Origin of the sequence: Pseudomonas sp. 8209 (assembly GCF_028682105.1) — a bacterium.
Taxonomy (GTDB): Bacteria; Pseudomonadota; Gammaproteobacteria; order Pseudomonadales; family Pseudomonadaceae; genus Aquipseudomonas; species Aquipseudomonas palmensis.
The window spans coordinates 1-88,954 of the sequence record NZ_JANIAH010000015.1 but is presented as its reverse complement, the minus strand read 5'-3'; the positions used below and the strand labels follow the sequence as shown (position 1 = coordinate 88,954).

The following is an 88,954-nucleotide window of genomic DNA, read 5'->3' as shown; positions in this document are numbered from 1 at the left end:
ACTCGTCTGTAGGCCTTTATCCCAAAGGCCTAGGGAAATGTATGCACAGGGTTATCCACATTTGAGTGCGCAAGAAGTTGCGCAGTTGGTAAAAACGGCAGGGTAGGTTTTCAGCGCTTGAAAAGCGAAAAAACACGCCCCCAACAGCCCCCTTTCGACGCCAGCGCCTCCTGCAGTTGCCGCGCACTGATCGTGCGCTGGGCAGGGTCGAACGCCAGCGCAATTTTCAGCGCAGGCCAGCAGTGCGCGGGCAGGTTCGACGGGCGCGTCAGCGTGCGATCGAGCTGCTCGGCGCGGGCCTGAGTTGAAGGCAGGCGCCGATAGGGATGCTTGCCGCTGGCCAGCTCGTAGATCAGGCAGGCCACCGCATACATATCCGCCGCCGCACCCAGCGTGCCGTGCTCCAGCAGTTCCGGTGCAGCGTAGCCGGGCGTCCAGGCGTTGAAGCGCTCGCGGCTGAGGTGGGCCAGCCCCGAAAGCACACCGGCGTCGGCCTGGCCAAGACCAAAATCGAACAGGCGCACGCCGTCTTCGCCGAGCATCACGTTGCTCGGCTTGAGGTCACCGTGAAACACGCCCCGGGCATGGCAGCAGGCCAGGGCTTCCAGCAGAGGCAACACGATCGCGTTCAACGCCTGCCCGTGCAGGCCCAGCGGTTGCTCGCACAGCAGTTTGTCCAGTGCAGGCCCACGCAGCAGCTCCAGGGTGATGAAGGCGCGCTGGCTCGGCGGGTCGATCTCGAAGCTGTACAGGTTGACCACCTGCGGGTGCGCCACGTGCCGGGTCAGGGCAAACTCGCTGAACAGCAGCGCGTTGGCATCCGGCGAGGCGGCCAGCGCCTCGCTCATGAGCTTGATCGCCACGCAGGGCTGCGGGTCACCGAACTGCTCGCGCAGCAGATCGCGGGCGCGATAGACCATGCCCATGCCGCCGGCACCGAGCAGGCGTTCGAGCCTATAGCGCCCGGCCAGCACCTGCGGCAGCGGCACCAGCGGCGGTGTCGGCGCCGGCTTTTTCTTGCCTGTGCGGCGCCCCTTGCGCTTGGCCGCAGCGGGCGCCGGGGCGGCCAACTGGCCGTTGACGAAGGCGAAATAGGTGAGGTTGGCGTCGCGGGATTCGGTGGCCAGCAAGGCACCGAGGTCGGGCTGGTGTCTGCTCATTGGCGAATCACCACTGCGGTCAGGTTGTCCCCCGCCGCGCCGCGCAATGCCCCTTCGAACAGACGCTCCAGCGCGACCTGCGCCGACGCCAGGCTCAACGCCTTGCCCAGTGCATCGCTGCTCAGTTCCTGATACAGGCCGTCGCTGCACAGCAGGAACGCATCGCCCGGGTATACCTGCAGCTCCAGCACCTCCAGGGTCAGCTGCTCGCTGGCGCCAAGGGCGCGGGTCAGGGCGCGAGCGCCCGGTTGCGCCCGCGCCTGCTCCGCGCTCATCTGGCGCTGGTCGATCAACTGCTGCTGCAACGAATGGTCGCGTGACAGCTGGTAAAGACGCTGCTGGCGCCACAGGTAGCAGCGGCTGTCACCGGCCCAGATGCACGCGGCACGCTCGCCCTCGAGCAGCAGCGCCACCACCGTGCTGCCCATGATGCTGTCGTGATGTGCATCCGTGACGGTCAGTTCCTGGCCAAGGCGCCGGTTGATCCAATGCAGGCACCCGCGCACCCCTTCCAGGCGCTCGTCAAAACTGCCATGGGCCGGCAACTCGGCCAGGCTGGCGACGATCAGCTGGCTGGCCAGGTCGCCACTGCGGTAGCCGCCCATGCCATCGGCCACCGCCCACAGCCCCTGCGCCGGGCACTCCAGAAACGCGTCCTCGTTGCGCATGCGCACCTTGCCAGCATCCGTGCGCGCCGCGCTGCGCCAGCGTGCTCCAACCTGCATCTAGAGCGACCCCGGCAGACGAAAGCCGCGTAACACGCCAACGTCGAAAGGGTTGGGCGCACGCTGGCTGCTGAGCAGGTAGTTGGCCCGCAGCCCGCCCACTTCGGCCTTGAGCACCAGCACGTCGCGGCCCTTGAGGTACTCGGTCTGCATCAGGTCGAACAGGCGGAACAGCGACCACGGCCCGGTGTTCTTCTCGATGCCGATCGGGCGCTCGACCATGCGTTCGAGCACCAGGCTTGCGCGACCGTCCTGGGCATCGGTCGGCCAGTTGAAGGTCATGGGCACCACCGGGCCGTGGCGATAGTCCAGCTGCCGATCGCCAAAGCGGAACTCGGCGCGGCTCACCGCCGAGTCCAGGGTGTAGGGCTCGAGCCTGAACTGCACCTGCGGCTGCGCCGGGTTCTCGGCGAAGAAGCTCTGGCGAATCGTCTGGGTCCTGGCCATCTGGTCCAGGTAGACCCGCGAGATCGGCAGGCTCTGGCCGTCGATGCTGCGCAGGCGGTAGCTGCCCGGGTCGCCGCTGATGAACGGGCGCAGGTAGGTGTCGAAGAAGCGCTCGGCGATGCCCTGAGCCTTGAAGAACTCACGAAAGTCGTTGATCGCCACGTCACTGGTGCTGTGGGCATCGAACGGGTAGCGCTGCTGGATCGACTCACCGTAGAAGCCGTACAGCTCGCTCTGGTAGCGCTCGTTGACGTACTGGTAGGCATCGTTGAGTACCAGCCGCCAGCTGTCTTCGGCCAGCAGGTTGAACCAGCCATTGAGCGGTCGCGGCAGACGCCCGGAGGCGTTGCGCAGGGCGCTGAGCGCATCGCGCTGGCCCCCCATGCGGGTCTTGGCAAGCTCGAAGGCCATCTGCTCCGGCTGGCTGGCGCGCGCGAGGCCGGCCATCTGCAGTTGCAGGTCGTTGAGCGCCTGCAGCGCCGGGGTGAGGTCGGCGGAGGGGCCATTGTTTTCGTCCAGCAGCCGATGCAGGGCTTCGAAACGCCGCTGCAGGGACTTCTTCGCGGTGTCGGGCAGCGGCTTGGCCGTCACGGCGGGCTTGCTCGCCAGGGCGCCCTGGACCTTGCCGGCCACGGCGACCGCCGTGTTGGCCTTCTTGCCCAGCTTGACCCCCTTGGCCGGGTCGCTGGCCGGTGCCTCGGCGGGCTCATCGGTGCTGCCCGGCACGGGCTCGAAACGGGTGTTGTCGCGCACCTGCACCAGCAGTTGAAGTACCGGCGAGTTGGCCGAGGTGAGCCCGGCGAGCTGATCGGCGCCCTCGCCGGCATCGCCGAACGGTTGCAGGCCGACCTGGCCGACAGCCTCGCTCCAGTGGTTGGCGTAGTCGCGAAAGTACAGCTGTTCCAATCCTACCAGCAGGCGGCGCATGTCCATGTCGCTGATGCCGCTGCCCTCACCCAGGACCCAGTTGTCACGCAGCAGCTCGCTGACCAGGGTCGAGCCCTGTACCGAGAAATACTGCTCGTAGCCCTGCTGGGTGTAAAACCCCGGAATCACGTAGTCGGTGCCGAAAAACAGCCCGCCCTGGGGGCCCAGGTGCTGGCTGAGACGGTAGTCGGGCAGGCTGCTGGCCTGCTCGCGCAGTACCCGGTACACCACGTTAACCAGCGATTCGCTGCGCAGCACCTTGCGTGCCTGGGCCACCAGTTGCGGGTCCAGCGGGTAGCTGAATGGCAGTTGCAGCAGGCGTTCGAAATGCCCGTTGAGCCCGTTTTGCACCGCCGTGTTGCCCGCGTAGCGGCGCGACCAGTCAGCGGCTACCCACTCCTGCAGCCAGGCGGCTTCGCGGCGGTCGGGCATGCTCAGCATCAGGTAGGCACGCAGGCTGTTGAGCAGGCGCTCACGGTCGCGCAGGTTGCCACGTATCTGCCCTTCGAGCTGTTTGGCCACCCGTGGCAGCAGTTGGGTGTGCAGGTCCTGCTCGTAGGCACTGCGAAGCAACGGATTGCTCTGCTCGCCCTGGTACAGGCCCAGGCGCTCATGCAGTGACGCATCACCCGAAGGCGGGAATACCTGGGTCGCGGCATAGCTGCTGTCCAGCGGCTTGAGCGCGGCCATGGCATCGCTTTGCGGGGTCAGCGCTGCACGCTGCCCGGCCCACACCTGACCAAGCCCGCGCAGTTGCTCGAGGCGGTCGTGGTTGGCACTGAAACCGCCCGCCCACAGCAACCCGCAGCACACCAGTACGCCCAGCGCGCCGACATACAGTGCGCGCTGCCCCCAGTCGATGCGTCGCCGCTCGCGCTGGTCGAGGCCGGCCAGGTCGGCCTCGGGGAAGATGACCCGGCTGAGCAGGTGATGGATGAACCGCGAACGCCCGCTGCGCAAGGTGGGTAGCACCGTGCTGGGCAGGCCCAGGCTGGCCCCGATGCTGGCGGTGTCCGGGTCCAGCTGCTGGACAAGGTGCGGCGCACTGGTGAGGTAGAACCCGCGAAGCTGGCTGGCGCGCTGGTAGCGATTGCCGGTGAAGGCGATGTCGACGAACAGGCACAGTTGCTCGCCGATCTGCGCCAGCTGGTGCGGGAAGTCGAGGATGCGCGCGCGCCGCTGTGTATCGCGCTCGTGGTGCATGCGCATGATCACCTGGCTGTTGAGGCGCCGCAGCAGCGCCTCGAAGGCCTGGCGCAGCACGGCCACATCGGTGCCGTTCTGCGCCTTGGTGAAGGTGCTGCCCAGTACCTGGTCGCTTTCTTCACGGCTGAGCTGGTCGAAGAAATCGTCGAAGCCCTGCAACTGGTCGGCTTTGCTCAGCACCAGGTACACCGGCACCTGGACATGCAGGGTCTGCTGGATTTCCTGCAGTCGCGCATGGACCTGGCGCGCCAGGTTTTCCAGGCCCTTCTCGTCGCCACTGCGCAGCAGCTCGACCGGCACGCTGACCAGCACGCCGTTGAGCGGCCGGCTGCGGCTGCGTCGACGCAGCAGATTGAGCAGGGTACGCCAGGCACTGGCGTCGACCTCGGCGGTTTCCTGGGTCAGGTAGCGTCCGGCGGTGTCGATCAACACCGCGTGGTCGGCGAAATACCAGTCGCAATGACGCGTACCGCGGGTGTCGCGGGTGAGTTGGCGGTCCAGTTTGTTGAGCGGAAACTCCAGGCCGGAAAAGTCCAGCAGGCTGGTCTTGCCACTGCCCTGGGGGCCGATCAGCAAGTACCAGGGCAGGTCGTTGCGCCAGCGCTCGCTGCGCCCGCCATACAGGCTCGAGCCCTTGAGCGTACGCAACGCCTCGCTGAAGCGGCTGCGCAGTTCCTTGTGGTCCTCGTCGATGCGCGCTTCACGGCGCAGGCGTTCCTGGCCGTCCTCGCTCTCTTCGACAGCCTTTTTCTGCACCCCGGCGCGCCAACTGGCGAACACCATGCCCAACCCCCAGCACAGGAACAGCGCACTGATGGTCAGCAGGCGCGAGGTGGCCGAGGCCCAGAAGCGGTGGTCGTCGACTGCCAGCAGCGGCCCCACGAACCACACCAGCAGTACCAGCGACAGCACCAGCAACAGCGTCCATACCCACGTCTTGCGCAAAAAATCGCCGACTTTCTTGAAGAAGTTTTTCATCACACGTCCCTGTTCTACTGCTGCGCCTGGACCGTTTCCGGGTCAAGCTGCTGAAAAGGTTGCAGCACGGCCTCGCGCTGCTCGCCCAACACCCAGGCGAACCCCGAATACATCACCACCAGGCAGATCAGCGCGAACAGCGTGACCATCCACCAGGGCACCACCCGCACCAGGCTGCGACGCTGGTCGTTGAGCCCTTCCCACTGCGGCGAAAGTTCGCGCGGAGCATCCCCGCGCAGTTGCCGCACCTGGCGGAACAAGGCGTCGCGAATCCCTTCGAGTTCGAGCATGCCGCGTACCATCACGCGGTACTTGCCCTCGAACCCCAGCGACAGGCACAGGTACATGAGCTCCAGCATCGGCAGGTGCTTGACCGGGTTCTTCGACAGACGATCGAGCAGCTGGAAGAACTTCTCGCCACCGAAGGTCTCGTTGTGAAAGGTGCTGAGCAGGCTCATCTGCGCCCACTCGCTCTCGTTGCCCCAGGAGGTGGTGACCACGGCCTCGTCGAGCACCGAGCACAGCACGTAGCGCGCGGTCATCACCTGGCTGGGCTCGGCGCCGTTGTGCAGCGCATGGGCCTCGAACAGCTTGATGCCATGGGTGAGGGTCTGGTTGAGGGCGTCGAGGTCTTCGCGGCTGTCGCTGTGCTTGAGCCGCACCACGTGCGAGAGCAGGTCCGAGGCGGCTGCCACCAGGGTGTTGAGGCTGATGTTGATGGCCTCGGCCGGGCCCAGGCGAGCCGAGTAGATCATCCGGTCTTCCAGTTGCTCCAGGCGCGGCGTGGCCAACCCATCGGTCAGCGGAACCTGCCTGGGCGCCTGGCCCTGGCGGTCCACCAGCACGGTCTTGTCGTCCTGACGGTGTTCGATGTCCTTGTGCATGCGGTCAGTTCCTGATGGCCCAGAATTTCAGTTCGAGCTCGGCGAACTCGCCCGAGACGTGGAAGGCAAAACCACCGGAGCGCTCCAGCAGGGCCTGGTCTTCGGCGTTGAATTCGAGCAGGAAGTAGGTCTTGTTGGAATGGAACGGAATTTGCCGCGGCGCCACCGGCAACGGCACCACCTTGATGCCAGGCAGGTGCAGGTTGACCAGTTGCCGGATACGTTCCACCGGGCCGACCTTGAGGTGCGAGGGCAGGCGCGTGCGCAGGGTCTCGCTGTCGCAGTTGGCGCTGGCGGCCAGTACGAACGAGGCCGAGGCGAGCAGCGTCTGGTCGTGCACGGCGGCCACCAGGATGCCGTACTGGCGGGTTTGCAGGTCCAGTTCGATGGCGTGCTGTTCCAGCACCATCGACAGCACCTCGCGTATGCCGTCCATCAGCCGGCGAAAGCTCGCGCCCTGGTCGCTGTGCTGATAACGGCTGTCGGTACGCGGGCGCTTGGTGTCGCTGGCAAAGGTCGCCAGGTCCCCCAGCATGGTCAGCAGGGTGCGGTACAGCTCCTCGGGGTGCAGCTGGTCCAGGCCCAGGTAGTGACGCAGCAGCAGTTCGGTACGATTGATCAGTTGCAGCATCATGAAGTCGCCCACCTCCGCGCCGCCGACCTTGCCGTTGGAACGGATGCGCTCGGCAATGGTGTCGCCACGGTGGCCAAGCATGCTGATCACCTCCTTGAGGCACGACAGCAGGTAGCTTGAAGCGTGGGTGTGGATGAAGGTCGGCACGAACTCGGGGTCCAGGCTGATCACGCCGTCCGGGGTGGTGTCGAGCACGGCGCACAGCTTGAGTTTGACGTAGGCCTGATCGCCCTGCTGCTCGCCCAGCAGCAGGCGAAAGTCCGGCCGTGCACAGCTGATGTCGCTGTTGATGTCGTCACCGGCGTTGGAGTCGCTGACCGGGGTCTCGTAGGCGATGTAGCGCGCCAGCACATCGGACTGCTCCAGTCGCCGGGTCTCGATGTGGTTGCCGGTCACCAACGGCAGTGCCAGGTACACCGGCGTGTTGCCGGTGTTGGGCGGTATGTCCAGGGCCAGCGGCTCGATGTTGCTGCTGAGTTCGAACAGGCTGCCGTCGGGCAGCACGCCGCTGGCCTGGCTGACCACCAGCTTGCCCATGCTCAGGAACTGCTGGTCGATCTCCAGGCTGAGAAAACCCCAGTTGTAGCTGCCCAGCAGCTGGGTTCGGGTTTTCATCTGGTAGTCGTAGTAGCGATCGTTGTGCTGGAAGTGCTGCGGGCGCAGCAGCATGCCTTCCTGCCAAATGACTTTGTGCACATGCATGATCAGTTTTCCGTCCGGGCCAGTGTGGCGTTGCTGTTGCGAATGCCGGCCTGGTCCAGCGTCAGGCTGGCGCTGTTGAGTGCCTGCGGGGTGATCTGGACCACGTAGCGCCACTGGGTCTGCTCCAGGTCGCGGTAGGCCGCCAGCACGCCGACGTAGCGGCTGCCAGGTTCCACGCTCAGGCGCAGCGTCACGTGCTCACCGGGGCGCAGCTCCAGCTCTTCGCTGACCACCAGGTCTGGCGCCAGGGATTCCTTGGCCCGCTCGTACAGGCTGAAGAAGTCGGCATGCTCGAAGGCCACCGGGTGCTTGAGTTCGAACAGACGCACCACGATCGGCGAGGGCCGGCCATTGAGGTCCGGGTTGAGCTGGTCACCGGCGTCGAGGGTCAGTTGCAACTTGGTCAGTTCCGAGTACGGCGACAGCGCGGAGCAACCGGCCAGCAACAGCGCCAGCGCCATCAGGCCGGTGGAGAGAAAGGTCTTGCAGCGCAGCATGGGGATCATCCTTGAGCGTCGGTGTGAAGGGTGCCGATCAGGCGAACCTGTTCGGCGTAGGCCTGGGCGAAGTCGCGCGCCAGCAGGCGCTCGCTCCATTCATCGTCCTGGCCAAGGGCCTGGTGGTAGCGCACGTAGGCGCGCCACTGGCTGCCGGCAGTCCGCAGCAGCGGTGCCCGGCCGCGCTCGAACTGCAGGCCCAGCTGGCGTGGCGAAAAGTGCTCAAGCACACCCTGCAGCGCAGCGCGACAGGCCGTCAGCATCGCCACCTGATGCGCCTGCAGGTCGCGGTAGGCCTGGGTCAGTGCCTGGCTCGCAGGGAGCTGGCCGGGCGCGGCCGGGTGCAGCAACAGGCCCAGCGCCTGGCCGGCATCGGCGCTCGACTTCAACGGGTTGTGGCTGGCGCGGTGGGAGGTGGTCAGGGCCAGGCGCAACTCGTTCTTCAGTTCGCTGCGGGTGCGCAGGCTTTGCTGCACGCCGCCGATGCTCTGCTTGAGCAGGCCGGCCGCCTTGATCGCCAGGGCTTCACGGGCACCAGGGTCGAGCCCGCCCAGATCGACCCCGAGGGCGGTACCAAAGGCTGCCCAGAACCGTTCGTTACATGCAGGTGCCGGCGGCGCCTGTGGTTCATCGTCGGGTTCGGGCTGCGCCACCAGGTTGGGTACCAGCAGGCTTTCCATGTCTATGCGCGCGTAGTCGGGGCGCTGGCGGGCCACCGGTGCAACCGTGTCGAGTGCACTCAGTGCGTCGAGGGGCGAAGGCTCGACGTCCTGCTGGTCGAGGGCATGGAACGGGTCCAGCTCAAGAAAGGCGTCGTCAGGGATGATGCTGCCCGCGGCGCTGGGCAGGCCGACCTCGACATCGGCTGCGGTGCGGGTGACCAGGCGCGCGCGCACCTCGAAACCGCCCAGCAGGTACACGCTGTCCTGCTCGATTCGCTGCGCCTGCCCCTTGCGCAGCTGCGCACCGCTGCGTCCGTCGCGGGTGCCGTTGCTGCTGATGTCGGTGAGGAAGAACACGCCCTCCTGACAGGTGACCAGCGCATGTCGCTTGGAGACATGCCGCTGCGGGTCGCTGATGACCCAGTCGCACGCCTCGTCGCGCCCGATCACGCCGCCTGCACGGGTGAAGGTCTTGCTGCGTCCCTGCGTTTCAAGAACCAGTTCCATGTTGATGCTCCTTGCACTCACTTGCCGCGGTTGGCTGCCTGCGGATCGCCCAGCGGGCGATAGGTGTCGTCGTTGAATTTGTAATTGCCGCTACAGCCGCCCAGGCCGCTGAGCACGATCAGCGCCAGCAGCAAGGCGGGCCAGTGACGAACAGACATTTGCAGATCTCCATCGGTGGGCATTGCACGGGGCGCCGCCCGCCGGGGGCAGCGCACGGTTGTAAGGGAAAATGCAGCATTGCTCGCCATGGCCGCTCAACCTTCGAACTCGCCAAGGTTGATGTTCAGCCGCCCCAGGCGGTACAGCAGGGTGCGCCGCGGCAGGCCCAGCTCGCGTGCGGCCAGGGTCTGGTTGCCGGCGTTCTTGCGCAGGCAGTCGAGCAGCCAGTGGCGCTCCACGTTTTCAAGGCGGTCGCGCAGGTTCAGCCCGCTGTCCCCCGACGGTACTTCGCTGGCCGGGGCAACATGCTCAGGCAGCAGGCACTCGCCGTCGCACAGCAACACCGCGCGCTCCACCAGGCCCTTGAGTTCACGCACGTTGCCCGGCCAGGCGAGCCCGTCGAGGTAGGCCAGTGCCGCCGGCGACCACTGCAGGGGCTTGCGCCCCAGAAACTCGCAGGCCTTGGCAGAGAAATGCCGGGCCAGCACTGGCACATCGCCGCCGCGCTGACGCAGGGCCGGCAACTCGATGGGGAACTGCGCCAGGCGGTAGTACAGGTCTTCGCGAAAGCGCCCTTCGCTGACCAGCACCGCCAGGTCGCGGTGGGTGGCGGCGATGATGCGCACATCGATGGTGTGGGTGTCGTTGGAACCCAGCGGTCGGATCTCGCCCTCCTGCAGCACGCGCAACAGCTTGGCCTGCAGCGACAGCGGCATGTCGCCGATCTCGTCGAGCAGCAGGGTGCCGCCGTGGGCGGCATCGAACAGGCCAGGGCGGTCGCGCAATGCGCCGGTGAAGGCGCCCCGGCGATACCCGAACAGTTCGCTCTCCAGCAGGTTTTCCGGCAGGGCCGCACAGTTCTGCACCACGAACGGCCGGGTACCGCGCGGGCCGTAGTCGTGAATCGCCCGGGCCACGACCTCCTTGCCGGTGCCGGTCTCGCCCAGCAGCAGGACGGTGTAGGGGCTGTGCAGCACCTTGCTGATCAGCTGGTAGGCCTGGCGCATCGCAGCGCTGTTGCCGATCAGCCCGTAGTCGGTGGCGCCGGCGCGCGTGGCGGGCAGCGGCGCCGGCGCCGCTTCGGGCTGGTGCAGGCGTTGCAGCAACTCCATTTGCACCAGCACGAACGCCCCCAGCTGTCCCAGCGACTGGGCAAAGCCGCCCAGGTCGACGCTGGTACGGCTGGCACACAGCAGCAGGCCTGCGATGGCCTGCTGCGGGTTGAGCAGCGGTACGCACAGCAGCGACTGCCAGGGGCTGTGCAGCACCGGCAGGAAACTGGTGTCGAGCAGGCTGGCGGGCAGGTCGGCAAGGCTTACCGAACGGTTCTGGCACAGCGCGAACTGCAGCAGTTGCTCGCCGTTGTAATCCACCGGCACGCTGGCGGCAGCACGCGGCTGCAAGGCCCCGCCCAGCCATTCGGCGGCAAGGCTCAGCGAAGTGTGGGTGGCATCGAGCAGGTACAGCTGACTGAGCTCGCAACCGCTGAGCTCGGCCACCGCCTGCACGAAGCGCTCCTGCAGCGCGGGTTCCCGGCCCGTACGCGACAGGCTGGCGAAGTGCGTCAACAGGGCTTCGGCATAGCGCAAGGGCTGCGGCACGTGGGTGAACATCACCCCCACCTCAGGCAAACTCGCACCTCACGCCCGTATCGCCATCGAGCGTGGCATGCACCTGCTGCAACGACTCCCCGGCCGCCATCGCTGCCAGCAGCCGGTCAGCCACCTGCGGCATCAGGTGCAGGTCGAGCAGGTGGTCGATCAGCCGCGCGCCGCTGTCGCCCTGGGTGCAACGCTCGGCCAGGTGCTCGACCAGCGCCGGGGCATAGGTGAAACCCAGTTGCCGGCGCAGCAGCCGCTGGCCAAAGCGCTGCAGCTTGATCTCGACCAGCTCGCGCAGCACCGGGCCGCTCACCGGGTAATACGGCACCACACGCATGCGCGCCAGCAAGGCCGGTTTGAAATGCCTGCTCAAGGCGGGCCGTATGGCCTGTTCCAGTTGCTCGGCAGAGGGCCGTTCGGCGCCTTGGCAAAGGCTCGCGATCTGCTCGCTGGCCAGGTTGGAGGTCATCAGGATCAGGGTGTTGCGAAAGTCGATTTCGCGCCCCTCGCCGTCGTTGGCCACGCCCTTGTCGAAGATCTGGTAGAACAGGTTCAGCACGTCCGGGTCGGCCTTCTCGACCTCATCCAGCAGCACCACGGAATAGGGCTTCTGGCGCACCGCCTCGGTGAGCATGCCGCCCTCGCCATAGCCGACGTAACCGGGCGGCGCGCCGATCAGCCGCGACACGGTGTGCTTCTCCTGGAACTCGGACATGTTGATGGTGGTGATGAAGCGCTCGCCGCCATACAGCAGGTCGGCCAGGGCCAGGGCCGTTTCGGTCTTGCCCACGCCACTGGGCCCCACCAGCAGGAACACCCCGACCGGCGCATCGGGCTTTGCCAGGCCGGCTGCGTTGGCCCGCATCGACCGGTCCAGTGCCTGCACGGCCTGCTCCTGACCACGGATGCGCGCACGCAGGTCTTCGGCAAAGCGCATGATCCTGGCGTTGTGCTCGCGGGCCAGTTGCTCCAGCGGCACGCCGGTCCAGGCACTGATCACTTCGGCCACCAGGCGCGGGCACACTTCGAAGCTGACCAGGCGCTCTTCGGCCTGCGCCGCTTCCAGCAGGCTGCGGGTGGTCTCCAGGCTGGCCTGCAGTACGGCCACGTCATCCCGTGCATTGCCCTGCTCGCGGGCTTCGGCCAACTGCCGGCGCAGGTCCAGCACCTGCTCGGCCAGCGCGCGCTGCTGTTCCCAGCGCGCCTGCACGGCCTGCTGGTCGGCCTGGTCGCTGAGCAGTTGCGCCTGCAACAGGTGCAGCGCCTCTTGGTCGATGCCCACGCCGGCTTCGGCGTCGCGCTGCTGCGCCTGCACCTGCCGCTCGCCCTCGGCCAGCGAAGCACGCAGGCGTTCCAGGCGTTGCGGCGCGGCGGCCAGGCTGATGCGCACCCGGGCACAGGCGGTGTCGAGCACATCGACCGCCTTGTCCGGCAACTGTCGCCCGGCCAGGTAGCGCGCCGACATGTGCGCCGCCGCCACCACCGCATCATCGCGCAGGTAGATACCGTGACTCTTCTCATACACCTGGGCCAGGCCGCGCAGGATGGTCACCGCCTCGTCCGCTGTCGGCTCGTGCAGTTGTACCGGCTGAAAGCGCCGGGCCAGGGCCGGGTCCTTCTCGAAGTACTTCTTGTACTCGCTCCAGGTGGTGGCGGCGATGGTGCGCAGCTCGCCCCGCGCCAGTGCAGGCTTGAGCAGGTTGGCCGCATCCGAACCGCCGGCGTTGCCGCCCGCACCGATCAGGGTGTGGGCTTCATCGATAAACAGGATGACCGGTCGGGGCGCGGCCTTGACCTCGTCGATCACGCCCTTGAGGCGTCGCTCGAACTCGCCCTTGACGCTGGCGCCGGCCTGCAGCAGGCCCATGTCCAGCGCCAGCAGCTCTACCCCGCGCAGTGCCGGCGGCACTTCGGCGGCGGCAATGCGCAGCGCCAGGCCCTCGACGATGGCGGTCTTGCCCACACCGGCCTCGCCCACCACGATGGGGTTGTTCTTGCGCCGCCGGGCAAGGATGTCGATCATCTGGCGCAGCGCTTGATCGCGGCACAGTACCGGGTCGAGTCGGCCGTCGCGGGCCTGCTGCGTGAGGTTGTGGGTAAAGCGCTGCAGCATCGACTCGCCCTGGCCGCCCGCGGCACCCTGCGCTGCAACCGGCCGGGACGCCAGGGCGAAGCCCTTGAGGCGCTCGATGTTCAGGCGGGCCAGCAGCGGCTGGTAATGGCTGCCGGCATAGCGCACGGGGTTGCGCAGCAGCGCCAGGATCAGCGCAGCCTGTTCGACCTGGCTGCTGCCCATTTCGAGGTTGGCCACCAGCAGCGCATCCTGCAGCCACTGCACCAGTTCGGGGGCGAACACCGGGTTGCGCGAAGCGCTGTGTTCAAGCTGCACCTGCAGGGTGGAGCGCAGTTCGCCCGGCGCCACGTCGGCGTCGTGCAAGGCCCGTTCAAGTAGGCCTTCGGGGCGATCGAGCAATTCCAGCAGCAGGTCCTCGACCAGGATCCTGCTGCCGCCACGAGCCACGCAACGTTCGGCGCAGCGCTCCAGGTCACGACGGGTGTCGGCGTCCAGCGCCTGGATGAGTTGTTGCAGGTCTACGGTGATCATGTCCATCGGTCCTTAATGAATTTTGCTTCCCAGGGTCACCACGCCATCGGCGCGTTCGTGACCGAGCCAACTCGTCCATCCCAGACGGCAGGCGTTGTCCTGGCCGATACGCAGCTCGCGAATCTCTTCCTGGCGCAGCACCAGGCGGATGTCGTAGTCCAGCGGGTCGCGCAGGGTGAAACGCACCAGGGCACACAGCGGCTGATAGCCGAAGCCGATCGGCAGGAACTCGTGAAAGCGCTGCCAGTCGAGCTGGGTGATGTGGATGCGGAACTTGCCGTTGCGATCACGCACCCGCTCGCCCAGCACCACGTCCTCGCCCAGCAGGCTGTTGGCGCGCCCCAGGCGATTGCACTGCTCCTGCAGGATGACCACGCGACGTTCGATGCACTGCTCGATGACCAGCTGCGCATGCTTGAAGTAGTAGCGCAGCACCGCCTCGATCAATGCCGCCGAGTGGGCACGCAGGCTCAGCAGGCCCAGGTAGGGCAACAGGCGCTTCCAGTTCAGTTCGCGGGCCTCGCGAATATGCTCGCCGCCCAGCCCGATCAGGGCGAACAGCTGCGCCGAGAATGGGTCCATCGCCCCGCTCTGGAAGCGTGCGCGATAACGGTACTTGCGCCAGATGGGCAGCATCAGGCGCTGTAGCCGATGGTGGAACACGTCGAGAAACTGCCGGGTCGTGTTGCCGTCCTCGCCATCGCCCAGCGCCTGCTCCACGTAGAACGCCGGCAGCGGCGAGCTGGCACCGCACAGGCCGATCAGGTTGAAGCGCAGGCGTGCGCGCATCTGCCCGCGGTCGTCGAAGAACTCGACGCGATCGACGTCGCTGCCCGGAAAGCCCAGGCTCGGATTGGCCTGGAACTCCAGCTGGTCGTACAGTTCCTCTTCGCTCAGGTGCGGATGGAACTCGCGCAGCCGGTCGATGACCAGCAGCACGGCCTGAAACAGCGAGTACTCGCGTATTGCGTGGCTCAGCCCGCTCAAAGCAGGGGCTGCAGGCCCATACGTGGTGTCCATTGGTACACCTCTCCCTGGGTACTTCTGACCCGCAACTCGTGGTACGAGTTGAGGCTGGCATAAAGGGCAAAGAACTCGTTGAGCACCGAGGCGAACACGAACAGGTCGCCTTCGCCGATGTAGCCTTGCGGGTCGATGGTCAGTTCGGTGCGCAGCCCGCGCAGGGGCAGGCCGCGATGCAGTCGGTCGACATGCTCGTGACGGATCGACTTGAGCCCGCCGAGCAGGCGCTTGCTGACCTTCTCGGCATGTTGGTCGTAGTAGCGCGGCAAGTCGTAGGTTTCCAGGATCACCTTGAGCGCATCGATGTTGGCCAGCGACAGGTAGTTGAGCGACATGTTGCTGATCAGCTTCCACAGGAAATCCCGGTTCAGGGGCGGTGCGTAGCTGGCCGTGACCGGGGTGATGTTGCGGAAGGTGAGAAACTCCGGGGTCTGCTCGGACGGCTGGTCGATATCACCCAGCTTGAGCCGGCGCGGCAGGTTCTGATTGGTGCAGGTGAGCTCGATGGACAGCGTCTCGTGGGTGCGGGTATCGCGTATTCCGAAGCTCAGGTAGGTGTCCAGGCCGTCATGCAACAGCGAGGAGCGCTGGCGAATGCTGTAGTGCGGGCTGGTCTGCGGCACGTCGAAACTGGGGTCGTGCTCGAACGACTCGAACGGCACATAGGCCTGGTAGCCCACGCCGCCGGGCTTCCAGCCGGTCACGCTGTGCACCGAGAACACCCCGCAGTTCTCCAGGTCGTACTCGGCGGGCAGCAGCAGGTATTCGTCCTGCTTGCCATCCAGGCGAATCGGCAGGGCATCGTGCTGGAACAGGTTGGCGATAGGGGTGCAGTACAGCTTGACGTTGTCCAGCGTGGGGCGCATGCGCTGGATACCGCCCCTGCGGATGTCGAAACGTATCTCCAGCCCACGCATCTGCTTGAGGGTTTCCGTGCCCAGGGACTTGAGTGCCTCCAGGCCGTCGAGGTCGACGAACAGGAACTTGTCCTGGAAGGCGAAGTACTCCTGCAGGTAGCGGTAACCGCGAAAGGTGTTCAGCGGGTAGGGAATCAGCGCTTCTTCCTCGGCGAAGCCGACCGGCTGGATACGGTTGCCAGCCAGGCGCACTGTCACGTTCTCGCCACTGGCGCGCACCAGCGGCTTGCCATCGCCCCCCAGCGGCACCAGCTCGATGCCTTCCACGTTGCGCAGCAGGCACAGGTAGAGCATCTGGCTGACGTAGCGCTCGCCTGCCAGGTGCAGGCGCAGGCGGCTCAGTTCCAGCTCGCCGACATGCCCGTCGCAGCTCATCTCCAGGCGCAGGCTGAGCAGCGCCCCATCACCCTTTACCGAGTAATTGAGCGCGGTGAGGTCCAGGGCCATGACATCGGTGGGGTAGCAGGTACGAAAACGGCAGCGCACCTCATCGATCGGCTGGCTCTCGACCGGTGTATCGCGCGCCACCCGCAAGGGCGGGCCGGACTGGCCCAGCGGGTCGAACTGCAGGATGCTGAACGCCGGCAGCGGGCGCATGTAGTTGGGCCACAGCAACTGCATCAGCGAATGGCTCAGCTCGGGCAGTTCGTCATCGAGCTTCTGGCGCAGGCGCCCGGTGAGGAAGGCAAAGCCCTCGAGCAGCCGCTCCACGTCCGGGTCGCGCCCGGCCTGCCCCAGAAACGGCGCCAGGGCCGGGCTGCGCTCGGCAAAGCGTCGCCCCAGCTGGCGCAACGCGGTGAGCTCGCTCTGGTAGTAATGATTGAAGGACATGCTCGGTTACCTGTTTTGCATGCTCAGGAACGTCCTGTTCGCGAGACGACAGCGCGGTGCGCGTCTCAGTTGACCTGCACCTGCCCGCCGCCCTCCAGGCGCGCGGAAAAGCTGACCTGACGCTTGATCCCGTCCAGCTCAAGCAGGCCTTCGATGCTGAAAGCCAGCTTGAGCTGATCGTGATCACGCGGCAGCGACACCACGCGCACATTGGTCAGGCGCGGTTCGTAGGCTTCGATGAACTGCTCGATGGCCTGACGCGCCTGGCTCAGCGCGTCATGCAGGCTCAGGCGCATGTCATTGAGGTCTGCCAGCCCGTAATCGGGCAGCGTCTGCACGCTGCCCGCACGGGTACTGAGCATCTTGCCCAGGTGCACCGCCACCGAGGCCATGGCAGCCCTCTCGCGGCTCCAGCCGCGACGCTTGTCGGCTTCGCCGCCCAGACGCTCGAAAAGGCTGCCATATCCGCTCATGTACGCGCCCCCGCTTACTCTTTATCCAGCTTGCCGACCAGCGACAGGGTGAAGTCGGCGCCCATGTACTTGAAGTGCGGGCGCACGTTGAGGCTGACCCGGTACCAACCCGGCTCCCCTTCAACATCGCTGACGATGATCTGGGCCGCGCGCAGCGGACGACGCCCACGCACCTCGGCGCTCGGGTTCTCCTGGTCGGCCACGTACTGGCGGATCCACTTGTTGAGTTCCAGCTCCAGGTCGGTGCGCTCCTTCCACGAGCCCAGCTGCTCGCGCTGCAGTACCTTGAGGTAGTGGGCCAGGCGGTTGACGATCATCATGTACGGCAGCTGGGTACCGAGCTTGTAGTTCAGCTCGGCGGCCTTGCCCTCGGCGCTGATGCCGAAGAACTTGGGTTTCTGCACCGAACTGGCGGAGAAGAAGGCGGCGTTGTCACTGCCCTTGCGCATGGTCAGGGAAATGAAGCCTTCCTCGGCCAGCTCGTACTCGCGGCGGTCCGACACCAGCACTTCGGTGGGGATCTTGGTCTCGATCTCGCCCATGCTTTCGAAGTGGTGCAGCGGCAGGTCTTCCACCGCGCCACCGCTCTGCGGGCCGATGATGTTCGGGCACCAGCGGAACTTGGCGAAGCTGTCGGTCAGCTTGGTGCCGAACGCATAGGCGGTGTTGCCCCACAGGTAGTGCTCGTGGCTGTTGGCCACGGTTTCCTTGTAGACGAACGACTTGACCGGGTTTTCCTCCGGGTCATAAGGGTTGCGCAGCAGGAAGCGCGGCACGGTGAGGCCGATGTAGCGCGCGTCCTCGGACTGGCGAAAGCTCTGCCACTTGGCAAACTGCGGGCCTTCGAAGTGGTCCTTGAGATCCTTGAGGTCCGGCAGGCCGGTGAAGCTTTCGAGGCCGAAGAACTTCGGACCGGCAGCGGCGATGAACGGCGCATGGGACATGCACGCAACGCTGGAGACGTACTGCATCAGCTTGACGTCGGGGGAGCTGGGCGACATGAAGTAGTTGGCGATGATCGCGCCCACCGGCTGGCCACCGAACTGGCCGTACTCTGCGGTATAGATGTGCTTGTAGAGACCGGCCTGCATGACTTCGGGCGAGTCCTCGAAGTCGTCCAGCAGGTCCTGCTTGGAGACGTTGAGAATTTCTATCTTGATGTTTTCGCGAAAGTTGGTGCGGTCGACCAGCAACTGCAGGCCACGCCAGGCCGACTCCAGCGACTGGAAGTCGGGGTGGTGGAGAATCGCGTCCATCTGGCGGCTGAGCTTGGCATCGATCTCGGCGATCATGCGGTCGACCATGGCCTTCTTGACCGGTTCGCCGTCGTTGTGCGGCTTGAGCAGCTCTTCGATGAAGGCCGACACGCCGCGCTTGGCAATGTCATAGGCTTCATCGTCGGGCGTCAGGCGGGTTTGCGCGATGATGTTGTCGAGAATGCTGTACTCGCCTTCGGTGCTGCTGGTTTGCTGTGCTGCGCTGGTGCTCATGGTGTTCTTCCTTGACGGGGGAGGCTCAAGCGTCGGTGGTCGGCGTGGCGCTCAGGCCCAGTTCGCCGAGTACGCGGGTGCGCGACTCATCGTCGGCGAGCACGCCTTCGATGGCCTTGCGAAAAGCCGGTGCGTTGCCCAGCGGGCCCTTGAGTGCCACCAGCGCATCGCGCAGTTCCATCAGCTTCTTGAGCTCTGGCACCTGCTCGACCAGGCTGGCCGGGTTGAAGTCCTTCATGGAGTTGACCCGCAGGCTGATGCCCAGCTCATCGCTGGCGCTTTCGTCGTCCTGCAGGCGGTTGGGCACGCTGAGGGTCAGGCTCAACTCCTGCTTGGCGAGCACTTCGTCAAACGTCATCTTGTCGATGCTGATGGGCTTGCGGTCCTCTACCTTGCGTTCGTCCGGACGCTGGGTGTAGTCACCGATCGCGAGCAGCTTCAAGGGCAGTTCGATTTCTTCCTGGGCACCGCCCGTGGCAGGTTTGAACGTGACGTTGATGCGTTCCTTGGGGGCTACCGAGCCTTCTTTGGCCATGGCTTTTCTCCTTGCGTTTGCGGCCCGGGGGCCTAGTCGAGTACCACTTCGAGGTCGAGGTGGCACAGCCTGCGATAAACCTCATCCTTGCGTTCGCGCACGGCGTGGTTCTGCGGCAGCAGCTCACAACAGCTGTGCAGCAGACGCAGTACTTCCAGTGCCAGGTCCGGCTCCCACTGATGCAGGCCGGCCTGTTGCAGTTCGTGATCGAGGGCTTCGAGCTGGGTCTTGGCCAGTTCGTACTTCTTGGCCAGAAAGCACAGCCGCGCCTGGCTGAGCTGCCAGAAAAAGCGCACGCGCCCGCCTTGAGCCGCCTGCATGCCCTGCTTGAGTATCTGCACGGCAGGCTTGAGGCCGTCCTTGCGCAGCACGGGCAGCACCGCCTCCAGGGCCAGCTCCCAGGGTGGCAGGCTGGTCGCGAGGTCGGTCTCGACCTTGCGCGGTGCGCTGGTGCTCTGCAGGTGCGGCATGACGCTGGCGTTGATCCAGCCCCGCGTCGCCGGGTCGGCAAACGGCGTGCCGTCATGAAAGCGCAGCTCCACCACCCCGGGCAGGCGCTGCAGCAGTTGCGCGAAGTGGAACTCCACCTCGCGCATGCCCTGCTCGGCGTTGAGCTCCAGCAGGCACTCCCAGACCATGCGCTGGCCGTCGAACCAGAACGGCGACTTGGCCAGGCTGGCCTCGAGCTCCATCAGCAGGTCGGCGTACTGGCCGTTGGCAAAGCGTTCCTGGTAGATCTTCAGGCGGTCGACCGGCAACCCGCGCAGCACGGTCACCTGTTCGGCATTGCGCTCGGGCACCGCGTCGATCTGCAACCACAGCAGCGTGCGGTTGAGGCGCAAGGCGCGCACGTCGGTGGCCTTCTGCTTGAGCCACCAGTTCGATAACGGTCGAGCGCCATCCTGCAGGGTGCGTAACACCTTGTGCGCGTCTTTTTCGCTGTCGACGGGGGCGCCGGGGGTGAGCAACTGGGTGGCGGCCTGCTTGACCTGGGCCACGACCGCGCCCACGGCCCCAGGTTCGGGCTGATTGTCGGCAGCACGTTGCACCATGCTCGACAAGCGTCGGCACAACGGCAGCAACAGCGGCGCCTCATCGCCCAGGTGCGTGGTCAGGGCTGCATCGAGCGCCTGCAGGCTGTCGACCAGGCGGCGGAACAGCGCCAGTTGCTCCTTGATCGCGACATTTTCACCCAGTACCTGCTCCAGGCGCGGCACCAGCCAGCCGATGGCCGCGGCCCGCGTGCGCGGCTTGGCCGGGTGCACCTGCGCCCAGTGCTGCTCGCACAGGTGCTGCAACAGCCCCACGCCGGCCAGCAGGCCCGGGAAGGATTCGCGTTGATACAACGCCCACGTCAACCAGGCGGCAACCCGCAGGTCCTTGGACTGTGTGCGCAGCAGCGTCTCGCTGTTCTCGAGCACGCGGAGCCAGTCGATCTGGCCGCTCTCGTGAACGGACTGAGCCTTGTTCAACTCGCCTTCCAGTGCTTCGTACTCACTGGAAAAACGCACGTCCTCGCCCGCAAAACAGTCTGGTGATACAGCCTGCCGGGCAACCTCGTGGTAACGAGCGTGCAACTTGCTTGAGTAGGACATCCTTGGCCTGTAGTTGGACTGCAGGCCCCGCGCCGACCGAAAAAGCCCAGGCGGCACGGGGCCTACCAAAACAGCGTCAAACACCCATCCGTGGGTTCGCTGCCTTAAGTGAGGGGGCACATCCTAGATAGGGAAATGGCACATTGCAATCAACACAGCGTGTGCAATTTGTATCAAAAAGCAGGAAACCATTCCGCTGACGAACAGGACTGGCACTTTGCCACACTTCAAGGCATGCTAGCCGCCCTTCGGGCGTGCAGCTTATAGTGCGCGCCTGGAACCGGGATGCGACAGGACTACCGCACACTGCGCCGCTTGTCGCTGCGTAGCGATCACCTGCCACAGCCTCACGCAGGAACAGCGTTTGACCAATCTGACTCAGCCTTCATCCCCGCGCAAAGCCACGAGTGCGTCCGGTTCGCCCTTGCGTGGCTCGCTCAAAGGCGCGTTGGCCATCCTGGTGCTGCTGTTGCTCGCGCTGCTGTTCTGGCAGGTGTTCGAGCAGTTCCGCCATACCCAGGCCGATCGCCGCCAGCAGAGCCTGGATGCAAGTGCCGAACTGGCCAGCCAGCTCAACCTGAGCCTGGCATTGAACGCGCAAAAAGCCCTCACCCTGCTGCAACCCTACCCCGCCGCACCGGCCGTCACCGACCTGCCGCCGCTGCTCGAACACCTGCACGCACGCCTGCCCGCCCTGCGCAGCCTGGTGTGGGTGGACGCCCAGGGCGCGTTGCTGCGCGACAGCGCGGGCATCAGTGCCGACCGCAAGGCGCTCCAGGAGCTGCTGCACCTGGGCCAGGAGCGCCCGTACTACTTCAGCAACAGCGACGACAACAGCCTGGTCTACCTGCTGCTGCAGCACCCCGACAGCGACACCCGTGGCTATTGGCTGCTGCGCCTGGCCCCGGAGTACTACCAGCAACTGAGCCAACCCCTGGAGCACGCCGCGCCACCGCTGTGGCTGCTGGAAAACAGCCGCACGGCCCAGGTCATCGATCGCCACGCGCCGCCGCTCGATGCGCGCGACGCCAGCATCGAGCCGCCGCAAAGCGTGCTGCTGGCGTACCTGGACAACAGCGACTGGCAACTGCGCGGCCTGTTCGATGCCGCCTACAGCCGCCAGCAACTGCTGCCGGCCTTGATCGGCAAGTGCGTGCTGGGCCTGGTGTGCGCGCTGATCCCGCTGCTGGCACTGATCAGCATGCGCCGCCGCCACCGCGCCCTGCAGGAAGGTCGGCGACGCTATCAGGACATCTTCGAAGGCACGGGCGTGGCCTTGTGCGTACTCGACCTGTCGGGGCTGACCGAACTGCTGGAACGCCTGCGCCTGCGCAGCACAGCCGAGCTAGCCCAGCGCCTGGCCCGGGATGTATCGCTGCGCCACAGCCTGCTGGGCGAGCTGAAGGTTACCGAAGTCAATCAGGTGGCCCTGCAACTGCTGGGCGCCGGCTGCTGCGAGAGCGCCTGGCAGCGCCTGATCGAAGGCCACTCGCCGGGCGCCGACGGGGTGGGCATGCAGTTGGTCGAGGCAGTGGTGCAGGACCTGCGCCTGCTGGAGCTGGAAGTGCGGCTCAGCGACCCCCAGGGCCAGGACCAGCACCTGTGGCTGATGGTGCGCTTCCCCCAGGCACGGCGTGACTACCAGGCCGTGATCCTGAGCATCAGCGATATCACCAGCCGCAAGCGCGTGGAGCTGTCGCTGCTGGAGCGCGAAAGCTTCTGGTCGGACGTGGTGCGCACCGTGCCCGACCAGCTGTACGTGCAGGATGTGCACAGCCTGCGCATGATCTTCAGCAACCGCCACCTGGGCCAGACCCTGGGCTATTCGCGCAGCGAGCTGGCGCAGATGGGCGAGTACTTCTGGGAAGTGCTGCTGCACCCGCAGGACGCCGAGCTGTTTCGCCAGATGCGCCAGCAGCAGCGCCAGAGCGGCTATGTGGAGCAGTTGCATTGCCAACTGCGTTTTCTTCACCACGACCAGAGCTGGCGGCGCTACGACATTCGCGAACAGGCCCTGACCCGCGACCCTGACGGTACGGTGCTGCGCATCATCGGGGTGGGCAAGGACGTCACCGACCAGATCGAGGCGAGCGAGTCGCTGCGCGACAGCGAGCAGCGCTACCGCATGCTCGCCGAGAGCATCAGCGACGTGATCTTCTCCACCGACCCGCAGTTGCAGCTCAACTACGTCAGCCCTTCGGTGCAGACGGTACTGGGCTACGACGTGCCGTGGATCTTCGCCAACGGCTGGCAGTCGACCATTGCCAACCCGGCGCAGCTGACCGGCGTGTTCACCCTGTTCGAACGGGTCAAGCGGGCCCTCGAGGAACCCGCCGCGCTGGAGCGCCTGCGCACCGAGGTGACCACCCAGCTGTTCCTGTTCGACTGTCTGCGCGCCGACGGCCGCAAGATCCCGATCGAGCTGCGCGTGGTACTGGTGTGGGACGAGCACAACCATTTCGAGGGCATCCTGGGCGTCGGCCGCGACATCAGCCAGCAACGCCGCGCCGAGAAAGACCTGCGCATGGCCGCCACGGTGTTCGAGCATTCCACCTCGGCGATCCTGATCACCGACCCGGCCGGCTACATCGTGCAGGCCAACGAAGCCTTCAGCCGGGTCAGCGGCTACGCGGTGAGCGACGTGCTCGACCAGTTGCCGAGCCTGCTCACCGTCGACGAACAGCAGGAAGCCCACCTCAACTACGTGCTCAAGCAACTGCACCAGCGCGGCACCTGGGAGGGCGAGGTCTGGCTCAAGCGCCGCAGCGGCGAGCACTACCCGGCGTGGGTCGGCATCACCGCGGTACTCGACGACGAGGGTGACCTGGCCAGCTACGTGTGCTTCTTCACCGACATCAGCGAGCGCAAGGCCAGCGAACAGCGCATTCACCGCCTGGCCTACTACGACGCCCTGACCCACCTGCCCAACCGCACGCTGTTCCAGGACCGCCTGCACACCGCGCTGCAGCAGGCCGAGCGGCAGAAGGCCTGGGTGGTGCTGATGTTCCTGGACCTGGACCGTTTCAAGCCGATCAACGACTCCCTGGGGCATGCCGCGGGCGATCGCATGCTCAAGGACATGGCCGAACGCCTGCTCGACTGCGTACACGACGACGACACCGTGGCACGCATGGGCGGCGACGAATTCACCTTGCTGCTGCAACCCAAGGCCACCCGCGAAATCGCGCTCAACCGCGCGATCCACGTGGCCGAGCAGATCCTGGGCAGCCTGGTGCGACCGTTCGTGCTGGAGAACCGCGAGTTCTTCGTCACTGCCAGCATCGGCATCGCCCTCAGCCCGCAGGACGGCAGCGAGCTGAGCCAGCTGATGAAGAACGCCGACACCGCGATGTACCACGCCAAGGAGCGCGGCAAGAACAACTTCCAGTTCTACCAGGCCGACATGAACGCCAGTGCGCTGGAGCGCCTGGAGCTGGAAAGCGACCTGCGTCATGCGCTGGAGCAGAACGAATTCATCCTCTACTACCAGCCGCAGTTCAGCGGCGACGGCAAGCGCCTGACCGGTGCCGAGGCCCTGCTGCGCTGGCGCCACCCGCGCCGCGGGCTGGTGCCGCCGGGCGACTTCATCCCGGTGATCGAGGAGCTGGGGCTGGTGGTGGACGTGGGCGACTGGGTCATCAGCGAAGCCTGTCGCCAGCTCAAGGCCTGGCACCAGGCCAAGGTGCGAGTGCCGAAGGTGTCGGTGAACATTTCGGCGCGCCAGTTCTCCGATGGCCAACTGGGCACGCGCATCGCCACCATCCTGGCCGATACCGGGCTGCCGCCGGCGTGCCTGGAGCTGGAACTGACCGAAAGCATCCTGATGCGCGAGGTCAACGAGGCGATGGTGATCCTCGACAGCCTGAAGAATCTGGGGCTGAGCATTGCGGTGGACGACTTCGGCACCGGCTACTCGTCGCTCAACTACCTCAAGCAGTTCCCCATCGACGTGCTCAAGATCGACCGCACCTTCGTCGACGGTCTGCCCGAGGGCGAGCAGGATGCGCAGATCGCCCGCGCCATCATCGCCATGGCCCACAGCCTGAACCTGGCGGTGATCGCCGAGGGTGTGGAGACCCATGAGCAACTGGAGTTTCTGCGCGAGCACGGCTGCGACGAGGTGCAGGGCTACCTGTTCGGGCGGCCGATGCCGGCCAACCAGTTCGAGGCGCAGTTCAGCAACGAAACGTTGTTCATGTTCGAATGACGCATCGCGGGTCAAGCCCGCTCCCACAGGATGTTCTCGGCCCCCGAGAGCGGATACCAGACCTGTGGGAGCGGGCTTGACCCGCGATAAGTTCACACCGAGCCTGAATGAGCCCCGCTTGTCTGCGACATGATGCCCTTTCATATGCCAGACAAAAGCCGATGAGGTAGAATGCCCGCCTATTTCAGCACGATCCTTGAGGACCGCCATGTTCAGCCGTGATTTGACCATTGCCAAGTACGACGCCGATCTCTTTGCCGCCATGGAGCAAGAAGCTCAGCGCCAGGAAGAGCACATTGAGCTGATCGCTTCGGAAAACTACACCAGCCCTGCGGTGATGGAAGCTCAAGGCTCGGTACTGACCAACAAGTACGCCGAAGGCTACCCGGGCAAGCGCTACTACGGTGGCTGCGAATACGTCGACGTGGTCGAGCAACTGGCCATCGACCGCGCCAAGCAGCTGTTCGGCGCCGACTACGCCAACGTGCAGCCGCACGCCGGCTCCCAGGCCAACGCTGCCGTCTACCTGGCCCTGCTGTCGGCCGGTGACACCATCCTGGGCATGAGCCTGGCCCACGGCGGCCACCTGACCCACGGCGCGGCCGTGTCGTCCTCGGGCAAGCTGTACAACGCCATCCAGTACGGCATCGACGCCAACGGCCTGATCGACTACGACGAAGTCGAGCGCCTGGCGGTCGAGCACAAGCCGAAAATGATCGTGGCCGGTTTCTCGGCCTACTCGCAGGTGCTGGACTTCCCGCGCTTCCGCGAAATCGCCGACAAGGTCGGTGCCTACCTGTTCGTCGACATGGCCCACGTGGCTGGCCTGGTCGCCGCTGGCGTGTACCCGAACCCGGTGCCGTTCGCCGACGTGGTCACCACCACCACCCACAAGACCCTGCGCGGTCCACGTGGCGGCCTGATCCTGGCCCGTGCCAACGCCGACATCGAGAAGAAGCTGAACTCCGCCGTATTCCCGGGCGCCCAGGGCGGCCCGCTGGAGCACGTGATCGCGGCCAAGGCGATCTGCTTCAAGGAAGCGCTGCAGCCTGAGTTCAAGGCCTACCAGCAGCAAGTGGTGAAGAACGCCCAGGCCATGGCCGGCGTGTTCATCGAGCGCGGCTTCGACGTGGTGTCGGGCGGTACTGAAAACCACCTGTTCCTGCTGTCGCTGATCAAGCAGGAAATCTCCGGCAAGGACGCAGACGCTGCCCTGGGCAAAGCCTTCATCACCGTCAACAAGAACTCCGTGCCAAACGACCCACGCTCCCCGTTCGTCACTTCCGGCCTGCGCTTCGGCACCCCGGCCGTGACCACTCGCGGCTTCAAGGAAGCAGAGTGCAAGGAACTGGCGGGCTGGATCTGCGACATCCTGGACGACCTGAACAACGAAGCGGTGATCGACGCCGTTCGCGAGAAGGTCAAGGCCATCTGCGCCAAGCTGCCGGTGTACGGCAACTGATCGCAGGTACCTGATGTGAAAAAGCCCGGCTCCCAGCCGGGCTTTTTTGTGGCATCGCGGGTCAAGCCCGCTCCCACAGGATTTCATAGCCCTCCAGATGGGTAGTAAACCTGTGGGAGCGGGCTTGACCCGCGATGGGCCCTCAGGGGCGACTCAAGGCCTCGAACCCCTCGCGAATCTTCGCCTCGGGCAGGTCATCGGCAATGAACACCATCACACTCTCGCGCTGTTCGCCTTCGGCCCACTCGGTATCCCAGTCGAAGCCATAGAGCTTCAGCACGCCCTGAAACACCAGCCGCCGATCCTCGCCAGCAATGTTCAACACGCCCTTGTAGCGCAATAGCTGCTTGCCATGCGCCTCCAGCAATTGGTTCATGAACTCGCTCAGCCGGTCGATATCCAGCGGCACATCGGTACGCAGCACCATGCTGGAGATCCGGTCCAGGCTGTTGCCCGCCGCCACAACAGGCCGCAGGTTGAGGCTGGCGTTGAGGTTGAACCCGCGCACATCCAGCAGCTCGGCCAGGTCGATCCTGCCGTTGTCCACCACACGGATCGGCGCACGTCGGTTGATCCGCGCCAGGCGCTGGCTCAAAGCCTCGAACGCGGCCGCATCGACCAGGTCGGTCTTGCTCACCAGCAGGCGATCGGCAAACCCGACCTGGGCCTGGGCGATGGTCTGGGTCAGGTGCAGGTCGGCATGCGCGGCATCCACCAGGGTGATGATGCCGTCGAGGATGTAGCGCTCGCGCAGCTCTTCGTCGATGAAGAAGGTCTGCGCCACCGGTGCCGGGTCGGCCAGGCCGGTGCACTCGATCACCAGCCGGTCGAAGGCGATTTCGCCGCTGTCCAGACGCTCCAGCAGCAGGAACAGCGCCTTGGTCAGGTCGGTGTGGATGGTGCAGCATACGCAGCCGTTGGCCAGGGTCATGACCTGCACCGGTTCGTCGCCCAGCAGTTGGGTGTCGATGCCGGCGTCGCTGAACTCGTTTTCGATCACGGCGATTTTCAGGCCGTGCTCGGCCTTGAGCAGGTGGCGCAGCAAGGTGGTCTTGCCGGCCCCCAGAAAACCGCTGAGCACGGTGACGGGAATGGGTTGCACGGAAAATCTCCTGAACACTGAAATGACTGTGGGAGCCCGGCTGCCCGGGCTCCCACAGGTTTGTCACACGCGGGCGGTGCCGTCTTTCAACAGCACTTGGGCCCGCCCTTGCCGCCGTAGCGCGCCTCCTGGCGTTCCCGGAAGAACTCCTCGTAGGTCATCGGCGGCAGGTCGGGGTGCCGGGTTTGCATATGCTCGACGTAATTGTCGTAGTCGGGCATGCCGACCATCAGGCGGGCTGCCTGCCCCAGGTACTTACCCAGTCGACCGAGATCGTTGAACATGTCTGCAATCCTCTTGGTTTACGCGTCCGGCAAGGCCTGGAACGGCGATTCCTTGTCGGTACGTTCTTTCTTGTTCAAGGCGCGGATACCGACCTTGAGCGCGAAGAACAGGATGCTGAACACCACGAACAGGAACAGCGCGGTCAGCGTCGCGTTGGTGTACGCGTTGAAGATCACGTGCTGCATCTGCGCGATGTCCTTGGCCGGGGCCAGTACCTGACCGGCGTCCAGCGCCGCGCTGTACTTGTTGGCCAGGGCCAGGAAGCCCACCGCCGGGTTCGGGTCGAACAGCTTGATGAAGCCTGCGGTGGTGGTGCAGATCAGCAGCCATACCGCCGGCACCAGGGTGACCCACATGTACTGCTGGCGCTTCATCTTGATCAGCACCACGGTGCCGAGCATCAGCGCGATACCGGCCAGCATCTGGTTGGAGATGCCGAACAGCGGCCACAAGGTGTTGATGCCACCCAGCGGGTCGATCACGCCCTGGTACAGCAGGTAGCCCCACAACGCCACACAGCCGGCGGTGGCGAGCAGGTTGGCGCCCCACGACTCGGTGCGCTTGAGCGCCGGCACGAACGAGCCCAGCAGGTCCTGCAGCATGAAGCGCCCGGCACGCGTACCGGCGTCTACCGCAGTGAGGATGAACAGGGCTTCGAACAGGATCGCGAAGTGGTACCAGAACGCCATGGTGTTTTCACCCGGTAGTACCTGGTGCAGGATCTGTGCGATACCCACCGCCAGGGTCGGCGCACCACCGGCACGGGCCAGCACGGTGTGCTCGCCGATGTCCCGGGCGACCGCCTCGAGCTGCTCGGGGGTGATGGCAAAGCCCCAACTGCTGACTGTCTGCGCCACCGACACCACGTCGGCACCGACCACCGCGGCCGGGCTGTTCATGGCGAAGTACACGCCCGGCTCGATCACCGAGGCGGCAACCATGGCCATGATCGCGACGAACGACTCCATCAGCATGCCGCCATAGCCGATGTAGCGGGCGTTGACTTCGTTGTCCAGCAGCTTGGGCGTGGTGCCCGAGGAGATCAGCGCATGGAAACCCGATACCGCGCCACAGGCGATGGTAATGAACAGGAACGGGAACAGGGTGCCCTTCCACACCGGGCCGGTGCCGTCGGTGAACTGGGTCAGCGCCGGCATCTTCAGCTCGGGCGCCAGCACCAGGATGCCGATGGCCAGGGCAATGATGGTACCGATCTTGAGGAAGGTAGAGAGGTAGTCACGCGGCGCCAGCACCAGCCATACCGGCAGCACGGCGGCGACGAAGCCATAGCCCACAAGCATCCAGGTGATCTGCACGCCGGTGAAGGTGAACGCCGGGCCCCACACCGGATCGGCGGCCACCAGGCCCCCCAGCCAGATGGACAGCAACAGCAGCACCACACCGATCAGCGAGATCTCGCCGATGCGGCCCGGGCGGATATAACGCATGTACACGCCCATGAACATCGCGATGGGGATGGTCGCCATCACCGTGAACATGCCCCATGGGCTTTCGGCCAGGGCCTTGACCACGATCAGCGCCAGCACCGCAAGGATGATGATCATGATCAGGAAGCAGCCGAACAGGGCGATGGTGCCGGGAATGCGGCCCATTTCCTCACGCACCATGTCGCCCAGCGAGCGACCGTTGCGGCGGGTGGACAGGAACAGGATCATGAAGTCCTGCACTGCACCGGCCAGTACCACGCCGGCGATCAGCCAGAGCGTACCGGGCAGATAGCCCATCTGCGCAGCCAGTACCGGGCCCACCAGCGGGCCAGCGCCGGCGATGGCCGCGAAGTGGTGACCGAACAGGATGTGCTTGTTGGTCGGCACGTAGTCCAGACCATCGTTGTTGAGCACCGCCGGGGTGGCCCGGCGCGGGTCCAGCTGCATCACCTTGGTGGCGATGAACAGACTGTAGTAACGGTAGGCGACCAGGTAGAGGGCTACCGAGGCAACCACAATCCACAAGGCGTTGATCGCTTCGCCACGGCGCAGGGCAACCACACCCAGCGCACAGGCCCCCAGGACTGCCAGCAGCAGCCATGGTATATGGCGTAGCAGGCTATTATTGTTGTTCATGGTTTGCTTCCAGCTAGTGGATATGAAAGACCGCCCATCGAGTCTAGGGCGAGTCTTGGCGCATTGCCATACTTGCTTTGGTCTAGAGCCTGCAGCCCCGCCCACAGTCTCGTTATGCGCGTTCGCGATCATGCTGGCAAGCCCTGAGCTATAGTCAGTCAGGTTCCAGCCAGGTTCTACTGCAAAGGGCCTTCACCATGAGCGATCACCCAGAACGCCGGCGCTTCCAGCGCATACCCTTCGATGCACCGACCGAACTGCTCCAGGGCGAACGACGCTGGCCGGTCAACCTGCTCGACCTGTCGCTCAAGGGCCTGCTGATCGAGGCGCCCAAGGCCTGGGACGCCGACCTCGAGCGGCCGTTCGCTGCGCAGATACGCCTGGGTGAAGAGGCGTTTGTCACCATGACGGTGGAACTGCGCCATGTCGACGACACCCAGCTGGGGTTTATCTGCGAGCACATCGACCTCGATTCGCTGGAGCACCTGTGCCGCCTGGTGGAGCTCAACCTGGCCGATCGCACCGAACTGGAGCGCGAATTCCATCAACTCATCGACATTTGAAATCTTTTAGCCCGCTACCGACCTGACCCCGCCCCGCCTTCCTGTCCACCCAGACAGCTTTCAAACAGCCGTTCATGCCACCGGACCCAGCCCTGGCGGGCCTGGTGCTGCGTGTTGGAACGATAACTGCATCCACGCCTGCACCCAAACCAATGACCTGACTGTTCCTGTGCCAATCTAAAAATTGTATACAATTGTTCTGGCAATGAATGGCACGAGTTGTCTACAGTAGCGCCACAACAATAAAACAGAGAACCTGCTCCCATGACTACGTCCTCCCCCGACACGTCCACGGCATCACGTCCTGAAGACGAGAACCTGGGGCTCGGCGCCAACCTGGCGTACGGGCTGCAACACGTACTCACCATGTACGGCGGTATCGTCGCGGTACCGCTGATTCTCGGCCAGGCGGCCGGCCTGGGCCCGGCCGACATCGGCCTGCTGATTGCCGCATCGCTGTTTGCCGGTGGCCTGGCGACCCTGCTGCAGACCCTGGGCCTGCCGTTCTTCGGTTGCCAGTTGCCGCTGGTACAGGGCGTTTCGTTTGCCGGCGTGGCCACCATGGGCGCGATTCTCAGCAGCGAGGGCGGCGGCGGCCTGCCGGGAGTGCTGGGCGCGGTGATGGCGGCCTCGTTGATCGGGTTTCTGATCACCCCGGTGTTCTCGCGCATCACCAAGTTCTTCCCGCCACTGGTGACCGGCATCGTGATCACCACCATCGGCCTGACCCTGATGCCGGTCGCGGCGCGCTGGGTCATGGGCGGCAACAGCAAGGCACCGGACTTTGGCAGCATGTCCAACATCGGCCTGGCGGCGGTGACCTTCCTGATCGTGCTGATACTGAGCAAGCTGGGCAGCGCGGCGATCTCGCGGCTGTCGATCCTGCTGGCAATGGTGTTCGGCACCCTGATCGCCTGGTCGCTGGGCATGGCTGATTTCAGCAAGGTGCTCGAAGGTCCGCTGGTGGCCTTCCCTACCCCGTTCCACTTCGGCATGCCGACCTTCCATATCGCGGCCATCCTGTCGATGTGCATCGTGATCATGGTGACCCTGGTGGAAACCTCGGCCGACATCCTCGCGGTAGGTGAGATCATCGACACCAAGGTCGACTCCAAGCGCCTGGGCGATGGCCTGCGTGCCGACATGGCCTCGAGCATCCTGGCGCCGATCTTCGGTTCGTTCACCCAGAGCGCATTCGCCCAGAACGTCGGCCTGGTGGCCGTGACCGGGGTGAAGAGCCGCTACGTGGTGGCTACCGGTGGCGTGATCCTGGTGGTGCTGGGCCTGCTGCCGATCATGGGCCGGGTGATTGCCGCCGTACCGACCTCGGTACTGGGTGGCGCGGGGATCGTGCTGTTCGGCACCGTGGCGGCCAGTGGTATCCGCACGCTGTCCAAGGTGGACTACCGCAACAACATGAACCTGATCATCGTGGCCGCCTCACTGGGCTTCGGCATGATCCCGATTGCCGCGCCCAACTTCTACGCGCAGTTCCCGAACTGGTTCGAGACCATCTTCCACTCCGGCATCAGCTCGTCGGCGATCATGGCGATTCTGCTGAACCTGGTGTTCAACCACTTCAAGACCGGCAACTCCGATCATCAGTCGGTGTTCGTGGCCGCCTCCGAGCGCACGCTGAACTACTCGGACATTTCCGGGCTGCGTGACGGCGACTACTTCGAAGACGGCAAGCTGTTCGATGCCGAGGGCAAGGAGATTCCGTTGCTGGAGAAGGATGAGCATGGGGGGCAGGTAGTAAGGCGAGAGACGGTGGCTGAGCATTGATAGTGCTCGGTTGATGAGGAAGGGCTGGTGCACGTGCACCGGCCCTTTTTGTGTGTGCCTGTTGGCCATCGGAAAGCGAATTTTATAAATATCAGAATACAACACTTCAATGTTTTATTTCTGACGACTTACAATTATATCCTTTTCAAATAACTTCAAAACGCCGCCGTCGAAATCTATTCGATACGCCCCTAACTTAAACCATAACTGAGAGACATATAATCTCCACAACCAGACACAATAATATTTTCAAGATGCTTGCATACTGTTTTTTGATGACCCATCTATTTGAGACCCTTCAAAAAATCTCTAAGACCTTCTTTGGTAGCGGGGAAAACTAAAAGATAACTGCTCCCCCCTTTTCCAGCCCCTAATGCTGCGCCTACCTCTGATGCATAACAGCCTTTAATAGTGACCGTCTTGCCTCCTTGAGATTGGGTATATTGTAGGAGTTTTTTTAAGCGGTCCAACTAACTCGGCAGCCCCACCGGGACCATTGCCAATAAAACCTTTCGATGTACCAACAGTAAAGTCGTCAAATATGACCTCACCGGCATTCATCGTCACTTTCGGGAAGTACATTGTTAGGCCCCCATTAGCAGCATCAAATGAAGCCTTCCCAAGATCTGTTGCGAGAGGAGAGGTTGCTTTTGCACAAACTAATCAGTGACTATTTTTTGCATCAAGCTCGCGACCTTAGATTTAAGCATTTCATCGTCAAGCTCATACTCTTCCCTTGATTCATCTGGCTCGTACATATCCGCAGCACAAAAAATGCTGGACAAGCACTCGCTCAACGAAGGCTCATCGAGCTGAAGGACATTCCTATCTCGCTCAATTTTCCAAAGCTCAATATACGCCTCAGAAAAAACTTTGGCTGTCAGTCTTCCTGCTACATACGATCTTGCAAACTCCAAGATAGTAAGACTCATCGCAGAACTCCATATTTAATAAAGCAGCGGGCATCGGCCGGCGCCGGTGCAGTCTGGGTAGGGGCGGTGCTGCCAGGCAGCTCCTTGAGTTCCTGCAGGCGCCGCTGCTGCTCTTCAAGCAACCGCCCCTGACGCTCGCGAATCAGTTCCTGGTCACCCGGCAAGCTCGCGGCCGATACAGGGCCAGCAAGGATGCCCAACAACAGCCAGAAGCAGGACAGCTTTGTGCCAGATACCAAAAACGCCATCTTCCCATCCCTGGAAGCAAAAAACGAAGGCGCGATAGTAGAGAGACAGAACAATGGTGCCAATTTGCCATCACGGCAAATTGATTACATTTTATTCAAACAACGCATCCAACGCCTGCTCCAGGCGCGTCACCGCAATCACCTGCAGCCCCGGCGGCGCTTCCTTGGGCGCGTTGCCCTTGGGCACGATGGCGCGCTTGAAGCCGTGCTTGGCGGCCTCCTTCAGGCGCTCCTGCCCGCTCGGCACCGGGCGCACTTCACCGGACAGGCCCACCTCGCCGAACACCAGCAGGTCGTGTGGCAGCGGGCGGTTGCGCAGGCTCGACATCACCGCCGCCATCAAGGCCAGGTCCGACGCGGTCTCCAGTACCTTGACCCCGCCCACCACGTTGAGGAACACGTCCTGGTCGTGGGTGGGGATGCCGCCATGGCGATGCAGCACCGCCAGCAACATGGCCAGGCGGTTCTGGTCCAGGCCCAGGGTCACACGGCGCGGGTTGGCCATGTGGCTTTCATCCACCAGCGCCTGCACCTCCACCAGCATCGGCCGGGTACCTTCCCAGGTGGCCATCACCACGCTGCCCGGCACTTCCTCCTGGGCACGGGTCAGGAAGATCGCCGACGGGTTGGAGACTTCCTTGAGGCCGCGGTCGGTCATGCCGAACACGCCCAGTTCGTTGACCGCACCAAAGCGGTTCTTCACCGCGCGCAGCAGGCGCAGGCGACCGTCGGACTCGCCCTCGAAATACAGCACGGTGTCGACCATGTGTTCCAGTACCCGCGGCCCGGCCAACGCGCCCTCCTTGGTCACGTGGCCGACCAGGAAGATCGCCGTGCCGCTCTGCTTGGCATAGCGCACCAGCAAGGCGGCACTCTCGCGTACCTGCGACACGCCACCGGGCGCCGACTGCAACTGTTCGGTGAAGATGGTCTGGATGGAGTCGATCACCATCACCTTGGGCTTTTCGACCCGCGCGGTGGCAATGATGGTTTCGATGCAGGTCTCAGTCATCACCCGCAACTGATCCTGCGGCAGGCCCAGGCGACGGGCACGCATGGCCACCTGCTGCTGGGATTCTTCCCCGGTGACGTACAGCGCCGGCATGCGCGTGGCAATGTTGCACAGGGTCTGCAGCAGGATGGTGGACTTGCCGATGCCCGGGTCACCACCAATCAGCACCACCGACCCATCGACCAGGCCGCCACCGAGCACGCGGTCCAGCTCGGCGCTGGCGGTGCTGAAACGCGGGATCTCCTCGACACTGACCTCGGCCAGGGTCTTGATCTGCGCCTGTTGCCCGGCCCAGCCGGTGCGCCCGGCAGGCGCCGCGGCGCCGCCACTTTCGATCATGGTCTCGACCAGGGTGTTCCACGCGCCGCATTCGCCGCACTGGCCCGCCCACTTGGGAAAGGTCGCGCCGCACTCGGTGCAGCCGTACATGCGCTTGGCCTTGGCCATGGGGCAGTCTCCTGGAAAAAGGGGCCATGATAGCCGAGCCGACCCAGCTGCGGGGCGCCGCCTGGGCGACAAAACTATTCGGCATAGCCGGGGTCTTTTACTGCAACGCGGAGCATGAAGCGCATAGCTGATTTACACTGCGATGACCAATCTCATCTGTTACAGGGAATAAACCATGGGCGTGATCAGTGAATTCAAGGCCTTCGCGGTCAAGGGCAACGTGGTCGACATGGCCGTCGGTATCATCATCGGCGCCGCGTTCGGCAAAATCGTTTCATCGTTTGTTGGCGATGTGGTGATGCCCCCCCTGGGCCTGCTGATCGGTGGAGTGGACTTCAGTGATCTGGCGGTGGTGCTCAAGGCGGCCGAGGGTGACGCGCCGGCGGTGGTGCTGGCCTATGGCAAGTTCATCCAGACGGTGATCGACTTTCTGATCGTGGCCTTCGCGATCTTCATGGGCGTGAAGGTGATCAACCGCCTCAAGCGCGAAGAAGCGGTGGCCCCGACCCTGCCGCCGGTACCCACCAAGGAAGAAGAACTGCTGGGCGAAATCCGCGACCTGCTCAAGGCGCAGAACCAGCAGCCCTGAACCGGGCCTGCCTGACCGTAACGGCGCCTTCGGGCGCCGTTGTGCTGTCTACCAGTAGTTTTCCACCGCCACCTGGCCCGGCCGGCGGCTGAGGCTCAGCTGAAGATCACGTGCCTTGAGCACCTGGCGGGTGTCGTCGATCATCTGCGGGTTGCCGCAGAGCATCACCCGCGAATGTTCGGGGGTCAGCGCCAGGCCGGCCGCACGCTCCAGTTCGCCGTTCTCGATCAGGGTGGTGATACGCCCGTTCAGCGCACCCGGGTGTTGCTCGCGGGTGACCACCGGAATGAACTGCAGCTTGCCCGCATGTTCGGCCAGGTAGTCGCGCTGCTCCAGGCCGGCGATCTCCTGCTGATAGGCGAGCTCCCTGGCTTCGCGCACCGAATAGACCAGCTTGATGGTGTCGAACCGCTCCCAGGCTTCGAAGTCCTGCAGTATCGACATGAAGGGCGCAATGCCGGTACCGGTCGCCAGCAACCACAGGTCCCGCCCGTCGGCGAAGCGATCAAGGGTCAGGAAACCGAACGCCTGGCGGTCGATCAACAGTTGGTCACCCTCACGCAGCCGGCTCAGCTCACTGGTGAACTCGCCGCCGGGCACGACGATCGAGAAAAAGTCCAGGTACTCGTCGAACGGCGACGAGACCATCGAGTACGCCCGCCACACCACGCTGCCATCGGCACGGGTCACGCCCAGGCGAGCAAACTGGCCGGCCCGGAACCGAAAGCCGGGATCACGGGTTACGCGCAGGCTGAACAGGTTGGGGATCAGCGGCTGGACATCGAGCAGGGTCTGGCGGGTGAACTTCTCCGCACTGGCAGTCATGGTGTGCTCCACAATTCAGGTAAACACAGTGTCGCGCAAAGCTGACGGGATAAACACCGCCGCGATGTAATGGCATTACGCTCATGTGTTTCAACCACGTAACAAAACATGTAACGCGGGTTGTACAACCCTATTTTTATGTAGAGCACTGGAACATTTCTATAGCAAAAAAAACCTAGAACAACGTGCGACTTTTCCTACACTCGATCCAGGGTGACTAATTGTAAAGGTGCACGGAGGCTCAAATGCCATATTGGAAGCAGGAGCAGCTGCAACAACTGACGCAGGAGGAAAACCAGCAACAGATGTTTGCCACTGCACTGTCACTGGCCGAGCAACTGGACATGGAGTTTCTGGCATACCGCCTGAACGGCAGGACGGTCGCCGAAGGCCCGCAGGTCATGATGTTCAACAACTACCCGGCCGAATGGAACGAGCTCTACAAGAAGAACGAGTACGAGCGCATCGACCCGGTGCTTGTGCATTGCCATCATTCGAACATGCCGGTGCTGTGGTCCCCGCAGTTGTACAAGCAAGCCCCCGAGTTGCGACAGACGGCGTGCGAACATGGCCTGTGCCATGGTTGGAGCCAGGGCACCCAAGACCTGCGCGGCAACGAAAGCGTGCTGTGCGTATCACGCCGGCAGGGCGAAGTGAGCATGGCGGAACTGTACGAAAAGTCGGCCCAGACCCTGTGGCTGTGCAACCTGCTGCACACCCTGATGGTTGCCAAGTTGCATCCGCCCAAGGCCCGTTTGCAGGCACTCTCGCCCCGGGAACGCGAGGTGCTGCAGTGGACCGCTGCCGGCAAGACCGCCGAAGACATCAGTTGCATCCTCACGCTGTCCAGAAGCACGGTCAATTTTCATATCCGCAGCATCACCAGCAAACTCAACACCACCAACAAGACCAGCGCGGTCGCCATCGCCACCCAGTACGGGTTGATCTGAGGTTCTGCTCGCCAACACCCCCCTCCCCACCTGCAAAAACGCTGTAGAATCTGCGCCCGTCCAGCGCCAAGCCCCAGCGCGCGCCAAAGCCCAGAGCCCTACGCCATGCCCCTGTTGATCACCCCCTTCGCCGAGCTCGAGCTGCTTCGCCAGCCCGAATACGCCAACGACCCCTTGCAGGCCTTCGACGCGGCCGACGAGTACCTGCTCGAACACCTGGCCGCGCAGGCGCTGCCTGCCACGAGCCGGGTACTGGTACTCAACGACAGCTTCGGCGCGCTGGCCATCAGCCTGCGCGCCCATGCCCAGGTGCTGGGCAGCGGCGACTCCTACCTGGCCCGGCTGGCACTGGAGAAGAACCTGGTGCGCAATGGCCAGGCATTCGACAGTGTGCCCTTCATCGCCGCCAGCCAGCATTGGCAGGGGCCGTTCGACCGGGTGCTGGTGCGCGTACCCAAGACCCTGGCGCTGCTCGAAGAGCAGTTGATCCGGCTGCAGGGCCAGTTGGCACCCGGCGCGCAGGTAATCGCCGGGGCGATGATCAAGCACCTGCCACGGGCAGCCGGCGACCTGCTGGAGAAGTACATCGGCCCGGTGCAGGCATCGCTGGCGCGCAAGAAGGCGCGCCTGCTGATCGCCACGGCCGAGCCCAGGGCGGCGGCAGCCTCGCCCTACCCCACCCGTTATAAGCTGGAGCAACCACCGCTGGAGCTGGTGAACCACGCCAATGTGTTCTGCCGCGAAGGGCTGGATATCGGTACCCGTGCCTTCCTGCCACATCTGCCCCGCGACCTGGGCGATGCGCGGGTGGCCGACCTTGGCTGCGGCAACGGCGTGCTGGGCATCGTCAGCGCGCTGGCCAACCCGCAGGCGCACTACACCCTGGTGGACGAGTCGTACATGGCGGTGCAGTCGGCCGAGCAGAACTGGCAGGCGGCGCTGGGCGAGCGAGCCGTGACGGTTCGCGCCGACGACGGGCTGGCCGGGCAGGCGCCGCAGTCGCTGGACGTGGTGCTGTGCAACCCGCCGTTTCACCAGCAGCAGGTGGTGGGGGACTTTCTCGCCTGGCGCATGTTCCAGCAGGCACGCGAGGCACTGGTGGTGGGCGGGGCGCTGTACATCGTGGGCAATCGGCACCTGGGCTATCACAGCAAGTTGGCGCGATTGTTCCGGGGAGTAGAACAGGTGGCAGCCACGCCGAAGTTCGTGGTGCTCAAGGCGCGCAAGTAGGCCGGGTACGGAGCCGACACCTTCGCCGGCAAGCGGCTCCTGCGCCAGGCGGCCGAGACAGGCAAAAAAAACCCTGCGCAGCTCACGCGGCGCAGGGTGTAAACCCGCCCAGGGCGGGATGGGAAATACCTTGGCTCAGTGGGTACTCAAGCCCGCCGCCGCCATGAACATCCGCATCAGCCAGGCCACCACGGCCAGGCTTGCCACGCTCACTGCCCAGATCAGCAGCAGCCAGCCCAGGCGCTGCATCAGCGGCTTTTTCTCCGGTTCGAAGGTGTCTTTGCCAGTCATTGCCAGGCCCTCCTAGTGATAGCCGTCGTCGTGGGTCACCTTGCCGCGGAACACGTAGTAGCTCCAGAAGGTGTAGCCCAGGATGAACGGGATGATGAACAGCGTGCCCACCAGCATGAAGCCCTGGCTCTGCGGCGGCGCTGCGGCGTCCCAGATCGAGATCGACGGCGGGATGATGTTCGGCCACAGGCTGATGCCCAGCCCGCTGTAGCCCAGGAAGATCAGCACCAACGTCAGCAGGAACGGGGTGTAGTGGGCATGGCGTGCCACCGCCCGCACCAGCCCGTACAGGGTGACCAGCACCAGGATCGGCACCGGCAGGAACCAGAACAGGTTGGGCAGGCTGAACCAGCGCGTGGCGATGTCCGGATGCGCCAGCGGCGTCCAGATACTCACCACACCGGTCACGGCCAGCAGCACGAAGGCCAGTGGGCGCGCCAGGTCATGCATCTTGCTCTGCAACGGGCCTTCGGTCTTCATGATCAGCCAGGTGCAGCCGAGCAAGGCATAGGCCACGATCAGCCCCACCCCGCAGAACAGGCTGAACGGCGTCAGCCAGTCCAGCGAGCCGCCTGCGTAGTTGCGTTCGACCACCTTGAAGCCTTCGATGAATGCGCCCAGTGCCACGCCCTGGAAGAAGGTCGCGGCCAGCGAACCGCCGATGAACGCCTTGTCCCACAGGTGGCGCTTGTCGGCCTTGGCCTTGAAGCGGAACTCGAAGGCCACGCCACGGAAGATCAGCCCCATCAGCATCAGCATCAACGGCAGGTACAGCGCCGAGAGCACCACCGCATAGGCCAGCGGGAAGGCGCCGAACAGCGCCGCCCCGCCCAGCACCAGCCAGGTCTCGTTGCCGTCCCAGACCGGGGCGACGGTGTTCATCATCACATCGCGGTCGCGCTCGCCCTTGACGAAGGGAAACAGGATGCCAATGCCCAGATCGAAGCCGTCCATCACCACGTACATCATGATGCCGAAGATGATGATCACGGCCCAGATAAGCGGAAGATCAATACCCATGAGTCAGTTCCCCTTGCTCAGGCTGGCGTGGTCGTCGGCATGGTCGTCGTCGGCAGCCGACAACGGCCGCGCCGGGGTGCGTTGCTGGCCAGGCCCGCCATGGGTCGGCTCGTCGCCCTCGCCGGTTTCCGGCCCCTTGCGCACCAGACGCATCATGTAGCCGAGCCCCGCGCCGAACAGCGCGAAGTACACCACCACGAACATCACCAGGGTGATGCCCAGTTGCGCATAGCTGTGGTTGGACACGCCATCGGCGGTACGCATCAGCCCGTACACCACCCACGGCTGGCGACCGACCTCGGTGGTGAACCAGCCGGCCAGGATTGCGATCAGCCCGGACGGGCCCATCCACAGGGTCAGGTAGAGGAACGGGCGCGAGCTGTACAGGGTGCCGCGCTTGCGCAGCCACAGGCTCCACAGGCCCACGGCGATCATCAGCATGCCCAGCCCGACCATGATGCGGAACGACCAGAACACCACGGTGGAGTTGGGCCGGTCTTCAGGCGGGAACTCCTTCATCGCCGGCACCTGCTTGTCCAGGCTGTGGGTCAGGATCAGGCTGCCCAGCGCCGGGATCTCCAGCTTGAAGTGGGTGGTCTCGTTCTTCATGTCGGGGATGCCGAACAGGATCAGCGGGGTCGGCTCGTCGCCGACGTTTTCCCAGTGGCCTTCGATGGCGGCGATCTTCACCGGCTGGTGCTTGAGGGTGTTGAGCCCGTGGAAATCACCGATCACCGCCTGCACCGGCGCCACGATCAGCGCCATCCACATGGCCATCGAGAGCATCTTGCGAATCGCCGGGTTGTCCTTGCCGCGCAGCAGGTGCCAGGCGGCCGAGGCGCCGACGAAGAAGGCCGTGGCCACGAATGCTGCCGTGGCCATGTGCGCCAGGCGGTAGGGGAAGGACGGGTTGAAGATCACCGCGAACCAGTCGACCGGGATCACCACGCCGTTGACGATTTCATAACCTTGCGGGGTCTGCATCCAGCTGTTGGACGCCAGGATCCAGAAGGTGGAGATCAGCGTGCCGACGGCGACCATGATGGTGGCGAAGAAGTGCAGGCCGCGCCCGACCTTGTTCCAGCCGAACAGCATGACCCCCAGAAAGCCCGCTTCGAGGAAGAACGCGGTGAGCACCTCATAGGTCAGCAACGGCCCGGTGATCGAGCCGGCGAAGTCCGAGAAGCGGCTCCAGTTGGTGCCGAACTGGTACGCCATGACCAGGCCGGAGACCACGCCCATGCCGAAGTTGACGGCAAAGATCTTCGACCAGAAGTGGTACAGGTCGCGGTAGACGCTGTTGTGGGTCTTGAGCCACAGGCCTTCGAGCACCGCCAGGTAACTCGCCAGGCCGATGGTGATGGCCGGGAACAGGATGTGGAAAGAGATCGTAAACGCAAACTGGATTCGGGCGAGATCTAGAGCCTCTAATCCGAACATAGTGCTTCCTCTGTCAGGTTATCCGGCGTCAGGGTCACGGCCTTGGCGCCAACTGCCCCTACGTCATTGAGTGCGGCGAGTTGGAATTGTTCTGAAAACTTGCAATCGCAGGGAGTTCGGCCCTCCGGCCACATCGTTGCATTTGAAACAGTTGCAAAAACAACAATTGATCCAGGTCAACGATTGCCTGAAAGCATAGTCCTGAACGGGCCGCATGGTTGTGTGGTGGTTTGCCGCGTGACCGGTTGCCTCACCCCCTTTACGCACACACGAATCGGTGCGCCTACCGCACAGGGATGACGGCTTTCGCAACCTGCTGTTACAAACTGGTGATAATCTGCCCCGCCGCCCCCGCAAAGGCTCTGTATCGCACATGTCAGACCATGCCCCGCTCCTGCTGCGCCATCACCGCCCCTTCCTGGCGTTCTGGTGCGCGCGAATTTTCACTGCCAGCGGCTTCCAGATGCTCACCGTGGCCATCGGCTGGCACCTCTATCAGCTGACCGGCAACGTGCTCGACCTGGGCCTGGTGGGCCTGGTGGAATTCGCCCCGCGGGTGCTGTTCATGCTGCACACCGGGCATGTGGCCGACCGCTATGACCGGCGCCGGGTGGCAGCGCTGTGCCAGTTCGCCCAGGCGCTGATCGCCCTGGCGCTGGTGGTGGGCAGCAGCACCCACAGCGTGACCCGCGAACTGATCTTCGTGCTGGCGTTCCTGCTGGGCAGTGCGCGCTCTTTCGAGATGCCGGCCACCCAGGCGTTGCTGCCCAACGTGGTGCCCTCGGCGCTGTTCCCGCGGGCAGTGGCCGCGTCGGCCTCGGCCATGCAGTCGGCGACCATCGTCGCGCCGGCGCTGGGGGGCTTTCTGTATGCGTTTGGCAGCGTGTGGGTGTATGGCCCGACCGTGGTGCTGTACGTGATCGCCTGCTGCCTGACCTTGCGCCTGAGCGCCGCCCGCCAGCCGGCCAACCGGGGCCGGGCGAGCCTGGAATCGCTGCTGGCGGGCATTCGCTTCATTCGCAGCCGCCCGGACGTGCTCGGCGCGGTGTCGCTGGACCTGTTCGCCGTGCTGCTGGGCGGCGCCACGGCGTTGCTGCCGGTGTTCGCCAAGGACATCCTGCTGACCGGCCCGTGGGGCCTGGGCCTGTTGCGCTCGGCGCCGGCGGTGGGGGCGCTGCTGATGTCGGTGTGGCTGGCGCGCTTCCCCATCGAGCGCAAGGTCGGGCGGGTGATGTTCACGGCGGTGGGGGTCTTTGGCGTGGCGACCATTGCCTTCGGCCTGTCGACCTCGTTCTGGTTCTCGCTGGCGGTGCTGGCGGTGCTGGGCGCGGCGGACATGATCAGCATGGTGATCCGCAGCGCGTTCGTGCAACTGGAGACGCCGGACGAGATGCGTGGTCGGGTAAGCGCGGTGAACGGGTTGTTCATCGGCGCCTCGAACCAGCTGGGCGAGTTCGAGTCCGGGGTCACGGCGCACTGGTTCGGCACCGTGCCGGCTGTGGTGCTGGGCGGGGTGGGCACGCTGGTGGTGACGGGCGTGTGGATCAAGCTGTTCCCGACGCTGGCGGGGCGCGATCACATGCATACCCAGAAAAAGGGCTGACCGCGCACACCCAGTCGCGGGTCAAACCTGCTCCCACAAGGGCCTCACTGAATCTGTGGGGGCGGGATTGACCCGCAATGAGGCCAGCCAGATCAAAGCATCAGGGTCATCTGCCGCTCATACCCCACCCGCCCGCGATACCCCTCGCCGCTGTCCACCCACCCCGCCGCGCGGTACAGCCTCAACGCCGCCTGATTGTCGGTATCCACCGACAGTTGCAGGCAACGCACCTGCGGCCACACTTCGCGCACCCGCGCCGGCAGCGCCGCCAGGCACCAGCGGCCAAGCCCCTGCCCCTGCGCCCGCCAGTCCACCTGCAGGGCATGCAAGGTGGCCGCATCATGGCGGGCCCACGGCGGCAGGTGTGCACCACGCTTGAGCAGCAGGAAGCCCTGCGGCACGCCCCCCACCAGCAGCGCCAGCCCGCGCACATCGTCGCCGGGCCGGTTCAGCAGGGTATGCAGCGCGCCCTCGATGTCACCGCAAAACGCCCGCTGCGCCGCCAGCACCTCGATGCCGGGCAGGCCTGCGCGCTGGGCCGGGGTCAGCGCATCGTAGTGAATCAGCTGCACGGTCATGGTCCTGGTCCAAAAGTGGCGGTCTTGCTGATATGATGCGCGGCTTTTTTGCGGCCCATTCAAAAATCACTCAGTCCGGCACCCCGTGTCCGGTACAGTCTGTGCTTTGCTGATGGGGTCGAACATTCAAGGCGCCGCAGTGCGCCACGGGGAGCTGGCATGCTGGAAAGGCTGTTTCAACTAAAAGCGCACAATACCAACGTGCGCACCGAAATCCTGGCGGGGGTCACCACCTTCCTGGCCATGGCCTACATCCTGTTCGTCAACCCGAGCATCCTCGGCGAGACCGGCATGGACAAGGGCGCGATCTTCGTCGCCACGTGCCTGGCTGCCGCCATCGGTTCGGCGGTGATGGGGCTGATCGCCAACTACCCGATCGCGCTGGCGCCGGGCATGGGCCTGAACGCCTTCTTCACCTACACCGTGGTGCTGCACATGGGCCACACCTGGCAGGTGGCACTGGGGGCGGTATTCATTTCGGCAGTGCTGTTCTTCCTGCTGTCGATCTTTCGCATCCGCGAATGGATCGTCAACAGCATTCCGCTGCCGCTGCGTTCGGCAATTGCCGCCGGCATCGGCCTGTTCCTGGCGCTGATCGCCCTGCACAACGCCGGCATCGTGGTCGACAACCCGGCCACCCTGGTGGGCCTGGGCGACCTGCGCAACCCGGCACCGGTACTGGCCACCCTGGGCTTCTTCCTGATCGTCGCGCTCGAGGCGATGAAGGTACGCGGCGCCGTGCTGATCGGCATCCTGGCGGTCACCGTCGCCTCCATCGGCCTGGGCTACACCCCGTTCAACGGCATCGTGTCGATGCCGCCCTCGCTGGCCCCGACCTTCCTGCAGCTGGACATCAAGGGCGCACTGGATGTCGGCCTGATCAGCGTGATCTTCGCCTTCCTGTTCGTCGACCTGTTCGACAACTCTGGCACCCTGATCGGCGTGGCCAAGCGCGCCGGGCTGATGGGCAAAGACGGCCACATGCCGAAGATGGGCCGCGCCCTGATCGCCGACAGCACCGCGGCCATGGCCGGCTCGCTGCTGGGCACCTCGACCACCACCAGCTATATCGAATCGGCGGCCGGCGTGAGTGCCGGCGGACGCACCGGGCTGACCGCCATCGTGGTGGCTGGGCTGTTCCTGCTGGCACTGTTCTTCGCCCCGCTGGCCGGCAGCGTGCCGGCCTTCGCAACCGCGCCTGCACTGCTGTTCGTCGCCGTGCTGATGGCCTCGGGGCTGGCGGAAATCAACTGGGACGACGTGACCGAGGCCGCCCCGGTGGTGGTCACCGCGCTGGCCATGCCGCTGACCTATTCGATTGCCAACGGCATCGCCTTCGGCTTCATCTCCTGGACCGTGATCAAGCTGATCTCGGGCCGCCGGCATGAACTGAACTCGGCGCTGGTGGTGCTCTCCATCCTGTTCGTGATCAAGCTGGGCTGGTACGCCGCATGAGTTCCGTCTACGACCCGACTACCTACACCGCGCAGCTTGAGGCCAAGGTCGAGCGCCTGCGCGCACTGCTGGCGCCATTCGGCGCACCGGAGCCGGCGGTGTTCGACTCGCCGCGCGAGCATTACCGCCTGCGCGCCGAGTTTCGCCTGTGGCGCGAGAACGAGCAGCGTCACTACGCGATGTTCGCCCCGGGTGAAAAGCACCAGGCGATCCTGATCGACGACTTCCCCATCGCCAGCCAGCGCATCAACCAGTTGATGCCGCAGCTCAAGGCGGCGTGGCAGGCCAGTTCGGCGCTGAGCTTCAAGCTGTTCCAGGTGGAGTTCCTGACCACCCTGGCGGGCGACGCGATGATCACCCTGTGCTACCACCGTCCACTGGACGAGCATTGGGAAGCCGCTGCCCGGCAACTGGCGACCGACCTGGGCGTGAGCATCATCGGGCGCTCCAAGGGCAAGCGCGTGGTGATCGGCCGTGACTATGCGGTTGAAGAGCTGGCCGTGGGCGGGCGCACTTTCCGCTATCGCCAGCCAGAAGGCGCGTTCACCCAGCCCAACGGCACGGTGAACCAGAAGATGCTCAACTGGGCCTACGAGGCCCTGGGCGAGCGCGAGGACGACCTGCTGGAGCTGTACTGCGGCAACGGCAACTTCACCCTGCCGCTGGCCACGCGGGTGCGCAAGGTGCTGGCCACCGAGATCAGCAAGACCTCGGTGAACGCCGCGCTGCACAACCTGGACGACAACGGCGTGGATAACGTGCGCCTGGTGCGCCTGTCGGCCGAAGAGCTGACCGAGGCCCTGAACGAGGTGCGGCCGTTCCGGCGCCTGGAAGGCATCGACCTGAAAAGCTATGCCTTTGGCAGCGTGTTCGTCGACCCGCCGCGCGCGGGCATGGACCCGGACACCTGCGAGCTGACCCGGCGCTTCGATAACATCCTGTACATCTCGTGCAACCCCGAGACACTGGCGGCGAACATCGAGCAGTTGAGCGATACGCACCGTATCGAGCGGTGTGCGCTGTTTGACCAGTTCCCGTATACGCACCATATGGAAAGCGGGGTGCTGCTGGTTCGGCGCTAGGCCCGGATCGGCGGTGTTCTATCGCGGGTCAAGCCCGCTCCCACAGGAATGTCACGGCTCTGAAGGGCAGTGGGGTACCTGTGAGAGCGGGCTTGATCCGCGATGGCCCTAATCTGAGTACATCAACAGCGGCACCACCTGGTCCGCGTCCGTCAACGCCCCATGGTGCCCGCGCCACTGGCTGGGGTGCTTCTCCTCCACGCTGCGAATGATCCCGCCGGCCCCGGTCGGAACCACGATCAGGTCCCCGATACGCCCCTCGGCCTGGCTCAGCATCACGTCCCCGAACAACCCCGCGCCAATCGCCTGCGCCTTGCTCAACACCCGGTATTCATCCCCCAGGCGGTTCTGCCAGCGCTCGTGCACGCGGTCCTGCTGATGCTCGTGGGTGTACAGGTAGCGCGCCCGGATGTCCCCGGCCATCGCCCGCACCCCGTCCTGCAAGGCACTGTCGGTATCGAAGTCATGCACCTGGGCGCGGTCCAGGTCGAGCATGCCGTGGTCGGCAATCACGAGCATGCGCGCCGAGCGCGGCAGGCGCCCGGCAATGTCGCGGGCCAGCTGATCGGCAATCTCCAGTTGCCTGCACCAGTCGGGCGAGCCCGGCCCATACAGGTGCCCGGCAAAGTCCAGGTCACCGAAATAGGCAAAGCAGAAGGCTGGCGCCTCCACCTCCAGTGCGCTACGCACCAGCTCGGGATAGGCATCGTAGGCCGGCGCGGCAAGGATGCCGCCGGCCTTGTAGATGGCACGGGTGAAGTCCGAGTCGGCAAAGCGCCCGAGCATGACCGTGCTGATCTGTACGCCCTGGGCGGCCGCGTCTTCCCAGGCGGTCTGCGGCACGATGAAGGAGGCCGCGACAGGCGCCGCGGTCGGCACGCTGCCCGTCTGCGCGGCCGCAGTGGTCCATGACAGCGGCGAGAACACCGAATGGGCATCAAGGGCGAAATCGCAGCCCACGATGCCATGCGCACCGCTGCCCATGCCGGAGGTCACGGCGGCCAGGCTGGCGGCAGTGGTGGCCGGGAAGCCGACCTTGAAATGGCTGTCGGGCTGCATCAGCGCGGCCAGGAACGGTGCATGCTCGGCGTGCGCCTTGAGCAGGTTCCAGCCCAAGCCATCGATCAACAGCAGGCAGGTGGCTGTAGAGCGCTCGAGCCGGAACGGATTCCTGAAGCCCCTGGCGCCCAACCCGGCGAAAACCGACTGGGTCAGGCTGGCCAGGCCCGGCCAGGTGTCGTGAACGTCCCGCATCTCTTCGAACTGCGCCGCCATGTCGCCCTCCGTGGTGCCGTGCAAAACAACAGGTTTAGCACAGCTTGTTCGATCAGCGAACAGAAACGATCAATGCACGGCCCGCCCCGATTGACCCTATTAACCAGTCAGTACATTTTAGTTGTGACGCTCCCTTCCCCTGCCAAGAACAACAATGGAGTTTTACCGATGAGTTTGGCCCCCCCTTCCGGCATTCTCGCCGGCCTGATCGGCGCCGGTATCCAGGCCTCGCGTACCCCGGCCCTGCACGAGCACGAAGGCGCCGCCCAGGGCATCAACTACCTGTACCGGCTGATCGACCTGGACCAGCTGAAGCTGGACAGCAGCGCCCTCGAAGAACTGCTGACCGCGGCCGAGTACATGGGCTTTACCGGGCTCAACATCACCTTCCCGTGCAAGCAGGCGATCGTGCCCCTGCTCGACGAGCTGTCGCCCGAGGCGCGTGGTATCGGCGCGGTGAACACCGTGGTGCTCAAGGACGGTCGACGGATCGGCCACAACACCGACTGCCTGGGGTTTGCCGAAGGTTTCAGGCGTGGCCTGGGTGATGTTTCACGCCGTCATGTGGTGCAGATGGGGGCAGGCGGTGCGGGTGCCGCGGTGGCCCATGCGCTGCTCAGCGAAGGGGTGGCCCAGCTGACGCTCTTCGATGTGGAGCCCGCCCGGGCCCAGGCACTGGCAGACAACCTCAACCAGCATTTCGAGGGCAGCCCGGCACGCTGCGGGCATGACCTGCAAGCGGCCATGGGCCAGGCCTGCGGGCTGGTCAACACCACCCCCATGGGCATGGCCAAGCTGCCGGGCATGCCGGTGCCCAGGGCGCTGCTGCGCGCCGAAATGTGGGTGGCCGAAATCGTGTACTTCCCGCTGGAGACCCAATTGCTGCGCGAGGCGCGGGCACTGGGATGCCGCACGCTCAACGGGGCCAACATGGCGGTGTTTCAGGCGGTGAAGGCCTTCGAGCTGTTCAGCGGCGTGGTGCCGGATGCACAGCGCATGATCGGGCACTTCAACAGCCTGGGGGATTGAACGCTTAGCCGGCACCTGTACAGGGTGGTCAACCCGCAGGTGCCGGCCCTGCCGGCGACTGGAGGCTCCCCGGCATCACGCCTGCAGGTAGCGCAGCACCGACTCGCAGATCATCTCGCGGTGCTTGTCCTTGAGCGCCTTGTCCTCGAAATCCACCTGGAAGATCTCGCCAAAGGTGTGCCGGTTGGACACGCGATAGAAGCAGAACGAGCTGATCAGCAGGTGTACGTCCAGCGCCGTCAGGCCCTGGCGGAACACCCCCTCGGCAGCCCCGCGCTGGAGTATCTCGTCCAGCGCGGTGAGCACCGTCTTGTTCATCGAGCGGATCGCGGCCGACTGCTTGACGTACTCGCCGTGGTGCATGTTTTCGTTGCACACGATACGCACGAAGTCGACGTTGCGATCATGGTGATCGAAGGTGAATTCGATCAGCCGGCGAATGCCCTGGCGCGGCTCCAGTTCAGCCAGGTGCAGGTTGCTTTCGGTGCTGCGGATATCGCCGTAAAGCTTCTCCAGCACCTCCACATACAGCTGCTCCTTGCTGTTGAAGTAGTAGTAGATCATGCGCTTGGAGGTCTGGGTGCGCTCGGCGATCGCATCGACCCGGGCACCGGCCAGGCCTTGCTGCACGAACTCGCTGATGGCCGCCTGCAGAATGTTCTCGCGGGTTTTCTCAGGATTGTTCTTGCGGCTCTTGCGCGGCGCCTCGGCAGGTGCCGCCAAGGGTGCTGGAGTTGTCGTCATACGGGGCTCTTGACCAGTCGGTTAACCGCGCGATTATGGCCCCGGGGTGCGCCAGAAGAAAGCCTGACGGGCGCTGACACGTTACAGCTTGGCATGCCGCAGCCCGCCGCTGCGCGCCTTGGCCATCGCTGCCAGGCGCACCGCGACGTTGGCCGCGCCGTAACCGCTGTAGCCATTGCGCCGCTGCAGCACCTCGAAGAAGAAGCGCTCCTCGAACGGCTCGGTGTATACGTGGAACAGCTCGCCGCCCTGGGCATCACGGTCGTACAGCACGTTGTAGTAGGCCAGCTCGCTCAGGAACTGATCGTCGAAGTCGAACCGGGCCGCCAGGTCGTCGTAGTAGTTGAGCGGGATATCGAGCAGCGCCACGCCGGCTTCCTTGGCGCGCTTGACGGCGGCGAAGATGTCCTGGCAGTCGAAGGCGATGTGATGCACGCCCGAGCCGCGGTAGTTGGACAGCGCGTGGGCAATCGCAGTGTTGCGGTTTTCGGAGATGTTCAACGGCAGCCGGATCGAGCTGCACTGGCTGCGCAGGGCGCGGCTCTTGACCAGGCCATAGGGATCGGGAAGCACCACCTCGTCATCGGCGCTGAAGTCGAGCAGGCTTTTGTAGAACAGCACCCAGCTGTCCAGGCTGTCGGCCGGCAGGGCCAGTGCCATGTGGTCGATGCGGGTCAGGCCCAGGCCATGGGCGGGTTGCTCGCTGAGGCTGAAGTCGGTGTCGTAGATGGTGCGTCCGTCCGCGCCCTGGTCCACCAGGTAGATCAGGCTGCCGTCGGGGGCGCGTACCGCTGCCAGCTCACGTTCGTTGGGCCCCACCAGGCCACGATAGGGCTGGCCGTGATAGGCCACCGCCCGGGCCAGCGCCTGGGCGCTGTGCCTGACCCGGATCGCCGTGGCGCACAGCGACGGGCCGTGGCTTTCGAAAAAGTTGTGCGCGAACGAATAGGGTTCGGCGTTGAGGATCAGGTTGATCTCGCCCTGGCGCAGCAGGCTCACATTCTTCGAGCGATGCTTGCCGGCACGGGCAAAGCCCAGGCCTTCGAGCCAGTTGCCCAGCTTGGCGCCCGAGGCGTCGTCGACCGCAAACTCGAGAAACTCGATGCCATCGCAGCTGCTGGCCGGCGGCGGCGCGAACAGCAGCTCGGGGTCGGCCAGCGGTGCGGTGCGTTCGAGCAACTGACGGGTCTTTTCCTCCAGGTACAGCAGCGAACGCAGGCCGTCGGCGGCATTGGCCCGTGGCGGCGCGGCACGAAAACCGTCGTTGAAGATCTCCAGCGACAGCGGCCCGCGATAGCCGGCCTGCAGAATCGGCGCCAGAAACCCCGGCAGGTCGAACTCGCCCTGCCCCGGGAAGCAGCGAAAATGCCGGCTCCACTCCAGCACATCCATGGCCAGGATCGGCGCATCGGCCATCTGCACGAAGAAGATCTTGTCCCCCGGCACCTGCGCGATGGCGCTGGGGTCGCCCTTGAGCGACAGGGTGTGGAAGCTGTCGAGGATCATGCCCAGGTTGGCGTGATCGGCCTGGCGCACGATGTCCCACACCTGCTGCCAGGTGTTCACGTGCCGCCCCCAGGCCAGCGCCTCGTAGCCGATGCGCACACCGTGGGCGGCGGCCCGCTCGGCCAGCAGGCTCAGGTCGTCGACCAGCAGTTGCTGGCCGCCCAGCGCGTCGGCCGACACGTTGCTGCACACCAGCACCAGGTCGGTGCCCAGTTCCTGCATCAGTTCGAACTTGCGCTCGGCGCGCTCCAGGTTGCGCGCCAGGCGCCCGCGCGGGCAGCCCTCGAAATCGCGAAACGGCTGGAAAAGGGTGATGTCCAGCCCCAGGTCGGTGCAGCGCTGGCGAATCTCGCGGGGGCTGCCGTCGTAGTAGAGAAGGTCGTTTTCGAAGATCTCCACGCCGTCGAATCCGGCGGCGGCAATGGCTTCGAGTTTTTCCGGCAAGGTGCCGCTCAGGGACACGGTGGCAATCGAACGCTGCATCTTCAGGCTCCAACGGGCAGGCAGTGCCCAGCTGCACGAATTATTGGCTGGGGTTTATCCTAGCTCAATCAAAAGGTACGAACTGGTTAGTTTTGTGTGCGATTATCGCCCAGTACCCGCCCAGATCAATTGACCCTTTTTTGACCAATGCGCACCATTTCCTACCACCAGGCAGACGAGCATCTTGCCAAAAGCACCGACGAACCTGCCGTAGTCGACTGGTGTACCGCGTGTCATCCTGGCTTGACCCATAAACATAAAAATACGGGTAATCACCACATGATCCACAGCCAAAGCACTCCCCTGGCCCAGCCATCGGCCAGTACCCCGCACGCCGGCATCGGCGACAAGATCCGTGGCGCCATGGGCGTCGGCAAGACCCGCTGGGTGATGCTGGCGCTGGTATTCTTCGCCACCACCCTGAACTACATCGACCGCGCCGCACTGGGCGTGATGCAGCCGATCCTGGCCAAGGAAATGAGCTGGACGGCGATGGACTACGCCAACATCAACTTCTGGTTCCAGGTGGGCTACGCCATCGGCTTCGTGCTGCAGGGCCGGCTGATCGACCGCATCGGCGTCAAGCGCGTGTTCTTCTGCGCGGTGCTGCTGTGGAGCCTGGCCACCGGCGCCCACGGCCTGGCCACCTCGGCGGTGGGCTTCATGGTCTGTCGCTTCATCCTCGGCCTGACCGAAGCGGCCAACTACCCGGCCTGCGTGAAGACCACCCGGCTGTGGTTCCCGGCGGGCGAGCGGGCGGTGGCCACCGGCATCTTCAACGCCGGCACCAACGTCGGCGCCATGTTCACCCCGATGCTGCTGCCGCTGATCCTCACCGTGTGGGGCTGGCAGGCGGCGTTCATGGCCATGGGCGCGCTGGGCCTGGTGTGGGCCACGTTCTGGGGCCTGAAGTACTTCAACCCGGAAAACCACCCGAGCGTGAGCAAGGCGGAACTGGCGTACATCCAGAGCGAGGTCGAGCCTGAACAGGCGGCAGTGCCGTTCACCCGTATCCTGCGCATGCGTGGCACCTGGGCCTTTGCCCTGGCCTACTCGATCACCGCGCCGGTGTTCTGGTTCTACCTGTACTGGCTGCCGCCGTTTCTGAACCAGCAGTACAACCTGGGCATCAGCGTCACGCAGATGGGCATCCCGCTGATCGTGATCTACCTCAGTGCCGACTTCGGCAGCGTGGGTGGCGGGATCCTGTCCTCGTTCATGATCGGTCGCGGCATGGCGCCGGTGAAGGCGCGGCTGCTGTCGATGCTGCTGTTCGCCACCACCATCGTCGGGGTGATCTTCGCCGCAGGCGCCAGCAGCCTGTGGGTGGCGGTACTGGCCATCTCCCTGGCGATTGCCGCGCACCAGGCCTGGACCGCCAACATCTGGAGCCTGGTGATGGACTACACGCCCAAGCACATGATGAGCACCGTGTTCGGCTTTGGCGGCATGTGCGCGGCCACCGGCGGGATGTTCATGACCCAGATCGTGGGGCATGTGCTGACCAGCACCAACAACAACTACACCGTGCTGTTCACCATGATTCCGGCGATGTATTTCATCGCGCTGCTGTGGATGTATTTCATGGCACCGCGCAGGATCCCGACAGTCGAGGCGTAAGCCCGGGCTGCAATGCAGCCCTTCGCCAGCAACGCTGGCTCCTACAGGGAGCCGGCGTTCATTACCTTGCGGGCCTTCTCCAGCGCCCACTGCGCGCGCTGCAGCGCACTCACCCCCTGCTCCAGCAACTGGCGCGTGGGGATCTCCAGGCTCAGCGGCAGGTCGGCCGGCAAGCTGTGCAGCAACCCGTTCAGGTCGCACTCCCCATCCCCTGGAAAACGTCGCTCGTTACGCGCCTGACGCAGGATCTCGGCCATGTCGTCGGGGCGCGGGCCCGCCACGTCGCACAGTTGCGCGTAGCGGATGCGCGAGGCCGGCAAGCGGCGCAGGTCTTCCAGGCGCGACGCCGAGCGATCGAAGTGGAAGGCATCGACCAGCACGCAGCCGTTGGCACGCCCGGCGTTTTCGACGATGCGGGTGGCCTGGGTCAGGTCCTTGGCATCGGTCCACGGCATGAACTCCAGGTGCGGGTGCAGGCCATACGGCGCGGCCAGGTCGCACAGCGCCGCGAAGTTGTCTGTCAGGCGCTGTTCATCCGGGTCGTTGCCGGCAACCAGCAGCTCACTGGCACCGAAGTCGGCGCCCACCGCGAGCAGGGCCTCGAAGTTGGCGACCAGGGTGTCGGGCTTGAGCCGCAGAATCTCCACATCGAGCACCCGGATGCCGGTGTCGCGCAGGCGCTCGGCTGTCTGCCGGCGCAGGCCGGCGTCGCTTGCCAGCGGGAAGTGGTGTTCTTCGGGGGTGGCCGGCTCGAGGCGCAGGCCGACATGGCTGTAGCCGGCCCGGGCGGCGACTTCGACCATCCGGGGTGGGGACAGCTCAAGGACAGTGAGGGCGGCCAGGGACATGACACGTGGGTTCATGGAGGAGTCTCGGGTGCGTTGTTGTATTTGCATTATTTAGAACTTAGTTCCAATTTCAATGCAAGTACAAAAAAAACAGCTTTGCGCTCCGCAAAACTGCCTTGGTTTGCCTGAGGGCCGCTTCGCTGGCTTGCCAGCGAAGCGTCTAGACAAACAGCTCCGACGCCGGGCTGGCCGCCGACAGCTCGGCCGCCGCCGCCAGCAACGCCGGCGCCAGCTCGTGCAGGCGCGCCTCGTTCAGGCGTGCGGTCGGCCCGGCCACGCTCAACACCCCGACCACATGCCCATCCTGCGGGTGTCGCACCACCGCCGCCAACGCCGACGTACCCAGCGCCGAACTCTCCGCCACCCACGCATAACCCAGTTCCCGCGCCATGCGCAGGCGTTCCAGCAGCTGGGCATTGGAAGCTGGCGCGTTCGGCCCGAAGTCCTCGCGCCGGCCCACGCCCTGGCGCTCCACCAGCAGCAACGCCTGGGCATCGCTCAGGCTGGCCAGCCAGGCATGCCCCGACGCGCTGTAGAACAATGGCGCCTCACGCCCCATGTCCGGGTCGTAGCGCAGGCCGGAGCGGGCGCCCTGGGCCTTGGCGATCCACACCTGGCGCTCGCCGTCGATGATCCCCAGCCGCACCAGCTCGCCGGTCTGCGCGGCCAACTGGTCGAGAATCGGCTGGACGATGTCGGCACCGCTCTGGGCCAGGTAGCGAAAGCCCATGCCCACCAGCTTGGTGCTCAGCAGGTACCGGCTGTTTTCCGGGTTCTGGCGCACGTAGCCCAGGCGCATGAGCTCGGCGAGCATGCGATGGGTCGCGCTCTTGGGGATGTCCAGCTGCTCGGCCAGGGTCTGCATCGGCAGCCCGCGCGGCTCGCTGGTGAGGCTTTCGAGAAGGCTGAAAGCACGTTCGATCTGACTGCCGGCCATGGTCACGGTCCCTGAAAATTTCGCCGATTCTAAAGAGCGCCGGGCAAAGCGCAAACCACTGTTCGATCTTCGCCCAACTTTGCAGGCGACGGCCTTGGCAGCCGACGTGCAATCATAGAATATGGAACTTCGTTCCAAAATAATAATTGCGCGCACTGCGAGGACCCAGCATGACTGCCCACACCCCTACTTCCCGCCCGTTGGACTGCGATGTCCTGGTCATCGGCTCCGGCGCTGCCGGCCTGAGCGCCGCGGTGACCGCCGCCTTTCACGGGCAGAAGGTCATCGTGGTCGAAAAGGACCCGGTGTTCGGCGGCGCCACGGCCTGGTCCGGCGGCTGGATGTGGGTACCGTGCAACCCGCTGGCACAGCGCGCCGGCATCGTCGAGGACCGTTCGCTGCCGCGCACCTACCTGCAACACGAACTGGGCGAACGCTTCGAACCGGCGATGATCGATGCGTTCCTTGAGGCGGCGCCCCACATGGTGTCGTTCTTCGAACGCCATACCGCCCTGCAGTTCGCCGACGGCAACGGCATTGCCGATATCCACGGCGACACGCCCGGGGCCGGCACGGGCGGGCGCTCGGTGATCGCCGCCCCGTATGACGGGCGCAAGGTCGGCAAGCTGCTCAGGCAGCTGCGCCGCACGATGCGCGAAACCTCATTCATGGGCATGCCGATCATGGCCGGCAAGGACCTTACCGCCTTTCTCACCCTGACCCGTTCGTGGCGCTCGCTGCTGCATGTGGGCAAGCGCCTGGCACGCCATCTGCTCGACCTCGCACGCTACGGCCGGGCGATGCAGCTGGTCAACGGCGTGGCCCTGATCGCGCGCCTGGCCAAGTCGGCCGAAGACCTCGGCGTGCTGCTGTGGGCATCGGCCCCGGCGCAGCGCCTGCTGCACAACGCTGGCCGGGTGACGGGGGCGGTGGTGCAGACGGCCAACGGCGACGTGAGCATTCATGCGCGCAAGGCCGTGGTGCTGGCAGCCGGCGGCTTCCCCAACGATATCGAGCGGCGCAAGGCGCTGTTCCCGCGTACCCCCACCGGGCATGAGCACCTGGCCTTGCCGCCGCTGGGCGCCAGCGGCGATGGCCTGCGCCTGGGCGAGAGCGTGGGCGCACACGTGGTCGACGACCTGGCAAGCCCGGTGGCCTGGGCCCCGGTGTCGAAAGTGCCGTACAAGGACGGCAGCTTCGGCCATTTCCCGCACATCATCGAACGTGCCAAGCCCGGCATCATCGGTGTGCTGGCCAACGGCAAGCGCTTCGTCAACGAAGCCAACGGCTATTACGACTACGTGAGTGCAATGGTCGCCAGCGCGCCCGGCGAGCAGGTGGCCTCGTGGCTGATCTGCAGCCACGCCTTCCAGCGCCGCTACGGCCTGGGCATCTCCCGGCCCTTCCCACTGCCGGTGGCGCCCTTCATTCGCAGCGGCTACCTCAAGTGCGGCGACAGCATCGAGGCGCTGGCCATCGCCTGCGGCATCGACCCCCAGGGCCTGAGTGCCACGCTCAGCGACTACAACCGCCATGCGCGCCACGGCGAAGACCCGCAGTTCGGCCGTGGCAGCACGCCTTACAACCGCAAGCAGGGCGATGCGCTGCACCGGCCCAACCCGTGCGTGGCGCCCATCGAACAGGGGCCGTTCTATGCGGTGAAGGTGGAGCCGGGCTGCTTCGGCACCTTTGCCGGGCTCAGGACCAATGCCCACGCCCAGGTACTGGACGCACAGCAGCAGCCGATTGCCGGCCTGTATGCCGCCGGCAGCGACATGCTCAGCATCATGGGCGGGCATTACCCGGCGGGCGGGATCAATCTGGGGCCGGCGACCACCTTCGGCTACATCGCCGGGCGGCACATTGCCGGGGTCAGTGCCTACGAGTAGGCGCGCCGGCTGCTGCTAGACTGGCGACCCGACTCCTTCATGAAAGCCAGCCGACCATGGACCAGATCAGCGCGATGCAGGCGTTTCGCCGCGTGGTAGAGAGTGGTGGTTTCAGCGCCGCTGCGGCCCTGACCGGGCAATCGCACACCGTGCTGTCGCGCCAGGTCAAGAACCTGGAGCGCCACCTCGGCACCCAGTTGCTCAGCCGCACCACGCGGCGCCTGCACGTCACCGAAGCCGGCGCACTGTGCTACCGCCATTGCGTGCAGGTGCTGGAGCAGCTCGAAGCCATGAGCCTGGAGCTTTCCGAACACCAGCAGCAACCCACAGGCACCCTGCGCCTGAGCGTGGCCACGGCATTCGGTGAACTGGAGCTGGGGCGCTGGCTACCGGACTTCGTCGAGCGCTTCGACCAGTTGCAGGTGGAGCTCATCTGCACCGACCGCTTCGTGGACATGCTCGAAGAAGGGGTCGATGTGTGCCTGCGGGTGACCACCCACCTGCCCGACTCCAACCTGGTGGCCCGGCAACTGGCCGTCAGCGAAGTCGTGCTGGTAGCCGCCCCCGCGTACCTGCAGCGCTGGCCGGCCCCCATCGAACCGCACACCCTGGGCGAACATGCGTTGCTCGGCTACAACCGCCTGGCCCAGCCGCAAAGGCTGAGCCTGCAGGGGCCCGACGGGCAGCGCCTGGACGTGGCAATGCCCAGCCGGCTGAGCGCCAACTCGCCGATGGCGTTGCGTGCGGCGGCCATTGCCGGCCTGGGTATCGCCAGCTTCGACCGCTTCATCGTGCATGACGCCCTGCTCGACGGGCGCCTGGTACAGGTGCTGCCCGAATGGCAGCAGCCCTCCCGGCACGTGTACGCGATGTTCCCCCAAAGCCGCTATCTGGCGCCCAAGGTTCGGGCATTGGTCGAGTATGCGCGGGCGTACTACGCTGAACCACGATGGGAAATCAAGATGTGATCTGTGCAAGAAGCACACAGGTTCTGGGCTGCTTCTGCCGTATTTGTGCGTTCGTTGTTTGATTAACCTTCTTTCGATTGTTCATCAGAGGGTTTCAACCATGAAAGCACTTCGAGTTACCGCCGCCGGCTTGCTGCTGGCAGCTTGCGCCACTACCGCCGTGGCTGCGGTCTGCTACTGCACCGCCCCACTCATCTCCCTGCCGAAAAATGCGCTGACCTGGAAAGTGGTACCGGGCACCAACAACAACGTCACCTACGCCAACGTGCAGGGCGACATCCTGGGCAATGGTGCCTACGAGGCCTTCGTCAGTTTCCGTCCCGGTGTGAACAATGGCTACCACACCCACACCGAGACGTTGCCGACCGTGGTGCTGAGCGGCGTGTTCTACGCCCGCATCAAGGACAAGAACGGCAAGCTGGTCGAGACCGAGTACCCGGCCGGTTCGTACTACCAGTTGCCGGCCGGGCTGGAACATGAGAGCGGTTGCAAGATGACCGCCAAGAAGGAGCCTTGCCTGCTGTTCCAGTACCAGCGCAACCACTTCGACCTGAACCCGGTGCCCCGCTAGGCGGCCTCAGAAATCGAAGAACACCGTTTCGCCTTCACCCTGGATGCGAATATCGAAACGGTAGGCCAGCTTGCCATCCACTTCGCAGCGCCGCGCGACCAAGGTCTCGCGGCGTTGTGGCTGTTCGATCAGGTTGAGCACCGGGCACTTGGCATTGGCCTGGCCCTCGTCGTCGAAGTACAGCCGCGTGTGCAGATGGATGTTGATGCCGCGGGCGAACAGGCTGACATTGATATGCGGTGCCATCGGCACGCCGGCGGCATTGGCGACCACACCGGGCTTGACCGTCTGCAGCGTCCATTCACCGGCATCGAAGGTGGTGGCGGTGCGTCCGAAGCTGTTGAACGGTTGTTCCAGGTTGAATTCGCTGTGGTACTGCCCGGCCGCGTCGGCCTGCCAGAACTCCAGGAACGAGTCGCGCACCAGGTGGCCGTTGCCGTCGTAGACGTGACCGATCAGCAGGATGTGCTCGCCGGGCGCATCGCTGCGCGCCATGCGGTTCCAGATTTCCTGGTCACGGGTCGGGTTGCCGGCCGCTTCCAGGGCCAGGCCGATGTGCACGTAGGGGCCGGCGGTCTGCGATGGGGTTTCCGGCAGCAGTTCGATAGGCATGGCGGGGCTCCTCAGCGGTTTTCGAAGTGGGTCTTGCGCTGGCCGCGCAGAACGATGTCGAAGCGGTAGGCCAGGCAGTCCATGGGGTTGGCATTGGCCATGTCGAGCCGAGCGATCAGGCTCTGTACCGCGTCCGGGTTGGCGATCGACTTGACGATCGGGCACATCGGGATCAGCGGGTCGCCTTCGAAGTACAGCTGGGTGATCAGACGCGTGGCAATCGACGGGCCGCTGATCGACACGTGGATATGCGCCGGGCGCCAGTCGTTGGGGCCGTTGCGCCACGGGTACGGGCCCGGCTTGATGGTACGGAAACTGTAGTAGCCCTCGCTGTCGGTCAGCGCGCGCCCCACACCCCCGAAGTTGGGGTCCAGCGGCGCCAGATAGCGATCGTTCTTGTGGCGATAGCGGCCGCCGGCATTGGCCTGCCACATTTCGACCAGGGTGTGCGGGATCGGCTTGCCGTACTGGTCGCACACGCGCCCGGCCACGATGATGCGCTCGCCGATGGGCAGGCCGCCGTGGTTGAAGTTCAGCAGCAGGTCATTGTCGTGCTCGGCAAATTTCAGGTGGGAGAAATCCGGCCCAGTGCTTTCGCTGACGGACTGTGGAATGCTCACCAGCGCCTGGCGAGGCGAGCGCGCGACGGAGGTCTTGTAGTCGGGGGTAAGGGCTTTCGGATGCCAGTTCCGATCACGGATAACGAAACGACTGGTGTCTTGTGCAGACATGCCGTTCTCCTCTTATTGGATTTTTGGAGGCCTGTACGGGCAGGAGTGATGGGCAGTGTGGCCGAGGCATGCACCGGCGAACATTGAAAAGAATCCTTGAACCCATAACCGTATGGTTATGTCCAAAGCGCTGACGCCGCCGGGCCGGGTGGACTAATCTTTATCTTCATATTTCAAGCTTGGGAGAACGCTCATGCTCTGGCGAAAAGGCAGGCGCAGCGACAACGTGGTCGACGCTCGCGGAGAAGGCGGTGGTGGTGGTGGCATGCGCCTGGGCGGCAAGGGCCTGAGCCTGACGGCGGTGGTACTGATCGTGGGGATCGGCCTGCTGACCGGGCAGGACCCGATGCAGATCCTTGGCCAACTGAGCGGGCAGATGAGCGAACAGAGCGCGCCGGCAAGCACCGGCGAGCGCAAGGCACCACCGGCCGGCGACGAACAGGCCGAGTTCGTCGCCAGCATCCTGGGCGACACCGAAGACACCTGGCGCGCCCTGTTTGCTCAGGCCGGGCGCCAGTACAAGGACCCGACCCTCAAGCTGTTCAGCGGTCAGGTCAACTCCGCCTGTGGCTTTGCCTCGTCGGCGACCGGCCCGTTCTATTGCCCGGCCGACCAGCAGGTGTACCTGGACATGAGCTTCTTCAAGGAGATGGAAACCCGCTTCGCGGCAGCGGGCGACTTTGCCCAGGCCTACGTGATCGCCCACGAGGTCGGCCACCATGTGCAGACCCTGCTGGGGGTGTCAGCCAGGATCGACCAGGCCCGTCGCAGCGGCCAGCGCCTGCAAGGCGACAACGGCCTGCTGGTACGTCAGGAACTGCAGGCCGACTGCCTGGCCGGCGTGTGGGCCTACCAGGCACAGCAACGCCATAACTGGCTGGAGCCGGGCGATATCGAAGAGGCCCTGAACGCCGCCAACGCGATCGGCGATGACCGCCTGCAGCAGCAGAGCAAGGGCCGCGTGGTGCCCGACTCGTTCACCCACGGCACTTCCGCGCAGCGCGTGCGCTGGTTCAAGACCGGCTTCGCCAAGGGCGACCTCAACCAGTGCGACACCTTTGGCGCCAGCAGACTCTGACGCCTGTAATGGGGTGTTTGCCGCCTCGCGCAAACACCCTAAACATTTTGTTGATGGTTTTCGTCGGAATTGGAGAAAAAGCGTTTCAGCTCTGCAACATCCCGCCGATAAAGGCAGCTCACGTCAGCTGGCCTCCAAGAAAAACAACCTCCAGCGATTTAGATCAAAGAGCGCACAGAATCCTGGAGGGATCGCATGAACAGCTGGTTTGCCAATATCAGCGTCAACCTGAAACTCGCCCTGGGCTTCGGCCTGGTGCTGCTGCTGACCGGCCTGTTGGCCCTGACCGGCTGGACCAGCCTGGGCGGTCTGATCGACCGCAGCAACTGGATGAGCGACATCACCCAGCTCAACAACGAGCTCACCGAACTGCGCATCGCCCGCCTGCAGTACATGATTGCCGACGGTGACGACAAGCTCGCGCAGAATGTCCAGGCCAAGCTGGATACCTTCAAGGCCCGCCAGCAGAACCTGCTGAACACCTTCAAGAGCCCGGAGAACGTCAAGCTGCTGCGCGAACAGGCGCAGGTGGTCGCCGCCTACGAGGTGTCCCTGGCCAAGATGCGCAGCGCCTACAAGCAGGGTGGCGAAGCGCGCCGCAGCATGGGCGTTACGGCCAATGAGGCCGGTGCCCTGATGGAAACCCTGCTGGCCGACAGCCTGTCCTCTGGCCAGAGTGACAGCGAGCGCCTGGAACATCTCAAGCGCCTGACCACCGTACGCCAGCACCTGCTGCTGGCCCGCTTCGAGGTGCGCGGCTACATCGCCGACCTCACCCCGGAAACCGAACAGGTCGCCGCCCGCCAGCTCGACGCCACCCTGGCCGAAACCCGCCAGCTGGCCGCCACCGATGCTCGTGCCCGACCGCTCGAGGCCGCCACCCTGCACTACGCCGAAGCGGTGCGCAGCTTCAAGGCCGCCAACACGGCGATCGGCGAGGCGCGCAAGGAAATGACCACCCAGGGCTACGACATCGTGCGCCTGAGCGATGAGCTGTACGCCATCCAGCTGCAACGTCGCGACCTCGAAAGTGCCCAGGCGCGTACCTGGCAACTGGCAAGCACCCTGGCGGCGCTGCTGTTCGGCGTGCTGGCGGCGATCATCATCACCCGCCAGATCACCCGCCCGCTGCGCGAAACCCTGGAAGTGGTGGAGAAGATCGCCACCGGCGACCTGACCCACACCCTGCGCGTCACCCGCCGTGACGAACTGGGCGTGCTGCAACAAGGCATCCAGCGCATGGGCGAAACCCTGCGCGACCTGATCGGCGGCATCCGTGACGGCGTGACCCAGATCGCCAGCGCGGCCGAAGAGCTGTCGGCGGTCACCGAGCAGACCAACGCCGGGGTCAACAGCCAGAAGGTCGAGACCGACCAGGTGGCCACCGCCATGCACGAAATGGCGGCCACCGTGCAGGAAGTGGCGCGCAATGCCGAGCAGGCGTCCGAGGCCGCCACCGACGCCGACGGCCAGGCCCGCGCCGGTGACCACGTAGTGGCCCAGGCCATCGCTCAGATCGAGCGCCTGGCGGTCGAGGTCAACCGCTCCACCGAGGCCATGGGCCAGTTGCAGCAGGAAAGCCAGAAGATCGGCAGCGTGATGGACGTGATCAAGTCGGTGGCCGAACAGACCAACCTGCTGGCGCTCAACGCCGCGATCGAAGCGGCACGGGCGGGTGAAGCCGGGCGTGGTTTTGCCGTGGTGGCCGATGAAGTGCGCGGCCTGGCGCAGCGCACCCAGAAGTCCACCGAGGAAATCGAGGTGCTGGTGGCGGGCCTGCAAAGCGGCACCCAGCAGGTGGCCAACGTGATGCATGGCAGCCGCAGCCTGACCGACAGCAGCGTGGAGCTGACGCGCAAGGCGGGTGCCTCGCTGGAGAACATCACCCGCGTGGTGTCTAACATCCAGTCGATGAACCAGCAGATCGCTGCGGCGGCCGAGCAGCAGAGCGCGGTGGCCGAAGAGATCAGCCGCAGCATCCTGAACGTGCGTGATGTGTCGGAGCAGACGGCGGCGGCGAGCCAGGAGACGGCGGCATCCAGCGTCGAGCTGGCGCGCCTGGGCAATCAGTTGCAGATGCTGGTCAGCCACTTCCGCGTCTGACCGAATCGGACGGCGTAGCCATCGCGGGTCAAGCCCGCTCCCACCAGGTTCAGCGAAACCTTGTGGGAGCGGACTTGGCCCGCGATGCTGTCAGCCCTTACTTGACGACCTGCCCCACCCCGCGTCCACGCGGGTCAGACGCGGTTTCCAGCGCCGAACCCGTCACCCGGATCGCCTGGATATCGCCCATCTCCCAGCCCTGGTCCTCCAGGGTGTAGCCCATCTTCTTCAGTTCCTCGGCCACCTTGCCATCGAGCGGCGCATAGGCGTCGTAGTAGATAGTGTCCTTGGGCAGCAACTGGTGGTGCACACGCTGCGCCGCCACCGCCTTCTCCAGCGGCAGGTTGTAGTCGTACAGGTTGTTGAGCACCTGGAAGATCGAGGTGAAGATCCGCGAGCCACCCGGCGTACCCAGCACCAGCGTGACCTTGCCATCGCGGGTCACCAGGCTCGGGGCCATCGACGACAGCATGCGCTTGCCCGGCTCGATGGCATTGGCATCGCCACCGACCACACCGAAGGCGTTCGCCACACCCGGCTTGGCACTGAAGTCGTCCATCTCGTCATTGAGCAGGAAGCCCGCGCCCTTCACCACCACGCCGCTGCCGTAGTCCCAGTTCAGGGTGTAGGTGTTGCTGACCGCGTTGCCCTGCTTGTCGACGATGGAGAAGTGCGTGGTCTGGTGCGGCTCCAGCCCCGGACGCACCTTGGCGGTGTCGGAGATGGCGGTCGGGTTGACCTCTTGCGCGCGCTTGGCCAGGTAGTCCTTGGCAATCAGCTGCGCCACCGGCACCTTGGAAAACGCCGGGTCGCCCAGGTAGTCGGCACGGTCGGCGAACACACGCTTCTCGATTTCCGAAAGCAGGTGGATGTAGCGTGCCGAGTTCAGCTCGACACCCTTGAAGTCGACTGCGCGGTTTTCCTTGATGCCCAGCAACTGCGCCAGCGCGATGCCGCCCGAGCTGGGCAGCGGCGCGGTGTAGACCACGTTGCCACGCCATTCGATGCCCATCGGCTCACGCCACACGGCCTTGTAGTCCTTGAGGTCTTCCTTGCTGACCAGGCCCTTGTCGGCCTGCATCTGCGCCACCAGCAGGTCGGCGGTCTTGCCCTGGTAGAACTCGCTCACACCCTTGTCGGCAATGCGCTCCAGGGTCTGCGCCAGCTCGGGCTGCCTGAAGGTCTCGCCCACCTTCATGCTGCCGAAATAGTCGTTGAAGTTGGTGCTGTCCTTGAACAGCCCCTGGGCATCTTCGCGGTACTGGTACTGCTTGGCGGCGATCTTGAAGCCGTTCTTCGCGTAGCCCACCGCCGGGGTCAGCAGCTCGGCCCAGGGCAGCTTGCCGAACTTCTGGTGCGCCTCCCACAGGCCCATCACCGTGCCCGGCACCCCGGCGGCCCGGGCGCCCACCAGGCTGAGGTTCTCGATGATCTCGCCTTTGTCGTCCAGGTACATGTTGCGGCTGGCCGCCTTGGGCGCCACTTCACGGTAGTCGAGGAAGTAGGGTTTGCCATCCATGTACAGGGTCATGAAACCGCCGCCGCCGATGTTGCCGGCCTCGGGGTAGGTAACGGCCAGGGTGAAGGCAGTGGCCACCGCGGCGTCCACTGCGTTGCCGCCCTTCTTGAGGATGTCGGCGGCGACCTGTGCACCATATTGATCGGGCGCGGCCACCGCGCCGCCGTCCAGCGTCACGGCATAGGCTGATGAGCTGGCGACGATCGCAGCGCTCAAGGTCAGCGTTCGAAACATCAGAGTGCGCATGCGGGTTTCCTTGGTGTTGTTTTTATCGAACAACCATTAAGGCGCATGCCCAGGGATTTTTCAAATGCCGCCTGCGGTTTTCAGCAGGCGTAGATCGACAGCTTGTGCTGGATGAAATCCAGAAAGCACTGGATACGCAGGGCCAGTTGCGAGTTGCGGTAGTACACCGCGTTGATCGGCTGGCGATAGCCGCTGTTGGCCTCGGCCAGCACCAGTTGCAGGCGGCCGGCCTGGAGGTCTTCGTGGGTCATGAAGTGCGACAGGCAGGCGATGCCTTCGCCGGCCAGCGCCAGGTGGCGCAGGGTTTCGCCGCTGGAGGCGCACAGGTCGGGGCGGATCGCCAGGCGGTCGCCTTCGGTGTGGCGCAGCGGCCAGTGATTGAGGGTTTCGGTCTGGGTGAAGCCCAGCAGCGAATGCCCGGCCAGTTCCTCCACATGCCGTGGCGTACCGCGCCGCGCAAGGTACGCGGGGCTGGCCAGCACATGCAGCGGGCTGCACCCCAGCGAGCGGGCGTGCAGGCTGGAGTCGGCCAGCTCGCCGATGCGGATGGCGATATCGGTGCTCTGTTCGAGCAGGTCGATGATCAGGTCGTCGGTGTTGAGCTCCAGCTGGATATCCGGGTACAGCTGGCGGAACTCCCCCACCCAGGGCACGATGGCATGCAGCATGAACGGCGCCGCCGCATTGATGCGCAGGCGCCCGGACGGGGTCTGGCGGTGCAGGCTCAGGCGCTCTTCGAGTTCGTCCATCTGTTGCAGGATGGCCTTGGCACGCTCGAAGAAAAACCGCCCCTCTTCGGTGAGGTCCATGCGCCGCGTGGTGCGGTTGATCAGCGTGGTGCCCAGCTTGGCCTCCAGCCGCGACAGGCTGCGGCTGATGGCCGACGGGGTCTGCCCGCCCTGTTCGGCGGCGGCGGAAATAGAGCCGCACTCGATGACCGAGACGAACATCTGCAATTCATCGGACCTGGCTTTCACGGCTGTTCCCTGGTGTGGCGTTCAGCCGTGATAGATAGCCGCTTGGCGTTGCCCGCGCAACCCTTCATCAGGCGCCAGTGTGGAAAACCCGGGCCAGGTGCTGCTCGTAGCCGGCCACGGCAGCCTCGACGTTGGGGTTCTTCATCACGTCGGTGGCCAGGTAGGTCGGCAGACCGCTCATGCCCAGGAACTGGTTGGCCTTGTGGAACGGGAAGTACACCGCGTCCACGCCCTTGCCTTCGAAAAACTGCGCCGGATCGTCGAACGCTTCCTGCGGTGCGTTCCAGGTCAGCGACAGCATGTACTGCTTGCCCTGGATCAGGCCGCCGCTGCCGTACTTGCTCGACGCATCGGAGCGGGTGCGCCCGTCGCTGGCGTAGAGGCTGCCGTGGCCGGCGGTAAACACTTCGTCCAGGTACTGCTTGACGGTCCACGGCGCGCCCATCCACCAACCGGGCATCTGGTAGATGACCACGTCGGCCCAGAGGTACTTCTGCACTTCTTCGGCAACGTCGTAGCCGCCATCGATGTAGGTGCTCCTGACGTCGAAACCGGCGCGGTCGAGAAACGCCAGCGCGGCCTCGTGCAGGGTCTCGTTCAGGCGGCCATCGGAGTGGGCGAACTGCTTGCCGCCGTTGAGCAACAGGATCTTCTTCATCATCTGCCTCATGTGTGTTCGGGGCGGCCAACAGAAGGGGCGGCCCGGTGAATGTGATGGCGGCAGATTAATCAGTTCAGCGCAGCGGAAATACCCTCGCGCGGGCAAAACGCTTTTGACCAAAAAGCACGAATTCAGCGCTTATTGTTGAAATAAGATTGGCTCACTTTTTACAGGAGCCTCCCCATGAGCGAACCCTACGGTTTCATCCTCAAAGCCAAGACCCGCCCCGAAAAGGCCGAGGAGTTCGAGGCGCTGTTTCGCAGCTATGTAGAACCCAGCCGTGCCGAGCCCGGCTGCATCGAGTACCACATGCTGCGCGACCGGCAGGACCCGAGCCTGTTCGTGTTCTACGAAATCTGGGCCAGCAAGGCCGCACTGGATGTGCATTCGGCGCTGCCGCACATGCAGCAGTTTGCCGAGCGGCGCATGGAATACCTTGAGCGCGACTTCGACATCCAGTTGATCGAGATGCTCAGCCCGTCCTCGGCTAGCCGTTGAGCGCCAGATGGGCGCCCAGCAGCGCCAGGCCGATGAAAAAGCAGCGTTTGAACAGCACGGCACTGATGCGCTGACGCAGGCACTGGCCCAGCCACATGCCCAGCAATGCCGGTATCAGCACCACCAGCGAGGCCCCCAGCGCCTCGCCGCCCAGTGCGCCCTGCCCGGCAAGGCCCACTGCCAGCGCCAGGGTCGAGACGGTGAACGACAGGCCCAGCGCCTGCACCATCTGTTCACGGTGCAGGCCCAGGGCCTGCAGGTACGGTACGGCCGGTATCACGAACACCCCGGTGGCGGCGGTGATGATGCCCGTCACCAACCCGCACAGCGGGCCCAGCCAGCGCTCGTGGCGGGGGGCCAGGTGCAGGCCTGGGTGGCACAGGCCGTACAGCGCATACACCAGCAACGCCGCGCCCAATGCGTGCGCCGCCCACGCGCCACTGTCGATGCCCAGCCAGACACTGCCCAGCAAGGTACCGATGAAGATCATCAGTTGCATCGGCCAGAGCCTGCGCAGCAATGCACGCAAGTGGCCACCCGCCGCCAGCTGCCAAAGGTTGGTGACCGTCGACGGCACGATCAGCAGCGCGGCAGCCTGCGCCGGTGACATAGCCAGCCCCAGCAACCCCATGGCCACGGTGGGCAGGCCCAGGCCGATCACGCCCTTGACCGTGCCTGCCAGCACGAAGGTAAGCACAACCAGCAGCGATAGCGCCGGGCCGATAGCCTGATAGAAGCCGAGTAAAGTCGTCATGGGCCCATGCTGCCCTGCCCGCACGTCCCTGAACAGTTGCCATATACTAAGCCAGACTATTGCCCAGGCAGAGGCTCATGCATTTCGATCTGATTGACCTACGACTGTTTCTGCACACCGTGGAGTGCGGCAACATCACCGCCGGCGCCCAGCGCAGCCACCTGTCGCTGCCGGCGGCCAGCGCGCGCATTCGCGCCATGGAAAGCTCGCTGGGCGTACCGCTGCTGCAGCGCAACCGGCGCGGCGTGCACCCCACGGCCGCCGGCCAGGCCCTGGTCAACCATGCGCGCCAGATCGGCCAGCAGGTGCAGCGGCTGCAATTCGACCTGGGCCAGTATGCCCAGGGGATGCAGGGCCAGGTGCGGCTGCTGTGCAACACCGCGGCGCTGACCGAGTACCTGCCCGAACTGCTGGCGACGTTTCTGGCCCACCACCCGGCCATCGACGTGGACGTGGTCGAATTGCCCAGCCTGCGTATCGTGCAGGCGATCACCCAGGGCGAGGCCAACCTGGGCATCATCTCCAATGCCGTGGCCAGCGAGCACCTGCAGAGCGTGGCGTTTCGCGACGACCCGCTGGTGCTGATCATGGCGCCGGATCACCCGCTGGCCAGCCACCCGCACCTGCGCTTTGCCGACACCCTTGAACATGGCCATGTCGGCCTGCAGGCAGACAGCGCCCTGGCCCTGTACCTGGAGGAACAGGCCCTGCACCTGGGGCGCCGGCTGCAGGTGCGGGTACGTGCCGAAGGCTTCGACGGGGTGATACGCATGGTGGCCCATGGCGCAGGCCTGGGCATCGTGCCGCAGGCTGCCGTGCAACGCTGGCAAGGGGTACTGGCGCTGCACAGCCTGGCGCTGGACGAACCCTGGGCACAACGCCAGCTGCGCCTGTGCAGCCGCAATTTTTCGGCGCTTCCCGGGCACACGCGCACACTTCTGCAAAGCTTGTCGGCAGGCGCTATTGCCCCGGCAGGGACAATCCACCCACAATCGCCTTCGCGCACCGCTATGTAACAAGACAATGCCGTGCCTACGAGCCGTAAAGGGAGTTTTCCGTGCCGTCGATCTACCAGTTGAAACCGCGCTTCCAGGCGCTACTGCGCCCTATGGTCAAGCGTCTGTACGAGCGCGGCATAACTGCCAACCAGGTGACGGTCGCCGCCGCGGCGGTCAGCGTGGCGCTCGGCCTGCTGCTGGCCGCCGCACCGCACATCACCTGGCTGTTCGCCCTGGTGCCGGCCTGGATGCTGCTGCGCATGGCGCTCAATGCCATCGACGGCATGCTCGCCCGGGAATTCGGCCAGCAGTCACGCCTGGGTGCCTACCTCAACGAGCTGTGCGACGTGGTCGCCGACAGCGCACTGTACCTGCCCTTCGCCCTGCTGCCGGGCGTGTCGCCGGCGCTGGTGGTGATTGTGGTGCTGGCCGCGCTGGTGAGCGAATACGCCGGGGTGATGGGCCCCCTGGTAGGCGCCGAACGCCGTTATGACGGCCCGATGGGCAAGAGCGACCGTGCCTTCGTGTTCGGTGTGCTCGGTGCCGGCGTGGCCACCGGCCTGCTGAGCGCAGCGTGGCTCAACGGCGTGTTGCTGGTGGTGCTGCTGCTGTCGCTTCATACCCTCTACAACCGGGTGAGCCGAGGCCTGGCGCAACCCCGCTGAAGCCCTCCGAGCCAGATAAGGATATTTGCCATGCGCACCGCGCAATCCCTGCATTTCACCACCCATGACGGCGTAGAGCTGCATTACCGCCACTGGCCGGCCAACCGCCAGCCCGGCCAGCCGCGCCGCGCCGTGGTGCTGTTCCACCGTGGCCACGAACACGGCGGGCGCATGGCCCACCTGGTGGATGAACTCGACCTGCCCGGCCATGACTTCTTCGCCTGGGACGCCCGTGGCCATGGCGAGTCGCCCGGGGCCCGTGGCGACAGCCCGAGCTTCGCGTGCAGCGTGCGCGATGTGCAGACCTTCATCGAGCACATCGCCCGCGAGCATGCCATCGACGAACAGGACATGGCGGTGCTGGCGCAAAGTGTCGGCGCCGTGCTGATCGCAACCTGGGCGCATGACTATGCGCCGAAGGTGCGCTGCCTGGTGCTCGCCTCGCCGGCCTTCAAGGTCAAGCTGTACGTGCCGTTCGCCCGCCCGGGGCTCAAGCTGATGCGCGCCTGGCGCGGCAACTTCTTCGTCAACAGCTACGTCAAGCCGCGCCTGCTCAGCCACGACCCCGAGCGCATCGCCTCGTATGAAAACGACCCGCTGATCAGCCGGCCGATTTCGGTGAACATGCTGCTGGGGCTGTACGAAGCTGCCGATCGCGTGGTGGCCGATGCCCAGGCGATCCAGGTGCCGACCCAATTGCTGATTTCCGGCGCCGACTTCGTGGTCAAGCGCCAGCCGCAGGAGCAGTTCTTCGAGCGCCTGGGCAGCGTACACAAGGAAAAGCACGTGCTGCCCGGCTTCTTCCACGACACCCTCGGCGAGCGTGATCGCGGGCATGCGCTGGCGCGTATCCGGCGCTTCGTGGAGCACTGCTTCAGCGTGGCGCCCCAGCGCCCGTCGCTGCTCGATGCCGACCAGCTCGGCGCCAGCTGCGCCGAGGCCGAAAGCCTGGCCGCGCCGCTGCCACGCAACTCGCCGGCCGACCTGTACTGGCGCGCAACCCGCGCCGGCCTGCGCCTGGGCAAGGGCCTGTCGAGCGGGGTCAAGCTGGGCTTCGACACCGGTTTCGATTCGGGCAGCACGCTGGACTACGTCTACCGCAACCAGGCCACCGGCAAGGGCAAGCTGGGCCGCATGATCGACCGCAACTACCTCGACGCCATCGGCTGGAAGGGCATCCGCCAGCGCAAGCTGCATGTGGAAGAGCTGTTGCGCCTGGCCATCGAGCGCCTGCGCGAACAAGGCGCACCGGTGCATATCGTCGACATCGCCGCCGGCCATGGCCGCTACATTCTCGAAGCCCTGCAGGGCCTGGAGCAGCGCCCGGATTCGATCCTGCTGCGCGACTACAGCGAGCTCAACGTGCGCGAAGGCACGGCGCTGATCGAACACAAAGGCCTGGCCGACATCGCCCGCTTCGTGCAGGGCGATGCCTTCGATGCGCAGAGCCTGGCCACCCTTGAACCGCGCCCGAGCCTGGCGGTGGTATCGGGGCTGTATGAACTGTTCGCCAGCAACCAGATGGTCGGCGACTCGCTGGGCGGCCTGGCCCAGGCCGTGGCGCCGGGCGGCTACCTGGTGTACACCGGCCAGCCGTGGCACCCGCAGCTGGAGATGATCGCCCGCGCCCTGACCAGCCACCGCGCCGGTCAGGCCTGGGTGATGCGTCGGCGCAGCCAGGTGGAGATGGACCAGCTGGTGGAAGCGGCAGGCTTTCGCAAGGTGTGCCAGCGCATCGACGAGTGGGGCATCTTCAGCGTCAGCCTGGCCCAGCGAGTTGCTGAATGAGCACAGTGCGCGAGCCGGGCCTGATCCGGCGCGGCGTGCTCTGGCTGCTGTTGCTCGGGCCGCTGTTCTTCTTGAGCTATGGCCTGAGCAACACCTTCACCGCCGGGCGCAGCGACGTCGGCAGCCTGGTGTTCGCCTGGGAAAGCAGCATCCCGCTGTGGCCGTGGACCATCCTGCCGTACTGGTCCATCGACCTGCTGTACGGGTTGTCCTTCCTGCTGCCGCTCAGCCGCCTGGAGATGGACCGGCATGCCTTGCGCCTGCTGAGCGCACAGTTGATCTGCATCGCCGGCTTTCTGCTGTGGCCGCTGCGCTTCACCTTCGAGCGCCCTGAACTGCAGGGCGTGTTCGGCTGGCTGTTCGATGTGCTGATGGGCTTCGACAAGCCGTTCAACCAGGCCCCTTCGCTGCACATCGCGCTGCTGGTGATCATCTGGGCGATGTTCGCCCGGCACACCCGTGGGCGGCTGATGCGCTGGCTGCTGCATGGCTGGATGGGGTTGATCGGTTTGTCGGTGCTGACCACCTGGCAGCACCACTTCATCGACGTGCCCAGTGGTGCAGTGGCAGGCGCGCTGTGTGTATGGCTGTGGCCCGTGGAGGGCCGGCCGGTACTGGGCAGCCTGCAGCCGACCCGTGACCGCCGGCGCTGGCGCCTGGCCGCGTACTACGCGCTGGGCAGCGCCGTGCTGGGTGGGCTGGCGCTGTATGCCGGCGGTATCGCCCTGTTGCTGCTGTGGCCCGCCCTCGCACTGCTGATGGTGGCGCTCAACTATGCCGTGTTGGGCGCCGAGGGCTTTCAGAAAGGCCCGAGCGGTCAGTTGTCGTATGCCGCGCGCTGGCTGCTGGCGCCGTACCTGATCGGCGCCTGGCTCAATTCGCGTTGGTGGACGCGCCGCCATCCACAGGCCGACGAGGTGTGCGAGGGGGTGTACCTGGGGCGGGTGCCTGCACGAGGTCAGGCGGCATCGTTTGCCGCGGTGGTCGACCTGTGTGCAGAACTGCCGGCGGCACACACGCCGGGCCAGGCCTATTGCAGCCTGCCCTGCCTGGACCTGGTGGTGCCCAGTGCCGAACGTTGCCGCGAGGCGGCCCAGGCCATCGAGCGACTGCGCCAGCAGGGCCCGCTACTGGTGTGCTGCGCCCTGGGTTACTCGCGCAGTGCCTGCGCCGTGGCCGCCTGGCTGGTACTCGGCGGGCGCTGCCAGAACGCGCAGCAGGCCCAGCAACTGATCGCCCAGGCCCGCCCCGGGGTCGTGCTGCACCCGGCGCACCGCCAGGTGATCGACAGCCTGCCGGCGGGGGGCGGCCTGTGAGTAGCCAGACCCACCTGGCGCTGGTGGCCAGCCTGTTGCGGCGCGGGCGCCAGGTGGAACGCCTGTCGGACGGCATCAGCCTGCTGGCGCTGGCCTATGGCCTGGCGCCACTTGCCGGCGCGCCGGCCCCTGTGATTGGCGCCCTGTTGTGCGTAATGCTGCTGGCAGCCGGCCTGCTGCAAAAATACTGGGGCATGCGTGTTGCGCTGGACGCTGAGCTGTTCGCGCACCTGGCCACCCAGGCCGCAACCTTGTCGCCAACTACCCGCGTGCTGGACCAGGCGCTGTTCGACCTGGGGCTCAAGCCCGCCCCGGTCGACGACCGCGACTGGCAGGCGCGCAGCCGGGCCGCACTGCGCCTGATGCGCCAGCAACTGCTGTGCCTTGGCGTGCAGGTACTGCTGGCGATTGCCGGCATACTGTGCCTGCCCTGGCTTTCTCTCGTCGGATAAGGACCTCGTCATGCTAGCCGCCCTCACCGCCTTCGGCATCACCTCGGTGGCCCGCCTGATCACGGGCGCCCGCGCCCTGTGGCTGGGCTGTACACCGCAGCCGGTGCAACGCCTGTACTACGCCAACCACAGCAGCCACGGGGACTTCGTGCTGATCTGGGCCTCGCTGCCCCAGGAACTGCGCCGGCACACCCGCCCGGTGGCCGGGGCCGATTACTGGCAAAAACCGGGCATTCGCCAATTTCTGATCAACCGGGTGTTCAACGGCGTACTGATCGACCGCCAGCACAGCGAGGCCCAGAGCGACCCCTTGCAGCCGATCCATGCGGCGCTGGAGCAGGGCGACTCGCTGATCTTCTTTCCCGAAGGCACGCGCAACCTGGGCGACGAGCCCTTGCTGGCGTTCAAGAGCGGGCTGTTCCATCTGGCCAGTGCCCACCCCGAGGTGGAGGTGATCCCGGTGTGGATCGCCAACCTCAACCGGGTGATGCCCAAGGGCCGTGCCCTGCCCCTGCCGCTGCTGTGCACGCTGAGCTTCGGCGAGCCGCTGCAACGCTTGCCCGATGACAGCAAGCACGCGTTTCTGGAACGGGCACGCCTTGCCCTGCTGGCCCTGGCCCCCAAGGAATCCTGAGATGGACCACAACACACTTCTGCTGTTTGCCGGTATCGGTGGCCTGCTGCTGCTCGCCAGCCTGATCGGGCGCCTGCTCAAATGGCGCGCGGGCCCGGCCCCGCACGCGGTCATCGACAACCTCAATGCGCGCATCAATGCCTGGTGGGTGATGGTGCTGGTGATCGGCCTGGCCTTCGTGTTCGGCAAGCTGGGGGTCATCCTGCTGTTCTATTGCGTGTCGTTCTATGCGCTGCGCGAGTTCCTCACCCTCACGCCCACCCGGCGTGGCGACTACCCGGCACTGGTGGCGGCGTTCTATGTGGCGCTGCCGGTGCAGTACCTGCTGATCGCGATGGACTGGTACGGGTTGTTCAGTATCTTCATCCCGGTGTACCTGTTCTTGCTGCTGCCGATCCTGGCCAGTTTCGGCGGCGATACCACGCGCTTTCTGGAGCGGGCCTCGAAGGTGCAGTGGGGGCTGATGATCGCGGTGTACTGCCTGTCGTCGGTACCGGCCCTGATGACGCTGGATATCCCCGGGTTCGAGGGGCGCAACCTGCTGTTGATCGCCTGGCTGATTCTGGTGGTGCAGATTTCCGATGTACTGCAGTACGTGTGCGGCAAGCTGTTCGGCAAGCGCAAGGTGGCGCCGCGGCTGTCGCCGTCCAAGACGCTGGAGGGGTTGCTGGGCGGTGTGGCACTGGCCACGCTGATCGGCGCGACGCTGTTCTGGATCACCCCGTTCACCTTCTGGCAGGCGGCGCTGATGGCGCTGACCGTGAACGTCATGGGCTTCTTTGGCGGGCTGGTGATGTCGGCGATCAAGCGTGACCGCGGGGTGAAGGACTGGGGGCACATGATCGAGGGGCACGGCGGCATGCTGGACCGCATGGATTCGGTATGTTTCGCGGCGCCGGTGTTCTTTCACTTTGTACGGTACTGGTGGGCTTGAGGGCCAGGCGAGTGCTGCGCACTCGATCGCGGGTCAAGCCCGCTCCCACAGGTACAGCACAGTCCCTGTGGGAGCGGGCTTGACCCGCGATGCTTTCTACTCGGGCTTGCGGTAGCCCTCGATGATCGCCGAGAAGTCCTTGCCACCCTCCCCGCGCAGGCTCATCGCCTGGTACAGCTGCTGCGCCACCGCGCCCAGAATCACCGGCTGGTGCGCCTGACGCGCCGCCTCGGTGGCCAGCCCCAGGTCCTTGAGCATCAGCTCCGCACCAAAGCCACCGGTGTACCCGCGTGATGCCGGCGCCGTCTCGACGATGCCCGGCCACGGGTTGTAGGTGTCCGAACTCCAGCAACGCCCGGTGGAGCTGTTGATGATGCCGGCCAGCACCTTGGTGTCGATGCCCAGGGCATTGCCCAGGGCCATGGCCTCGGACACGCCGATCATCGAGATGCCCAGCAGCAGGTTGTTGCAGATCTTGGCGATCTGCCCGGTACCCACCTCGCCGCAGTGCACGATGTTGCGCCCCATCTGCGCCAGCACCGGCTGCAGGGTGGCGAACAGCGCCTCACTGGCGCCGACCATGAAGGTCAGGGTACCCGCCGCCGCGCCGCCGGTGCCGCCCGACACCGGTGCATCGGCCAGGTCCACACCCTGCCTGGCCGCCGCTGCATGCACCGCACGCACGGTCTGCGGGTCGATGGTGCTGCAGTCCACTACCGGGGTACCGGCGCGCACGCCGGCCAGCACGCCGTCTTCGTTGAGGTACACGCTGCGCACATGGGCAGCGGCCGGCAGCATGGTGATGACCAGCTCGCTGGCGCTGGCCGCGTCCTTGGGCGAGGCACTGATCTGCCCGCCGAGTTCGGCCAGTTCTGCCAGTACCTCCTTGTTCAGGTCGAACAGACTGAGCTGATGGCCGGCCTTGATCAGGTTGCGCGCCATCGGCGCGCCCATGTTGCCCAGCCCGATGAATGCAATACGCATGGTCGACTCCTTAACGCAGGCTGATGGTGGTGTTCACGCCATCGTTGACGCTGTCGTCGTCGAACCAGCGCGCGGTGACGGTCTTGGTCTGGGTGTAGAACTGCACCACTTGCTTGCCGTAGGGGCCCAGGTCACCCAGCTTGGAGCCGCGCGAACCGGTGAAACTGAAGAACGGTACCGGCACCGGGATCGGAATGTTGATGCCCACCTGGCCCACGTCGATCTCGCTCTGGAACTTGCGCGCCGCGGCGCCGCTCTGGGTGAACAGGCCGGTGCCGTTGCCGAACGGGTTGCGGTTGACCAGCGCGATGGCCTCGTCGAGGGTGTCGACCTCCAGCACCACAAGCACCGGGCCGAAGATTTCCTGGGTGTAGATCTGCATGTCGGTGGTCACGCCGGAGAACAGCGTGGGGCCGACGAAGTTGCCCTGCTCGTAGCCGGGCACCTGCACGTCGCGGCCATCGAGTTCGAGGGTGGCGCCTTCCTCGATGCCGCTTTCGATCAGGCCCAGCACACGCTCCTTGGCGCGCTTGGAGATCAGCGGGCCCACATCGGTGCCAGGCTCGCTGCCGGCGTTGACCTTGAGCTTGGCGGCCAGGGCCTTGAGCTCCGGCAGCCATTCGCGGGCCTTGCCCACCAGCACCGCCACCGAGGTGGCCATGCAGCGTTGACCGGCGGCGCCGAAACCGGCACCTACCAGGGCATTGAGGGTTTGCGTGCGGTTGGCGTCGGGCAGCACCACGGCGTGGTTCTTGGCGCCCATCATCGACTGCACGCGCTTGCCGTGCTGGCCGGCCAGGTTGTACACGTGGGTACCGACCTCGGTGGAGCCGACGAACGAGATCGCCTTGATGTCGGTATGGGTGCACAGCGCATCCACCACCTGCTTGCCGCCGTGCACCACGTTGAGCACGCCGGCCGGCACACCGGCTTCCAGCGCCAGCTCCACCAGCATCATGGTCGACAGCGGGTCCTGCTCGGACGGCTTGAGCACGAAGGTGTTGCCGCACACGATGGCCATCGGGAACATCCACAGCGGAATCATTGCCGGGAAGTTGAACGGGGTGATGCCGGCGCACACGCCGATGGGCTGGCGCAGGGTGTAGGTATCGACGCCGCCGGCCACGTTCTCGGCGAACTCGCCCATCTGCAGGGTGCCGATGGAGCAGGCATGCTCGACCACTTCAAGGCCGCGGAAGATGTCGCCTTCTGCGTCGGCGATGGTCTTGCCCTGCTCGGCGCTCAGGGTCACGGCGATGCGCTTGGAGTGTTCGCGGATCAGCGCCTGCAGCTTGAGCATGATGCGCATGCGCGCGCCGATCGGAGTGTCGCGCCAGGTCTTGAACGCACGCTGGCCGGCAGCGATGGCGGCATCGACTTCTTCGGCGGTGGCAAAGGGTACGCGGGCCAGCACCTGCTGGGTGGCCGGGTTGACCACGTCGCGCCATTCGGTGGTTTTCGACTCGACCCACTGGCCGTCGATCAGCAGCTTGACGCTGTCGACCTTGGTCTGGCCGGGCGTGAGGGATGCGTTCATGAGGGGTTCTCCTGGATTTATTGTTAGGGAGAGAAACGCCGACGCGGCAGCCGCGACGGTGCTTGGGTCCTGGGCTGAATTGGAGTATAGATGTGCAAACTTCTAATAAGAACGCACATAAAAGCCGGACCAACATGCAAAAAAACATCACATCCCTGGGGTCGCTGAACTGGGACGACCTCAAGTTCTTCCTCGAAGTGGCGCGCACGCGCAAGGCCAGCAGCGCGGCCAAGCGCCTGGGCGTGGACTACACCACGGTGTCGCGGCGCATCAGTTCGCTGGAGGTGGCGCTGGGCACGTTGCTGTTCGAAAAGTCGCGCACCAGCGGCTTCGTGCTCACCGCCGAGGGGCAGCGCCTGCTCAGCTATGCCGAGGCCATCGAGAGCACCCTGCACATGGCCTGCGAGCAGGTGTCCGGCTCGGGCGTGGCGCTGTCGGGGCATGTGCGCATGGGCTGCACCGAAGGCTTTGGCAGCTTCTTCATCACCCCGCAGTTGAGCCACTTTGTCGATGCCTACCCGGCGATCTCGGTGGATATCCTGCCGCTGCCGCACTTCATCAGCCTGTCCAAACGCGAGGCCGACATCGTGATCGCGCTGGAGCGCCCGGAACACGGACCCTATGTGTGCTGCAAGCTGTGCGACTACCGCCTGCGCCTGTACGCCACCCGCGACTACCTGGACAACCACGAGCCGATCCTGCGCAGCAGCGACCTGGCCCGACACCCGTTCATCAGCTACGTGGACGACCTGGCATTCAGCTCCGAGCTGCTGTACCTGGCCAACCTGCTGCCCACCGCCACCGCACACCTGCGCAGCACCAGCGTGATCGCCCAGTACGTGGCGGCCCAGCAGGGTCGCGGGCTGGCCATCCTGCCGTGTTTTCTGGCCGCACAGGACCCGCGGCTGGTGCCGGTGCTGCCGGGGGAAGTGGAGATTACCCGGCAGTTCTGGATGTACTGCCGGGAAGACTTGCGCAAGCTCAAGCGCATCACGCTGCTGTGGGACTACATCCGCGACGTGACCGAGCGCAACGCGCCCCTGCTGATGGGCGAGTCGCACACGATGAGTTTTGCCGACTAGTCGGAGGCGACCACGATCGCCACGCGGCGGTTTTCGGTGCGCCCGGCGGCGGTGTCGTTGCTGGCCACCGGCTCGCGGCTGCCAAGGCCGCGGGTCTCGACGTTCTCCGGGCGCATGCCCACGCCCACCAGCACCCTGGCCACACTGGCCGCCCTGCGCGCCGACAGCTGTTCGTTGTAGCTGGCCTTGCCGGATGAATCGGTATGGCCATCCACCCGCACCCGCTCGATGTGCACCGACAGCAGCGCCTTGCCGATACGCTCGACGATCTCGCGGCTCTGGGTGTTGAGTGCATCCAGGTCGCTGCCGAACAGCACCTTGCCGGACAGGCCGAAGGTCCAGCCCTCGTCGGTGGGGGTGAACCCCTCCTGTTTGAGCACGGCGATCTGCTCGGGGGTCAGGCCCTTGGGCGGCGGGGTCTGGCAGCCGCCGAGGGCGAAAAGGGCCAGGGCCAGAAAGGCCAGGTGCAAGCGAAGGTATCGAGTCAGGTGAATCACGGTTCAGCTCCTGTTTTTGCGCTGGACGCAGAGAACTCCGCCTCTGCCGACTGGGGCCCGTCACGGGTGTGACGCTTGGCCTGGTACATCGCCGCATCGGCGGCATTGAGCAACTCGGCCGGGGTACGGCCGTCATCGGGAAACACTGCGATGCCAACGCTCAACGAGGTAACGACGCACTGCCCGTCCGGCAGGCGGATAGGCAGGCTCATGCTGGCGGCTATCTTGTCGGCGATACGCTGGGCATCCTCGAAGCGATGCAGAGGGGTAAGCAGCACCGCAAATTCGTCCCCCCCCAGACGCGCCACCAGGTCGTGCTCGCGCAGCTGCGCACGCACCCGGCTGGCCACGGCGACCAGCACCTCGTCGCCTGCGGCATGACCGTAGCTGTCGTTGATTTCCTTGAAGCGGTCGCTGTCCAGAAACAGCAGCGCCAGCCCGTCGCCATGCTTGATCGCGTTGCGCAGGCTGCGGCTCAGGCGGCCCTCGAAGAACGCCCGGTTGGGCAGGCCGGTCAGGCTGTCGTGGCTGGCCTGGTGGGCCAGGGTCTCGTTCTCGCTCTGCAGGTGGTTTTGCCAGGCTTCCATTTCGTCGAGCAGGGCATTGAAGTCGTTGCCCAGCTCGTTGAGTTCTGCGATCTGGGTGGAGGGCACGCGCCGGTCGAAGCTGCGTTCGCGCCGCGCCGCATGGGCCACGCTGGCCAGCCCGCGCAGGGGCCCCACGATATCGGCGAACAGCCGGCGCGACAGGTACAGCGCACTCACCGCGCTGAGCGCCGTGCACAGCAGGATGCCCGCCAGACCACTGAGCAGAAAGCGCATCAGGCTGCCGCCCTGGCCAACCAGCTCGATGCGCCCCACCTGCTGGCCCTGGTGCACCACCGGCAGCCGGATCGGCTCTTCGAGCAGGGTCCGGGCGATCTTGAGCTCCAGCTGGTCGAGCATGCCGCCTTCACTGCGCTCCCAACTGGCCAGCAACTGGTCCGCATCGTCGAAGACCTTGACGTTGGCCACTTCCTCGGCCGCAGCAATCAGCGCCAGGGCTTCGTTGGCGGCGCTGCTGTCGTTGAACACCACCGCGGCCTCGACGGTGTAGTTGATCGAACGGGCAATCAGGTGAAGGTTGTGGTTGGCATAGACGCGCAATGCCAGCACCCCCAGCACGGTCAGCGAGATGCCGGCCAGCCCGATGGCCAGCAAAGCCACGCCCAGGTGCCCGCGGCTGAGCACCGCGCGCAACGTGGTCCGTTCGCGTGTCTTGAGCCAGCCGATCATGGCTGCAGCGCTCGGCGCCGCGACAATTGCAGCACGCTGGGATGGATGCGCACGCCGCTGCGCGCCACCGAGTCGAGGTTCACGTCAAAGGCCACCTGGGTGTCCTTGACCCGCAGACAGAACAGGCTGCCGACCGTACAGGGGTCATCCGCTTCGCTGATGCTCAGCACCGGCTTGCCGTTGATCGCGCTGATGAGCTGGCTGCGCGCCTCGCCACTGAGCTTGCCGATGTACACCGCGTCGCACTGGGTGAGGATACGCGGATCCCCCGCCAGCAGACGACGTACGGTCAGCGGCCGGCCGGTGGCCTGGGTGGTCCCCTTGACCAGGTCGTCGGCATATTCGGTAGGGCCGATCAGGCACAGGCGCAGCTGTTCGGGTTCCACCGGCCAGCGCGCGTAACTGAGGATACCCAGTACCACCTGGGTCACTGCCTTGGCCCGCTGCTCGGCCAGTGTGGCGGCTGCGGCGCCCTGGGCCATGCCGTGCAGCGGAAGTACCAGCACCAACGCCGCCAGCAGCATGAGCCTCCAGCGTTTTACACGTCCCGGTGTAAGGGCGGCGACCTTCATATAGGAAATCTCTTAAGACCATGCCTTGCGTGGGGGCAAGATAGCATAACGCCTGCTTTTCCCGCGAGGTCGCCTCCAAGGGCGGATCAGCCGAATCGTCGGCTGCGCCGGCGCCTTACACCTGTTCCAGCATCAGCCCGGAAATACGCTTGACCTTGCGCCGCACCGCCTCCTCGAAAATGCCCTGGCGCGGCTCTATCAGGCTGAAGCAGTCCTTGGCGCGGGTGATGCCGGTGTAGATCAGTTCCTTGGTCAACACCGGGTTCAAGGCGTCGGGAAGCACCAGAACCGTGTGGGAGAACTCCGAGCCCTGGGACTTGTGCACCGTCATGGCGTACACGGTTTCAACCTCACTTAACCGGCTGGGCAGGACGAATCTGACGCCGCCCTGGCCATCGTTCCGAGGAAACGCCACCCGCAGCAACGGTGTGGAGGCCTGGGCGTCCGGCAGGCGCAAGGCAATGCCGATATCGCCGTTCATCAGGCCCAGACCATAGTCGTTGCGCGTCATCAGCACCGGGCGACCTTCGTACCAGGGCTGTTCGCCATCGATCAGACCGGCCGCCGTCAGCACCTTGCCGACCCGCTGGTTCAGGCCCTCGACGCCCCAGGGGCCCTTGCGCACCGCGCACAGCAGCTGGAAGCGCTCGAAGGCGCGCAGCACCTTCAGTGCCCACGCCTCCCAGCGTGGATCGTCAGCGGCGGTATCCGGCGCCGGGCGGGTCTGGCGAATCAGGTGCAGGTACTCACGATAGCCCTGCGGGCTGTCGCCACCGCGGCCCAGCCCCTGCAGCAGCAGGGTGTCGAGCTTGCGGTCGTGCTCGCCGCTCAGGCGCAGGCTGTGCACGTCGGCAAGACCTTGCTCGAGCAGCGCACGGGCCTGCTCCGGCTGCTGGCCATTGACCTGGCGCGCCAGCTGGCCGATACCGCTGCCCTCACCAAAGCGGCGCGAATGGCGCAACATCACCACTTGCTGGGGCAAGGGGTCGCGCTGGGCATCGCCCTCGACCAGGCCGCTGCCGGCCAGCGACTCGCCACTGACCTGCTCCAGCCAGCTGCGGGTGGCAGCGCTGTAGCGCCCGGCCTCGGCATCGCGGCACAGGTCGCCCAGCACTGCGCCGGCCTCGACCGACGCCAGCTGGTCCTTGTCCCCGAGCAGAATCAGGCGCGCATGCCCCGGCATCGCCGCCAGCAGGTTGGCCATCATTTCCAGGTCGATCATCGAGGCCTCGTCGACCACCAGCACGTCCAGTGGCAACGGGTTGCCGGCGTGGTGACGAAAATGTCGCGAACCCGGGCGGCTGCCCAGCAGGCGGTGCACGGTGGAGACATCGCTGGGGATGTTGCTGCGCACGGCGTCACTGACGGCCAGCCGCTCCACTTGCTGGCCGATGGATTCGGTAAGACGCGCCGCTGCCTTGCCGGTCGGTGCGGCCAGGCGGATACGCAACGGGCGCCCGACCTCCACGGCCGGGGCCTGCAACAGGGCCAGCAGGCGCACCACGGTGGTGGTCTTGCCGGTGCCGGGGCCGCCGGTGATGATGCTGAACGCACTGCGGGTGGCCAGCGCGCAGGCGAGCTTCTGCCAGTCGACCTGACCGGCCAGCGCCGAGCCTTCGAACAGCGCATCCAGGCGGGCGCGCAAATCGGCGGGCGTGGGTTCGGCCTGTTCCAGGCGTTCGCGCAGGGCACTGTCGATGCGCCGTTCATAGGCCCAGTAGCGGCGCAGGTACAGGCGCTGCCCACTCAACACCAGGGGGCGCGAAGCCTGCGCTTCGCTGCTGCCCAGGGCAACCAGCGCGCTGCCTTGCAGGCGCTGGCACCAGGTGGCCAGATCGAGGCGCTCCAGCAGTTGCGAAGGCAGCAGCAAGGGGCCGGCCAGGGCATCGCCCTCGGGTGGCAACGACAGGGCAAAGTCAGGCTCGGCCAGGGTTTCGGCCAGGTCCAGGCACACGTGCCCGTGCCCCAACTGGTGGCTGGCCAGTGCGGCGGCCAGCAGCACCAGCGGGTCGGCCTGCGGGTCGCGTTCGCCGAGGAAGGCCACGAAGGCGCGGTCCAGTGCTCGCAGCCAGCCGCGCTCGACCCATCGATCGAGCAGCGCCAGCAGGTCGGCGCCCACCGTCAACGGCGCCAGGGCCGCCAGATGCCCGGCATCCAGAGGGGTGGGCAACAGGTCGTCGAACGTGCGGCTCATGCGCTGTCTCCGGAAAACAGATCAGGTTGCTGCGGTGCGCTTGCGCCGCTGAACAGGGCATCGAGCCGCTCGATCAGCACGCGCGGCGGCTTGATGAAGTACAAGCCCTGGCTGGCCGCGTGCACCCCACGCAGGAACAGGAACACCGCGCCGCCCACATGCCGGTCGTAGTCGTAGTCGGGCAGGCGGGCACGCAACTGACGGTGCAGGGCCAGCAGGTACAGCACGTACTGCAGGTCGTAGCGATGCTCGAGGATCGCGCCCTCCATCGCCAGCTCGCTGTAGGCCTGGTCGTCGGTGCCCAGCCAGTTGGACTTGTAGTCGGCCACGTAGTAGCGCCCGTCGTGCTCGAATGCCAGGTCGATGAAGCCCTTGAACATGCCATTGAGCAGCGCCGACTGCGCGGCAGGTCGGGCCGCGCCGTCATGGGTGTGGGTGCATACCAGGCGGTCGAGGGCCAGCACGTCGACCTGATGGCTGGCGAACCAGAACTCCATCTCGATCTGGTACTGGCTCAACTGGCCCAGGGCAACCGGCGCACTGTCCGGTGCCAGGTGCAGCGGTGCGTTCAGCAGGTGTTCGAGCCAGTTGCCGAGGGTGTTGATCCAGCCGGTCCAGTCGCGCCGGTTGCAGCGCTGGGCCACGGTCTTGTGCAGTTGCTCGGGCGCCGCGACCACCTGGCCGAAGCCTTCGTGACCGGCCCATTCGAGCAGCCCGTGGAGGAAGGTGCCGGGGTTGGGGCCACGCGGGAAGCGGTGGATGTCGCCGCCCGTCGCCACGACCTCGCGCAGGGCCTGCGGATCGGCCGGTTCGTCATCGAGCAGTTGCTGGGCCTGGGAGCTGTCGGCGGTGAGCAGCTCCTCGCCGATGCGCAGTGCACTGTAGGAGGCGATCCACCAGTTCTCTGCGGCGCGGCGGCGCGGCTGGCGGGCCGGAAGCAGCTCGGCGGTGTTGCGCGGGGCCTGGTAGCGCTGGGTGTCGGCAATCGGCAATACCTGGCTGTGGATGGTCGCGCAACCTTCCTGCAATGCCTGCAGCCAGCCCTCAAGGGCGGTGGAAGCCGGCAGTACAGCGCCGCCGCCCAGCAGGTAGCCGAGCGCGCAGCGGTGCAGCAGCGACTCCTTGCCGGTGCCGCGCTTGAGGTCCGCCACCCCCAGCCAGCACGCGTGCTGGGCACGGGTCAGGGCCACGTAGAGCAGACGCAGGTCTTCGGCCAGGCGCTCGTCATCGGCCAGGGCGATCTGCTCGGCATCAGGGGTCAGGGTCAGCTGGGCATTGCCCTGGGCGTCGTGCCAGCCCAGGGGCAGGCGCTTTCCGTCCACCGGCTTGGCGGTGCTGATGAAGGGCAGGAACACCAGCGGGTATTCCAGCCCCTTGGATTTGTGGATGGTCACCACCTTGACCAGTTGCTCGTCGCTTTCCAGGCGCAGGATCTGTTCTTCACCGGCCTGGCCGGAGCTGGCCAGGTGTTCGCTCAGGTGGCGGATCAGCGCCTGCTCGCCGTCCAGCTCGGTGGCCGCCTGCTGCAGCAGCTCGGCCAGGTGCAGCAGGTTGGTCAGCACCCGTTCGCCATCGCTGCGGCGCATCAGTACCTGGGGCAGGTCGAAGTCGTGCAGCAGGTGACGCAGCATCGGCAGCACGCCCTGGGTGCGCCAGAGGTGGCGATAGTCGCGGAACTTCATGACCCAGTGTTCCCACACCCGCTCGTCCTGGTTGAGCTGGGCCAGCCGGGTCAGCGGCAGGTCGAGGGTGACGCTGGCCAGCGCCGCCTTGAGCAGGCGCTCGCTGTCGGGTTCGGCGCAGGCCTTGAGCCACGCCAGCAGGTCGTGTGCCTCCTGGGCGGCGAACACCGAGTCCTTGTCCGACAGGTAGACGCTGCGTACGTCGCGGGCGGCCAGTTCGGCGCGGATCAGCTGGGCCTCGCGACCGTCGCGAACCAGGATCGCAATGTCCGATGGCAAACAGCCACGCAACGCCTGGCCTGGCTGGACAAAGCCGCTGGTGCCCAGTTGGCCGCCGTTGAGCAGGCTGACGATCTGGGTGGCGCAGCTGGCGGCTACCTGTTGGCGATAGACCGCGCCGGACAGCGGCTCGTCGCTTGCCAGGTGCCACAGGTTGAGCGCTGCCAGGGGCTGCCCGTCGACCTGCAGGTGCTCCTTGCGCCCCTGCGCCCTGACCGCCACGAAGGGGACGGGGTTCTCGGCGCCGTCGCGGAACAGGAACGCCCCGCGACCGGCCTCGCGCTGTTCGGCGCGCATGAATACATGGTTGACCGCATCGACCATCGGCTGGCTTGAGCGGTAGTTGGTATCCAGGCTGTGCAGCCGTCCGTGGGTGGCGCGTCGGGCGCCCAGGTAGGTGAAGATGTCGGCGCCGCGGAAGGCATAGATGGCCTGCTTGGGGTCGCCGATCATGAACAGCCCGGTTTCGCGCACGTCCTCCTCGATGCGATAGATACGCTGGAAGATGCGGTACTGCACCGGGTCGGTGTCCTGGAATTCATCGATCAGGGCCACCGGGAACTGTTCGCGGATCAGCCCGGCCAGGCGCTCGCCGGCCGTCCCGCCCAAGGCCGAGTCGAGACGCAGCAGCATGTCGTCGAAGCCCATTTCGGCGCGGCGGCGCTTTTCCTGCTCGAAGCGTTTCGACACCCAGTTGGCGGCGTGTTCGAGCAGGCGGGCGTCCGGGGTCGGCAACGCCTGCAGCTCCAGGCGCAGGCCGGGCATGGCATCCAGCGCCGGGTGGCTGGGCGGCTCGCCCTTCCAGGCTTCGGCCATGCCTTGCGGGGTGAAGCGGGTGAACCCGGTGCCAATATCCAGCTCCACCGCCTGCTCGTCCTGGGCCCAGGCCGCGATCTTCTCGCACCAGGGTTCGAAATAGCGCGGCTGCATCTTGCGCCCGTCCACCTGCTTGGCGGCATGTGCGGCATGGCACAGTTGCAGCAGTTCCTGGGCCCACTGTGCCCAGGGCGCCTTGAGCTGGCGCAGCCGTTCGGCACGTTGTTGCACCACCGCTTCGATCAGCGCCTGTGGGTCGGCGCTGTCTTCCTCGCTCCGCGTGCGGCCGAACAGCGCGCGCACCCTGGGCAGCAATGCCTCGGGGCTGCTCCAGTGGCTGCGCACCCAGGCCAGGGCCTCGCCGTGCATGGGGTAGCAGAAGCGCCGCCAGTAGTCGCGCATGACCTGGCCGAGCAGCTCGCTGTGGTCGGTCTCCAGGGTCTGGGTGAACAGGCTGCCGCTGTCGAACGCGTGCTCGCGCAGCATCCGCTGGCACCAGCTGTGGATGGTCGAGACGGCGGCTTCGTCCATCCACTGCGCGGCAACGTCCAGGCGGTTGGCGCAGGCGGGCCAGGTGTCCGGGGCGTAGTGCTCGCGCAGTTGCACCAGCAAGGGGTCGGCTTCGGGCAGTTCGCCACGGAAGAACCGCGCCGCTTCGGCCAGGCGGGTGCGAATGCGCTCACGCAGCTCTTTGGTGGCCGCATCGGTGAAGGTCACCACCAGGATCTGTGGCGGCAGCAGCTCGCGCCCGAAGCCCTGCTCGCCGCCATGGCCGAGCACCAGGCGCAGGTACAAGGCAGAGATGGTGAAGGTCTTGCCGGTACCGGCACTGGCTTCGATCAGTTGGCTGCCGTGCAGCGGGAAGGTCAGTGCCAGCGGCGGCTGGTGTGCGTGGGCAGTCATGGATGCGCCTCTTCACTGCCCAGGCGTTGCCAGGCGGCTTCGAACATCGGCCGGTACAGTGCCTCGCACCAGCCCTCGAATTCTTCACTCGCGGTCAGCGCCGCGAAATCACTGAACTGCCGGGCCAGTGCGGTGCTTTCGCTGCGCTCGCCGCGGGTGTTCTGGCCGTCGCCGTCGTAGGCCTTGGCTGCGGCCGTCAGGGCTTTTTCAGGGTCACTCTGGCCGAGCCAGGTGAAGGCGGTCTTGATCGCCACCGGCAGCGGCGCATTCATGCCGGCCTGCCGGGCCACCAGCAGGTCGCCAAGCAGTTCCGCGGCACGCGGTTGCTCCAGCGGGTCGAGCAACAGGGTCACGTCGGTGGCGACCACTGCGCTGCTCAACCGGTGCCCCACGGCACACGCTGCCAGGTGCATGACCCAGGTCGCCACCAGTCGGTGCCACTTGAGTGATTTGCCGCTGCTGATGCCGTTGGGCAAGGTGGTGATGCTCAGCAGCGCCTGGTCGTCACGCTGGTACACCCGCCCCAGCCAGCCTTCGAGCCGCAGCTGGCGATACTCGAAGCTGATCGGCAGCGCACTGTCGATCAGGGTTGGCCATTGGCCGAGCAGTTGAGCGTGTCGCAACAGCAGGTCGGGCAATGGCTCGATCAATTCGGCCTGCAGGCATTCTCCGAAGCCGGCCAGCGGCAGCATGCCGCTGCGTTGCAGGCGACGGGCCTGGGCCTGCAGGGCGTCGGTGCTGTTGGTGGGGTCGGCCAGGGCTGCGCCCAGCAAGCTTTCGCTCAGGCTGTAGCGCTGCAGGGCGTCGAGCACGAAGGGCTCTTCGTCGGCCAGGGGGGCTTCGGCGGCTTCGAAGAACACCTTCAGGCGCTGGCTGAAGAAGTGCCGAACGGGGTGGCGCATGAAGTCCTGGAGCAAGGTCAGGCTCAGGGGTTCTTCGGGCACGAAAGGCTCCAGTTGGTCGGCCTCGGTCGGCAACTGCGTTGGCGGCAGGTGCAGGGCGCGCCATTCGCTGGCATAGCTGAACAGGTTGCTGTGCTTGTGGAAGTAGCGGGCGCTGAACGGTTGCAGGGGGTGTTCCTGCGTCAAGGCGTGCAACAGTTGCAGACCGCCCTCCACTGGGTCGTCGGCCTTGGCCTTGGGGCTGCGCCAGCCGGCGGCGAGGTGATCGCGCAACTGGCCGATGAGCACCGACGCCGGCCGCTCGCTGTTGTCGCGAATGCTGCGGCCCACCCAGCTGACGTACAGTTGCTCACGCGCCGACAGCAACGCTTCGAGCAGCAGGTAACGGTCGTCCTCGCGTCGAGAGCGGTCGCCGGGGCGGTAGTCGCTGCCCATCAGGTCGAAGTCCAGCGGCGGCTGCGCACGCGGGTAGTCACCATCGTTCATGCCCAGCAGGCACACCACCTTGAAGGGGATGGCACGCATGGGCATCAGGGTGCAGAAGTTCACCGAGCCGGCCAGAAAGCGCTGGGACAAGCGCCCCTGGTCCAGGCCGGCGAGCCAGGCTTCGCGCACCACCGTCAACGGCAAGGCGTCCTCGAGCCCGACCGACTCGCAGGTTTGCAGCCAGGTTTCGCACAGGCCCTGCAGTTGCACCAGCAGGTAGTCATCGTGTTCGGTTTCGGCCAGGAAGAACACCTGCAGCAGGGCATGCAGGCGCGTGCCCCATTGCGCCGCCGGTGCCGGCTGCGAGAGCTCGGCATGGGCCACCTCGAGCGCATCGAGCAGGGCCACCAGCGGGCCGATCAGGGCAGCATCGAGGCCGCCGATTTCATCATAGGGTTCGATGTCGTCGCAGCTGTCGCCCGTGCCCACCGCATAGCCCAGCAGCATGCGACGCAGGCCGAATCGCCAGCTGTTCTGCTCGAGGTCATCGGGCAGGCCCAGGCCGGCACGCTGCTGTGCATTGAGGCCCCAGCGCACGCCGGCCCCTTCGATCCAGCGGTGCAACGTGGGCAGGTCGCTTTCCTTGATCGCGAAGCGGGCACGCAGGGCGGGAACATCCAGCAGATCGAGAATCTCGCTCACCGGGAAGCGGCTGTCCGGCAACTTGAGCAGGTGCTCCAGGGCAATCAGCAGCGGGTCGCGGCCGCGCTGGCCCTGGTCGGTCAGGGTGAAGGGAATGTAGCGCGGGTCGTTGCGCCCAAGCTGGCCGAACACGGCGCGGATGTGGGGCGCATAGGTGTTGATGTCCGGCAGCATCACGATCACGTCGCGCGGGCGCAGACCGGGATCGGCGCTGAAGCGGGCGAGCAACTGGTCGTGCAGGATCTCGACCTCGCGCTGCGCGCTGTGGGCCACATGAAAACGCACCGAGCGGTCCTTGGCCGGGTCGACGGCGGGCCACAAGGCGCGGGTCTCGACCAATGGGCGCAGTTCGAGAATGTCGTCCTGCAACTGGTTGAGCAGAGTGGCCTGCCCGTTTTCGGTGAACAGGTCGATGCGCCCGTCACTGAACACGTTGCGATAGCTGCCCGGGTCATCGTAGCTGTCGAGCAGGTTGATGTAGTCCCGGCCCTGCTTGCCCCAGGCCGCAAGCAGCGGATGGGCATGCTGGTGCAGGGTGTCGGCGTCGATCAGGCTGGGCATGCCTTGCTTGCGCTGCTGGCGCTTGTACTGATGGCGCAGCAGGTCCTTGTCGGCGACGATATCGGCCCAGTGGTGACGGCAGGGGTTGTGCACGCATAGCAGCACCTGGCTGAAACGTGCCAGGCCTGCCAGCGCTTCAAGGGCCTGGGCCGGCAACGAAGAAATGCCGAACACGATGACCCGCGACGGCAGGCCCTGGGGGGCTTGTTCCAGTGCATTGATGCGCTCGACGAAACGCTGGTGCACGCCGGCACGGCTCTGGGCCATGCCTTCCTCCCCCACATCCAGCAGCAAGGCACGCCACAGCTCTGCCTGCCAGCAGTTGGCGGGGGCCAGCGCACGGGAGTCGCCACGAGCGTTGCTCAGCACGTGACGTCCGGCTGCCCAGTCCTTCAGCCAATCGGCACGGTACACCTGGTATTGGTCGAACAGGTCGGCAAGGCGCTCGGCCAGCTGGTAGCGCTTGCGCAGGTCGCTGTCATCGGTAAGAAAGCGCTGCAACGGCTCGAAATGCGGCTGATTGATCACTTCCGGCAGCAGGCGCATCAGGCGCCAGGTCAAGGGCGCCTTGTCGAGCGGGGAGGTTTCAGGAATCTCTTCGCGGCCAAGTACCCGGCGGTACAGCTGCCACATGAAGCTACCAGGCAATTGCACATCGATGGCGGCCGCGATGCCGCAACCGCCCTGGTCATCGTCCTGCGGGTCTTCGGCCAGGGCCAGCTTGAGCCACTGGGCGATACCGTTGCTCTGCACCAGCACCATCTCGTTTTCCAGGGGTGCCAGCGGATAACGCCGCATCAGGCTCACCACCAGGCCACGCAGTTCATCCAGGTGGTTGCCGTGAACGACCATGAATCCCGGTTGAAGCGTGCTTGCATGCGGCATGGGGCATCCCTTGGGCTGTGCGGATTTTGGGGGGAACCTTATCACGGTCTGCGTACAGACCGAGGGCCTGCAGC

The 88,954-nt window shown here is 65.4% G+C and carries 72 protein-coding genes; 26 read left to right on the top strand and 46 right to left on the bottom strand.

The window, feature by feature from the left end:
- Positions 1-110 precede the first annotated feature (110 nt).
- From NP552_RS25635 to tssA, 16 genes are all read right to left on the bottom strand, one after another.
- The gene (locus NP552_RS25635) at positions 111-1,160 is read right to left on the bottom strand and encodes a serine/threonine-protein kinase (RefSeq protein ID WP_043860548.1); all 1,050 of its coding nucleotides are present in this window, start codon (positions 1,158-1,160) and stop codon (positions 111-113) included.
- Complete coding sequence (locus NP552_RS25630) at positions 1,157-1,885, bottom strand: PP2C family protein-serine/threonine phosphatase (protein ID WP_058540723.1); 729 nt, start codon at positions 1,883-1,885, stop codon at positions 1,157-1,159. The genes NP552_RS25635 and NP552_RS25630 overlap by 4 nt, the downstream gene beginning before the upstream one ends.
- Complete coding sequence (gene tssM / locus NP552_RS25625) at positions 1,886-5,443, bottom strand: type VI secretion system membrane subunit TssM (RefSeq protein WP_274097305.1); 3,558 nt, start codon at positions 5,441-5,443, stop codon at positions 1,886-1,888.
- 14 nt (positions 5,444-5,457) lie between these two features.
- A complete protein-coding gene (gene icmH, locus NP552_RS25620; protein ID WP_058540725.1) occupies positions 5,458-6,327 on the bottom strand; it encodes a type IVB secretion system protein IcmH/DotU in 870 nt (289 codons plus the stop codon).
- 4 nt (positions 6,328-6,331) lie between these two features.
- Positions 6,332-7,663 carry a type VI secretion system baseplate subunit TssK gene (gene tssK / locus NP552_RS25615; protein ID WP_054916577.1) on the bottom strand — a complete coding sequence of 444 codons (1,332 nt, stop codon included), beginning with the start codon at positions 7,661-7,663 and terminating at the stop codon, positions 6,332-6,334.
- 2 nt (positions 7,664-7,665) lie between these two features.
- Positions 7,666-8,160 (bottom strand): type VI secretion system lipoprotein TssJ, encoded by a 495-nt coding sequence (gene tssJ, locus NP552_RS25610; protein WP_043860551.1) that lies wholly within the window; start codon positions 8,158-8,160, stop codon positions 7,666-7,668.
- 5 nt (positions 8,161-8,165) lie between these two features.
- Positions 8,166-9,329 carry a type VI secretion system-associated FHA domain protein TagH gene (gene tagH, locus NP552_RS25605; protein WP_078481829.1) on the bottom strand — a complete coding sequence of 388 codons (1,164 nt, stop codon included), beginning with the start codon at positions 9,327-9,329 and terminating at the stop codon, positions 8,166-8,168.
- A gap of 17 nt (positions 9,330-9,346) precedes the next feature.
- Positions 9,347-9,487, bottom strand: coding sequence for a hypothetical protein (locus NP552_RS25600; protein WP_058540727.1), 141 nt, complete (start codon positions 9,485-9,487; stop codon positions 9,347-9,349).
- A 96-nt stretch (positions 9,488-9,583) separates the two neighbouring features.
- The gene (locus NP552_RS25595; RefSeq protein ID WP_088513882.1) at positions 9,584-11,101 is read right to left on the bottom strand and encodes a sigma 54-interacting transcriptional regulator; all 1,518 of its coding nucleotides are present in this window, start codon (positions 11,099-11,101) and stop codon (positions 9,584-9,586) included.
- A 10-nt stretch (positions 11,102-11,111) separates the two neighbouring features.
- Positions 11,112-13,700, bottom strand: a complete 2,589-nt coding sequence (gene tssH, locus NP552_RS25590) for a type VI secretion system ATPase TssH (RefSeq protein ID WP_274097304.1) — start codon at positions 13,698-13,700, stop codon at positions 11,112-11,114.
- Between the two features lie 6 nt (positions 13,701-13,706).
- Positions 13,707-14,714, bottom strand: a complete 1,008-nt coding sequence (tssG, locus tag NP552_RS25585) for a type VI secretion system baseplate subunit TssG (RefSeq protein WP_043860556.1) — start codon at positions 14,712-14,714, stop codon at positions 13,707-13,709.
- Positions 14,678-16,465, bottom strand: a complete 1,788-nt coding sequence (gene tssF, locus NP552_RS25580) for a type VI secretion system baseplate subunit TssF (protein ID WP_274097303.1) — start codon at positions 16,463-16,465, stop codon at positions 14,678-14,680. The genes tssG and tssF overlap by 37 nt, the downstream gene beginning before the upstream one ends.
- 65 nt (positions 16,466-16,530) lie before the next feature.
- Positions 16,531-16,938 carry a type VI secretion system baseplate subunit TssE gene (gene tssE / locus NP552_RS25575; protein WP_043860558.1) on the bottom strand — a complete coding sequence of 136 codons (408 nt, stop codon included), beginning with the start codon at positions 16,936-16,938 and terminating at the stop codon, positions 16,531-16,533.
- A 14-nt stretch (positions 16,939-16,952) separates the two neighbouring features.
- Positions 16,953-18,428 (bottom strand): type VI secretion system contractile sheath large subunit, encoded by a 1,476-nt coding sequence (gene tssC, locus NP552_RS25570; RefSeq protein WP_058540731.1) that lies wholly within the window; start codon positions 18,426-18,428, stop codon positions 16,953-16,955.
- A gap of 25 nt (positions 18,429-18,453) precedes the next feature.
- Positions 18,454-18,963, bottom strand: coding sequence for a type VI secretion system contractile sheath small subunit (tssB, locus tag NP552_RS25565; RefSeq protein WP_043860560.1), 510 nt, complete (start codon positions 18,961-18,963; stop codon positions 18,454-18,456).
- Between the two features lie 32 nt (positions 18,964-18,995).
- Positions 18,996-20,558 carry a type VI secretion system protein TssA gene (tssA, locus tag NP552_RS25560; RefSeq protein ID WP_043860561.1) on the bottom strand — a complete coding sequence of 521 codons (1,563 nt, stop codon included), beginning with the start codon at positions 20,556-20,558 and terminating at the stop codon, positions 18,996-18,998.
- Positions 20,559-20,922: 364 nt separating this feature from the next.
- Between tssA and NP552_RS25555 the strand changes: the two genes are divergently transcribed.
- The gene (locus NP552_RS25555) at positions 20,923-24,765 is read left to right on the top strand and encodes a sensor domain-containing protein (protein WP_274097302.1); all 3,843 of its coding nucleotides are present in this window, start codon (positions 20,923-20,925) and stop codon (positions 24,763-24,765) included.
- A gap of 208 nt (positions 24,766-24,973) precedes the next feature.
- A complete protein-coding gene (glyA, locus tag NP552_RS25550; protein WP_043860563.1) occupies positions 24,974-26,227 on the top strand; it encodes a serine hydroxymethyltransferase in 1,254 nt (417 codons plus the stop codon).
- Positions 26,228-26,369: 142 nt separating this feature from the next.
- On the opposite strand, the gene yjiA is transcribed toward glyA, so the two are convergent.
- From yjiA to NP552_RS25535, 3 genes are all read right to left on the bottom strand, one after another.
- Complete coding sequence (gene yjiA, locus NP552_RS25545; protein WP_443201043.1) at positions 26,370-27,353, bottom strand: GTPase; 984 nt, start codon at positions 27,351-27,353, stop codon at positions 26,370-26,372.
- 62 nt (positions 27,354-27,415) lie between these two features.
- Entirely contained in the window at positions 27,416-27,613 is a 198-nt protein-coding gene (locus NP552_RS25540) for a YbdD/YjiX family protein (RefSeq protein WP_043860565.1), read from the bottom strand.
- Between the two features lie 18 nt (positions 27,614-27,631).
- Positions 27,632-29,698, bottom strand: coding sequence for a carbon starvation CstA family protein (locus NP552_RS25535; protein ID WP_043860566.1), 2,067 nt, complete (start codon positions 29,696-29,698; stop codon positions 27,632-27,634).
- 197 nt (positions 29,699-29,895) lie between these two features.
- On the opposite strand from NP552_RS25535, the gene NP552_RS25530 reads away from it, so the two are divergent.
- Both NP552_RS25530 and NP552_RS25525 read left to right on the top strand, forming a co-directional pair.
- Positions 29,896-30,261, top strand: a complete 366-nt coding sequence (locus NP552_RS25530) for a PilZ domain-containing protein (protein ID WP_058540734.1) — start codon at positions 29,896-29,898, stop codon at positions 30,259-30,261.
- 264 nt (positions 30,262-30,525) lie between these two features.
- Entirely contained in the window at positions 30,526-32,046 is a 1,521-nt protein-coding gene (locus NP552_RS25525) for a nucleobase:cation symporter-2 family protein (RefSeq protein WP_043860568.1), read from the top strand.
- A gap of 659 nt (positions 32,047-32,705) precedes the next feature.
- On the opposite strand, the gene NP552_RS25520 is transcribed toward NP552_RS25525, so the two are convergent.
- The 3 genes from NP552_RS25520 to radA all read right to left on the bottom strand — a co-directional run bounded on the left by NP552_RS25520 (position 32,706) and on the right by radA (position 34,685).
- Positions 32,706-32,978, bottom strand: coding sequence for a colicin immunity domain-containing protein (locus NP552_RS25520; RefSeq protein ID WP_058540735.1), 273 nt, complete (start codon positions 32,976-32,978; stop codon positions 32,706-32,708).
- Positions 32,975-33,226, bottom strand: a complete 252-nt coding sequence (locus NP552_RS25515; RefSeq protein WP_043860570.1) for a hypothetical protein — start codon at positions 33,224-33,226, stop codon at positions 32,975-32,977. The genes NP552_RS25520 and NP552_RS25515 overlap by 4 nt, the downstream gene beginning before the upstream one ends.
- A 91-nt stretch (positions 33,227-33,317) precedes the next feature.
- Positions 33,318-34,685 (bottom strand): DNA repair protein RadA, encoded by a 1,368-nt coding sequence (radA, locus tag NP552_RS25510; RefSeq protein WP_054916566.1) that lies wholly within the window; start codon positions 34,683-34,685, stop codon positions 33,318-33,320.
- Positions 34,686-34,860: 175 nt separating this feature from the next.
- Here radA and mscL point away from each other — a divergent pair, with 175 nt between their 5' ends.
- A complete protein-coding gene (gene mscL, locus NP552_RS25505) occupies positions 34,861-35,274 on the top strand; it encodes a large-conductance mechanosensitive channel protein MscL (RefSeq protein WP_054916565.1) in 414 nt (137 codons plus the stop codon).
- A gap of 48 nt (positions 35,275-35,322) precedes the next feature.
- Here mscL and NP552_RS25500 read toward each other — a convergent pair whose 3' ends face one another.
- Positions 35,323-36,099 (bottom strand): ferredoxin--NADP reductase, encoded by a 777-nt coding sequence (locus tag NP552_RS25500; protein ID WP_274097300.1) that lies wholly within the window; start codon positions 36,097-36,099, stop codon positions 35,323-35,325.
- Between the two features lie 245 nt (positions 36,100-36,344).
- Between NP552_RS25500 and NP552_RS25495 the strand changes: the two genes are divergently transcribed.
- Both NP552_RS25495 and NP552_RS25490 read left to right on the top strand, forming a co-directional pair.
- The gene (locus NP552_RS25495; protein WP_274097299.1) at positions 36,345-37,049 is read left to right on the top strand and encodes an autoinducer binding domain-containing protein; all 705 of its coding nucleotides are present in this window, start codon (positions 36,345-36,347) and stop codon (positions 37,047-37,049) included.
- Between the two features lie 105 nt (positions 37,050-37,154).
- Positions 37,155-38,279 (top strand): methyltransferase, encoded by a 1,125-nt coding sequence (locus NP552_RS25490; protein WP_100634987.1) that lies wholly within the window; start codon positions 37,155-37,157, stop codon positions 38,277-38,279.
- Between the two features lie 135 nt (positions 38,280-38,414).
- Here the strand turns inward: NP552_RS25490 and NP552_RS25485 are convergent, their stop codons facing one another.
- The 3 genes from NP552_RS25485 to NP552_RS25475 are packed head-to-tail and all read right to left on the bottom strand — an operon-like array spanning position 38,415 to position 41,030.
- Complete coding sequence (locus NP552_RS25485) at positions 38,415-38,570, bottom strand: DUF2474 domain-containing protein (RefSeq protein ID WP_043860576.1); 156 nt, start codon at positions 38,568-38,570, stop codon at positions 38,415-38,417.
- A 12-nt stretch (positions 38,571-38,582) separates the two neighbouring features.
- Positions 38,583-39,590 carry a cytochrome d ubiquinol oxidase subunit II gene (gene cydB / locus NP552_RS25480; RefSeq protein ID WP_043860577.1) on the bottom strand — a complete coding sequence of 336 codons (1,008 nt, stop codon included), beginning with the start codon at positions 39,588-39,590 and terminating at the stop codon, positions 38,583-38,585.
- A gap of 3 nt (positions 39,591-39,593) precedes the next feature.
- Positions 39,594-41,030 (bottom strand): cytochrome ubiquinol oxidase subunit I, encoded by a 1,437-nt coding sequence (locus NP552_RS25475; protein ID WP_043860578.1) that lies wholly within the window; start codon positions 41,028-41,030, stop codon positions 39,594-39,596.
- A 373-nt stretch (positions 41,031-41,403) separates the two neighbouring features.
- On the opposite strand from NP552_RS25475, the gene NP552_RS25470 reads away from it, so the two are divergent.
- Positions 41,404-42,633 (top strand): MFS transporter, encoded by a 1,230-nt coding sequence (locus NP552_RS25470; RefSeq protein WP_274097298.1) that lies wholly within the window; start codon positions 41,404-41,406, stop codon positions 42,631-42,633.
- Positions 42,634-42,725: 92 nt separating this feature from the next.
- Here the strand turns inward: NP552_RS25470 and NP552_RS25465 are convergent, their stop codons facing one another.
- Entirely contained in the window at positions 42,726-43,211 is a 486-nt protein-coding gene (locus NP552_RS25465) for a GNAT family N-acetyltransferase (protein WP_054916561.1), read from the bottom strand.
- 159 nt (positions 43,212-43,370) lie between these two features.
- On the opposite strand from NP552_RS25465, the gene NP552_RS25460 reads away from it, so the two are divergent.
- The gene (locus NP552_RS25460) at positions 43,371-44,666 is read left to right on the top strand and encodes an NCS2 family permease (protein WP_043860685.1); all 1,296 of its coding nucleotides are present in this window, start codon (positions 43,371-43,373) and stop codon (positions 44,664-44,666) included.
- Positions 44,663-45,748, top strand: coding sequence for a tRNA (uridine(54)-C5)-methyltransferase TrmA (gene trmA, locus NP552_RS25455; protein ID WP_043860686.1), 1,086 nt, complete (start codon positions 44,663-44,665; stop codon positions 45,746-45,748). The genes NP552_RS25460 and trmA overlap by 4 nt, the downstream gene beginning before the upstream one ends.
- Before the next feature lie 108 nt (positions 45,749-45,856).
- On the opposite strand, the gene NP552_RS25450 is transcribed toward trmA, so the two are convergent.
- The gene (locus tag NP552_RS25450; protein WP_088513889.1) at positions 45,857-47,023 is read right to left on the bottom strand and encodes an alkaline phosphatase family protein; all 1,167 of its coding nucleotides are present in this window, start codon (positions 47,021-47,023) and stop codon (positions 45,857-45,859) included.
- A gap of 168 nt (positions 47,024-47,191) precedes the next feature.
- Here NP552_RS25450 and NP552_RS25445 point away from each other — a divergent pair, with 168 nt between their 5' ends.
- Entirely contained in the window at positions 47,192-48,052 is an 861-nt protein-coding gene (locus tag NP552_RS25445; RefSeq protein ID WP_078481785.1) for a shikimate dehydrogenase, read from the top strand.
- Between the two features lie 75 nt (positions 48,053-48,127).
- On the opposite strand, the gene NP552_RS25440 is transcribed toward NP552_RS25445, so the two are convergent.
- Positions 48,128-48,796, bottom strand: coding sequence for a TetR/AcrR family transcriptional regulator (locus tag NP552_RS25440; RefSeq protein ID WP_043860689.1), 669 nt, complete (start codon positions 48,794-48,796; stop codon positions 48,128-48,130).
- Between the two features lie 81 nt (positions 48,797-48,877).
- Positions 48,878-50,785 (bottom strand): 3-dehydroshikimate dehydratase QuiC, encoded by a 1,908-nt coding sequence (quiC, locus tag NP552_RS25435; protein ID WP_054916558.1) that lies wholly within the window; start codon positions 50,783-50,785, stop codon positions 48,878-48,880.
- A gap of 279 nt (positions 50,786-51,064) precedes the next feature.
- Between quiC and NP552_RS25430 the strand changes: the two genes are divergently transcribed.
- Entirely contained in the window at positions 51,065-52,405 is a 1,341-nt protein-coding gene (locus tag NP552_RS25430; protein WP_043860691.1) for an MFS transporter, read from the top strand.
- A gap of 41 nt (positions 52,406-52,446) precedes the next feature.
- Here the strand turns inward: NP552_RS25430 and NP552_RS25425 are convergent, their stop codons facing one another.
- Together NP552_RS25425 and NP552_RS25420 are read right to left on the bottom strand one after the other, a co-directional pair.
- Positions 52,447-53,268: a sugar phosphate isomerase/epimerase family protein gene (locus NP552_RS25425; protein ID WP_054916557.1), complete on the bottom strand. Its 822-nt coding sequence runs from the start codon at positions 53,266-53,268 to the stop codon at positions 52,447-52,449.
- A gap of 145 nt (positions 53,269-53,413) precedes the next feature.
- Positions 53,414-54,190 carry an IclR family transcriptional regulator gene (locus NP552_RS25420; RefSeq protein WP_274097297.1) on the bottom strand — a complete coding sequence of 259 codons (777 nt, stop codon included), beginning with the start codon at positions 54,188-54,190 and terminating at the stop codon, positions 53,414-53,416.
- A gap of 170 nt (positions 54,191-54,360) precedes the next feature.
- On the opposite strand from NP552_RS25420, the gene NP552_RS25415 reads away from it, so the two are divergent.
- The 3 genes from NP552_RS25415 to NP552_RS25405 all read left to right on the top strand — a co-directional run bounded on the left by NP552_RS25415 (position 54,361) and on the right by NP552_RS25405 (position 57,618).
- Positions 54,361-56,079, top strand: a complete 1,719-nt coding sequence (locus NP552_RS25415; RefSeq protein ID WP_274097296.1) for an FAD-dependent oxidoreductase — start codon at positions 54,361-54,363, stop codon at positions 56,077-56,079.
- Between the two features lie 56 nt (positions 56,080-56,135).
- On the top strand, positions 56,136-57,047 hold the full coding sequence (locus tag NP552_RS25410) for a LysR family transcriptional regulator (RefSeq protein ID WP_274097295.1): 912 nt from the start codon (positions 56,136-56,138) through the stop codon (positions 57,045-57,047).
- Between the two features lie 100 nt (positions 57,048-57,147).
- Complete coding sequence (locus tag NP552_RS25405) at positions 57,148-57,618, top strand: hypothetical protein (protein ID WP_054916554.1); 471 nt, start codon at positions 57,148-57,150, stop codon at positions 57,616-57,618.
- A 6-nt stretch (positions 57,619-57,624) separates the two neighbouring features.
- On the opposite strand, the gene pcaG is transcribed toward NP552_RS25405, so the two are convergent.
- Together pcaG and pcaH are read right to left on the bottom strand one after the other, a co-directional pair.
- Positions 57,625-58,230 carry a protocatechuate 3,4-dioxygenase subunit alpha gene (gene pcaG / locus NP552_RS25400; protein WP_043860697.1) on the bottom strand — a complete coding sequence of 202 codons (606 nt, stop codon included), beginning with the start codon at positions 58,228-58,230 and terminating at the stop codon, positions 57,625-57,627.
- A gap of 11 nt (positions 58,231-58,241) precedes the next feature.
- Positions 58,242-58,961, bottom strand: coding sequence for a protocatechuate 3,4-dioxygenase subunit beta (pcaH, locus tag NP552_RS25395; RefSeq protein WP_043860698.1), 720 nt, complete (start codon positions 58,959-58,961; stop codon positions 58,242-58,244).
- Positions 58,962-59,154: 193 nt separating this feature from the next.
- Between pcaH and ypfJ the strand changes: the two genes are divergently transcribed.
- Both ypfJ and NP552_RS25385 read left to right on the top strand, forming a co-directional pair.
- Entirely contained in the window at positions 59,155-60,039 is an 885-nt protein-coding gene (gene ypfJ, locus NP552_RS25390; protein ID WP_043860699.1) for a KPN_02809 family neutral zinc metallopeptidase, read from the top strand.
- Positions 60,040-60,234: 195 nt separating this feature from the next.
- Complete coding sequence (locus NP552_RS25385; protein WP_274097294.1) at positions 60,235-62,142, top strand: methyl-accepting chemotaxis protein; 1,908 nt, start codon at positions 60,235-60,237, stop codon at positions 62,140-62,142.
- A gap of 97 nt (positions 62,143-62,239) precedes the next feature.
- Here NP552_RS25385 and ggt read toward each other — a convergent pair whose 3' ends face one another.
- From ggt to NP552_RS25370, 3 genes are all read right to left on the bottom strand, one after another.
- A complete protein-coding gene (gene ggt / locus NP552_RS25380) occupies positions 62,240-63,907 on the bottom strand; it encodes a gamma-glutamyltransferase (RefSeq protein ID WP_274097293.1) in 1,668 nt (555 codons plus the stop codon).
- An 80-nt stretch (positions 63,908-63,987) separates the two neighbouring features.
- Complete coding sequence (locus NP552_RS25375; protein ID WP_054916552.1) at positions 63,988-64,884, bottom strand: LysR family transcriptional regulator; 897 nt, start codon at positions 64,882-64,884, stop codon at positions 63,988-63,990.
- Between the two features lie 67 nt (positions 64,885-64,951).
- On the bottom strand, positions 64,952-65,542 hold the full coding sequence (locus NP552_RS25370) for an NAD(P)H-dependent oxidoreductase (protein WP_054916551.1): 591 nt from the start codon (positions 65,540-65,542) through the stop codon (positions 64,952-64,954).
- Positions 65,543-65,728: 186 nt separating this feature from the next.
- Between NP552_RS25370 and NP552_RS25365 the strand changes: the two genes are divergently transcribed.
- Entirely contained in the window at positions 65,729-66,043 is a 315-nt protein-coding gene (locus tag NP552_RS25365; RefSeq protein WP_043860704.1) for a putative quinol monooxygenase, read from the top strand.
- On the opposite strand, the gene NP552_RS25360 is transcribed toward NP552_RS25365, so the two are convergent.
- Positions 66,033-66,797 carry a sulfite exporter TauE/SafE family protein gene (locus tag NP552_RS25360; protein ID WP_274097292.1) on the bottom strand — a complete coding sequence of 255 codons (765 nt, stop codon included), beginning with the start codon at positions 66,795-66,797 and terminating at the stop codon, positions 66,033-66,035. The two genes, NP552_RS25365 and NP552_RS25360, sit on opposite strands and share 11 nt — an antisense overlap.
- A gap of 77 nt (positions 66,798-66,874) precedes the next feature.
- Here NP552_RS25360 and NP552_RS25355 point away from each other — a divergent pair, with 77 nt between their 5' ends.
- Genes NP552_RS25355 through NP552_RS25325 form a run of 7 tightly spaced genes read left to right on the top strand, consistent with a single transcriptional unit; the run spans position 66,875 to position 73,584 of the window.
- Positions 66,875-67,813, top strand: a complete 939-nt coding sequence (locus tag NP552_RS25355; RefSeq protein ID WP_274097291.1) for a LysR family transcriptional regulator — start codon at positions 66,875-66,877, stop codon at positions 67,811-67,813.
- Positions 67,814-67,854: 41 nt separating this feature from the next.
- Positions 67,855-68,460 carry a CDP-alcohol phosphatidyltransferase family protein gene (locus tag NP552_RS25350; protein ID WP_054916548.1) on the top strand — a complete coding sequence of 202 codons (606 nt, stop codon included), beginning with the start codon at positions 67,855-67,857 and terminating at the stop codon, positions 68,458-68,460.
- Between the two features lie 30 nt (positions 68,461-68,490).
- Positions 68,491-70,248 (top strand): bifunctional alpha/beta hydrolase/class I SAM-dependent methyltransferase, encoded by a 1,758-nt coding sequence (locus tag NP552_RS25345; protein ID WP_043860708.1) that lies wholly within the window; start codon positions 68,491-68,493, stop codon positions 70,246-70,248.
- A complete protein-coding gene (locus tag NP552_RS25340; RefSeq protein ID WP_123752300.1) occupies positions 70,245-71,564 on the top strand; it encodes a phosphatase PAP2/dual specificity phosphatase family protein in 1,320 nt (439 codons plus the stop codon). The genes NP552_RS25345 and NP552_RS25340 overlap by 4 nt, the downstream gene beginning before the upstream one ends.
- Positions 71,561-72,016, top strand: a complete 456-nt coding sequence (locus NP552_RS25335; RefSeq protein WP_058540750.1) for a hypothetical protein — start codon at positions 71,561-71,563, stop codon at positions 72,014-72,016. Before NP552_RS25340 ends, NP552_RS25335 begins: the two co-directional genes overlap by 4 nt.
- Positions 72,017-72,026: 10 nt before the next feature.
- Entirely contained in the window at positions 72,027-72,650 is a 624-nt protein-coding gene (locus NP552_RS25330; RefSeq protein ID WP_058540751.1) for a lysophospholipid acyltransferase family protein, read from the top strand.
- A 1-nt stretch (position 72,651) separates the two neighbouring features.
- A complete protein-coding gene (locus tag NP552_RS25325; RefSeq protein ID WP_043860712.1) occupies positions 72,652-73,584 on the top strand; it encodes a phosphatidate cytidylyltransferase in 933 nt (310 codons plus the stop codon).
- Positions 73,585-73,680: 96 nt separating this feature from the next.
- Here the strand turns inward: NP552_RS25325 and mmsB are convergent, their stop codons facing one another.
- Positions 73,681-74,568, bottom strand: coding sequence for a 3-hydroxyisobutyrate dehydrogenase (gene mmsB, locus NP552_RS25320; RefSeq protein WP_043860713.1), 888 nt, complete (start codon positions 74,566-74,568; stop codon positions 73,681-73,683).
- Between the two features lie 10 nt (positions 74,569-74,578).
- On the bottom strand, positions 74,579-76,105 hold the full coding sequence (locus NP552_RS25315) for a CoA-acylating methylmalonate-semialdehyde dehydrogenase (protein WP_104572310.1): 1,527 nt from the start codon (positions 76,103-76,105) through the stop codon (positions 74,579-74,581).
- 134 nt (positions 76,106-76,239) lie between these two features.
- Here NP552_RS25315 and NP552_RS25310 point away from each other — a divergent pair, with 134 nt between their 5' ends.
- On the top strand, positions 76,240-77,187 hold the full coding sequence (locus NP552_RS25310; protein ID WP_043860715.1) for a LysR family transcriptional regulator: 948 nt from the start codon (positions 76,240-76,242) through the stop codon (positions 77,185-77,187).
- Here the strand turns inward: NP552_RS25310 and NP552_RS25305 are convergent.
- The 6 genes from NP552_RS25305 to recC all read right to left on the bottom strand — a co-directional run bounded on the left by NP552_RS25305 (position 77,184) and on the right by recC (position 88,880).
- Entirely contained in the window at positions 77,184-77,675 is a 492-nt protein-coding gene (locus NP552_RS25305; protein ID WP_054916704.1) for an OmpA family protein, read from the bottom strand. The two genes, NP552_RS25310 and NP552_RS25305, sit on opposite strands and share 4 nt — an antisense overlap.
- Before the next feature lie 5 nt (positions 77,676-77,680).
- Positions 77,681-78,958 (bottom strand): diguanylate cyclase domain-containing protein, encoded by a 1,278-nt coding sequence (locus tag NP552_RS25300; protein WP_043860716.1) that lies wholly within the window; start codon positions 78,956-78,958, stop codon positions 77,681-77,683.
- A complete protein-coding gene (locus NP552_RS25295; RefSeq protein ID WP_043860717.1) occupies positions 78,955-79,530 on the bottom strand; it encodes a YfiR family protein in 576 nt (191 codons plus the stop codon). Before NP552_RS25295 ends, NP552_RS25300 begins: the two co-directional genes overlap by 4 nt.
- A 115-nt stretch (positions 79,531-79,645) precedes the next feature.
- Positions 79,646-81,724 (bottom strand): exodeoxyribonuclease V subunit alpha, encoded by a 2,079-nt coding sequence (recD, locus tag NP552_RS25290; protein WP_058540754.1) that lies wholly within the window; start codon positions 81,722-81,724, stop codon positions 79,646-79,648.
- On the bottom strand, positions 81,721-85,404 hold the full coding sequence (gene recB / locus NP552_RS25285; protein WP_274097290.1) for an exodeoxyribonuclease V subunit beta: 3,684 nt from the start codon (positions 85,402-85,404) through the stop codon (positions 81,721-81,723). The genes recD and recB overlap by 4 nt, the downstream gene beginning before the upstream one ends.
- Complete coding sequence (gene recC, locus NP552_RS25280; protein WP_274097289.1) at positions 85,401-88,880, bottom strand: exodeoxyribonuclease V subunit gamma; 3,480 nt, start codon at positions 88,878-88,880, stop codon at positions 85,401-85,403. The genes recB and recC overlap by 4 nt, the downstream gene beginning before the upstream one ends.
- Positions 88,881-88,954 lie beyond the last annotated feature (74 nt).

Coding starts and splice junctions, on each gene's coding strand:
- NP552_RS25635 (WP_043860548.1), bottom strand. CDS start 1,160: ATGAGCAGACACCAGCCCGACCTCGGTGCCTTGCTGGCCACCGAATCC.
- NP552_RS25630 (WP_058540723.1), bottom strand. CDS start 1,885: ATGCAGGTTGGAGCACGCTGGCGCAGCGCGGCGCGCACGGATGCTGGC.
- tssM (WP_274097305.1), bottom strand. CDS start 5,443: ATGAAAAACTTCTTCAAGAAAGTCGGCGATTTTTTGCGCAAGACGTGG.
- icmH (WP_058540725.1), bottom strand. CDS start 6,327: ATGCACAAGGACATCGAACACCGTCAGGACGACAAGACCGTGCTGGTG.
- tssK (WP_054916577.1), bottom strand. CDS start 7,663: ATGCATGTGCACAAAGTCATTTGGCAGGAAGGCATGCTGCTGCGCCCG.
- tssJ (WP_043860551.1), bottom strand. CDS start 8,160: ATGCTGCGCTGCAAGACCTTTCTCTCCACCGGCCTGATGGCGCTGGCG.
- tagH (WP_078481829.1), bottom strand. CDS start 9,329: ATGGAACTGGTTCTTGAAACGCAGGGACGCAGCAAGACCTTCACCCGT.
- NP552_RS25600 (WP_058540727.1), bottom strand. CDS start 9,487: ATGTCTGTTCGTCACTGGCCCGCCTTGCTGCTGGCGCTGATCGTGCTC.
- NP552_RS25595 (WP_088513882.1), bottom strand. CDS start 11,101: ATGTTCACCCACGTGCCGCAGCCCTTGCGCTATGCCGAAGCCCTGTTG.
- tssH (WP_274097304.1), bottom strand. CDS start 13,700: ATGGACATGATCACCGTAGACCTGCAACAACTCATCCAGGCGCTGGAC.
- tssG (WP_043860556.1), bottom strand. CDS start 14,714: ATGGACACCACGTATGGGCCTGCAGCCCCTGCTTTGAGCGGGCTGAGC.
- tssF (WP_274097303.1), bottom strand. CDS start 16,465: ATGTCCTTCAATCATTACTACCAGAGCGAGCTCACCGCGTTGCGCCAG.
- tssE (WP_043860558.1), bottom strand. CDS start 16,938: ATGAGCGGATATGGCAGCCTTTTCGAGCGTCTGGGCGGCGAAGCCGAC.
- tssC (WP_058540731.1), bottom strand. CDS start 18,428: ATGAGCACCAGCGCAGCACAGCAAACCAGCAGCACCGAAGGCGAGTAC.
- tssB (WP_043860560.1), bottom strand. CDS start 18,963: ATGGCCAAAGAAGGCTCGGTAGCCCCCAAGGAACGCATCAACGTCACG.
- tssA (WP_043860561.1), bottom strand. CDS start 20,558: ATGTCCTACTCAAGCAAGTTGCACGCTCGTTACCACGAGGTTGCCCGG.
- glyA (WP_043860563.1), top strand. CDS start 24,974: ATGTTCAGCCGTGATTTGACCATTGCCAAGTACGACGCCGATCTCTTT.
- NP552_RS25540 (WP_043860565.1), bottom strand. CDS start 27,613: ATGTTCAACGATCTCGGTCGACTGGGTAAGTACCTGGGGCAGGCAGCC.
- NP552_RS25535 (WP_043860566.1), bottom strand. CDS start 29,698: ATGAACAACAATAATAGCCTGCTACGCCATATACCATGGCTGCTGCTG.
- NP552_RS25530 (WP_058540734.1), top strand. CDS start 29,896: ATGAGCGATCACCCAGAACGCCGGCGCTTCCAGCGCATACCCTTCGAT.
- NP552_RS25525 (WP_043860568.1), top strand. CDS start 30,526: ATGACTACGTCCTCCCCCGACACGTCCACGGCATCACGTCCTGAAGAC.
- NP552_RS25520 (WP_058540735.1), bottom strand. CDS start 32,978: ATGAGTCTTACTATCTTGGAGTTTGCAAGATCGTATGTAGCAGGAAGA.
- NP552_RS25515 (WP_043860570.1), bottom strand. CDS start 33,226: ATGGCGTTTTTGGTATCTGGCACAAAGCTGTCCTGCTTCTGGCTGTTG.
- radA (WP_054916566.1), bottom strand. CDS start 34,685: ATGGCCAAGGCCAAGCGCATGTACGGCTGCACCGAGTGCGGCGCGACC.
- mscL (WP_054916565.1), top strand. CDS start 34,861: ATGGGCGTGATCAGTGAATTCAAGGCCTTCGCGGTCAAGGGCAACGTG.
- NP552_RS25500 (WP_274097300.1), bottom strand. CDS start 36,099: ATGACTGCCAGTGCGGAGAAGTTCACCCGCCAGACCCTGCTCGATGTC.
- NP552_RS25495 (WP_274097299.1), top strand. CDS start 36,345: ATGCCATATTGGAAGCAGGAGCAGCTGCAACAACTGACGCAGGAGGAA.
- NP552_RS25490 (WP_100634987.1), top strand. CDS start 37,155: ATGCCCCTGTTGATCACCCCCTTCGCCGAGCTCGAGCTGCTTCGCCAG.
- NP552_RS25485 (WP_043860576.1), bottom strand. CDS start 38,570: ATGACTGGCAAAGACACCTTCGAACCGGAGAAAAAGCCGCTGATGCAG.
- cydB (WP_043860577.1), bottom strand. CDS start 39,590: ATGGGTATTGATCTTCCGCTTATCTGGGCCGTGATCATCATCTTCGGC.
- NP552_RS25475 (WP_043860578.1), bottom strand. CDS start 41,030: ATGTTCGGATTAGAGGCTCTAGATCTCGCCCGAATCCAGTTTGCGTTT.
- NP552_RS25470 (WP_274097298.1), top strand. CDS start 41,404: ATGTCAGACCATGCCCCGCTCCTGCTGCGCCATCACCGCCCCTTCCTG.
- NP552_RS25465 (WP_054916561.1), bottom strand. CDS start 43,211: ATGACCGTGCAGCTGATTCACTACGATGCGCTGACCCCGGCCCAGCGC.
- NP552_RS25460 (WP_043860685.1), top strand. CDS start 43,371: ATGCTGGAAAGGCTGTTTCAACTAAAAGCGCACAATACCAACGTGCGC.
- trmA (WP_043860686.1), top strand. CDS start 44,663: ATGAGTTCCGTCTACGACCCGACTACCTACACCGCGCAGCTTGAGGCC.
- NP552_RS25450 (WP_088513889.1), bottom strand. CDS start 47,023: ATGGCGGCGCAGTTCGAAGAGATGCGGGACGTTCACGACACCTGGCCG.
- NP552_RS25445 (WP_078481785.1), top strand. CDS start 47,192: ATGAGTTTGGCCCCCCCTTCCGGCATTCTCGCCGGCCTGATCGGCGCC.
- NP552_RS25440 (WP_043860689.1), bottom strand. CDS start 48,796: ATGACGACAACTCCAGCACCCTTGGCGGCACCTGCCGAGGCGCCGCGC.
- quiC (WP_054916558.1), bottom strand. CDS start 50,785: ATGCAGCGTTCGATTGCCACCGTGTCCCTGAGCGGCACCTTGCCGGAA.
- NP552_RS25430 (WP_043860691.1), top strand. CDS start 51,065: ATGATCCACAGCCAAAGCACTCCCCTGGCCCAGCCATCGGCCAGTACC.
- NP552_RS25425 (WP_054916557.1), bottom strand. CDS start 53,268: ATGAACCCACGTGTCATGTCCCTGGCCGCCCTCACTGTCCTTGAGCTG.
- NP552_RS25420 (WP_274097297.1), bottom strand. CDS start 54,190: ATGGCCGGCAGTCAGATCGAACGTGCTTTCAGCCTTCTCGAAAGCCTC.
- NP552_RS25415 (WP_274097296.1), top strand. CDS start 54,361: ATGACTGCCCACACCCCTACTTCCCGCCCGTTGGACTGCGATGTCCTG.
- NP552_RS25410 (WP_274097295.1), top strand. CDS start 56,136: ATGGACCAGATCAGCGCGATGCAGGCGTTTCGCCGCGTGGTAGAGAGT.
- NP552_RS25405 (WP_054916554.1), top strand. CDS start 57,148: ATGAAAGCACTTCGAGTTACCGCCGCCGGCTTGCTGCTGGCAGCTTGC.
- pcaG (WP_043860697.1), bottom strand. CDS start 58,230: ATGCCTATCGAACTGCTGCCGGAAACCCCATCGCAGACCGCCGGCCCC.
- pcaH (WP_043860698.1), bottom strand. CDS start 58,961: ATGTCTGCACAAGACACCAGTCGTTTCGTTATCCGTGATCGGAACTGG.
- ypfJ (WP_043860699.1), top strand. CDS start 59,155: ATGCTCTGGCGAAAAGGCAGGCGCAGCGACAACGTGGTCGACGCTCGC.
- NP552_RS25385 (WP_274097294.1), top strand. CDS start 60,235: ATGAACAGCTGGTTTGCCAATATCAGCGTCAACCTGAAACTCGCCCTG.
- ggt (WP_274097293.1), bottom strand. CDS start 63,907: ATGCGCACTCTGATGTTTCGAACGCTGACCTTGAGCGCTGCGATCGTC.
- NP552_RS25370 (WP_054916551.1), bottom strand. CDS start 65,542: ATGAAGAAGATCCTGTTGCTCAACGGCGGCAAGCAGTTCGCCCACTCC.
- NP552_RS25365 (WP_043860704.1), top strand. CDS start 65,729: ATGAGCGAACCCTACGGTTTCATCCTCAAAGCCAAGACCCGCCCCGAA.
- NP552_RS25360 (WP_274097292.1), bottom strand. CDS start 66,797: ATGACGACTTTACTCGGCTTCTATCAGGCTATCGGCCCGGCGCTATCG.
- NP552_RS25355 (WP_274097291.1), top strand. CDS start 66,875: ATGCATTTCGATCTGATTGACCTACGACTGTTTCTGCACACCGTGGAG.
- NP552_RS25345 (WP_043860708.1), top strand. CDS start 68,491: ATGCGCACCGCGCAATCCCTGCATTTCACCACCCATGACGGCGTAGAG.
- NP552_RS25340 (WP_123752300.1), top strand. CDS start 70,245: ATGAGCACAGTGCGCGAGCCGGGCCTGATCCGGCGCGGCGTGCTCTGG.
- NP552_RS25330 (WP_058540751.1), top strand. CDS start 72,027: ATGCTAGCCGCCCTCACCGCCTTCGGCATCACCTCGGTGGCCCGCCTG.
- NP552_RS25325 (WP_043860712.1), top strand. CDS start 72,652: ATGGACCACAACACACTTCTGCTGTTTGCCGGTATCGGTGGCCTGCTG.
- mmsB (WP_043860713.1), bottom strand. CDS start 74,568: ATGCGTATTGCATTCATCGGGCTGGGCAACATGGGCGCGCCGATGGCG.
- NP552_RS25315 (WP_104572310.1), bottom strand. CDS start 76,105: ATGAACGCATCCCTCACGCCCGGCCAGACCAAGGTCGACAGCGTCAAG.
- NP552_RS25310 (WP_043860715.1), top strand. CDS start 76,240: ATGCAAAAAAACATCACATCCCTGGGGTCGCTGAACTGGGACGACCTC.
- NP552_RS25300 (WP_043860716.1), bottom strand. CDS start 78,958: ATGATCGGCTGGCTCAAGACACGCGAACGGACCACGTTGCGCGCGGTG.
- NP552_RS25295 (WP_043860717.1), bottom strand. CDS start 79,530: ATGAAGGTCGCCGCCCTTACACCGGGACGTGTAAAACGCTGGAGGCTC.
- recD (WP_058540754.1), bottom strand. CDS start 81,724: ATGAGCCGCACGTTCGACGACCTGTTGCCCACCCCTCTGGATGCCGGG.
- recB (WP_274097290.1), bottom strand. CDS start 85,404: ATGACTGCCCACGCACACCAGCCGCCGCTGGCACTGACCTTCCCGCTG.
- recC (WP_274097289.1), bottom strand. CDS start 88,880: ATGCCGCATGCAAGCACGCTTCAACCGGGATTCATGGTCGTTCACGGC.